Annotated in this window: 98 protein-coding genes, 1 pseudogene and 2 riboswitches (1 of these 101 only partly in view); of the genes and pseudogenes, 83 read left to right on the top strand and 16 right to left on the bottom strand. The window is 37.4% G+C overall.

Annotated features, from left to right (window positions below; all coding sequences use genetic code 11):
- Positions 1-22 precede the first annotated feature (22 nt).
- The 28 genes from ACTNEP_RS07890 to larC (ACTNEP_RS07755) all read left to right on the top strand — a co-directional run bounded on the left by ACTNEP_RS07890 (position 23) and on the right by larC (ACTNEP_RS07755) (position 33,755).
- A complete protein-coding gene (locus ACTNEP_RS07890) occupies positions 23-835 on the top strand; it encodes a basic amino acid ABC transporter substrate-binding protein (protein ID WP_441161281.1) in 813 nt (270 codons plus the stop codon).
- Between the two features lie 138 nt (positions 836-973).
- The gene (locus ACTNEP_RS07885; RefSeq protein ID WP_441161280.1) at positions 974-1,630 is read left to right on the top strand and encodes an amino acid ABC transporter permease; all 657 of its coding nucleotides are present in this window, start codon (positions 974-976) and stop codon (positions 1,628-1,630) included.
- The gene (locus tag ACTNEP_RS07880) at positions 1,627-2,349 is read left to right on the top strand and encodes an amino acid ABC transporter ATP-binding protein (RefSeq protein WP_441161279.1); all 723 of its coding nucleotides are present in this window, start codon (positions 1,627-1,629) and stop codon (positions 2,347-2,349) included. The genes ACTNEP_RS07885 and ACTNEP_RS07880 overlap by 4 nt, the downstream gene beginning before the upstream one ends.
- Before the next feature lie 288 nt (positions 2,350-2,637).
- On the top strand, positions 2,638-3,555 hold the full coding sequence (locus tag ACTNEP_RS07875; RefSeq protein WP_441161278.1) for a fumarylacetoacetate hydrolase family protein: 918 nt from the start codon (positions 2,638-2,640) through the stop codon (positions 3,553-3,555).
- Between the two features lie 399 nt (positions 3,556-3,954).
- Positions 3,955-5,550: a xylulokinase gene (locus ACTNEP_RS07870; RefSeq protein ID WP_441161277.1), complete on the top strand. Its 1,596-nt coding sequence runs from the start codon at positions 3,955-3,957 to the stop codon at positions 5,548-5,550.
- A 640-nt stretch (positions 5,551-6,190) separates the two neighbouring features.
- Positions 6,191-7,228, top strand: coding sequence for an N-acetyl-gamma-glutamyl-phosphate reductase (gene argC / locus ACTNEP_RS07865; RefSeq protein ID WP_441161276.1), 1,038 nt, complete (start codon positions 6,191-6,193; stop codon positions 7,226-7,228).
- A 16-nt stretch (positions 7,229-7,244) separates the two neighbouring features.
- Entirely contained in the window at positions 7,245-8,468 is a 1,224-nt protein-coding gene (gene argJ / locus ACTNEP_RS07860; protein WP_441161275.1) for a bifunctional ornithine acetyltransferase/N-acetylglutamate synthase, read from the top strand.
- A gap of 12 nt (positions 8,469-8,480) precedes the next feature.
- Positions 8,481-9,284 (top strand): acetylglutamate kinase, encoded by an 804-nt coding sequence (gene argB / locus ACTNEP_RS07855; RefSeq protein WP_441161274.1) that lies wholly within the window; start codon positions 8,481-8,483, stop codon positions 9,282-9,284.
- On the top strand, positions 9,277-10,449 hold the full coding sequence (locus tag ACTNEP_RS07850) for an aspartate aminotransferase family protein (protein WP_441161273.1): 1,173 nt from the start codon (positions 9,277-9,279) through the stop codon (positions 10,447-10,449). The genes argB and ACTNEP_RS07850 overlap by 8 nt, the downstream gene beginning before the upstream one ends.
- Before the next feature lie 67 nt (positions 10,450-10,516).
- Entirely contained in the window at positions 10,517-11,416 is a 900-nt protein-coding gene (gene purU, locus ACTNEP_RS07845; protein ID WP_441161272.1) for a formyltetrahydrofolate deformylase, read from the top strand.
- Between the two features lie 493 nt (positions 11,417-11,909).
- On the top strand, positions 11,910-12,656 hold the full coding sequence (locus ACTNEP_RS07840) for a hypothetical protein (protein ID WP_441161270.1): 747 nt from the start codon (positions 11,910-11,912) through the stop codon (positions 12,654-12,656).
- Positions 12,657-13,055: 399 nt separating this feature from the next.
- Positions 13,056-13,751: an L-ribulose-5-phosphate 4-epimerase gene (gene araD, locus ACTNEP_RS07835; RefSeq protein ID WP_441161269.1), complete on the top strand. Its 696-nt coding sequence runs from the start codon at positions 13,056-13,058 to the stop codon at positions 13,749-13,751.
- A 90-nt stretch (positions 13,752-13,841) separates the two neighbouring features.
- Entirely contained in the window at positions 13,842-15,326 is a 1,485-nt protein-coding gene (araA, locus tag ACTNEP_RS07830) for an L-arabinose isomerase (protein ID WP_441161268.1), read from the top strand.
- Between the two features lie 508 nt (positions 15,327-15,834).
- Positions 15,835-16,959: a GntR family transcriptional regulator gene (locus ACTNEP_RS07825; protein ID WP_441161267.1), complete on the top strand. Its 1,125-nt coding sequence runs from the start codon at positions 15,835-15,837 to the stop codon at positions 16,957-16,959.
- A gap of 328 nt (positions 16,960-17,287) precedes the next feature.
- Positions 17,288-18,409, top strand: coding sequence for a GntR family transcriptional regulator (locus ACTNEP_RS07820; RefSeq protein ID WP_441161266.1), 1,122 nt, complete (start codon positions 17,288-17,290; stop codon positions 18,407-18,409).
- Between the two features lie 60 nt (positions 18,410-18,469).
- Positions 18,470-19,762, top strand: a complete 1,293-nt coding sequence (locus ACTNEP_RS07815; RefSeq protein ID WP_441161265.1) for a family 43 glycosylhydrolase — start codon at positions 18,470-18,472, stop codon at positions 19,760-19,762.
- Between the two features lie 472 nt (positions 19,763-20,234).
- The gene (locus ACTNEP_RS07810) at positions 20,235-21,518 is read left to right on the top strand and encodes an extracellular solute-binding protein (protein WP_441161264.1); all 1,284 of its coding nucleotides are present in this window, start codon (positions 20,235-20,237) and stop codon (positions 21,516-21,518) included.
- A 63-nt stretch (positions 21,519-21,581) separates the two neighbouring features.
- Positions 21,582-22,463 (top strand): carbohydrate ABC transporter permease, encoded by an 882-nt coding sequence (locus ACTNEP_RS07805; protein ID WP_441161262.1) that lies wholly within the window; start codon positions 21,582-21,584, stop codon positions 22,461-22,463.
- Between the two features lie 39 nt (positions 22,464-22,502).
- Entirely contained in the window at positions 22,503-23,348 is an 846-nt protein-coding gene (locus tag ACTNEP_RS07800) for a carbohydrate ABC transporter permease (protein WP_441161261.1), read from the top strand.
- A gap of 32 nt (positions 23,349-23,380) precedes the next feature.
- Entirely contained in the window at positions 23,381-23,809 is a 429-nt protein-coding gene (locus ACTNEP_RS07795; RefSeq protein ID WP_441161260.1) for a hypothetical protein, read from the top strand.
- A gap of 81 nt (positions 23,810-23,890) precedes the next feature.
- Complete coding sequence (gene arfA, locus ACTNEP_RS07790; protein ID WP_441161259.1) at positions 23,891-25,408, top strand: arabinosylfuranosidase ArfA; 1,518 nt, start codon at positions 23,891-23,893, stop codon at positions 25,406-25,408.
- A 79-nt stretch (positions 25,409-25,487) separates the two neighbouring features.
- A complete protein-coding gene (locus ACTNEP_RS07785; RefSeq protein WP_441161258.1) occupies positions 25,488-26,816 on the top strand; it encodes a glycoside hydrolase family 27 protein in 1,329 nt (442 codons plus the stop codon).
- A gap of 12 nt (positions 26,817-26,828) precedes the next feature.
- Positions 26,829-28,307: an alpha-N-arabinofuranosidase gene (locus ACTNEP_RS07780; RefSeq protein WP_441161257.1), complete on the top strand. Its 1,479-nt coding sequence runs from the start codon at positions 26,829-26,831 to the stop codon at positions 28,305-28,307.
- A gap of 401 nt (positions 28,308-28,708) precedes the next feature.
- Positions 28,709-29,647: a carbohydrate ABC transporter permease gene (locus tag ACTNEP_RS07775; RefSeq protein ID WP_441161256.1), complete on the top strand. Its 939-nt coding sequence runs from the start codon at positions 28,709-28,711 to the stop codon at positions 29,645-29,647.
- A complete protein-coding gene (locus ACTNEP_RS07770) occupies positions 29,647-30,486 on the top strand; it encodes a carbohydrate ABC transporter permease (RefSeq protein ID WP_441161255.1) in 840 nt (279 codons plus the stop codon). The genes ACTNEP_RS07775 and ACTNEP_RS07770 overlap by 1 nt, the downstream gene beginning before the upstream one ends.
- Before the next feature lie 26 nt (positions 30,487-30,512).
- Positions 30,513-31,136 (top strand): YesL family protein, encoded by a 624-nt coding sequence (locus tag ACTNEP_RS07765; protein WP_441161253.1) that lies wholly within the window; start codon positions 30,513-30,515, stop codon positions 31,134-31,136.
- Positions 31,137-31,402: 266 nt separating this feature from the next.
- Positions 31,403-32,740 (top strand): ABC transporter substrate-binding protein, encoded by a 1,338-nt coding sequence (locus tag ACTNEP_RS07760; protein WP_441161252.1) that lies wholly within the window; start codon positions 31,403-31,405, stop codon positions 32,738-32,740.
- 250 nt (positions 32,741-32,990) lie between these two features.
- A complete protein-coding gene (larC, locus tag ACTNEP_RS07755; protein WP_441161251.1) occupies positions 32,991-33,755 on the top strand; it encodes a nickel pincer cofactor biosynthesis protein LarC in 765 nt (254 codons plus the stop codon).
- Positions 33,756-34,127: 372 nt separating this feature from the next.
- Here the strand turns inward: larC (ACTNEP_RS07755) and ACTNEP_RS07750 are convergent, their stop codons facing one another.
- Positions 34,128-36,416, bottom strand: coding sequence for an AraC family transcriptional regulator (locus ACTNEP_RS07750; RefSeq protein WP_441161250.1), 2,289 nt, complete (start codon positions 36,414-36,416; stop codon positions 34,128-34,130).
- Positions 36,417-36,458: 42 nt separating this feature from the next.
- Positions 36,459-37,079: a YesL family protein gene (locus ACTNEP_RS07745; RefSeq protein WP_441161249.1), complete on the bottom strand. Its 621-nt coding sequence runs from the start codon at positions 37,077-37,079 to the stop codon at positions 36,459-36,461.
- Between the two features lie 405 nt (positions 37,080-37,484).
- On the opposite strand from ACTNEP_RS07745, the gene ACTNEP_RS07740 reads away from it, so the two are divergent.
- The 25 genes and pseudogenes from ACTNEP_RS07740 (at position 37,485) to ACTNEP_RS07620 (ending at position 63,769) form a co-directional block, all read left to right on the top strand.
- Positions 37,485-39,035: an extracellular solute-binding protein gene (locus ACTNEP_RS07740; protein ID WP_441161248.1), complete on the top strand. Its 1,551-nt coding sequence runs from the start codon at positions 37,485-37,487 to the stop codon at positions 39,033-39,035.
- Between the two features lie 249 nt (positions 39,036-39,284).
- Entirely contained in the window at positions 39,285-40,247 is a 963-nt protein-coding gene (locus tag ACTNEP_RS07735) for an ABC transporter permease (RefSeq protein WP_441161247.1), read from the top strand.
- 79 nt (positions 40,248-40,326) lie between these two features.
- The gene (locus ACTNEP_RS07730) at positions 40,327-41,205 is read left to right on the top strand and encodes a carbohydrate ABC transporter permease (protein ID WP_441161246.1); all 879 of its coding nucleotides are present in this window, start codon (positions 40,327-40,329) and stop codon (positions 41,203-41,205) included.
- 22 nt (positions 41,206-41,227) lie between these two features.
- Entirely contained in the window at positions 41,228-42,361 is a 1,134-nt protein-coding gene (locus ACTNEP_RS07725; protein WP_441161245.1) for a hypothetical protein, read from the top strand.
- 3 nt (positions 42,362-42,364) lie between these two features.
- The gene (locus ACTNEP_RS07720; protein WP_441161244.1) at positions 42,365-43,576 is read left to right on the top strand and encodes an MFS transporter; all 1,212 of its coding nucleotides are present in this window, start codon (positions 42,365-42,367) and stop codon (positions 43,574-43,576) included.
- Entirely contained in the window at positions 43,576-43,887 is a 312-nt protein-coding gene (locus ACTNEP_RS07715) for a cupin domain-containing protein (RefSeq protein WP_441161243.1), read from the top strand. Before ACTNEP_RS07720 ends, ACTNEP_RS07715 begins: the two co-directional genes overlap by 1 nt.
- 11 nt (positions 43,888-43,898) lie before the next feature.
- Positions 43,899-45,383: a glycoside hydrolase family 28 protein gene (locus ACTNEP_RS07710; RefSeq protein ID WP_441161242.1), complete on the top strand. Its 1,485-nt coding sequence runs from the start codon at positions 43,899-43,901 to the stop codon at positions 45,381-45,383.
- Complete coding sequence (locus ACTNEP_RS07705) at positions 45,383-46,951, top strand: glycoside hydrolase family 43 protein (protein ID WP_441161241.1); 1,569 nt, start codon at positions 45,383-45,385, stop codon at positions 46,949-46,951. The genes ACTNEP_RS07710 and ACTNEP_RS07705 overlap by 1 nt, the downstream gene beginning before the upstream one ends.
- A gap of 5 nt (positions 46,952-46,956) precedes the next feature.
- Complete coding sequence (locus tag ACTNEP_RS07700; protein ID WP_441161240.1) at positions 46,957-48,051, top strand: glycoside hydrolase family 88/105 protein; 1,095 nt, start codon at positions 46,957-46,959, stop codon at positions 48,049-48,051.
- Complete coding sequence (locus ACTNEP_RS07695) at positions 48,051-48,743, top strand: rhamnogalacturonan acetylesterase (protein ID WP_441161238.1); 693 nt, start codon at positions 48,051-48,053, stop codon at positions 48,741-48,743. The genes ACTNEP_RS07700 and ACTNEP_RS07695 overlap by 1 nt, the downstream gene beginning before the upstream one ends.
- Positions 48,740-49,384: a bifunctional 2-keto-4-hydroxyglutarate aldolase/2-keto-3-deoxy-6-phosphogluconate aldolase gene (locus ACTNEP_RS07690; protein ID WP_441161237.1), complete on the top strand. Its 645-nt coding sequence runs from the start codon at positions 48,740-48,742 to the stop codon at positions 49,382-49,384. The genes ACTNEP_RS07695 and ACTNEP_RS07690 overlap by 4 nt, the downstream gene beginning before the upstream one ends.
- Entirely contained in the window at positions 49,381-50,370 is a 990-nt protein-coding gene (locus ACTNEP_RS07685; RefSeq protein WP_441161236.1) for a PfkB family carbohydrate kinase, read from the top strand. The genes ACTNEP_RS07690 and ACTNEP_RS07685 overlap by 4 nt, the downstream gene beginning before the upstream one ends.
- 22 nt (positions 50,371-50,392) lie before the next feature.
- Entirely contained in the window at positions 50,393-51,223 is an 831-nt protein-coding gene (gene kduI, locus ACTNEP_RS07680; RefSeq protein WP_441161235.1) for a 5-dehydro-4-deoxy-D-glucuronate isomerase, read from the top strand.
- Between the two features lie 12 nt (positions 51,224-51,235).
- A complete protein-coding gene (kduD, locus tag ACTNEP_RS07675) occupies positions 51,236-52,018 on the top strand; it encodes a 2-dehydro-3-deoxy-D-gluconate 5-dehydrogenase KduD (protein WP_441161234.1) in 783 nt (260 codons plus the stop codon).
- Between the two features lie 28 nt (positions 52,019-52,046).
- Positions 52,047-52,415, top strand: coding sequence for a hypothetical protein (locus ACTNEP_RS07670; protein ID WP_441161233.1), 369 nt, complete (start codon positions 52,047-52,049; stop codon positions 52,413-52,415).
- Positions 52,416-52,492: 77 nt separating this feature from the next.
- Positions 52,493-53,335: a sugar phosphate isomerase/epimerase family protein gene (locus tag ACTNEP_RS07665; protein WP_441161232.1), complete on the top strand. Its 843-nt coding sequence runs from the start codon at positions 52,493-52,495 to the stop codon at positions 53,333-53,335.
- A 136-nt stretch (positions 53,336-53,471) separates the two neighbouring features.
- Complete coding sequence (locus tag ACTNEP_RS07660; RefSeq protein WP_441161231.1) at positions 53,472-54,356, top strand: AraC family transcriptional regulator; 885 nt, start codon at positions 53,472-53,474, stop codon at positions 54,354-54,356.
- Positions 54,357-54,610: 254 nt separating this feature from the next.
- Positions 54,611-55,618 carry a zinc-binding alcohol dehydrogenase family protein gene (locus tag ACTNEP_RS07655; protein WP_441161229.1) on the top strand — a complete coding sequence of 336 codons (1,008 nt, stop codon included), beginning with the start codon at positions 54,611-54,613 and terminating at the stop codon, positions 55,616-55,618.
- 98 nt (positions 55,619-55,716) lie between these two features.
- Positions 55,717-56,646, top strand: a complete 930-nt coding sequence (locus tag ACTNEP_RS07650) for an aldo/keto reductase (protein ID WP_441161228.1) — start codon at positions 55,717-55,719, stop codon at positions 56,644-56,646.
- 209 nt (positions 56,647-56,855) lie between these two features.
- Complete coding sequence (locus tag ACTNEP_RS07645) at positions 56,856-58,382, top strand: extracellular solute-binding protein (protein ID WP_441161227.1); 1,527 nt, start codon at positions 56,856-56,858, stop codon at positions 58,380-58,382.
- Positions 58,383-58,553: 171 nt separating this feature from the next.
- The gene (locus ACTNEP_RS07640) at positions 58,554-60,845 is read left to right on the top strand and encodes a glycoside hydrolase family 95 protein (protein WP_441161226.1); all 2,292 of its coding nucleotides are present in this window, start codon (positions 58,554-58,556) and stop codon (positions 60,843-60,845) included.
- A gap of 215 nt (positions 60,846-61,060) precedes the next feature.
- Positions 61,061-61,285 (top strand): annotated as a pseudogene (locus ACTNEP_RS07635) (ATP-binding cassette domain-containing protein); the annotation flags it as partial.
- 147 nt (positions 61,286-61,432) lie between these two features.
- On the top strand, positions 61,433-61,897 hold the full coding sequence (gene larC, locus ACTNEP_RS07630; RefSeq protein WP_441161225.1) for a nickel insertion protein: 465 nt from the start codon (positions 61,433-61,435) through the stop codon (positions 61,895-61,897).
- 132 nt (positions 61,898-62,029) lie between these two features.
- On the top strand, positions 62,030-62,674 hold the full coding sequence (locus ACTNEP_RS07625; RefSeq protein ID WP_441161224.1) for an FMN-dependent NADH-azoreductase: 645 nt from the start codon (positions 62,030-62,032) through the stop codon (positions 62,672-62,674).
- Between the two features lie 246 nt (positions 62,675-62,920).
- Positions 62,921-63,769 (top strand): PepSY domain-containing protein, encoded by an 849-nt coding sequence (locus tag ACTNEP_RS07620; RefSeq protein ID WP_441161223.1) that lies wholly within the window; start codon positions 62,921-62,923, stop codon positions 63,767-63,769.
- Positions 63,770-63,948: 179 nt separating this feature from the next.
- On the opposite strand, the gene ACTNEP_RS07615 is transcribed toward ACTNEP_RS07620, so the two are convergent.
- On the bottom strand, positions 63,949-64,938 hold the full coding sequence (locus ACTNEP_RS07615; RefSeq protein ID WP_441161222.1) for a LacI family DNA-binding transcriptional regulator: 990 nt from the start codon (positions 64,936-64,938) through the stop codon (positions 63,949-63,951).
- Positions 64,939-65,077: 139 nt separating this feature from the next.
- Between ACTNEP_RS07615 and ACTNEP_RS07610 the strand changes: the two genes are divergently transcribed.
- Both ACTNEP_RS07610 and uxaC read left to right on the top strand, forming a co-directional pair.
- Positions 65,078-66,568, top strand: a complete 1,491-nt coding sequence (locus ACTNEP_RS07610; RefSeq protein ID WP_441161221.1) for a tagaturonate epimerase family protein — start codon at positions 65,078-65,080, stop codon at positions 66,566-66,568.
- Positions 66,569-66,647: 79 nt separating this feature from the next.
- The gene (uxaC, locus tag ACTNEP_RS07605) at positions 66,648-68,048 is read left to right on the top strand and encodes a glucuronate isomerase (protein WP_441161220.1); all 1,401 of its coding nucleotides are present in this window, start codon (positions 66,648-66,650) and stop codon (positions 68,046-68,048) included.
- 284 nt (positions 68,049-68,332) lie between these two features.
- On the opposite strand, the gene mgtE is transcribed toward uxaC, so the two are convergent.
- The gene (gene mgtE / locus ACTNEP_RS07600) at positions 68,333-69,691 is read right to left on the bottom strand and encodes a magnesium transporter (protein ID WP_441161219.1); all 1,359 of its coding nucleotides are present in this window, start codon (positions 69,689-69,691) and stop codon (positions 68,333-68,335) included.
- 122 nt (positions 69,692-69,813) lie between these two features.
- The gene (locus ACTNEP_RS07595; protein WP_441161218.1) at positions 69,814-70,215 is read right to left on the bottom strand and encodes a secondary thiamine-phosphate synthase enzyme YjbQ; all 402 of its coding nucleotides are present in this window, start codon (positions 70,213-70,215) and stop codon (positions 69,814-69,816) included.
- Between the two features lie 106 nt (positions 70,216-70,321).
- On the opposite strand from ACTNEP_RS07595, the gene ACTNEP_RS07590 reads away from it, so the two are divergent.
- Both ACTNEP_RS07590 and ACTNEP_RS07585 read left to right on the top strand, forming a co-directional pair.
- Positions 70,322-70,699, top strand: a complete 378-nt coding sequence (locus tag ACTNEP_RS07590; RefSeq protein WP_441161216.1) for a RidA family protein — start codon at positions 70,322-70,324, stop codon at positions 70,697-70,699.
- 260 nt (positions 70,700-70,959) lie between these two features.
- On the top strand, positions 70,960-71,865 hold the full coding sequence (locus tag ACTNEP_RS07585) for a DUF1002 domain-containing protein (protein ID WP_441161215.1): 906 nt from the start codon (positions 70,960-70,962) through the stop codon (positions 71,863-71,865).
- Positions 71,866-72,354: 489 nt separating this feature from the next.
- Here the strand turns inward: ACTNEP_RS07585 and phnE (ACTNEP_RS07580) are convergent, their stop codons facing one another.
- The 4 genes from phnE (ACTNEP_RS07580) to ACTNEP_RS07565 form a co-directional block, all read right to left on the bottom strand.
- Positions 72,355-73,158 (bottom strand): phosphonate ABC transporter, permease protein PhnE, encoded by an 804-nt coding sequence (gene phnE / locus ACTNEP_RS07580; protein ID WP_441161213.1) that lies wholly within the window; start codon positions 73,156-73,158, stop codon positions 72,355-72,357.
- Positions 73,158-73,958, bottom strand: coding sequence for a phosphonate ABC transporter, permease protein PhnE (phnE, locus tag ACTNEP_RS07575; protein WP_441161212.1), 801 nt, complete (start codon positions 73,956-73,958; stop codon positions 73,158-73,160). The genes phnE (ACTNEP_RS07580) and phnE (ACTNEP_RS07575) overlap by 1 nt, the downstream gene beginning before the upstream one ends.
- Positions 73,951-74,727: a phosphonate ABC transporter ATP-binding protein gene (gene phnC, locus ACTNEP_RS07570; protein WP_441161211.1), complete on the bottom strand. Its 777-nt coding sequence runs from the start codon at positions 74,725-74,727 to the stop codon at positions 73,951-73,953. Before phnC ends, phnE (ACTNEP_RS07575) begins: the two co-directional genes overlap by 8 nt.
- A 63-nt stretch (positions 74,728-74,790) precedes the next feature.
- Entirely contained in the window at positions 74,791-75,777 is a 987-nt protein-coding gene (locus ACTNEP_RS07565) for a phosphate/phosphite/phosphonate ABC transporter substrate-binding protein (RefSeq protein WP_441161210.1), read from the bottom strand.
- A 283-nt stretch (positions 75,778-76,060) separates the two neighbouring features.
- Between ACTNEP_RS07565 and ACTNEP_RS07560 the strand changes: the two genes are divergently transcribed.
- The 5 genes from ACTNEP_RS07560 (at position 76,061) to ACTNEP_RS07540 (ending at position 83,544) form a co-directional block, all read left to right on the top strand.
- On the top strand, positions 76,061-77,782 hold the full coding sequence (locus tag ACTNEP_RS07560) for an ABC transporter ATP-binding protein (RefSeq protein ID WP_441161209.1): 1,722 nt from the start codon (positions 76,061-76,063) through the stop codon (positions 77,780-77,782).
- Positions 77,775-79,586: an ABC transporter ATP-binding protein gene (locus ACTNEP_RS07555; RefSeq protein WP_441161208.1), complete on the top strand. Its 1,812-nt coding sequence runs from the start codon at positions 77,775-77,777 to the stop codon at positions 79,584-79,586. Before ACTNEP_RS07560 ends, ACTNEP_RS07555 begins: the two co-directional genes overlap by 8 nt.
- A gap of 183 nt (positions 79,587-79,769) precedes the next feature.
- Entirely contained in the window at positions 79,770-82,139 is a 2,370-nt protein-coding gene (gene helD / locus ACTNEP_RS07550; RefSeq protein ID WP_441161206.1) for an RNA polymerase recycling motor HelD, read from the top strand.
- Between the two features lie 106 nt (positions 82,140-82,245).
- Positions 82,246-83,085 (top strand): aldo/keto reductase, encoded by an 840-nt coding sequence (locus tag ACTNEP_RS07545; RefSeq protein ID WP_441161205.1) that lies wholly within the window; start codon positions 82,246-82,248, stop codon positions 83,083-83,085.
- Between the two features lie 219 nt (positions 83,086-83,304).
- Positions 83,305-83,544 (top strand): indolepyruvate ferredoxin oxidoreductase subunit alpha, encoded by a 240-nt coding sequence (locus tag ACTNEP_RS07540; protein WP_441161203.1) that lies wholly within the window; start codon positions 83,305-83,307, stop codon positions 83,542-83,544.
- Between the two features lie 230 nt (positions 83,545-83,774).
- Here ACTNEP_RS07540 and thiW read toward each other — a convergent pair whose 3' ends face one another.
- Positions 83,775-84,275, bottom strand: coding sequence for an energy coupling factor transporter S component ThiW (gene thiW, locus ACTNEP_RS07535; RefSeq protein ID WP_441161202.1), 501 nt, complete (start codon positions 84,273-84,275; stop codon positions 83,775-83,777).
- Between the two features lie 152 nt (positions 84,276-84,427).
- Positions 84,428-84,542, bottom strand: a riboswitch (TPP riboswitch).
- 168 nt (positions 84,543-84,710) lie between these two features.
- On the opposite strand from thiW, the gene ACTNEP_RS07530 reads away from it, so the two are divergent.
- From ACTNEP_RS07530 to ACTNEP_RS07485, 10 genes are all read left to right on the top strand, one after another.
- A complete protein-coding gene (locus ACTNEP_RS07530) occupies positions 84,711-85,688 on the top strand; it encodes a ring-cleaving dioxygenase (RefSeq protein ID WP_441161201.1) in 978 nt (325 codons plus the stop codon).
- A 91-nt stretch (positions 85,689-85,779) separates the two neighbouring features.
- Positions 85,780-86,646 carry a Cof-type HAD-IIB family hydrolase gene (locus ACTNEP_RS07525; protein WP_441161199.1) on the top strand — a complete coding sequence of 289 codons (867 nt, stop codon included), beginning with the start codon at positions 85,780-85,782 and terminating at the stop codon, positions 86,644-86,646.
- Positions 86,647-86,958: 312 nt separating this feature from the next.
- Positions 86,959-87,273, top strand: coding sequence for an L-rhamnose mutarotase (locus ACTNEP_RS07520; protein ID WP_441161198.1), 315 nt, complete (start codon positions 86,959-86,961; stop codon positions 87,271-87,273).
- A gap of 77 nt (positions 87,274-87,350) precedes the next feature.
- Entirely contained in the window at positions 87,351-88,121 is a 771-nt protein-coding gene (locus ACTNEP_RS07515) for a DeoR/GlpR family DNA-binding transcription regulator (RefSeq protein ID WP_441161196.1), read from the top strand.
- 152 nt (positions 88,122-88,273) lie between these two features.
- Complete coding sequence (locus ACTNEP_RS07510; protein ID WP_441161194.1) at positions 88,274-90,004, top strand: sensor histidine kinase; 1,731 nt, start codon at positions 88,274-88,276, stop codon at positions 90,002-90,004.
- A gap of 15 nt (positions 90,005-90,019) precedes the next feature.
- Positions 90,020-90,799 (top strand): response regulator transcription factor, encoded by a 780-nt coding sequence (locus tag ACTNEP_RS07505; RefSeq protein WP_441161193.1) that lies wholly within the window; start codon positions 90,020-90,022, stop codon positions 90,797-90,799.
- A gap of 102 nt (positions 90,800-90,901) precedes the next feature.
- Complete coding sequence (locus ACTNEP_RS07500; RefSeq protein ID WP_441161192.1) at positions 90,902-92,224, top strand: extracellular solute-binding protein; 1,323 nt, start codon at positions 90,902-90,904, stop codon at positions 92,222-92,224.
- Positions 92,225-92,364: 140 nt separating this feature from the next.
- Positions 92,365-93,243, top strand: a complete 879-nt coding sequence (locus tag ACTNEP_RS07495; protein WP_441161190.1) for a carbohydrate ABC transporter permease — start codon at positions 92,365-92,367, stop codon at positions 93,241-93,243.
- Positions 93,244-93,318: 75 nt separating this feature from the next.
- On the top strand, positions 93,319-94,128 hold the full coding sequence (locus ACTNEP_RS07490) for a carbohydrate ABC transporter permease (protein ID WP_441161495.1): 810 nt from the start codon (positions 93,319-93,321) through the stop codon (positions 94,126-94,128).
- A gap of 106 nt (positions 94,129-94,234) precedes the next feature.
- Positions 94,235-94,663, top strand: coding sequence for a CBS domain-containing protein (locus ACTNEP_RS07485; RefSeq protein WP_441161189.1), 429 nt, complete (start codon positions 94,235-94,237; stop codon positions 94,661-94,663).
- 120 nt (positions 94,664-94,783) lie between these two features.
- Here ACTNEP_RS07485 and ACTNEP_RS07480 read toward each other — a convergent pair whose 3' ends face one another.
- Positions 94,784-95,407 carry a YesL family protein gene (locus tag ACTNEP_RS07480; protein WP_441161188.1) on the bottom strand — a complete coding sequence of 208 codons (624 nt, stop codon included), beginning with the start codon at positions 95,405-95,407 and terminating at the stop codon, positions 94,784-94,786.
- Positions 95,408-95,496: 89 nt separating this feature from the next.
- A riboswitch (purine riboswitch) is annotated at positions 95,497-95,598 on the top strand.
- A gap of 35 nt (positions 95,599-95,633) precedes the next feature.
- Between ACTNEP_RS07480 and ade the strand changes: the two genes are divergently transcribed.
- On the top strand, positions 95,634-97,394 hold the full coding sequence (gene ade / locus ACTNEP_RS07475) for an adenine deaminase (protein ID WP_441161187.1): 1,761 nt from the start codon (positions 95,634-95,636) through the stop codon (positions 97,392-97,394).
- 258 nt (positions 97,395-97,652) lie between these two features.
- On the opposite strand, the gene ACTNEP_RS07470 is transcribed toward ade, so the two are convergent.
- From ACTNEP_RS07470 to ACTNEP_RS07450, 5 genes are all read right to left on the bottom strand, one after another.
- On the bottom strand, positions 97,653-98,480 hold the full coding sequence (locus tag ACTNEP_RS07470) for a carbohydrate ABC transporter permease (RefSeq protein ID WP_441161186.1): 828 nt from the start codon (positions 98,478-98,480) through the stop codon (positions 97,653-97,655).
- Positions 98,477-99,388: a carbohydrate ABC transporter permease gene (locus tag ACTNEP_RS07465; protein WP_441161185.1), complete on the bottom strand. Its 912-nt coding sequence runs from the start codon at positions 99,386-99,388 to the stop codon at positions 98,477-98,479. The genes ACTNEP_RS07470 and ACTNEP_RS07465 overlap by 4 nt, the downstream gene beginning before the upstream one ends.
- A 114-nt stretch (positions 99,389-99,502) precedes the next feature.
- Positions 99,503-100,798 carry an ABC transporter substrate-binding protein gene (locus ACTNEP_RS07460; RefSeq protein ID WP_441161184.1) on the bottom strand — a complete coding sequence of 432 codons (1,296 nt, stop codon included), beginning with the start codon at positions 100,796-100,798 and terminating at the stop codon, positions 99,503-99,505.
- A 181-nt stretch (positions 100,799-100,979) separates the two neighbouring features.
- Positions 100,980-102,743: a cache domain-containing sensor histidine kinase gene (locus tag ACTNEP_RS07455; protein ID WP_441161183.1), complete on the bottom strand. Its 1,764-nt coding sequence runs from the start codon at positions 102,741-102,743 to the stop codon at positions 100,980-100,982.
- A gap of 10 nt (positions 102,744-102,753) precedes the next feature.
- A complete protein-coding gene (locus ACTNEP_RS07450; protein WP_441161182.1) occupies positions 102,754-104,283 on the bottom strand; it encodes a response regulator transcription factor in 1,530 nt (509 codons plus the stop codon).
- 342 nt (positions 104,284-104,625) lie between these two features.
- Between ACTNEP_RS07450 and ACTNEP_RS07445 the strand changes: the two genes are divergently transcribed.
- From ACTNEP_RS07445 to ACTNEP_RS07400, 10 genes are all read left to right on the top strand, one after another.
- Complete coding sequence (locus ACTNEP_RS07445) at positions 104,626-105,480, top strand: NAD-dependent epimerase/dehydratase family protein (protein ID WP_441161181.1); 855 nt, start codon at positions 104,626-104,628, stop codon at positions 105,478-105,480.
- A gap of 16 nt (positions 105,481-105,496) precedes the next feature.
- Positions 105,497-106,480 carry an aldo/keto reductase gene (locus ACTNEP_RS07440; protein WP_441161180.1) on the top strand — a complete coding sequence of 328 codons (984 nt, stop codon included), beginning with the start codon at positions 105,497-105,499 and terminating at the stop codon, positions 106,478-106,480.
- A gap of 62 nt (positions 106,481-106,542) precedes the next feature.
- The gene (locus tag ACTNEP_RS07435; RefSeq protein WP_441161179.1) at positions 106,543-108,111 is read left to right on the top strand and encodes an FMN-binding glutamate synthase family protein; all 1,569 of its coding nucleotides are present in this window, start codon (positions 106,543-106,545) and stop codon (positions 108,109-108,111) included.
- A 44-nt stretch (positions 108,112-108,155) separates the two neighbouring features.
- A complete protein-coding gene (locus tag ACTNEP_RS07430; RefSeq protein WP_441161178.1) occupies positions 108,156-109,346 on the top strand; it encodes an ROK family transcriptional regulator in 1,191 nt (396 codons plus the stop codon).
- Between the two features lie 97 nt (positions 109,347-109,443).
- Positions 109,444-110,283 (top strand): AraC family transcriptional regulator, encoded by an 840-nt coding sequence (locus ACTNEP_RS07425; RefSeq protein WP_441161177.1) that lies wholly within the window; start codon positions 109,444-109,446, stop codon positions 110,281-110,283.
- Between the two features lie 159 nt (positions 110,284-110,442).
- A complete protein-coding gene (locus tag ACTNEP_RS07420; protein ID WP_441161176.1) occupies positions 110,443-111,741 on the top strand; it encodes a sugar ABC transporter substrate-binding protein in 1,299 nt (432 codons plus the stop codon).
- Positions 111,742-111,813: 72 nt separating this feature from the next.
- Positions 111,814-113,127 carry an ABC transporter permease subunit gene (locus ACTNEP_RS07415; protein WP_441161175.1) on the top strand — a complete coding sequence of 438 codons (1,314 nt, stop codon included), beginning with the start codon at positions 111,814-111,816 and terminating at the stop codon, positions 113,125-113,127.
- Entirely contained in the window at positions 113,127-113,969 is an 843-nt protein-coding gene (locus tag ACTNEP_RS07410) for a sugar ABC transporter permease (protein WP_441161174.1), read from the top strand. The genes ACTNEP_RS07415 and ACTNEP_RS07410 overlap by 1 nt, the downstream gene beginning before the upstream one ends.
- A gap of 24 nt (positions 113,970-113,993) precedes the next feature.
- Positions 113,994-115,070 carry a glycoside hydrolase family 53 protein gene (locus ACTNEP_RS07405; RefSeq protein WP_441161173.1) on the top strand — a complete coding sequence of 359 codons (1,077 nt, stop codon included), beginning with the start codon at positions 113,994-113,996 and terminating at the stop codon, positions 115,068-115,070.
- Between the two features lie 8 nt (positions 115,071-115,078).
- Positions 115,079-115,343 carry the beginning of a beta-galactosidase gene (locus ACTNEP_RS07400; protein ID WP_441161172.1) on the top strand. 1,787 nt of this gene lie beyond the right edge of the window, so only the first 265 of its 2,052 coding nucleotides appear in the window; its start codon is at positions 115,079-115,081; the stop codon falls past the right edge of the window.

Raw genomic sequence — 115,343 nt, 5'->3', positions numbered from 1 at the left:
ATACAAAACGGAGTGAATATTTATGAATAAATGGATGATGAAAGGATTCGCTGTTTTACTACTTGCGATTCTTGTTGCATGTGGGACAGATGAGGGTTCAGATCAAGCAGAAGGAACGGATGCTTCAGCAGATAAACCAACCTTATCTGTCGTAACAGAAGCTGGATTTATGCCTTTTTCGTATTTGGATAAAGGGGAAGTAGTTGGATTTGATATGGATTTATTAGCTGCTGTGATGGAAGAGGCAGGCTACGACTATGAATTAGACAACGTTGGCTGGGATGCAATGTTGATTTCTGTTGAGGAAGGCAATGCTGATCTAGCTATTGCGGGAATCACGGTAAATGAAGACCGTAAACAAACCTATGATTTCTCTACACCATATTTCGAATCAACTCATAAGATCGTTTTCCGTGAAGGAGAAGGTATTACGAGCGGTGAAGATATTAAAGATATAAAAGTCGGTGTTCAATCTGGTACGACTGGTGCAGAAGCCGTTGAAAAGATTTTAGGGCAAAACCATGAAAATATTTCTAAATATGATTCCAACACATTAGCTTTAATGTCGCTGCAATCTGGTGATGTGGATGCAGTAGTAACCGATAATGTAGTAGCAGATGAATATGCTGCAAATAATCCAGAAGCAAATATCGAAATGATTACAGATCCTGACACATTCGAGTCAGAATTTTATGGAATTATGTTCCCGAAAGGAAGCGAAATCCAGGAAGACATCGACGCAGCACTTCAAGCCGTAATTGATAATGGAACTTATACAGAAATTTATGAAGAATGGTTTGGAGCAGAACCAAACTTAGAAGCGCTAAAACAATAAACACCAATCACAAAGCGTAACGAACCCGTTACGCTTTTCGTTTGCATAGGAAGATAAGCAAAATTACGGATCTCTGTTTTACTAAGAATAAAATAGGGAAACAACAAGCAAAGTATAGGTAAGAAAGGAGTCAATGAAATGGACTTTAGATTGGATATCATCGCCGAGTATTTCCCGTTTTTTATGCAAGGGATGGGTTTAACGATCCTCATGTCTGTAGTAGGTGTCTTGATGGGTTGTATTCTCGGCTTTTTTATTGCATTAGGAAAAATGTCCCCTATCTTAATTGTTCGCCTGCCATTTATTTGGTATATTAACTTTTTAAGAGGTACGCCCTTACTTGTGCAATTATTCTTGTTTCATTATGCAGTACTGCCAACGATATTAGGATCCACCACGCCTGTAATTTCTGTGATGGTGACATTATCTCTTAACTCTTCTGCATATGTTGCAGAGATATTCCGTGCGGGATTACAATCGATTGACAAAGGACAGGCAGAAGCAGCCCATTCATTAGGAATGAATAAATATCAAGTAATGCGTCATGTACTCTTACCACAAGCATTTAAACGGTCTATTCCACCATTAGGAAATGAGTTTATCGTTTTACTAAAGGATTCATCGTTAGGCGCAATGATAGCAGCGCAGGAATTATTATATTGGGGAAGAGCGGCATCTGGACAATATTTAAGAGTGTGGGAGCCGTACTTAATGGTTGCGTTAATTTACTTAGTGCTAACACTTAGCTTAACGTACTTATTAAATTATCTAGAAAGAAGGTTAGATGTAAAATGATCTCTGTCAGACATTTAAAAAAATCCTTTGGTGATTTAGAAGTGCTGAAGGATATTAATGTAGATATAGCGCAGAAGGAAGTGGTCGTTGTTATCGGGCCTTCTGGATCAGGTAAGTCAACGTTTCTGCGATGCCTCAATTTAATTGAATCGGTAACGGATGGAACGGTCACAATTGATGGAGTGGAATTAACTGATAAAAAAGTAGACATCAATAAGCTGCGAGCAGAGGTTGGGATGGTATTTCAGCAATTCAACCTTTTTCCTCATAAAACGGTTCTGGAAAACATTACGCTACCAATTGTCACCGTAAAAAAATGGAGTAAGCAAGATGCAGAGAAGAAGGCGAAAGACTTACTGCAAAAAGTAGGTCTGTTAGATAAAGCGGAGGTCTATCCTGAATCCCTTTCAGGCGGTCAAAAGCAACGTGTTGCCATTGCCAGAGCTCTAGGTATGGAACCGAAAGTCATGTTATTTGATGAGCCTACTTCGGCCTTAGACCCAGAAATGGTAGGAGAAGTACTAGGGGTAATGAAGCAATTAGCTGAAGAAGGCATGACGATGGTTGTTGTTACCCATGAAATGGGCTTTGCAAAGGAAGTTGGCGACCGTGTGATATTTATGGATGAGGGCTATGTTGTAGAAGAAAACGAACCGAAACAGCTATTTGAAAATCCACAACATGAACGAACAAAAGCATTTTTGAGTAAAGTACTATAATAGACAAAAGAGGCTAACTATATAAAATCAATAGTTTTTAGCGACAAATAATAAATATTTTCTTCGTTATAAATTTGGACATGACCAATAAGCTTGATGATTTAGGAATTTTTTGATTAATCATCAAGCTTATTTTTAATCGGTTAATACTTTGTCTGTTCACGAGATTAGTTACTCTCTTGGCGAGATAAGTAGAGATAGCTTATTAAGAAGTCCTATCTGCAACTATTTTCCATATTCAAGCATATTCTATGATAAAATGATCTTAAACTAGAGGGGGGAAGAGAAATGAAACTTGTTCATTATCAATTAAAATATCCTTATGCACAAAGTCGAATGGGAGTAATAGAAGATAATCAGGTAATTGACTTACATGCTGCCCAACAAGAGCTTATCGAACAAAACAAAATTGCTGGCGATAGTGCTATTATCCCGGCTGATCCAGACACCTTTTATCAACAAGCAAAAATACATATTAAACGTGCTGAAGATCTCCTGGTACAAATTAAACGTCATTCCACATCACATGTTTTTGAACGTGAGGAAGTAGTGTTGAAGACGCCTAGCCCTAACCCAGCTAAAATTATTTGTATAGGAACGAATTATGCCGACCATGTTAAGGAGATGGGTAGTGATTTGCCAGAATATCCAGTATTGTTTGCTAAATTTAACAATGCTCTTATTGGACCTGAAGATGCGATCCATCGATCCGAAGCTACGGATAAGCTAGATTATGAAGTAGAGTTGGCCGTTATTATTGGAGAAAAAGCATCTAAAGTATCTCAAGAAGATGCATTAGATTATGTAGCAGGTTACACAATTGGTAATGACATTTCAGCGCGAGACTTACAAAAGCGAACACCACAGTGGTTACAGGGGAAATCATTAGATCATACTACACCAGTTGGTCCTTGGCTGGTAACAACTTCTGAATTAAAAGACCCAAGCAATCTAGCGATTAAATCTTTTGTGAATGGAGAATTACGCCAATCTTCTAATACAGAGCATTTAATATTTGATATCCCTTATTTAATTAGTTTTATTTCCGATTTGATCACCTTAGATCCAGGAGATATCATCTTAACTGGAACACCAGATGGAGTTGGTTTTGCAATGAACCCGCAAAAACTACTTCAAGCAGGAGATGTCGTTACGTTGGAAATTGAAAAAATTGGTACATTAGTAAACACAGTAATGGCAAAATAGAGATAAAAATACTCGCAGAAGCACCAACTGCGGGTATTTTTATGTGAACTGGTAGTAGGGAAGTATCCAGGGTGAAGTAAAATAACATCTCCCCTATTAGCATTGTTCTATCCCGCGGCAGTATTAAAATAATACACGTACGTACAAATTAGGTTTGACGGGTTGCGATAGGAGATGGTATGATTAAACATAGATATGCAATCATTATCTCTGTTAAAATAATGACAAAAATAATGAGGATTCATTATTTGTGCAGATAAGTTAAAAAAGAATGTTACTAATTGATAATATGCTCTGAAGAAGTTTGCTTCGTCGTCAAACTGAATGATGTTGAAAGCGCTAAAATAATTGCTGGTGCTGTAATTATTTCATTATTTTTAATTACTGGAGGAAAAAGGTATGAATGACGTGAAAAAACAAATTAAAAGTGGTAAAACAGTTCTTGGAATTGAACTTGGATCAACTCGGATTAAATCAGTTCTTGTAGGGGAAGATCATAAAGTGATTGCATCTGGCAGCCATGACTGGGAAAACAGCTATGTAGACAATATATGGACTTATAGTATTGAAGAAGTTTGGAAAGGGATACAAGACAGTTATCAGAGAATGAAAGAAGATGTACAACAACAGTACGATGTCTCCATCAATAAAGTAGGAGCTATCGGCTTTAGTGCCATGATGCACGGTTATATGGTGTTTGATAAAGACGGACAGCTTCTTGTACCTTTCCGAACTTGGCGAAATAATATTACGGAACAGGCTTCAGCAGAATTAACAAAGCTTTTTAACTATAATATTCCCCAAAGATGGAGTATTGCTCATTTATATCAAGCTATATTAAATCAAGAAGACCATATTGATAAAATTCATTTTCAAACAACTCTAGCAGGCTATGTTCATTGGAAATTGACAGGGAAGAAGGTTCTTGGAGTTGGAGAAGCCTCTGGCGTTTTCCCTATTGATCTAGCGTCCAAAAGCTTTAATCAAAAAATGATTGATCAGTTCAATGAATTGATAGCTCCGGAAAATCTGGCTTGGGAGTTAAATGATATATTACCAGAGGTTTTAGTAGCTGGTGAAAATGCAGGAACTCTTACTGAAGAGGGTGCGAGATTATTAGATGTTTCTGGCGATTTGCAGGCAGGTATACCCCTTTGTCCACCAGAAGGTGATGCGGGAACGGGAATGGTTGCGACAAACAGTGTAGCCAAGCGTACTGGTAACGTTTCTGCTGGGACTTCAGCATTTGCAATGGTTGTATTGGAAAAAGATTTATCAAAAGTACACCCAGAAATTGATCTTGTGACCACTCCTTCAGGTAATCTAGTAGCGATGGCACACTCTAATAATTGTACATCAGACTTGAATGCGTGGATTGGATTATTTGAAGAATTTAGTCAAGCTGCTGGGCTCCAAGTGGATAAGAATAAACTGTTCCAAACATTATTTGCAAAGGCATTGGAAGGAGATGCTGATGGTGGTGGATTGTTATCTTACGGCTATCTTTCTGGTGAGCATGCAACCCATTTTGAAGAAGGTCGTCCTTTGTTTGTCCGTTCCTCTGAAAGTAATTTTAATCTTGCTAATTTCATGCGAACCCATTTATATACGTCGTTTGGGGCGATGAAAATGGGAATGGATATTCTTATGAAAGAAGAAGGCGTAAAGCTGGATGAGATATTAGGTCATGGTGGGATTTTTAAGACAGAAGGCGTCGCTCAAAAGCTCCTTGCGGCTGCATTTAATGTTCCTGTTTCCGTGATGGAAACAGCTGGCGAAGGGGGAGCATGGGGAATTGCGTTGCTTGGATCATATATGATAAATAAAGATGAAAATGAAACATTAGAGGAATATTTAAGCGAAAGAGTATTTGTGGATGAAGTGGTTGAGACTGTTTCACCAGATGCAAAAGATGTCGAAGGATACGAGCAGTTTATGAAACGTTATAAGAATGGACTTGCGATTGAAAGAGCAGCGGTGGATAATCTAATGTAGCGGACAAAGACTAGGTCAAAACGAAATAGCGAGAATAGAGATCTGAACAATCTGTTTCAGCGTAGCAACATACGAAGGCTCCTGTGGGAATAGCGCACCCTTCAACTAACTTTGCAAAGTTAGTTGAAGGGCGTACCCAATGGTATAAAACTACTGTGAAAGTGAAGAGTATTTTGCCGAAGCGGTGAGAGTGTACAGATATTAACGTTCGTAATTTTCCTTCTTCCCCCTCTTTACCCTTCATTGAAAGAAAGAGTAAAGCAGTCAAATGGAAGTACCTGTTCATCCTCCATATACTACTTTATGGTTATAAAGTTTGTAGGCATCATCACGGCTATTCCCCTACCTTTTGCCCGTAAGGTAAATTAATCCTATAAAAAATCCTTGAATTCATCCCCTTCCTATTTTAAAAGCAGCGATTAATCATACTTTCATCATAATGGATATTTATACGAGTAAGTGAATATTGTATCTTTGCTCAATTTATACACAACTATAAGTGCTTAGTCTGTACTTTATTTATTGCTAATGGTGGCGTGAAGTTTAATTTTCTGAATTTTTTTATAAACATTATTGCATGAAAATACAAAATGGAGTATAATTATAAACTAATCACATACGGAATTTAGGAGGAAAAGTTGTGGATGTAGCAATTGTAGGTGGAACAGGTTATGGAGCGGTAGAGCTATTACGATTTTTGCATAACCATCCACATGTTCAAGTGAAAAAGATTATATCGCATTCTAATAGTGGAACAGAGTTAGCAGAGACTTATCCACATGTTGTGGATATTATCGATATTCAAATGACAGAACTCGATGTAGATATGCTTGCGGAAGAGGTAGAGCTAGTCTTTTTTGCAACACCATCGAATGTTAGTAAAAACCATATTCCTGCTTTAGTCGATAAAGGAGTGCGATGTATTGATTTATCTGGAGACTTTCGTTTGCAAGATGGAGAGAAATACCTGAAGTATTATGGGGAAGAAATCGCACCTCAGGAATATATCCAAAAAGCAGTGTACGGATTACCAGAGATTAATAAAGAAGCAATCAAAAAGGCTCGTATTCTAGCAAATCCAGGCTGCTATCCTACCGCAACGACACTAGGTTTAATACCAGCTGTGGAGCAGGGGCTTGTCGAGCACTCTTCGATTATTATCGATGCCAAAACAGGTGTATCCGGGGCAGGACGAAGTTTATCATTAAATGTACATTTCTCTGAAATGAATGAGAACTTAAAAGCTTACAAAATAGGTGTCCACAAGCATATTCCTGAAATAGAGCAAATGTTAACAGAACGAGCGAGTGAAGATATTCAAGTCATTTTCACCCCACACATTGTGCCGATGACAAGGGGAATCATGAGCACGATGTATGTGGATATGAAAGATAACTATTCTACGAAACAACTGATTGATATCTATCAAACTTACTATCAGGATCATCCCTTTGTACGTATTCGTAAAGAAGGAGTATTTCCTTCCACAAAAGAGGTGTATGGCAGCAATTATTGTGATATCGGCTTATATGCTGATGAGAGGACAGGGAAGCTAATTATTGTTTCGGTTATTGATAATTTAGTTAAGGGAGCATCAGGTCAAGCAATTCAAAATATGAATGTTATGTACGGCTGGGAAGAGAGAGCAGGCTTAGATCAGCTACCTATTTATCCTTAAGGAGTGAAAAACAGACATGAAAGTTCAGCTAGAAGAATGGAAATTATTAAAAGATGGAAATATAGCCTCTGCCAAAGGCTTTCAGGCAGGCGGATTACATTGTGGACTACGTAAAACGAAAATGGATTTAGGCTGGGTATATTCGGAAGTGCCAGCACAAGCGGCAGGTGTTTATACGACGAATGTTTTTCAAGCTGCTCCCCTTAAAGTAACACAGGAAAGCATTGCAAAGGAAAACAAATTACAAGCCATTATTGTTAATTCGGCGATTGCTAATGCTTGTACAGGAGAACAAGGACTGCAAGATGCTTATGATATGCGTAAATTATTTGCTGAAACAGTAGGGGTGGAAGAACATTTAGCGGCAGTAGCATCAACTGGACTTATTGGCGAATTATTACCAATGGATAAATTACAAAAAGGAATTAGTCAAATCCCTGATGATCAACATATTGGCGCAGGTAAATTCGAAACAGCTATCTTAACAACAGATACAAAGGAAAAAGGAATCGCGGTTGAAGTTGAAATAGATGGGAAAACAGTAACCATCGGGGGAGCAGCAAAAGGTTCCGGAATGATTCATCCAAATATGGCGACAATGCTCGGTTTTGTAACGACCGATGCCAATATATCATCTGCTCATTTATCTGATTCATTAAAAGCGATTACCAATCAATCCTTTAATATGATTACCGTAGATGGAGATACAAGCACCAATGACATGGTATTAGTGTTAGCAAATGGAAAGGCTGAAAACGAAGCGTTAACCCCAGAGCATAAAGAATGGCCGATGTTTTACGACGCACTAAAATTTGTTTGTGAGTACTTAGCAAAAGAGATTGCGCGTGATGGAGAAGGTGCTACACGATTAGTGGAAGTACAAGTGAATGGAGCTATTACAAATGAGGCAGCAACGGCTATTGCTAAATCAATTATTTCCTCTAATCTGGTAAAAACCGCTATTCATGGTGCAGATGCCAACTGGGGCCGTATTATTACGGCGATCGGTTACAGTGGTCAACCTTTAAACCCAGATAAGGTGAGTATTTATTTAGGGGATATTTTAGTAGTAGAAAATGGGGTCCCGCATCCATTTGATGAGGATAGCGCAAAACAATACTTATTGCAGGATGAAATAAAAATAATTGCTCAATTAGGCGATGCAAATGGGAAAGCAACAGCATGGGGCTGTGACCTTTCATATGAATATGTCAGAATAAATGCTTCTTATCGTACGTAAGGAGGAATAACAATGAATTATGTAGTAATTAAATGCGGTGGTAGTGTGTTTGAGCAGCTGCCTCCTTCTTTTTATCAAGATATTGTGACGATTCAACAACAGGGAGAATGGCAGCCAATCATTGTTCATGGTGGCGGACCACTAATCACACAATTGTTGAAGCAAACAGGCGTAAAAACGACGTTCGTTAATGGATTACGCGTAACTACTAATGAAGTATTAGATGTGGTTGAAATGGCGCTAAGTGGTTCGATGAATAAAGGGATCGTCCGTAAAATAGCACAAGCAGAAGGAAAAGCAATTGGTGTGAGTGGTATCGACGGAAGGTTACTCGAAGCAAAGCCGATTAGTGACGATGCTGCTTTAGGTTTTGTCGGTGAAGTGACAAGAGTAAATACGGATATCTTGGAAAGCTTTGTTGCACAAAGCCTTATCCCTGTATTGTCACCTATTGGCATTGATAAAACTGGACAACGATATAATATAAATGCAGACATGGCTGCTTCAGCTGTTGCGCAGGCATTAGGGGCGAAACTATGTTTTATCAGTGATATTCCTGGTATTTATCATGAAGTGGATGGTCAGCAGCAAGTTTTCCACCAACTGAATGAAGAAAAAATAGAAGAATTAATCAAACAAGAAGTAATTTGTGGTGGAATGCTTCCAAAAGTGAAATCTGCTTTAGCTGCATTACACAAAAACGTAAAGGAAGTATCGATTGTAGATGGTACGAAAGACCACGGTTTAGCAGCTTTTATCCAAGGGAAACAAATTGGAACAAGAATTGCTTTAGATCAGGAGGTATCCTATGCATAAGCAGACATTAAGTCCCGTGATGCATACATACGGGCGTTTTCCCATTACACTGGTAGAGGGGAAAGGCAGTTATGTATGGGATGATCGGGGAACAAAATATTTGGATTTTTCTTCTGGTATTGCAACGTGTAATTTAGGGCATGTACCAGATGTGGTGGAGACAGCTGTGACAGAACAACTTTCTAAACTATGGCATTGTTCGAATCTTTATCATATACCAAGTCAGGAAAAATTAGCACAAGCATTAACGGAAAATAGCTTCGGTGATCAAGTGTTTTTCTGTAATAGTGGGGCAGAGGCAAATGAGGCAGCAATAAAGGTGGCTAAAAAATATGGCCATGATATAAGAAAGCAGGATAACCCATTAATTATCACGTTCAATAATTCCTTTCATGGCCGTACGATGGCAACATTATCTGCCACAGGTCAAAAGAAAATTCAAGAGGGTTTTACTCCTCTAACCCCAGGTTTTGCCTACTTACCTTTTAATGAGGACGATTCACTTGATAAATTAGTCGAACAGAAACCAACAGCGGTTATGTTAGAACTTGTGCAAGGAGAAGGTGGTGTTATACCAGCTGATCCTGTCTGGATAAGTAAATTGGCAGCGATTTGCAACGAGCTCGACATACTACTGATGATTGATGAGATTCAGACTGGTATCGGACGGACAGGAAAGCTTTTTGCGTATCAGCATTACGATATTGAACCAGATATCATCAGTGTGGCAAAAGGTCTGGGATCAGGTTTTCCAATCGGCGCAATTATTGCTAAAGAGCATGTTGCTAACGTTTTTTCCCCAGGTACACACGGAAGTACTTTTGGCGGCAATCCAATCGCAACAACAGCTGGCCTGGCAACGATAAATTACCTTATCGAAACGGATATATTAGATCAGGCAAATCAAGTTGCGGACTTTTTGTGGAATGAATTGCTTCATTTAGCAGATAATAAGAAGGATATAAAAGCTGTCAGGGGTAAGGGCTTATTAATTGGACTGGAAGTAGAGGGAAAAGCGATTGACTATGTTAATAAAGCACGAGAAGGACATCAATTGTTAATAGTAGTGGCAGGACCACAAGTTGTTCGTTTGCTGCCTCCTTTAACAGTGAGTCACGAAGAAGCGGAACAGTTTATTGCAAAGATGGATAAAATATTTTCATGAGAGCCCTTGACCATTAGCTGTAACATGGTAAAGTAGTATAGGACGAAGAAAGTAAAGAGGGATCAAGATGAAAAGTTATATAGCAGAAAAAATCGAAGCCTTTAAGAACGCAAATAAAAATCGGGCGCGTTTATTAATCAATTGTGCTGATCAGCCTGGAATTGTGGCAGCTGTATCTCAGTTTTTATACGAACACGATGCGAATATTATTGAATCTAATCAGTATTCTACTGACCCGCATGGCGGCGAGTTCTTCATGCGAATTGAATTCGAAATAGAAAATTTGAAAGACCAAGTGGATAAATTGGAAGCAGATTTTCAGCAAGTGAAACAAGCCTTTAATATGGAAGCAACATTTAAATATGTGGATGAAGTGAAAAAAATGGCGATTTTTGTTTCCAAAGAGCCTCACTGCCTGCTTGAGCTATTATGGGAGTGGCAAAGCAGTGACTTAATGGCAGACATCAGTCTTGTGATTAGTAATCATGAAACATCACGCGAGTTTGTCGAACCGCTTGGTATCCCGTATTACTATATTCCAGCTAATAAAGATATTCGTAAACAGGTAGAGGAAAAACAAATTCAATTATTAAAGGAACATGAGATTGATGTAATTGTATTAGCACGTTATATGCAAATTCTAACACCGAATTTTGTCGAGACATTTAAGAATCAAATTATTAATATCCACCATTCCTTTTTACCAGCTTTTATCGGAGCAAAACCTTATGAGCGTGCATATCAACGCGGGGTAAAATTGATTGGGGCAACATCTCACTATGTGACGAATGATCTGGACGAAGGACCGATTATTGAACAGGATATCAGTCGAGTTGATCATCGTGATAATGTAGAAGCAATGAAAAAAATTGGTCAATCCGTAGAGCGTAGTGTCTTAGCAAGAGCAATTAAATGGCATCTTGAAGACCGAATTATTGTATATGGAAATAAAACAATTGTATTTTAGATGTAAAAAGAGGCTAGGATAACAGAAATTTAAATCCAAACGATTATTTAAATAGACTTTGAAATCGTTTGGATTTTCCTATTTAGTAGGAATATACTACGCACTAACTTATTGCTTTGTCGTAATTTTTGAGAGGCTATCGTTGCGTAACAATCGCACTGGCTGTCCACTTTCTTTACCCATCAGAAAGCGAAACGATCAGCTAGAGCGGATGCTTTGTGCTCGATATCATAAAACGTAAATTAGTGAAAAGTATCCCAATATTGCATATTGCACAATAATACTTATTGCATCGTTCGTATTGGAAGTGAAGAAAATGGGTTATGTCCCATTTTCTTTTAGTTATAGTGAGTCGTTTGACTACAACTCCGTACGTTGATAGAAAAACCCGAACTTTAAACCCTAATAGCTGATAACAATCAACTATAAAATGGGCGATTTAAACTGTGCCCTTGCCCTAGTTTTCTCATATCCTATGGTGAGGTGGTTTGTAATGGGTTTTTTTGATGTGTGGATTCGGAACGGTTTGCTATTTGTAAAGCCTAGTATAAATGAAGTTTTTTTTAAGGTATATGAGAACGATTCATTAGTGGCAAGTGGCTTAAATGATGATGGAGTATTAATTCCGCTACATGATCGGAAGCCACATACGATTATAACAATAGAATATCTAGTTAATAACAAATTATGTAGAGAACATTATCGATTAAAGTCCTATTATGCAACAAGGGAACGTACCTATCAAGCTGGAGACATTTTAGTGGCCAGTGATAATGTGAAATCAGCATTAACGGGGTACATCGGACATACTGCACTTGCGATCAATAACAATGAATTAATCGAATCTCCAGGGACTGAACCTGTAATTGTTCGAAGGCCAATCCAACAATTTCTTGATAAGCATCCGATACATGCTCAATTTCGCCCGGTACAATCAGAGCTGGGCGAAAAAGCGGCACAATATGCGATTAATTATTATCAGGATTACAAGAGTAATTTGGAAAAGGGTATCCATAAGCCAACCTTTTCCTTTGATCTTTCTCAAAAATTAGATGATCCTTGGGATAAAATTTATTGTTCGAAATTAGTATGGCTGTCTTATCATTTTGGAGCAGATTATACTTTTGAGAATGACCACTTATGGTTTTCGCCGGAGGACTTATACCATCAATTGTTGGAAAATCAGGATTTTGAAATAATCTATCAACATCAAGATGTAAAATTTTTAATTGACACATAACGATCCATGCAACTTAGTTGACCGAGAGATAGCATTGAACTAACATATAAATTGGATAAATATGTTAGTTCAATGCTAAAAATAGTGTCTTAGTTTCATTCCAAAACCATGTTTCCTATGTCCAAAAGTAAGACAAGCCATCATATAAGTTAACAAAATGTTAGTAAACTTATTCCCTGTACAATAGTGCCTGTTTTCGTTAAGATGGTTTATAACTAATTTGTTACGTGTAACTTATTTCTTGTTGGTTAAACTATTTTACAAAAAGTATGGTAGAACTTTTTTTTATGAAAATGAGATTTTTGTATTGAATGTACGTACGAATTATATTATGATAAAAGTAATTACTTTTACACATACGTACAAGAGTGAAATATCAAGAAAAGGGTGGATGTAAGTATGCTGGAAGAATTAAAACAGCAAGTGTTAGAGGCTAACCTCGACCTTCCCAAGTATGGATTAGTAACATTTACTTGGGGCAATGTAAGCGGTTTCGACAAAGAGTCTGGATTGATGGTTATTAAGCCTAGTGGTGTGCCGTATGAGGATTTAAAGGTCGAAGATCTAGTAGTACTAGATTTAGATGGTAACATTGTAGAAGGTGATTTGAATCCGTCTTCAGATACACCTACACATCGCTTGTTATATCAAAAGTTCCCAGGGATAGGGGGGATTGTCCATACTCACTCTCCGTGGGCAACAAGCTGGGCGCAAGCTGGGAAAGGCATTCCGGCACTTGGTACAACACAAGCAGATTACTTTTATGGGACGATCCCGTGCACTCGTCGTATGACAAAAGAAGAGGTAACGGGAAATTATGAATGGGAAACAGGTAATGTGATCGTTGAAACATTCCAAGATATCGATCCATTACAAATTCCGAGCGTATTAGTGCACAGTCATGCCCCTTTTAATTGGGGAAAAGATCCTCATGAAGCAGTGCATAATGCGGTGGTTTTAGAAGAGGTAGCAAAAATGGCTCTCCACACTTATCAAATTAATCCGAATGCACAAGACATGGATCAATTTTTGCTAGATAAACATTATTTAAGAAAGCATGGAGCTGATGCGTACTACGGTCAGGATAAAAAGTAACGAAACAGTTACGCGAAAATTAATTTGAATTCGTGGAAGAGGATATTTTTTATCAAAAATATGAATGGAATATATAGAGGAGGAATTTTTATGTTAGAAGTACGTCCTTATACATTTTGGTTTGTAACAGGTAGTCAACATTTATATGGGGAAGAAACATTACAAGAAGTAGCTAATAATTCGAAAGAAGTTGTAGCAGGTTTAAATGCAGAAGGCAACTTACCTTTTCAAGTAGAGTTTAAAGAGGTGCTAACAACAGCGCAAGATATTCATGGTCTATTGCAAAAAGCAAATGCAGATGAAAACTGTGCTGGTGTAATTACTTGGATGCATACATTCTCGCCAGCAAAGATGTGGATCGCCGGCCTTAAGGCACTACAAAAACCTTTACTGCACTTGCATACACAGTTTAACCGTGACATTCCTTGGGAAAGCATCGACATGGACTTCATGAACTTAAATCAAGCAGCACATGGTGACAGAGAATATGGTTTTATTGGTACCAGAATGGATGTATCCCGAAAAGTAGTGGTAGGTCACTGGCAAAACAAAGAGGTGACAGCAAAAATCTCCGATTGGATGAAGACAGCTGTTGGCGTTGCAGAAGGTAGCAATATCCGTGTTGCCCGTTTTGGTGACAACATGCGTAATGTTGCTGTGACAGACGGCGATAAAATAGAAGCACAAATTAAGTTCGGCTGGACAGTTGATTACTATGGTATTGGTGATCTGGTTGAGGAGATAGAAAAAGTAACAGATGAAGAGCTAAATGCTTTATATAAAGAATACCAAGATCTGTATGAATTACCTGTAGAAGCAAGTGAGCCAGGTCCAATTCGTGATGCTATTTTGTATCAAGGTAAAGTTGAGTTAGGGTTAAAAGCATTCTTGAAAAAAGGAAACTATTCAGCATTCACGACAAACTTCGAAGACTTACATGGTATGAAACAATTGCCTGGGCTTGCAGCACAGCGCTTAATGGCAGAAGGATACGGTTTTGCTGGTGAAGGAGACTGGAGAACGGCTGCATTACTTCGTTTCATGAAGATCATTTCTGGTAATAAAGGTACTTCTTTTATGGAGGATTATACGTATCACCTAGAACCAGGTAACGAAATGATTCTTGGTTCTCATATGCTGGAGATTTGCCCAACAGTTTCAGCAACAAAACCTAAGATTGTGGTTAACCCATTAGGGATCGGTGGTAAAGAAGATCCAGCGCGTCTTGTGTTTGACGGACGCGGAGGCGACGCAGTAAATGCATCCTTAGTGGAAATGGGAGGTCGTTACCGCCTAGTAATTAATGAAGTAAAAGCTGAACAGCCTAAGATTGAAACGCCAAATTTACCAGTTGCGAAGGTGTTATGGAAGCCAGAGCCGTCACTAAGTGAAGCAACTGAAGCTTGGATTTATGCGGGTGGCGCACACCATACTGTATTCTCATTTGATGTGACAACAGAGCAATTATACGATTTTGCTAATATGGCAAAAATCGAATGTGTAGTCATTGATCAAGATACAAAACTTCGTCAATTCCGTAATGAATTAAAATGGAATGAGGCAATTTATCGTTAAGGCTATATAACTCAGAAAATATGAGGTTGAGACAAAAAAGTGCTTCGTCTAGAAACCGGACAATATGCTAATAGAGCGTAGGAAATATGCGTAGGCTCTCCTGTGGGAAAGTGGAGTATCTTTCCGAAGCGGGTATTCGCACATTTTATGTTCGGAGTTTGCTGGATAAAAAACACGCTTGTCTCAGCCTCATTCTTTTAATTATTGTTACTAACGGAGGGAGAATACAGAGACTCCAGTGGAACAGCAAAGCTAAAGATCTACTAAGGAAAGGAGGCTACTTTACCAGGTTAGCAGACCTCGTGCCAACGGAAAGTACCGTATAATCCCGAAGGAAATAATCACATTGCTTCAAAAGAAGATGTTGAAAAAACTTCTGTTAATCTGAAGTGCTAAGACATGTAATCATATCTTTTTGTTGATCAATACTTTGTATGCCAAAATAGCTTGACAGAGTTAGTTAATCCTTTATCCTTAAAGTAGACAAGGAAAAAATGAGGTGTTTGCAATGCAGACAAAATATAGCATAGTAAAAGAAGCAATCAAGTCCCAGATACTAGATGGTACATTTCAACCACATCAAAAAATTAGTTCAGAAAGTGAATTAATGAAAGAATTTGGTGTGAGTAGACATACAGTAAGATTGGCGATCGGTGATCTAGTTAATCAAGGCTGGCTGTATCGGGAACAAGGCGCAGGTACATTTTGTGCAGATCGTTCAAAAAACAATTCATCATCGATGGTGGAACAGAAAAGTATAGCACTTATTACAACCTATCTATCAGATTATATTTTTCCTTCAATCATCAGAGGAGCTGAATCTTATTTAAGTAAGGAAGGATATCAGGTAAGTCTGTTCAGTACGAATAACGATCATGATAACGAAAGAAAGTTTCTAGAAAAAATACTGACGCAGCAATTCGATGGTGTCATTATTGAGCCTACGCGAAGTGCAATAAGCAACCCTAATATTAATTATTATTTAAATTTAGAACGTGAAAATATTCCTTACTTAATGATTAATGCTTATTATGATGAGTTAGAGCCTTTTCACATCGTTGTTGATGACGAAAAGGGTGGTCTTATGCAAACAGAGCATTTAATTGAGCTCGGCCATCGCAATATAGTTGGTTTCTTTAAGAATGATGACATTCAGGGGACGAAAAGGATGAAGGGTTACTTGAAGGCACACCGGAAACATTATATCGATATTCAACCTAATAATATAGTAACCTATAATACGGAAGAAAAGTTGACGAAGCCTGTCAATGTACTTAAACAATTACTTAGCGAGCCAGCTGTTAAACGTCCAACCGCGATTGTTTGTTATAATGATGAATTGGCCATCAAATTGCTTGATACATTAAGGGAAGCAAAGCTAAAAATACCAGAAGATGTTTCTATTGTCGGTTTTGATGATTCATTTATGGCTGAAATTACAGAGGTGAAGCTTACTACTGTAAGTCACCCGCAGAGTGAAATGGGAGAGTTGGCAGCGAAGGTTATATTAGATATGATAAAAAGAAATAAAGGTTCGCGAAATCAACAAAATATGGAAAATGACTTGATTCGTTTTGATCCAGAACTGATTGTGCGTAACTCAACCGCACCATTACAAAAGAAAAACAAATAAACTTGTTATAACAGGTGAACTTAAAAGGTACACACGTATTAAGCTTATATGTGTGCCTTTTTTGCTTTTTTATACTTGGCTAGTAAGTGATTATCCATGAAATATAGAGTTTTGGCATTAGCAAGTAAGATAATGACGTTATAGATACTATAAAAAAGTACCATACAAGTATTGTAAATTTAGGTTGATCTGCTATACTATTAGTACGTATAAATTTAAACGTTTACATTTATTTGAAATCTGTAACCGCTTTCTTTATTGTGTTGATAGATGTTAATATAAACGAAGTTTTCGTTATGGCTATAGATAATTAGGGGGAATCGAAAATATGGAGGCTAAATATAAACAGATTAAACAATCAATAAAGTCAAAGATACTGGAAGGTCTGATTCAGCCGCATGAAAAAATCAGCTCTGAAAGTGAACTTATGCAGCAGTTTGATGTAAGTAGACATACAGTCAGAGTAGCGATAGGGGAATTGGTAAATGACGGATGGCTATATCGTGAACAAGGAGCGGGTACTTTCTGTGCTGATCGCTCTAAGAAAGAAAAGAATTCTTCAACCGTACTGCCTAATAAAAATATAGCCATCATTACTACATATATATCTGATTATATCTTCCCTTCGATTATCCGCGGAGCGGAGGCTTATTTGAGTGAGCAAGGGTACCATGTCAGTATCTTTAATACGAATAACAGATATGAACAGGAGAAAAAGATATTAAGCCAACTGTTAACAGGTAATTATGACGGTGTGATTATTGAGCCTACACATAGTGCTTCCGCAACTCCTAATCTGAAATATTATTTAAATTTGGAAAGAGCAAGAATTCCATATGTGATGATTAATGCCATCTACGAGGAGTTAGAACCGGTTTATTTTATGGTGGATGATGTCAAAGGCGGTTATTTGCAAACACAGCATTTACTCAGTTTAGGTCATCAAAAAATAGCTTGTATGTATAAGACGGATGATGCACAAGGTCAGAAGCGATTAAAAGGTTATATTAAGGCTCATCGAGAATGGCACATGCCGTTAAACACAAGAAATATTGTCACTTACCGTTCGGAGGATCAATTATCGAAACCAAAAGAAGAATTAAAACGATTACTTGCAATGAGAGAAGAAAGACCAACAGCAATTGTCTGTTACAATGATCAGTTAGTACTTCAATTAATGGATGAAGTAAGGCGAGCAGATATTAAAATTCCTGAGGAGTTATCATTAATTGGTTATGATGATTCGATGTTGGTTGAAATTTCAGAGGTTAAACTGACATCTGTTAAGCATCCAAAAAGCCAATTAGGATTGGATGCTGCGAAGGCAATTGTTCAAATGGCTAAGAAAAATGAAGCAAATCATTCATTTGATCATTTATCGCAACTGTATGAGCCTGAGCTAATTGTCAGACAATCAACTACTCAGATAGAAGACAAGAAAGCCACCTAAGTCTCAGTCACTTTACTGAGGAATGTTTTATCAAAATAAAATATTGATAGGAGTATCAGTATGATTAACACAACGAATATACCGGAAGACCGATTGTATAATGAAGATATTTTAAATGATGAAAGCCAATGGACGACGAATAATGTACATGATCCTGCTATTATTAGAGAGGGTGATTGGTACTATGTTTTTTCAACAGATGCTCAATTTGGCGGAGAATTTAAAGCAGGCATTCAAATCAGAAAATCGAAAGACCTGATTAATTGGCTATGGGTAGGTCGAGCATTTCCTCAAGGAGTACCAGACGAAGCAAAACAATGGACAGGTGCAAAAGGTTTATGGGCACCAGAAATTGTTAAATATGAAGATACATATTTTCTGTATTATGCAGCAAGTCAATTTGGTAAAACACAATCTTTTATCGGGGTGGCTACTAGTAAGAATATTGAAGGCCCCTACTTCGATCAGGGGGAAGTATATAAATCTAAACAAGGTACAGAAGGTCCAAATGCGATTGATCCAAATATTACATTTGATGAAAATGGGATGCCATGGATGGTTTACGGGTCTTTCTTTGGCGGTTTGTATGTAGCAGAAATTAATCCGAAAACCGGGAAGCTAATGCGTTCAGGCCGAGGAAAATTAATTGCCAGACGAAATAAAAGTGTAGATAGGGCTCTTGAAGGGCCATATATAGTCTATCATCCAAAATATAAATACTACTATTTATTTGTCTCCTATGATTCTTTGTTTTCTAATTACAATATTCGTGTTGCCCGTTCGAAATCAATCGAAGGTCCTTACTATGATGTGAACGGTAACGAGATGACTGATATAGAGCTTCCACAATATGAAATAGGGATGAAGATTTTAGGAGGTTACCGATTTCAAGGGGATGATGGTTGGGTTGCTCCGGGGCATAATTCTGTATTAACGGACGAAGGAAAGCACTATATTTGCCACCATACACGTGCACCAAAAGATAAACGCTGGCATTATCTACATATTAGGAGAATTGGCTGGACGAAGGATGGTTGGCCGCTTGTATCACCTGAACGATTTGTAGGCGAAGGTTTTGCTGAACTAGGAAAGGTAGAGCTAGAAGGGAAATGGGAGTGGATTACCATTGATCCTTATAATGATGGACAAGATCTATCGTCCGTCCTTTTATTGACCAACGAGAACTGGACTCCATTAGGCGAAGAGCACTATGATGTACAAATCAACAATGAAAAGATTAACGGACTGATAATGGAAAGCTGGGATTGGGAGAACTGGAAGCAAACCATTGTTTTCATGGGAAAAAACAATAAAGGCATTGTTTCAGTTGCGAAAAAAATAGGTAAAAAGTGAGGCTATGATCTGCAGGGGTTTTACAGACGTTTAGCATTGTGATAAATATTCCATCGCGCTAAGAAAATAAAGTGGTCCCCACCTATGAAAAATTACTCATAGGTAGAGAAAGTATTCTTTAACTTAATATGTAAGTAAAAGGCAATTAACCTACATTGGTTATTGCCTTTTTTCAGTACATAAATGTTATTAACATTTATGTTGAATAGAATCAAAAAATATTTAATTACATTAATAAAAAAGTATTGAAAAAATATTAGACATCCTATATACTAAAGGCAAGTAATCTCATACGTACAAATTTCAAATAAGAATAAATATGTTCGTATGTACGTAATCATATGATTGGTATCACTGATGTTAATCTAAAATCTCTTTTAATGCTATACAAGGAGGTCATCAATGTAAGCGTTTGTATGTATGGGGTGTTATAAACATATTGATTAATTATTTAATAAATGGAGGGGTAATTATGAGAAGGACATTAATCTTAGTGTTATCTTTAGTAACGATGCTACTGTTAGCGGCATGTGGTGGAAATGATGAGAATACGATTCAATTTTGGACACCTTTAACAGGTGATGATGGTGCATACATGGATCAACTTGTAGATGATTATAATGCTACAGATCCTGAAATAGAAGTGAATCATGTTATTACATCCGATATGTATACTAAAATGTATACCGTCTTGAACTCGGGTAACGGCATTCCGGATTTATCCATTATTCACGCAGACCGTGTACCTAGCTTTGCAAAACAAGGTTTATTAGAACCTATGACGCAGATCATGGAAGCGCAACCAGGCCTGAGTGCGGAAAACTATATTGAAGAAGCTTGGACTGCAGGTGAAATAGATGGTACACAATATACCATCCCATTAGATATTCACGGTAGTGCCATGTATTATAACCAAGACTTATTGGAGAAGTATGGTGTGGAACATTGGTTAGATGATAACGTTGTTACATTCGAAGAAATGCTTTCCTTACAAGGGCAATTGGAAGAAGGCGATTATGTGTTGAATGATGCGTTATTAGGCTGGGTAGTGCTAGCGCAAATTCAAAATCTTGGTGGTGATATCCAAGAGAATGGAGAACCAGCTGTTAATACTGATGTAATGCGAGAAGCTATAGAAGCAATCAAAGAATTAGCAGATGCTGGTATAATGACACCGTATGGTGAAGATGGTTATTTAATGTTCCAATCAGGTAATGTTATTTTCTCTACTGATGGTACTTGGAGTTCTACTGGACATGCTCAGGTTGAAGGTTTGAATTTCGGGGTTACTAATATTTATGCTTTTGAGCCGGATACTTTTCATAATCGTTCTTCGGCACACTTATTTGCAATGTTAACCAATGAACAAAGATCAGAAGAGAAAGAGCAAGGGATTGCAGACTTTCTAGAATTTATTCGTGAAAATTCCATTGAATGGGCAGAAGCTGGACAGATTGTTGCCAGTGTAGATGTAATTGAAAGCCCTGAATATGACAATTTCATGCAGTCATTCTTTACGTCAAGTCAAGAACAAGAGGATTCGCTTTACATTTATACGTATGAGCATTATCCATATGTAGCAGAAGCAATAGATAATTATGTAGGAGACCTTGTGCATGGGGAAATGGATCTGGATACTGGTCTTGCAGAAATGCAAAGCTTTGTTGAAGATAAAGTAGCGGAAGGTTCACTAGATATGGAAAATGCTGAGTTATTAGATGAAGATGAACTAGCAGAAGAATTATCTGCTGAATAATACAGTTTAAAAGTAATGTGCCAGCTTTTTGGCACATTACTTTTAAAGAAGGAGGTCATATAGTTGAAGGAACAAAGTAAATTCGCTCCTCTGTTCTTTGTTGGGCCGCACATCATCTTGTTTATTGTTTTTATATTAATACCTTCCATTTATGGTATCTATGCTTCCTTTACGAGATGGAATTTGGTCGGAAATCCGGAATGGGTAGGACTTGAAAACTACAACACAATTTTAGTAAATAGTGATTCTACCTTTTATAGTCAATTTTATAATGGGATGCAAAACACCTTTATATTCGTAGGGTTAAGTGTCCCATTAATGATTGTGATACCATTATTGATTGCAGTGGCATTGGAACATAAAGAAGTAAAATTCACTAGTCTATTTCAAACATTGATCTATATTCCTGGTTTAATATCTATTTCAGCTGCTGCTTTAATATGGTCATTAATCTTTAACAAGCAACTTGGTGTTGTAAATAACCTGTTTGGTTCTGAAGCAGTATGGCCTGCAACTCAACCATATGCATGGCTGATCATTATTATCATTACTATCTGGGCTGGTATAGGTGGAAATATGATTATTTACCGAGCTGGTATTAACGGTGTTTCGAAAGATTTATACGAATCCGCAGAAATTGATGGGGCAGGGCCAATTCGGAAGTTTTGGAATGTAACACTACCCTCCATTAAATTTCCATTAATCTACACAATGGTTATGACTACAGCTGGTGCATTTAATGTCTTTGCTCAACCATTAATGATGACAGATGGTGGTCCGCGTCAGAGTACGACAGTGTTAATGATGTATATAAGGGATTTAGCATTTAGTCATGGAGAATCAATTGCAGGTGTCGCTTCAGCCATGGCAGTTATGCTGGGACTAGTTATACTCGTTATATCGGCAATTCAATATTACATCATGAATAAAAACGCTACAACATAAGAAAAGATTAATGGACTTTTAAAAGATAGGGGTGTTAAGATGTTTAAAAATCTAAAAATATCAAAATATTTAGCCTATCTCTTCTTAATAATTGTCAGTGCTATTTGGACGATACCAGTAATATTTGGTGTAGTCACGTCATTTAGATCTCAGACAGAAGTTGTTAATGAAGGGTTTAGACTTTTACCTGTAAACTGGATCGTGGAGAATTATGTTAATATATTAGAAAACACGTCCACCGCACCGATTATGCAATGGCTATGGAATTCTGTATTTATCGCGACAATACACACGCTTCTTGTGGTAATTGTTATTTCTATTACAGCCTACGGTTATTCCCGAATGCGATTTAAGGGAAGGGATTTACTGTTTTTTACGTTATTAGGGATTTCATTCTTTCCGAATGTTGTAAATTTAATTCCTTCTTATAAAATTATTGATATACTAGGATGGGTGAATACTCCTTGGGCAATGATTATTCCAGGTCTAGCTGGTATGGGGAATATCTTTCTTGTACGCCAATTTATGAAAGGGATTCCGATGGAGCTAGATGAATCAGCCAGAGTAGATGGAGCTAGTGATTTCAAAATCTTTTACAACATTATATTGCCATTAATTAAACCTGTATTAATTGTCTGTGCACTATTTTCATTCACTGGATCATGGAACGATTTTTTATGGCCAGTAATTGTGTATACAGATGTAAATAAAATGCCTGTTACAGCTGGGCTATTGTTATTACAAGATGTTTATGGTAATTATCGTATGATTGGTCAATTGATGGGATCAGCAATCTTGGCGATCATTCCAACCTTATTATTATTCTTCTTTGCACAGAAACATTTTATTGCAGGAATCAACTTAAACTCTGGTATTAAAGGGTAAACAGAAAACCAAGATAGAAATGAGGCGAGAAAATGAAAAGAGGATTAGAAAGAAAACTGTTAATAGTTGGTGCTATTTGGAATTTAACTACCGCATTGCTGACCATTTTCAGCTATAACTCTTGGTTTAACCGCCAAGGTGCTAAACAACTAGAAAACGCTGATATGGAAACAATGATAGCAGGTTCTCAGATGGTGAACAATATTTCCAGCATTATTTTTATCTTTGGTTTGTTTACTTTAGTAGGTGCGATCATAAACTTTTTGGTTGCCGTGAAGCTAAGAGATAATGAGATTCAGAAAAGCGTGATGATATGGGTTGGGATTTGGACTGCTATACAACTTTTAAGCATGGATATAATAGGATTTCTAATTTATATGGTTGCCTTCGTTATTTATACGGCAAAAAATAAAGCTATTAGACTATCTAATCCAAAATTCAATGAAGTAATAGGTAACTAAAGAAGATTGGGATATAGCAGTTCAAATCGAGCTCATAGGCTTGATAGTCTTTGTGAAACAAGATAATAGAGGAGGAGTAAAATGGTACGTGAAACAGTAAAAGCAAAGATGGTTGTAGACAAAGAATTTCAGATTTCGGAAATTGACCCAAGAGTTTATGGATCATTTATCGAGCACCTAGGTAGAGCTGTATATGGTGGAATCTATGAGCCGGAACATCCCACTGCAGACGAAAATGGTTTTCGCCAAGACGTAATTGATTTAGTAAAAGAACTACAAGTGCCGATAGTTAGATACCCAGGAGGAAATATGGTTTCTGCATATAACTGGGAAGATGGAGTGGGACCAAAGGAAGACCGACCAAAACGTTTGGAACTAGCATGGAGGGTAACAGAAACAAATCAAGTTGGAACGAACGAATTTGTTGATTGGGCGAAAGCTGCTAATACAGGTGTGATGATGGCAGTTAACCTTGGTACGAGAGGAATCGATGCTGCTCGGAATCTATTGGAATATTGTAATCATCCAGGGGGTACTTATTGGAGTGATTTGCGAAAATCACACGGTTATGAAAACCCTCACAATATTAAGACATGGTGTCTCGGAAATGAAATGGACGGTCCATGGCAAATTGGGCAAAAAACAGCCTATGAATATGGTCGGTTAGCTTATGAGACGGCTAAAGCTATGAGACTTGTAGATCCGGAGATAGAATTAGTAAGCTGTGGTAGTTCTAACTCTAATATGCCAACATTCCCTAGTTGGGAAGCAGAAACATTAGAGCATACCTATGAGGTAGCAGACTATATTTCACTACACCAATACTATGGTAACCGTAGTGGGGACACCGCTAACTATTTAGCCAAATCAATGGATATGGAAGACTTTATTCAAACAGTAATTGCTACATGTGATTATATTAAAGCAAAAAAACGCAGCAAAAAGAAAATGTATTTAAGCTTTGATGAATGGAATGTATGGTTCCACTCTAATGAACAGGATAAAGAAATTGAGCCATGGACAGTTGCACCGCCTCAATTGGAAGATGTTTATACGTTTGAAGATGCTTTATTAGTAGGTAGTATGTTGAATACAATGCTGCGTCATTCTGACCGAGTGAAGATTGCTTGTATGGCCCAGCTTGTAAACGTTATAGCGCCAATCATGACGGAAAATGGCGGAGCTGCTTGGAAGCAAACAATCTTCTATCCGTATTACTATACTTCCGTGTATGGACGAGGTGTAGCACTTAATCCGGTAGTAAGTTCACCAAAATATGATAGTAAAGACTTTACAGATGTGCCTTACCTAGATCCATCTGTTGTATACAATCAAGAAAAAGAAGAGCTTGTAGTATTTGCAACTAACCGTCACTTAGAGAAGCCATTAGAAGTAGACATCGATGTTCGTTCATTTGAAGGATTCGATGTAGTAGAACATGTTGTTCTTGAAAATGAAGATGCCAAAGCCGTTAACTTAGCAGGTCAAGAAAATGTAAAACCACATGCAAACGGTGAATCTTATGTGGAGGATGGAAAGCTGACAGGTATTTTCCCTAAATTTTCGTGGAATATGATTCGTTTACAAAAGAAAGCTTAACTAATATTTGAAGATGGAGAGATCTTGTATGAACAAGTTTCTCCATTTTCCTATCATATAAGAAAGGTAGTTGTTACGATTGAAACACCATCATTATGCAGTGACACCGCCAATGGGCTGGAATAGCTGGGACTCTTATGGTGCTACCGTAAAGGAAGAGGAAGTAAAGGGCAATGCAGATTATATGGCTGAACATCTAAAGCATTTCGGTTGGGAATACATTGTGGTAGATATTCAATGGTCTGAGCCTGGTGCGGTATCATCTGCATATCGACCCTTTGTACCTTTGGAAATGGATGAGTATTCCCGTTTAATCCCTGCTGAAAATCGTTTTCCCTCAGCAAAGAATAATCAAGGATTCAAGCCCTTGGCAGATTATGTTCATCAACTAGGTTTGAAGTTTGGTATACATATTATGCGGGGGATACCTAGACAAGCAGTACACCAAAATACGAAGATTCTCGGTTCAGACAAACGAGCAAGAGATATCGCGAAACCAAATTCTATTTGTCCTTGGAATACAGACATGTATGGTGTGGATCATACGAAAGAGGGAGCTCAAGAATACTATGATTCTCTTTTTCAATTGTATGCTGAATGGGGAGTAGATTTTGTCAAAGTAGATGATATCGCAGATTCTAAATTATATGGAATCCACGCCGAAGAAATAAAAATGATCCGTAAGGCAATCGATAGCTGTGGTAGGCCAATGGTTCTTAGTTTATCACCAGGGCCAGCTCCACTAGAATATGCCAGTTTACTAGAAGAAAATGCAAACATGTGGAGAATGACAGATGACTTTTGGGATATTTGGGATTTGCTTTATGATATGTTCGAGAGATGCTATAAATGGAGTAAAAATAGCGGACCAGGTTTCTGGCCGGATGCTGATATGCTACCTTTAGGGCATATTGGAATACGCTCGGTGGATGGAGGGGCATCTGATCGCTATACAAGATTTACAAAAGATGAGCAAGTTACCATGATGACATTATGGTCGATTTTCCGTTCTCCACTTATGTTTGGCGGGGAACTGAGAGATAACGATGACTGGACGCTTTCATTATTAACGAACCCAGAAGTGTTAGAGGTTCACCGTAATGGATTTGGCGCACGTCAAGTTTATCGGGATAACGATAGGGTTGTCTGGAGCTCATTTGGTGATGAGAAAACCTTGTATGTAGCTTTATTCAATATAGCTGATCAGACACAAAAAGTAGATGTAGCGATGAAAGCTTTAGGTATTACCAATATAGAAGCGGAAATTCGTGATTTATGGGAGCAAAAGGATTTAGGTAAAGTAACAGAATCGATTGCCTATGAGCTACCACCACATGCATCCAAATTTTTGAAAATAACGGATGTCACTATTAAGCATTGTCATAAAGGAACACAATTAAATTTATAATGAGGTGAAAATATGGCGAAAAGAATAATAGTCAATGCCGACGTTGGAAAAGGGACAATTAACAAAAATATTTATGGGCACTTTGCAGAACATTTAGGACGTTGTATTTATGAAGGGTTCTGGGTTGGAGAATCTTCTGAAATCCCTAACACAAATGGAATACGAAATGATGTCGTCGAAGCTCTGCGTAATCTGAACATTCCAGTGCTTCGTTGGCCAGGTGGATGTTTTGCAGATGAATATCATTGGAAAGATGGTATTGGCCCGAGAGAAAATCGTAAACGTATGGTCAATACTCACTGGGGCGGTGTTATAGAGAATAACCATTTTGGTACACATGAATTCTATATGCTGTGTGAGATGCTTGATACAGAGCCATACATTAATGGGAATGTCGGAAGTGGTACCGTTCAGGAGATGTCCGAATGGGTAGAATATATGACTTTCGATGGTGAATCTCCAATGGCCAACTGGCGTAAGGAAAATGGGAGAGAAGAGCCTTGGAAATTGAAATATTTTGGAGTAGGAAATGAAAATTGGGGCTGTGGCGGTAATATGCGTCCACAATATTATGCCGATTTATACCGACGCTTCCAGACATATGTCAGAAACTACGGAGACAATAAAATCTTCCGGATAGCTGGTGGTGCAAATGTTGATGACTATAATTGGACAGAAGTGTTAATGCGAGAAGCTGCTCATCTAATGGATGGTCTAAGCTTACATTATTATGTGCATCCAGGTGGATTCTGGAATAAAGGACCAGCAACAGGTTTCACGGAAGATGTTTGGGATATTACCATGGAGAAAACACTATACATCGAAGAGCTTATTGAGAGACACGGTGCGATTATGGATAAGTATGATCCTGAGAAACGTGTTGCGATGATTATTGATGAATGGGGTGCATGGTATGATGTAGAACCAGGTACAAACCCAGGCTTCTTATATCAACAAAATACGATCCGCGATGCGTTAGTTGCAGGTGTTTCACTTAATATCTTTAATCAGCATAATGATCGTGTACAAATGGCAAATATCGCGCAAACGATCAATGTCATTCAGGCAATGATCTTAACAGACAAGGAAAAAATGATCTTAACTCCTACTTATCATGTATTTGAAATGTATAAAGTCCATCAGGATGCAGAACGCCTAGATCTGAACATCGAAAGTGGATCTATTAAAGTGGGGGATAAAGAAATTCCACAACTTTCTGCATCTGCTTCAAAAGCAGCAGATGGTTCTGTTACTATAACCTTATGTAACTTAGATAAAGCTGAAGCTACAGATTTAGCAATTGATTTAAGAGGGAAAGATCTTGCGAATGTTTCGGGTCGAATTATTACAGCAAATGAAATGGATGCCCATAATACGTTCGATAATCCAGATAATGTGAAACCAGAGGCATTTAATGATTTTCAGACGAATGGCAGTGAATTATCTTTGAGAATACCATCGAAATCAGTTCTAAGTATAACCATTCAATAATAACATAAAGAAAAAAGTCGGTAAGGAGATCCTTATCGACTTCTTTTTACAGGTAATCATCTTCTTTTGTAACGGCATGAAGTGAAAAAGCAACAAAACTTATTGGTATATTTTTCAATTAGCAAAAAACAGCAGCAAATAATAAGTAAACAGTAATGATAAAAAGCTCTTCTTATTAAACCCAAGTGGAATATTTTTGTTTATAAAATTGAAGAAAAGCATTGAAAAAACTTATACAGTTATATATAATAGGAGTCAAAGATCACTTATACGTACGTTTTGGTAACAATATAATCGGATGTTGCTGAATCGTATTACTCCCGTAATTAGAGTAGATAAGCGATTTAGTAGTTTTTTCGATTGTTGAAAGCGTATTCAAAAACTCTTGAGGAGGGGTTAAAGTGGCAACAAATCAGACATTTGAAACAGCTGGTACAACAAGTCGATCTAACCGTATCGTACAGTTTCTAAATTCAAAAAAAGTTGTACCTTATGTTTTTGTATCACCTTTCATATTATCTTTTTTGGTATTAACTGTTTATCCTGCTATACGTGGGATTATAATGAGTTTCCAAAGCGTACTTCCAGGTCAGGTAGAATTTATTGGATTAAGAAATTATGAGAGGGTTTTCAATCCTACTTTTTATAAAGCATTATCTAATACCACCATTTATGTGGTTTTAACCGTGGTGATATTAACTATTTTACCAATTATATTAGCAGTAATTCTAGATTCTAAATTTGTAAAATTGAAAACGCTTTTCCGTGCATCTCTATTTATGCCGGCATTAGCATCCACCATTGTGGCAGGTATGATTTTCCGTCTAATGTTTGGTGAAACGGATACCGCTGCTGCAAACCAAATATTAAATTGGTTAGGGATGGAAGCGGTGGATTGGAGATTTAACGCATGGTCTGGTATGTTTTTGATGGTTATGCTTTGTGTATGGCGATGGTTAGGTGTTAATATTCTGTATTTCCTAGCAGCTTTGCAAAACGTTCCTCATGAATTATACGAGGCTGCTGATATTGATGGAGCGTCGATTCTTCAGAAATTCTGGTATGTTACATTGCCATTTTTGAAACCAGTAACCATTTTTGTTGTCACCATCTCTATTATCAACGGCTTCCGAATGTTCGAGGAAAGTTTCGTCTTCTGGGAAGCTGGATCACCAGGTAATATTGGTTTAACGGTAGTAGGCTATATTTATCAACAGGGTATCCAGCAAAATGATATGGGATTCGGTGCAGCAATTGGGGTAATCTTGATGATCATTATCTTTATCATTAGCTTTATTCAACTAATTTTGACAGGTGCATTTAAGCGAGGTGACGAGTAATGACAAAACAAAATAACAACACATTAACGTGGGTTGCCAATATAGGTATGGGAATCATATGCTTAATTGCCTTATTTCCAGTAATTATGCTTTTGATTTCATCATTAAGACCGTCATCTGAATTAATGCGTACAGGAATTAGCTTAGCATTCGATTGGAGTATGCTGAACTTAGATAACTACATTTATATTTTTACAGAGGCACCGAGCTATTGGACTTGGTATACGAATAGTTTACTCATCTCAGCCATAACCATTGTCTTATCATTATTTTTCTCTTCCATGGTAGGATATGCCTTAGCAGTATATGATTTTAAAGGTAAAAATCTATTCTTTATTTTTGTCGTATTTATTTTGATGGTACCATTCGAAATCTTGATGTTACCACTGTTTCAGATGATGATTAGCTTTCAATTAGTTGATAGCTATATTGGTGTTATTTTACCAATGATCGTAGCACCAATTGCTGTATTCTTCTTTAGACAGTATGCTTTAGGCTTACCAACACAATTGATGGATGCAGCCCGCATTGATGGTTCTACGGAATATGGTATCTTTTTTAAGATCATGTTACCTTTAATGACACCTTCCTTAGGAGCAATGGCAATCTTACAAGGTTTAGGATCATGGAATAACTTCCTTTGGCCGTTAATTGTCTTACGTTCCAATGATATGTTTACTTTACCAATTGGTTTAGCAACACTTTTAACACCATATGGGAACAATTATGATGTGTTAATTGCTGGATCGGTAATGACTGTAGTACCAATTATCATTCTATTTATTTTCTTCCAGCGTTACTTTGTTGCAGGTTTAACAGTGGGAGGAGTAAAAGGATAGAAACTAGAGCACAGGATGTGATGACAATGTTTGGAGAACAACTTGTTGGCTCTTTGGACCGATTCTTAAAGATTGTAGTAAAAGTTGCCTTGCTTAACTTTCTTTGGATACTGTTTACGTTAATAGGGTTCGTAGTAGCAGGGGTATTCCCGGCTACTACAGCTATCATTAGTGTGGCGAGGAAGTGGATTAAAGATAAGGAATTAGATGAGGTTTTCCAGACATTTAAACAAGCATATAAGGATGAATTCGTTAAAGCAAATATTATAGGATTGATCTTAACAATTATGGGTGCCATCCTATACCTGAATTATCACGCTTTATTACAGTTAGGAGATCAGATCCCAGTATTCGTAGTATTTGCATACTATTTTGTTATTTTCTTATACAGCATTTTAGTGCTTTGGATTTTCCCATTACTATCCCATTATCAATCAACTATTAAGCAATATTTCAAAAATGCTTTAATTATTGGAATAACAAAGATGCCAGTAACCATAGCAATAGGATTGACTTTCTTTGCTGTCCTTTATGTCTCCTTATCATTTCCAACGATGCTGTTATTTTGTACAGTGAGCTTAACAGCGATAGCGACAGCTTTTATTTCTTTAAGAGTGTTTGAACAAATAGATAACGGAGAAACTAATTAAATCATGTGCGCACTAATTATAAAAGTTTATCATTAATAAAAACATTAACTTAATGGAGAAAATACCTATTTATAAAACTTGTTGACAAATGTAAAGACGAGTGTTAATTTAGTAAGTAATAACAAAGTGAATAAAAGCGAAGTAATTATATCGATCATTTATCTTGTACGAACAAGGTGGAAGGATAAAACTTCGCTTTATTGTTTGAACAATATGAAAGCGATTACCATTTTTGCTGGTTCCAAAACTTTTTAGGGGGTAAAATAATGAATAAGAAAAGTTTGCTAGCTATTTTGTTTGGGATTTTCGTAATGTTGTTGTTAGTAGCATGTGGTGGTGGAGATGATGCTTCATCAGAAGCGGAAGAAGTGACGACAGTTGGTGAAGACATTGAAAATGCAACAGAACTTTCTTTATGGGTCTTTGCCTCACAGCATGTAGATTTTTATGAAGATGCTGCAGAGAATTGGAATGAAGAAAACCCTGATAACCCAATTCAATTAACAGTTGAGACGTATCCATACGACCAAATGCATAACAATCTTTTATTAGCACTTCAATCTGGAAGTGGTGCTCCAGATATTGCGGATATAGAAATTGGTCGTTTTCCTAACTTTTTAGAAGGGGAGCCCCAATTATTATCAATGAATGAATATGTAGAGCCAGTAATGGATGAATTTGTGGAATCACGTTTTGAAATCTATTCTAAAGATGGTGAATATTATGGTATGCCAACCCATGTAGGTGCATCTGTTATGTACTATAACAAAGAAATCATGGATGAAGCGGGCGTAGATATTGATTCAATTGAAACATGGGAAGATTTTATGGCAGCTGGGGAAGAAGTAGTAGCAAATACAGATGCAATGATGTTCAACTCGTTTCCAGGAGACTATTTACCATACTTTCAAATGGTGTCGCAACAAAAATCAGATTTTATTGATGAAAATGATAATATTACGATAAACCGTCAGGAAAATATTGATGCTTTACAATTGCTTGTAGACATGCAAGAAGCGGGGATTGCAGAAGTAGCACCTGGAGCAGAGCCTCATGCAGAAGAGTATTACTCCTACATGAACGATGGGGGTGCAGCAGCTATCAGTATGCCGATCTGGTATATGGGTCGTTTCACCGACAGTATGCCTGATTTAGAAGGTAAGATGGTAGTTCGTCCAATGCCGGTATTTAATGAAGGTGACAACCGTTCAGCTGGTATGGGTGGTACCGGTACTGTAGTTACCAACCAAAGTGAGAATCCTGAGCTTGCTCAAGAATTCTTAGCTTATGCAAAATTATCGGAAGAAGGTAATATTAAGCTTTGGACAATTCTAGGGTTTGACCCAATTCGCCATAGTGTATGGGATCATCCAGATGTATTAGAAGACAACAAATATTTCCAATACTTTGGCGATGATATCTTTGATACCTTAACAGAGATTCAAGATGAAATTGCTGCAACTAACGTTTCGCAATATACACCAGACGTTGCAACAGAGCTAAACACTAATACGTTGAATAATGTATTACGTGATGGTTCTCAAACACCAGAGGAAGCGTTAAACGCAGCACAAGAAGTAGTAGAATCACAAGCAACAGAATAAATTATAAGAATGGCTATTCCAAAAGGGATAGCCACTTTTTTTATTAGTACACAAAAACGATAAACTACAGTAACCTCTTGGTGAATTTGCCCTCTCCTATTCGACTGATAAAGGAGCGGGTAAAGGCTTCGCGTCATGCTTTTTCTCATAAGAATAAGTGAATCATGTGTAGATCGGTTCTTTTTTTATTGCGCATAGTGAATAGATTAGGATAAAATGCAAGATAAGGATTGGAAACGGAGGAGTAGACATGACGAGGACTTTATATTTTGACTGTTTTTCTGGAATAAGCGGAGATATGACGATTGCAGCACTACTCGATACCGGAGTTTCTTTCGAGTGGTTCAGCAAGCAGCTCAAAGCCTTAGGCTTAGAAAAAGAATATCAATTAAAATTAGAGAAAATAGTAAAGAATGGTATCAATAGTAATAAGTTTGATGTAGTTTATGAGAAAGAACATCACCATGAACATAGTCACCATCATGGGTACGCTCATCATCATAGACATTATCAAGACATTGTCAAACTGATTGAAGGAAGCGAGCTAGCCAAGCCTGTCAAAAAAATGTCTTTAGAAATGTTTCGAGTAATAGGTGAGGCAGAGGCGAAAATCCATGGTGTAAACTTGGATAACGTCCATTTTCATGAAGTTGGTGCCATAGATTCGATTATTGATATCATAGGTACTGCCATTCTTATCGAAGAGTTACAGATAGATCGGATTGTCTCTTCTTCTTTGCCTGTCGGATCTGGCCATATACATATTGATCACGGCGTTTATCCCGTACCAGCTCCTGCAACATTAGAAGTATTAAAAGGTGTTCCATTAAAAGAAAGCGCTATAAAAGGAGAGTTAACAACTCCTACAGGAGCAGCCATCATCAAGACATTAGCAATGGAGTTCTCGGAGATGCCAAACATCATAGTGGATAAAATTGGCTATGGTGCTGGTACGAAAACATTTAAAAATCACCCTAATGTACTAAGAGTGATCATCGGAGAATCGGGACGTTAATCATACCTAAAGAAGAGGCTGTGACAACTGAAATTTATAAGCACAAAAATCCAAACGATTATGAACTGCACCCTGTCAAATAGACCTTGAAATCGTTTGGATTTTCCTATTTAGTAGGAACATACTCCGCACTAACTTAAGTTGCTTCGTCGTAATTTTTAGAGGCTTTAGTTGCGTAACAATCGCTCCGGCTGTCCACTTTCCTTTTCACGGGTCTCTTGCCCCTGAGAAAGCGAAACGATCAGCCAGAGCGGATGCTTTGCACTCGATATCATAAAACATAAATTAGTGAAACTATCCCTATATTGCGCAATAATCCTTATTGCATCGTTTGTATTTGGATGTTAAGAAAATAGGTTATGCCTCATCTCTTTAGGCCTCTTTACTTTTATACTGTGCACGATATTTCCCCGGAGTTATTTCTTCCATTTTTCTAAAGGAACGGATAAAATTCTGAGAATTATTATACTGTAGCCTTTCAGCTATTTCCTTCACAGACATATTAGTTGTTGTCAACCATTCCTTAGCCTTGTTTAGACGATAACGAAGTAAATATTCACTAAAAGAATACCCAGCTTCTTTTTGAAAAATACTACTTAAATAGTTTGGATTATAATGTAACTCGGCAGCAATTAAATCAAGTGAAATATCTTTATCAAAATTTTCATGAATAATTCGAATCATTTTATCAGAGATTTTCTTATTTTTCGAATCATCCTTGGCATCAATACTATCGATAAGAGGGATGATAAGTTGATCACTGACCCATTCATGAATGGCTTCAATGGAATTCAAGTTCTGATAATAGGTAATCATTTCGGTAGATTGAAACCCATCCACATTTGCGCCAAGCAATTCCTTTAACTCATATAATTCATATAGAAACCTTGATAAAATAATTTCTAGTTGTGGATGGTGAATATCATGGCGCTCAACATATTCAAAGAACTTGGCAAGCTCGGATAATGCATGGTCTTTATCACTTAACTTAATGCCATCAAATATTTTATTTTTAATTGCTGTCGGATAAGGTGCAACAGTAGAATAGCGTCTATTAAGGTTTTGATAGAAAATGATCGAAGATGCCCCCATTTTCAGGCGATACTTTAATGCCTCTTTACTTTCTTTAAAAGCTGCATGTGCCTCTTCTAATTGATCGAAACGGTTACTGATACCAATACTGACAGACAGGTGAAACAGCTCCATGACTTTGTTTTGGATAAACTTTACCTTCTGATTAATGGTATGTGTATAATCTGCTTCACTGTCACACTCCGTTATAATAATGGTCGATTGCGTATCATTAATAACTACTGGCGTAAATCGTTCCTCTTCTGGGATAAGATCCTCAATTAAATTGTTAATGGCAAACAAAAGGAGATCCTGATCATTTTTATTGAACTTTTTTTGATCGATTTCATCTAATTTTAAAGAAAAGACCGTAAGATCTGTCCAATGTTGATGATAGTTAAAGGATTTTATCTTTAGCGGAATTTCGCTATTCGTTACCTTACCTTGTAATAATCGGATCATAAACAAGTGTTTTAGCTGTGTAACTTGACTTTGCACCCTTTTTTCAAGCAAATGGTTTTGGTTTAAAAGCTTTTTAATATGTGTCTCAATTAGATCAAATTCATTTGTTGCATTACCTTCAATGGAAGGATCTATCACACTTCTTAATTTTTTAACAGGTTTATACAAAATTTTACTGCCAATAAAGGCAAAGCATAATGAGATAATTAGCAATATCATAACTATTAATGCCGTTAACCAACCGATAGAAATTGATTTCATATGCAAGTCAGTTAATTTAACTAATGAAAGATACGTCCAGTCATTATATTGTGAAGTTTGATAAGAAACTTTAAAATCAATTCCATTAATTTGATATTCAAATTGACCTTCTAGCTTATTACGGTCAATCATATGGAATAAACTGTTCGGGACATAACCATCTTCCCCTGTGTATTCAGTATTACTATGAGCAATTGTCTGATTATTTTCATCTAATACTATAAATGATTCACTCTCATTGCTTTGTGCCAGGATTTTATTTAATTCACAAGTTGGGACAATAACGGAAATTAGACCATCAGGTTGAGTTGACAGCATTGGTAATTTTTTTACTAAATTTATATAGTGTGAGCAGGACTTTTTCGTTGCATTCGGTATTTGTATTTGACTTGCTTCTTCCAATAGCCAGACAGACTTTCCAGATAAGGTTAAATAATTGGTATTTATTTGTTCATAAGTTTGGTTATCAAGGTGTACTAACCCATCATTATTAATCAGCCACCGATTATCGAAACTAACTAAAATGACATCCTCAATACCAGTGTCGATTGTTTGTAAATGATTTAAATCCTTTCTTAACTTATTAAAATCACTAAAAGATTTGCCATCCATGTCTGACCTAAGAAATTCTTTGGTCTGCGCAGAGCGTACAAAGTATGTCGTAGATAAATCAATGTATCTAAGTACTTGTTCGACATTTGTTTGTATTTGATAAATGTTTTGTTTCTTTTCGTCAATAGAATAGTCCACAATTGCTTTCGATGATTGCCAAAAAGATAAACTACCAGTAATGATAACGGGAACCGTACTTAAAATAACTAAAAACGCAATCAGTTTAAAATAATGTTGAGTAGATAATTTTTTCATAGCTATACTTCCTTAATTGTATATTTTTATAGCTTTATAGAGCTAGGAAGTCCTTAAATTTATTTCCCCCAGTTGTTTTTGTTGTTTCTTAAGCAGCTGACTAAAACCGATATGAATGATAAACATGGATACGTAAGCGCTAACACTAAAGCTAAAAAAAAGCGTAATGCCAGGAAATTTTAAAGAAACAAAATAAATTCCGGCTAATATAGTAATGGTACATATGGAGTAGTGCAGGTTTACAGCTCCAATTGATACGGCATAACGAATATATTGCCAAAAGTGAAGTTGGTAGTGCACATATACCGGGGCAATATACATTACCAACATAACATAAAGAAACGCTGCAATAACGAAGATACCGAGAAGTATAGGGTAAAAACTAGTATCATTCATAAGTCCTGTATATTTGAGAAAGACAGATAGAAAATAACCAATAATGTAAATCACCAAGCCTAATAAATTTGCACGCAGGAAATTACTTTTATATTCTTTGAAAAAGGTTTCAAAAACAGGTATGTCATATTCTTTTAAAACCCATTTGCGGACGACAGCAAACATAGCGATTGTAGCTGGCATAAAACCAAACAAAATTAATCCTATTAAGGTAAAAGCTATCCAAAGCATATTTAACCATGCAAACCGGGTAACCCATACACTCATACGATAAAAACCGCCCCATAATCCTGAAAGTTCGACCATAATAATCACCTAATTCTGTAAATTAAATGCTACTATAAATAGGATACCTCTTTCTTTATTTTCCGTAAATAGCATTTATGAAGCGCTTTCAAGTCATAATCATCTTATAAGGGGGTATAAACCCATATCATACAAGGGATTTCTAAACAGTAATCGAATAAAATAATCATTTTTTAATATTATTATTTCCCTAACTAAAAAATGATTATTTTAAGAAAAAATACCTAATTGTTTTCTTTGTTGGTAAGCGTTTTCAATAGCTGTGAAAAAGTGATTATATACAAATGCATCAGGGTTTCATACTATATAAATTGTACACAGCGATCCATCGTTGTACGAGAAAAATTATTCTGGAGGGTGGTTAATTTGAGTAGTTGGAAAAAGCTAATGGGCATCATGTTGCTACTATTAATTGTATTATTAGCTGCATGTAGTAGTAGTGATAGTACGACAGAAGGTGGTGACAATAATGCTGCTGATGACTCTTCTGTAGAAGATACAACGGATACAGAAGGAGATGAAGATTCGGATGAGCCGTTTTCATTCACCATCATGGCAAACTTACACACACCAGAAGTACCTAATGAGAAGGTATTAGAAAGAATTGAGGAAGCAACTAATACGGAGATTGAAATTCAATGGGTACCAGATAATAACTATGAAGACCGCTTAAATACTGCATTTGCAACTAATTCCTTACCTGAGGCAGTATTTTTGAAAAACCAAGCAACATTCATTCAGTTCCGTGACGCAATGGAAGATGAACAGTTCTGGGAAGTTGGTCAATACTTAGATCAGTTCGAGAATTTATCTAAACTAAAAGATAATGTACTTGATAATACGCGAATAAATGGCAATTTATACACATTATATCAAGGACGTCCATTATCAAGACAAGGTATTATCTATCGTAAAGATTGGGCGGATAATCTTGGATTAGAAGCTCCAACTACAACAGATGAATTTATGGAGATGGCAAGAGCATTTACAGAGGATGACCCTGATGGTAATGGGGAAAATGATACCTTTGGTGTTACAGATCGTAGTGACTTAATTTATGGTGCTTTCAAAACAGTAGCTTCCTGGTTCGGTACACCGAATGAATGGGGCGAGAAAGATGGGCAGCTGTTACCAGAGTTTATGTTCGATGAATATAAAGAAACGATGGAATTCTTTAGAGAAATGCATGAAAACGGATACATTAATCAAGACTTTCCTGTAACAAGTAAAACAGATCAGCAAGAATTCTTTGTAAACGGTACTGCAGGTATATATGTAGGTTCAATGGGTGATGTTAACAGTCTTTATAATGATGCAGTAGCAATTAATCCAGATGTAGAATTAGATGTGCATAACTATGTGGAAGGTCCACACGGGGAATTTGGTATTTGGGCAATCCCAGGTTATGGTAGTTTAATGATGTTCCCGAAAAGCTCTGTTGAAACAGAAGAACAGTTGCTGAAATTATTAGGCTTCTTTGATCAATTAATGACACCGGAAGTAATGAACTATGCTTATTGGGGTATTGAAGGGGAGCATTATGAAGTAGTTGAAGATAGTGCACTGCCGACAGAGGATCAATCATTATTTGATCGAGAAGTAAAACCTTATCAGGCTATTGAAATAGGTGAACCGGAAACAAATGGCCGCTATGAAGGGTATTTCGATTATGAACCTAAAGCGAAGTCTGAAGAATTATTCAAAGAAAATGAAAACTATTTAATTGAAAATCCAGCAGTACCACTTTATTCTGAAACATTTGTAAATGATGGTGCTAGACTACAAGAAATTATTACAGATGCAACTTATAATTATATTCTGGGACAGCTTGATGAACAAGGATTTGATGATGCAGTAGAAAATTGGAAATCTCAAGGCGGAGATGCCATTATCGAAGAATTTAATGCATCAGAATGATAGTTGTAAACGGGCTCTTAAAATAAATCATTTTAAGGGCCCGTCCCACATCTGTATGGTTGTATGAGAAGGAGATGATCATTATGTTATGTTAGTTGCTTGTTTTCAACAAAAAAGAAACAGGAAAAGCTATTCTGCAACATTACTGGCAACTCGTAAGATAATGATTATTTACGTTATACAATCTATAACGTAGGATTTTGTTAAGGCAAAAATGATAATCGAATTTGAAAAGAAAGGATTCTGCTTATGGAAACAACGACACTATCTGCTAAAGAAGAAGCAAAACAAATCAAGAGAATAAAACGTTCCGAAGTATGGCGAAGAGTCAAACGGAATAAAATGATTTATTTGATGATTCTCCCGGGATTAATTTACTTTCTCATTTATAAATATTTACCGATGTATGGGTTAATCATCTCCTTTCAGGATTATAAGCCGTACCTTGGAATTATGGGAAGTGAATGGGTTGGGTTCGAGCATTTTAACCGGTTGTTTACAAGCCAGGAATTCTGGATGATCTTTAAAAATACGTTGATTTTGTTTGGACTACAAATATTTATATTTTTTCCGATTCCGATCATTATTTCACTTATGCTGAATGAAGTAAGGCATAGCTTTTTCAAACGCGGTGTGCAGACTTTGATCTATATCCCGCACTTTATGTCATGGGTTGTAATTGTATCGATCACTTATGTAATGCTGACATTAGATGGCGGTATTGTAAACGCTGTCTTAGAAGCGATGGGCTTTCAAAAGATTAATTTCCTTTTAAATGAAAATTGGTTCAGGCCGATGTACATTTTACAAGTTATCTGGCGGGAAGCCGGATGGGGAACGATTATCTTTTTGGCAGCGATCACAGCAGTAGACCCGCAGTTATATGAAGCTGCAAGAATGGATGGTGCCAACCGTTTCCGTCAAATGTGGCACATTACTTTACCAGCGATCCGTAACGTTATTATTGTCCTCTTGATTTTAAAAATAGGAGATGTTTTAGAGTTAGGTTTTGAACATGTCTATTTATTACTTAACTCCTCTAACCGTAATGTCGCTGAAATTTTTGATACGTATGTATATGTTGCCGGTCTGCAGCAAGGTCAATTCAGTTACAGTACTGCAGTAGGTTTCTTTAAAGGAGCTGTAGGGCTTGTTATGGTGGTCTTTGCTAACTGGTTAGCGAAGAAGTTCAATGAAGAAGGTATTTATTAAGGGGATATGTATACGAAGAGATCCAGATCGGACACTTTGATTTTTATTCCATATAGACAACAATAGGTGAGGTGAAAAAATGGCACAACAACGAATTTCTGCAGGCAGCAGGGTTTTTGATTTTTTTAATTATTTCTTGTTAGCGCTTTTAGCGATAATTACCGTACTTCCTTTTATTCATGTAGTAGGGAGTTCTTTTGCAACAAGCGCGGAAATTGCCAGAACAAAATTTCTACTATTTCCAACAGAATTTTCCTTACAAGCATATCGATATATATTCTCCACTGATACAATTTTCAGAGCGTTAGGTGTATCGGTGATTGTGACAGTAGGTGGGACACTATGGAGTATGTTCTTTTCCACCTTAACAGCATATGGACTTTCAAGAAGGGATCTGGTAGGAAGACGTGTAATTAATTTTTTAATTGTCTTTACCTTACTATTTAACGGTGGGATGATCCCGACATTTTTAGTCGTTCAACAAACAGGGTTACTAGATTCCTTATGGTCCTTAGTTGTTCCGGTTACGATTAATGCATTCAATATGATTATTTTGCGTAGTTTCTTTATGAATCTGCCACAAGGTTTGGAAGAGTCAGCTAAAATCGATGGGGCAAATGATTTTAGTATACTGTTTCGCATTATTATCCCTATTTCATTACCAGCAATTGCGACGATTTCCTTATTCTATGCAGTAACCTACTGGAATACGTATATGCATGCAATTCTTTACCTAGCAGATGCGGATAAATGGCCAGTTCAGGTATTGTTACGGCAAATTGTCGTATTAGCAAGTGGAATGAATTACGATGCCGAGGCGTATTCGGATGTTCCGCCTCCAGAGGTAACAGTAAAAATGGCGACGATTGTAGTTGCTACTGTTCCGGTACTTTTAGTGTACCCATTCTTGCAAAAATATTTTGCGAAAGGAGCGCTGTTAGGATCAGTAAAAGGCTAATTTCTTTCAAGAGGTGTATTTTATGACAAATGCAAACTGGCGTGAAGTAGCAAGTGACAGGTTGGATCGTTTATTTGATGGGGTATTTTCCTGGTTATCAGGACAATTTGATCCATATACAGGAGGGTTTTATTACGCTAGAAGCTCTGTGCTCGATGATCGGTTTGCACCGGACATCGAGTCCACCTCCCAAGCCATCAATATTCTACAGAGGCATCAGCTTTTAGAAAAAATGCCGCAAACAATCAAAAAGAAAATGGTTGCTTTTTTTCAAATGAGACAGGATGCTGCCACCGGCTATTTCTATGATGACGATACTAATATGAAAAAAGATGAAGTAATGGTGCACCGAGCACTTCATTATGCACAGAACAGCCTTAAGCGATTAGGAGAGGAACCATTGTATTCCTTACCAATAGAGAAAAAAGTAGCTCCAGAATACACAAAATCATTATCCTCGTACCGGGAAAAGTGGGACAGCATTGACCTGTGCAACAGCTGGAGGGGCTGTGATTTGCTTGCTTCGTCTACCGTATATTTTGCACAAATGGATGACGTAACACAACAAAAATATGTCAAGGCTTTCACTGCTTATTTAGCTGAAAAGCAGGATCCGGAAACGGGCCTATGGGGCGAGGGTACACTGTATGTTCGTATATCAGGCACCTTTAAATTGCATACCTTTTACAGGAGATACCAAATCCCGATACCAAATCAGGAGCGTATCTACCAGACAATTCTCGAATGCTTAAGGACAGAAGAAGCGGTAGATATGTGCTATATTCGCAATCCGATTGACCTATTAAGTTATATCAAACCGGATATTTCTGATGCTGAACTAAAGGAAATATCCGAGATATCCATTAACAACATGGAAAGGTTAAAGCAGAAGGACGGTGCCTTTTCAAGAGAAATGGCTCATTCACCAAAAGCGCCAAATGTTGCCCAAGTGAAACAAGGGGAATATTATCCGAACATGCCTGAAGCGATTGAACTCGGACTTGGTCTTAAAGAAGGTGATATGAATGCTACGACACAAGCAACACTCATTCGGCAACAGCTTCATCAACTCTGGCAAAAACAACCGAATCTTATCCCGATAAACTTCTGGGAAGCGTGGTCAGAGGGGAAAATCAGCGAACAGAAAGAAGTGTAAAGCTTGATTCGATCAATGAAACTAGACAAGGAAAAGCGTTTGTCTTCACACGCAGTCAATATATTAATTAATCATGCGATTTTTCAGTTCGGCGGATCATTATCGATTATTTTTGTCAATTTATACTTATGGAGACTGACCAATAGTTTATGGGTGAATGGTATTTACAATCTAGTTGCCATTCTTTCGCAAGCCGCAACAACATTTTTTATTGGGAAAATGTCCAAGAAAAAAGGCAGAACAACAATATATCGTTACGGGATATTGATGACTGCTATTTTTTATTTGCTTATCGTTATTGTGCAGGAAGAAATTGTCCATTATTTTTATTTATTTGCATTGCTGCGTGGGATAGCTCAAGGGCTCTATTGGGTAGCCTATTTTACGATTGTTCATGAAGTCTCATCAGATCAAAACCGTCACCGCTATTTAGGCTGGAACCAGATAGTGATGGGCTCGACCAATCTAATTGCACCAGCACTCGCTGGGTTTATTATCGGCTTGTCCGCAGGGTTATCCGGTTACCTGATTGTTTTTTCTATCGCTTTTTTGATGTTTTTGATGGCAACGATCGGTAGTTTCCGTATTAAGAAGGAATCGATTCGTCACCGGAACTATTACATGAAATATTTAGGTCAGATTATGGAACGCAAAAAAGCGTTTCGGCATGCTTTAACGGGATGGTTTATTATCGGTTTTCCTCAGGGGATTCTCATGTATATTCCGCCAATTCTGATATATAGCATCTTTGAGGATGAGGGTGTAGTAGGTTACTTGAATGCCAGTTTTTTAGCTGTCTCGATACTGGCAAGTTATATTATTTCCAGGTTTGCCGATATTGAACAAACTAAAAAATACTTATGGATCGCAGCAATAGGTTTCTTCATCTCAGCAACTTTCTTAGCCTGGGAGATAGCGATTTGGAGTGTGATTTTGTTTATGATCACGCAAAATATGTTTAAACCATTACAAGCGAATGCATATGCAGCATATTACTATCAATGGATTGATCGCCTTCCACTCGGCTCGGAGTTTCGAGTTGAATCGGTCGTCCTGAGAGAAACGATTATCAATGTTGGTCGCGGGTTAGGGATTGTCGTGTTTATGTTTTTTGCGAGTGGAATTGATACGAGTACGGTTGCCTATGTCATTATGTTAACGATGGCAATTCAGCTCATTTTACCGATGATCATAAAATTAAAGGGGGAGTCATAATGGCTGTTAACCAGTGGGAACAGGCAGAACCAGGAGTTACACGAAAAATACATGAGCCAGGAGATCAGTTAATGATGATGGAAGTTTTATTTGAAGAAGGGGCAGAAGGTTCCGCACATAGTCATCCACATGAACAATTAACCTATTGTTTAGAAGGAAAGCTAGCTTTTCATATTGATGGAAAGGAAATCATAGTGGAAGAGGGGAATTCGCTCCATATCCCGTCTAATGCTATACATGGAGTGAAGGCATTGACAAAAAGTAAACTGTTAGATGTATTCACCCCATTAAGAGAAGATTTATTAGATTAGGGGTGAATAACATGACTTTATTCAATGTCAAAGAATATCAAGTTCAAGGAAACAATGACAGTACACAGGCGATTCAGCAGGCGATTGATGATTGTGAAAAAGCGGGCGGTGGTACTATCTATATTCCAGCTGGAACCTATTATACAGGGCCGTTTGCTTTAAAGAGTAACATGACCTTGTATCTTGATGCTGGTGCAGAACTATCCTTTACTGATGATTTTGAGCGCTATCCAGTGGTGAAAACCCGTTGGTCTGGTTATGTTTGCCATGGCTTTATGCCACTAATCTTTGGTGACAATATAACAAATGTAGCAATTAAAGGTGACGGCATAATCAACGGGAACGGCAGGGCTTGGTGGCAGGTGAACAAGCAATTAAGAAAAGGTGAACATTATCAATCTCCTAAGACAAAGGAGATTGCTGAAGCAAATAAAACATTTACTGAACCGGCTGATACTAATTTGGTAGAGTGGCCGTCCCAATTTTTGCGGCCACCTCTCATTCAATTTTTCGAAGCTGATCATGTCACCATCTCAGGAGTTACCGTGAAAAATTCACCGTTTTGGAATACCCATCTTGTTTTTTGTAATAATGTTTCGATTGAGAATGTAACATTCCAGAACCCGTCAGATACGCCGAATGGTGATGGATTGGATATTGATTCCTGTCAGAATGTCAGAGTTGCAAATTGTCATTTTGATGTTGGAGATGATTGTGTCGTTTTGAAGTCAGGGATTAACCAAGACGGTCGTTATTATGGAGTGCCAACTAAAAATGTCACTGTAACCAATTGTACGATGCATCATGGACATGGCGGTGTCGTATTTGGTAGTGAGAATTCCGGCGGGATTGAAAATATTACGGTATCTAATTGTATATTTGACGGGACAGATCGTGGAATCCGAATCAAAACGAATCGGGAGCGTGGAAGCTACATTCGCAATATCTTAGTCCATAACATTATGATGGATAACGTTCTTTGTCCAATAGCAATTAATTCGTTTTACCGTCATGGCGTAAGTAAAAGCAATCCGGAACTACTAGATGCTACTCCTGTCCCTGTAACAGAAAAAACCCCTATAGTGGAGCAAATTACTATTAGTCATATTACGGCAAGAAACTGTCGGGCAGCAGCAGGTTTTATCTATGGGTTACCAGAAATGCCAGTAAGAAAGATTAAGGTAGAGCATGTCACACTGGAAATGACTCTAGACGAAACGATTCCTGGCGGAGAACCTGATATGGTTCGTGAAGTAATTGAAATGGCTGGTGAAGGTATTTTGGCAAAATATGTTGAGGATGTACGTTTCCACCATGTAGAAGTGAAGGCCAGAAAAGGGCCAGCTCTTCAATTAGATCATGCCAAGCGAATTAAGATTGAGGAATTAATCTCCACTAATCAACATGAACAAGAACCACTTCTTGTCTATAAGGATACAGAAGAACTGCATATTACCGGAGACGATAATTATCTACAAAAAGCAGGTGAAATATAATGAAAACATTTAAAAACCCAATTATACCCGGATTTTACCCAGACCCTTCGATTTGTCGTGTAGGAGAAGATTATTACCTCGTTACCTCAAGCTTTGAATATTTTCCGGGTGTCCCGATTTTTCACAGTAAAGACCTTGTCAACTGGAAGCAAATCGGTCATGTGCTAGATCGTCCAGAGCAGCTTAATTTAGATCAAACACCCAATTCAAGAGGTATCTATGCACCAACGATTCGTTATCATGATGGTGTGTTTTACATGATTACCACCTTTGTGGTGAGTAAAACAGGGGCAAGACGTAATTTTTATGTAACAGCTACCGATCCAGCAGGGCCATGGTCAAATCCTAACTGGTTAGAGGATGCACCAGGGATTGATCCATCCTTACTATTTGATGACGATGGTAAAGTCTATTACACCGGTAATCGAAAGCCACCATCAGGCCCAAAGTATAAAAAACATAATGAAATTTGGTTACAAGAACTAGATTTAGAGAAAAAGCAGTTAGTTGGACCGAAATACAGCTTATGGGATGGTGCATTAAAAAATGCTCATGCACAAGAGGCACCACATTTATATAAAATTAATGGCTGGTATTACTTAATCATAGCAGAAGGCGGAACAGGTCATACACATGCAGTCACGATCGCTAGAAGTAAAGAGGTTACAGGGCCATATGAGATGACAGAAACCAATCCGATTTTAACCCATCGCCATTTAGGTAACAATCATCCGATTGTAAATGTCGGGCATGCTGACATTGTGGAAACACAGCATGGTGATTGGTGGATGGTTGCGTTAGCATCAAGGCCATATGGCGGTTATTATCGCAATCTTGGGCGTGAAACCTTTCTAGTACCATTTATATGGGAAGACGGTTGGCCGATTGTTAACCCTGGAAAAGGCATCATCGAACCAGAGATGGCATTTCCTAGTCTCCCAGAGTATAAATGGCCAGCATTACCACATTCCGATTCATTTGAGGCAGAGCAGCTGGACTATCGTTGGAATTTTTTACGAACGCCTCGTGGCGAATTTTGGTCACTTACCGAACGTCCTGGTTATTTACGGTTGAAAGCGAAACCAGAAACAATCATGGAAGAAGAAAACCCTGCTTTTATTGGTAGAAGACAGCAGCATATCAATTTCTTCGCTCAGACAGTGATGGAGTTTGAACCGAAAACAGAACATGAAAGTGCCGGCCTGGTTTTGTTACAAAATCATCACTTTCAATTCCGTGTAGAAGTGTTTTTAGAAGGGGATCAAACGTTCATACGTTTAATTAGACGAGAAGCAGGTGAGGATGAAGCCCTTGTGAAACAACAAGTGGATAAAGATAAGCTGTATTTAAAAGTAGAAGCTTATGGCCAAGACTATTCATTCTTTTATACAACCAAGCCTTTTAATTGGCGAATTTTAGCGGAAAATGTTGATGGCAGAATTTTAAGTACAGACGTTGCTGATGGGTTTGTCGGAGCATATATCGGAATGTATTGTTCCGGAAATGGAAAAGCAACATCCAATCATGCTGACTTTGATTGGTTTGAATATCACGGACTAGAGGAGTGAGAAAGTTGCCAGTAAAACAATTATCAGCCTTGGATTGGGCGAAAAAAGCATGTGATACATTAATGGCTCAGTATGAACCAGTGAAATTACCACCAGCAGATCGTTGGCATTACCATCAAGGCGTGTTTCTGTGTGGCATGCAGGATATATATAAATACACTGGGGAAGAAAAGTATTTTAATTATTATAAGGAATATGTAGATAAATTAGTAGATGAAGAAGGTAATTTTTATTTTGCCAGAAGCGAATTAGATGCGATTCAACCTGGTCTTTTACTATTACCGTTATATGAGAAAACAAAGGATAAACGTTATAAAATTGCTGCTTCCAAGCTAAGAAATCTCTTAAATACATTAAATAAAACAAAAGAAGGTGGTTTCTGGCATAAGGATAAATATCCTTATCAAATGTGGCTCGATGGTTTATATATGGCAGGTCCGTTTACGATTCGCTATGGCCAGCTGTTTAACGAGCCAGAGCTAACCGATTTAGTGATGGAACAGGAGCGGTTAATGCGCAAGAACACAAAGAAAGAAAATGGTCTTTACTACCATGGATATGACGAAAGTAAACAAACATCTTGGGCAACTGAGAAAGGCCATGCACCGGAAGTGTGGGGGCGGGCATTAGGCTGGTATGCAATGGTAACCACTAATTTTATTGAAATGCTGGAGGACGATCATCCAAAACGAGCAGAATTAAAGCAAGTTGTTCAAGAGCTAATTGATGCGTTAATAACATACCAGGATGAGGAAACTGGGCTATGGTATCAGGTAGTCGATAAAAAGGATTACCCTGACAATTATTTAGAAAGTTCTTGCTCTTGTTTATTCACCTATTTGATTGCCAAAGCGGTCAACATGGGGTATATCGATTCATCTTATCGTGCTAAAGCAGAGAAAGCTTATCAAGGTCTGATCGATCATAAAGTCAACGTAGATGCTGACGGTCGTTTCCAATTAAAAGATATTTGCATCGGTACTTCCATTGGCACCTATGATTATTATGTCCATCGTGAGACAAGTACGAACGATTTGCACGGTGTTGGTGCTTTTGTACTTGCCAGTGTACAACTAGAGATCGGAAAAGAGGGCAACTGATGCCAACACAGTTATTTTTAGCTGGAGATTCAACAATGGCAATATTCGAAGCAGATAGATATCCACAGATGGGTTGGGGACAAACGCTCAGCTATTATTTCACCGACGAGATAATAGTACGTAATTATGCTGCATCAGGTCGAAGTACAAAATCTTTTATCACAGAAGGTCGCTGGGCTGCAATCGAACAGGAGTTTCAAAGAGACGATTATGTACTGATTCAGTTTGGTCATAATGATCAAAAGCGAGATGAAGAACGGGCAACAAAGCCTTTTACGAGTTACCAGGATAATCTACGTTTCTTTATTCGGCGTGCAAGAGTTTTTGGAGTTATCCCTATCTTATTAACTTCGATAGCGCGCAGACATTTTGATGAAAAGGGTCATTTAGAAGAAACACATGGTGATTATCCACAGGCTGTCAGGGAGCTTGCTCGAAAAGAAGGTGTCGATTGTGTGGATATGCTTACTCTTACTAGAGAAGCGTTACAAGCACAAGGAGCTGAGCAATCCAAAAAGTGGTTTATGAGGTTGCAACCGGGCGAGTATGCAGCATATCCTGATGGACAAGAGGACGATACTCATCTACATGAACGAGGAGCACATCAGCATTGCCGGTTATTTGTAAAAGAGTTAATTCGTTTAAAACATCCTTTAGCTGCACATGTACAACGAAATGAGGTGAATCAGTGAAGAAATTAGATGTATTACAGAATCTGGCACAACAGAAGGTAGTTGCAGTTATCCGGACCGAATCAATCGAGCAAGCTATAAAAGTTGCCGATGCCTGTATTGCAGGTGGCATGAAGCAAATTGAGTTAACCTACTCTATACCAAACGTTGAACATGCTATTGCACGATTGCGAGCAGATTATCTAGATGATAAGGAGGTAACCATTGGCGCGGGTACCGTATTAGATGTGTACACGGCAAGAGAAGCTATCTTTGCAGGTGCATCATTTATTGTCGGACCTTCGTTTGACTTGGAGACTGCCAAACTATGTAACTTGTATCAAGTTCCATATTTCCCAGGCTGTTTAACCGTTACAGAGGTGAAAGAAGCAATGGAAGTAGGAGTAGATATTGTTAAGATCTTCCCCGGAAGCAATATAAGTCCAAGTTTTATCAAAGCGGTTCACGGCCCTCTTCCTCAAGCGAACATGATGCCAACAGGTGGTGTCAGTTTAGACAATATCCAGGAATGGCTGAGAAATGGTGCGGTAGCAGTTGGGGTTGGTGGTAATCTGGTAGCCCCTGCTAAAGAAGGAAACTATCAGAAAATTACGGAACTGGCGAAGGAATACATGACAAGGTCAAGAGAGGTAAGTGTATGAGAGTCTTAACTTTTGGTGAAATGCTTATGCGATTAACAACAGATCCAGCGAGCAGTCTACACCAAGCTAATCACTTTGATTTTTATTATGGTGGCGCAGAAGCAAATGTCGCTGTTTCGTTGGCAAACCTGGGCATCACCACTAGATACATGACAAAAGTACCGGAAAATAATATTGGTAAGGCATGTGCAAGGTATCTACAGGCAAATGGTGTAGAAGCAGATGCGCTTATCTATGGCGGTGACCGATTAGGAATCTATTTTGTCGAAGCAGGGATAGGAAACCGTACAAGTCAAGTAACCTATGATCGTAAGTTTTCTAGTTTTGCGACTATCAGGTCTGATGAAATAGATTGGGATCATCTGTTAGAAGAGGTGGATGTGTTTCATACAACAGGAATTACACTCGCATTATCGAAAGAGCTACAAGTGATAACACAAGAAGCAATGGAGAAAGCCCGTGATAGAGGGATTAAGGTTAGCTTTGATTTTAACTACCGGTCCAAGCTTTGGTCGCTAGAGCAAGCAAGTGGCGTGATCCAGGAGATCCTGCCTTTTGTGGATATTGCCTTTTGTAATGATCTAGATGCCCTTCATCTATTAGGCCTTGAACAGCAAGATGATTTAACAGCGTATTATCTAAACATCCAGCATAAATATCCAAATATTGTGTTGTTAGCATCTACAACGAGGAATGTAGAATCAGCATCCAAGCATTTCTTGCTAGGAAACTTGTTTATGAAAGGTTGTTTAGCGCGGTCAATCGAATATGAGATCGATCCTGTAGTGGATCGTATTGGTGGGGGGGATGCCTATGCAGCAGGGGTCATCTATGGATATCTAAATAATTGGTCAGCGGAAAATACTGTCTCCTTCGCAACTGCAAATGCTGTGCTCAAGCATACAATTAGAGGAGATGGCAATCTGTTTTCTGCTGAGGAAGTGGAACAATTCCGTACAAGTATAAATCAGGAAATTAACAGATAACGATTACAAGGAGGAATGGAAAATGGACATACGTTATGCCAATCATCCGGAGGAAATCAGAAGATATAATACCGAGGAGTTACGTGAGAAATTTTTAGTGGAGAAACTATTTGAGCCAGGCAAAGTGCACTTAACCTATACACATGTGGATAGAATGATTTTTGGTGGTGTAACACCAGCAGCTGAGGAGCTAACCATTAAGCTTGATAAGCAATTAGGTGTCAGCTATTTTTTAGAACGTCGAGAACTAGGTATTATCAATATCGGCAATGATGGTTATGTCGTATTAGACGGTGAGCGTCATGAGATGAAGCGTCATGACGGATTATATGTCAGCCGAGGTACGAAGGAAGTATGGTTCGGCTCCCATGATCCGGCTAAACCGGCAAAATTTTATACGCTGTCATCACCAGCACACCATACGTATCCGACAGTGAAAATTGATATAAAAGATATTAAGCCATTAGAGCTTGGAGAACCAGGCACATTAAACGAAAGAAAAATTCATCAATATATTCATCCTAATGTATGTGAAAGCTGTCAATTACAAATGGGCTTAACAATGCTTCAGCCGGGAAGCGTATGGAATACAATGCCGGCTCATACACACGATCGCCGTAGTGAAGTTTATCTGTATTTTGATATGGAAGAGGATACTCGTGCCTTCCACTTTATGGGTGAGCCAAGTGAAACAAGACACCTTATCCTAAAGAATGAACAAGCAGTTATTTCGCCAAGCTGGTCGATCCACTGTGGAACGGCTACCAGTAACTATACCTTTATTTGGGGTATGTGCGGTGAGAACATTACGTATGATGACATGGATCACATCAAAATGGATCAATTACGTTAAGGAGGATGCTTTATGGGTGCAGGGTTACAGGATTTTTCGCTAGATTATTTTTCATTAAAAGGCAAAACAGCGATTGTAACAGGTGGAAATACTGGTCTTGGTCAGGCTTATACAGTAGCCTTAGCTAAAGCTGGTGCCAATGTGTTTGTCGTCACACACGGCACCAACTGGGACGAAACGAAAGAATATTTAACCAATATCGAGGGCAAAGCAGCATTTTTCCAGGCTGATCTGGCGGATCGTGAGCAGTTACAACAGGTGGTGCCTGCTTGTGTTGATACCTATGGTACAGTAGATATACTTGTGAATAATGCAGGTACAATCAGACGAAGCCCACTCCTTGAATTCAAGGATAAGGATTGGGATGATGTATTGGCATTAAATCTCGATGCCGTGTACTTTCTTAGTCAGGCGGCAGCGAAAGTAATGGTTGAAAAGGGTGCAGGAAAAATTATTAATATTGCATCGATGCTGTCATTTCAAGGTGGTAAATTTATACCGCCATACACCGCAAGTAAGCATGCGGTCGCTGGATTAACCAAATCATTTGCTAATGAGTTGGCGGAACATGGCGTACAAGTGAATGCTATTGCACCAGGATATTTTGCAACGAAAAACACCGCACCAATTCGTTCAGACGAAAAGCGTAATGCAGAAATCCTCTCGAGAATTCCAGCCGGATACTGGGCAGATCCTAGTGACTTAATGGGAACAGTAGTCTATCTAGCGAGTAAAGCATCTGATTATATGAACGGACACATTCTAGCAGTAGACGGTGGTTGGTTAGCTAGATAAATATACAAAACGGGATGAAGGACAAAACGTGGAGAAAAGCAGAAAAAGTGTCCATCATAAGCGAGATGAAGGACAAAACATGGAGAAAAGCAGAAAAAGTGTCCATCATAAGCGGGATGAAGGACAAAACGTGGAGAAAAGCAGAAAAAGTGTCTATCATAAGCGGGATGAAGGACAAAACGTGGAGAAAAGCAGAAAAAGTGTCCATCATAAGCGGGATGAAGGACAAAACGTGGAGAAAAGCAGAAAAAGTGTCTATCATAAGCGAGATGAAGGACAAAACGTGGAGAAAAGCAGAAAAAGTGTCTATCATAAGCGGGATGAAGGACAAAACATGGAGAAAAGCAAAAAAATGTCCATTATCTCGACAGTGAAAGTTATTCAAAAACAGAGCTAGCCTAATTTACATATTGGTTAGTTCTGTTTCACTTGTATAAAAGTATTGCACATGTGTTTAAAAAGGAGGTTAATAATATGCAGTTAAATTTAGGCATTCGTGGTCATGATGTAGACTATACAGAACCACAACAAATAGCAAAGGAAGTTGCTTCTAAAGGATTACATGCTGTTCAATTAGCATTAGCAAAATCTTTAAAAAAATTGCCAACAGAGACTGGGACATTGAGTCCAGGTTATGCAAAATATATTCATCATGCATTTACGCAACATAATGTCGATATAGCGATACTTGGTTGTTATATTAATATGATTCATCCTGACACGGTAAAACGTGAACAATTGTTAACTAGGTTTAAGGAACATATCCGTTTTGCTAGAGATTTCGGCTGCAGTATTGTCGCTTCCGAGACAGGTAATGTGAATGAAAAAATGGGTTATACGGAAGCAAATTTTACCGAAGAAGCTTTTCAGAAAGTGGTAAACAGTGTAAAGGAATTAACAGATGAAGCAGAAAAGTGGGGCGTTATTGTTGGGATAGAAGGCGGGATTAACCATCCCATTCATACTCCAAAAAAAATGAAACGACTAATAGACGAAGTAGATTCCAATCATTTACAAGTTATTTTTGATCCAGCCAATTTTATGTCGATGGTAAACTACGAGCAGCAAGAACAAGTTTTTGCCGAATCATTTGAACTGTTCGGGGATCGTATCGTAGCAATTCATGCAAAGGATTTTGTTATAAAAGATAACTGGATCAAGATGGTCCCCGTTGGCAAGGGTTTATTAAATTACGAATTACTCTTCGAATGGTTAAAAGAGCATAAGCCATATATCGAAGTACTTCTAGAAAATACGAAAGAGCCATTTATTGATGATAGTATTCGTTATTTACAGCTAAAATATCAGAGAGCATAGCTACTCTTCCTAAAGCTCTCTGAAATATCTACTTCTTAAGATTTTGATTGAAAAAGTTATTATTTATATTCCATACAAATTTGTTATTCTGTATCTAAGGCGACACGCATATATGAATATATCGAGGTGTGAGTAAATGAAAGACCGAAATAGAACAACAAATGATAACTCCTTCACTTCGTTTTCTTTTGTTTATAAGAGTACTAAAGACCCTCAAAAAGAACTTCCAAAACACTTGCATGACTTTTATGAAATCATTTATGTATATAGTGGCAAAGGTGTATTTTTTATTAAAGATACCCTTTATGACATGGGGAAGGGTGATATTTTTATTATTCCAAATAACACCATCCATCACGCAAGGCCAGAAAAAAGAAATCCAGTAACATCCTCTGTTATATTTGTTCATAGTTCATGTTTGATGTCTAACACCGTTGAGGAATCCTATTCATTTCTTCATTTGTTCGAGCAGATAAAAAAAGTGAAGAAATACAAAATAACCTTACATCAAGATCAGATTACGCAGTTTGAAGATAAACTTAGTAGTATTAATAAAGAGTTCACAAGTAGTGACATAGGCTGTAGGCATGCTTCTCTACTTATCGTTCAACAAATCATTATTAATTTATACCGAATATTTGCAAAAACAACATCCAAGCAGAATGAAGCAATAGAAACTTATTCCTATTCTTGGATTAATGAAATACTTGAATATATTGAAAGAAATATTCACACAAAACTAACTTTAAGTGAACTTGCAAATCAAGCACTGGTAAGCCCAGCGCACCTTAGTAGGGTTTTTAAAGAGACTACTGGAATGAATGTTACTTCATACATTAATCAAAAAAGAATAATAGTAGTGAAAGAGCTATTAATAGAAGATAACTATACAATTAATAATATTGCTGAATTAACTGGATTTGAAAGCATGCCACATTTTTATCGTACATTTAAAAAATATACGGGTATGACACCTTCAGCATATAGAAAAAAACATCATACATCTCATCATTTAATGTAAACGTTTAATATTTAAGGGTGGAAGGGAGAGGTTGAGTATCACCATACCACTCTTTTAATCACTTAGAGAAACTAGTTGAAATCTTTTTCATTAAATTATATATGACGATGCTAGGGTTATTGCAGCATATCTCCATTCTCCTTTGTTTTTTACATTAAATCGCTAACATCAAAAAACGGTACAGAACAAGCAAGATAGACAATATTTATTTCCCTTTTTCCTTGTTATCATAAATACAAAGGAGGACTTGGTATATGAAAGCGATTGTGTGTGATAGACCAGGAAGTTTTACATATAAAGAAAAGAAATCTCCATTGCCAAAAAAGGGGGAAGCTATTGTCAGGATTAAACAGGTAGGTATATGTGGAACTGATATTCACGCATATCGTGGCAATCAACCGTTTATCCAGTATCCCCGTATTTTAGGACATGAATTAGCAGGCATTGTCGAAAATATAGATGATAAAGTAATAAAAAGAGGTGATCAAGTCTCCATTATCCCGTATTTGCATTGTGGTAAATGTATAGCATGTAAATCGGGTAAAACAAATTGTTGTGTAAAAATGAAAGTTCTTGGTGTACATGTTGATGGTGGAATGTGCGAACGAATAGCTGTCCCCATTTCTAATCTAATAAAGACAAATGGTTTATCGTTAGATGCAACAACCGTAATCGAACCACTTAGTATTGGAGCACATGCTGTTAGAAGATCTAGTATTACATCAAATAAAACAGCACTTGTAATAGGCGCTGGTCCGATTGGTTTAGGTGTAATGGCATTTGCAAAGCAAGAAGGAGCTAGAGTAATTGCTATGGATATCGATGAAAACCGGCTGAAGTTTTGCAGGAAATGGGCAAAAGTGGACGAAACCATTAATGCTCTTCATTCACCAAGTGAAGCGATAAAACTAGTAACAAATGGTGAAATGCCTACAATAGTCTTTGATGCAACAGGAGATAAAAGATCTATGCAGGATTCTTTTCGTTTTGTTGCACATGGAGGTGAGTTAGTCTTTGTTGGCTTAGTGAGGGAAGATATCGTGTTTTCTGATCCATCCTTCCATGAGAAAGAAATTAGCTTGTTAGCGAGTCGTAATGCGACTAAAAAAGATTTTCTGCATGTTCTGCAAGTAATACGTAATGGAAATATAGCGGTTGGTCAATATATTACTCACCGATCAAAGTTTGAAGAGGTGGATAGCAACTTTCAGAAATGGTTACAACCTGAATCAAAGGTGATCAAAGCTATAGTAGAATGCTGATCCGCAACTCTGAACAAAACTAGCAAAGAGGAAGAATTCATTTTTGGGTAAAAATGCAATCAGATTCTACAAGTTACATAACTGAAAGGAGTGTGTCTATGAAATACAGGAAGTTGGGACATACTGGACTTAATGTGTCCATTTTAAGCTATGGGGCATCTTCCCTTGGATCTGTGTTTCGAGAAATAAATGAAAAGGAAGGCATAAGGTCTGTTCATCAAGCATTGGATTTAGGGATAAACTATATAGATGTGTCGCCATACTATGGATTAACAAAGGCAGAAACTGTGCTTGGAAAGGCCGTCAAAGGTATTCCTCGCGATAAGTTTATTTTATCGACCAAAGCAGGTCGTTATGGAGAAAATTCATTTAATTTCTCGAAACAAAGGATTATCTCAAGCTTAGAAGAGAATATGGAACGATTAAAAACGGATTACATAGATATTCTACTACTTCATGATATTGAATTCGGGGATTATAACCAAGTGATCGAAGAGGGAATTCCGACATTAAAGCAACTAAAGCAAGAAGGGAAAATTCGCTACTATGGTGTTTCTGGCTTTCCGTTGTCTATTTTCGAAAAAGTTTTAAAAGTTACAAATTTAGATGTTATCTTATCTTATTGTCACTATTCATTAAACAATACTTCACTCTTATCTCTTCTTCCTTTATTAGAAAAAGAAAAAGTGGGATTGATCAATGCTTCTCCATTATCAATGGGATTATTAAGTTCCAGTCCAGTTGCTGAATGGCATCCTGCATCAGAAGAGATACGTAAAACGTGTAAAAAAGCAGCTTTGTTTTGTGAACAAAGAGGAGAGAACTTAGCAAAGCTTGCTATTCAATTTGCGGTAAATAATGAAAAGATACCTACTACACTTGTTAGCACAGCAAGTGTAGAAAATATAACACAAAATGTAGAATGGACAGAGGAACCTATAGATCTTGACTTGTTAGAATCTGTAAAAGAGATGTTAAAACCTATACATAATAAGTCTTGGTTAAGTGGAAGAGCTGACTGGAAGTAATATAGTATGAGAGGTCTGGGCGCATATGCATATCAAAAAAAAGTATAAACATATCAATTTAAACAATTTTTAGTTCCTTCCATCTCCTTTAAATTTAAGATAGATGTTATCACTATCAGCCACGCTCAACTTCTGGACACAGAAGCGAGTGGGTAGACTTGATGATAACAATATTTATCCAAATTAACCGAAAAAGGGGAGGACAATGTATGAGAAAGTGGCAGGTTCAGCTTATAGTGGGTGGAATGATTTTGTTACTACTCATGTTAGTATCATGTAGCAATAATGAAAGCGCTTCAAATGAAGAGGGTGAAATTGCGGAAAATGGAAGTGAAGAGCGTCCAACCATTCGATTTATGACCAATCTATTAACACCAAATGTACCTAATGAGAACATCTTAAAGAAGGTGGAAGATGCTACTGATTTTAACTTAGAAATTGATTGGATACCTGATAATAATTACAACGAAAGGTTAAACACGGCATTTGCGACAAACACACTTCCAGATGTAGTTGCAATTGGTTTTCAACAAATGGATCAGTTTAAAGATGCCATACGGGATGATCAGTTTTGGGAAATAGGTCCGTATCTCGATGAATATGAAAATTTAAGCAAATTAAGAGAAGATATTATCGAAAATACCAAAATAGATGGAAAGATCTATGGCTTGTATCAAGGCCGACCGCTATCTAGGTCAGGGATTATTTATCGCAAAGATTGGGCAGATAACTTAGGATTGTCTGCACCAACAACAACTGATGAATTTTTTGAATTGGCAAAAGCATTCACAGAAAATGATCCAAATGGAAGTGGCGAAAATGATACGTTTGGTTTAACTGATCGGGGGGATCTTATATATGGATCCTTTAAGACAATTGCCTCATGGTTTGGTACACCAAACAATTGGGGTGAAAAGGATGGTGAACTATTACCTCAATTTATGTTTCAAGAGTATAAAGACACAATGGATTTTATGAAAGAGCTACATCAGAACCAATATATGAATCAAGATTTTTCAGTAACAAGTAAAGAAGATCAATCAGCAATGTTTAAAAATGGTACTGCCGGAATATATGTAGGGTCGTTATCAGATGTGAAAGCTATATATGATGATGCTTCTAAAATTAACCCAGATGTTGAATATGATGTTCAAAATTATGTAGAAGGTCCACATGGTGAATACGGCATTTGGTCAATTCCTGGTTATGGGAGTTTAATGTTATTTCCTAAATCAGCAGTAGAATCGGAGGATGAATTAAAGAATATATTAGCATTTTATGATTATTTGATGACGCCTGAAATAGCTAATCTAGCTTTATGGGGAGAAGAAGGAGTACATTATGAATTGATCGATGACCAGGCAGTAGTGATTGACCAAGACAAGTATGATGCAGAAGTAAGGCCATATAAAATATTTGAAATAGGTGAACCAGAAACAAGTGGGAAATATGAACCGTATAATGACTATGAGACAGTTTTAAAAGCATTGGACCTAGAAAAGGATAATGAAAACTACCTTATTCAAGATCCAACCGTTACATTAGATTCTGAAACATATGCTACTAATGCTGGGGAATTGGAACAAATTATAACAGATGCTACCTACCAATATATATTAGGACAAATAGATGAAGCAGGGTTTGAAGCTGCTATTGAGAGGTGGATGGATGCTGGCGGAGCAAATGTAATAGCTGAATTTAATGATAGTTATCAGGAGCAAAACAGTGGGGGCTAAAAACCTTGCCAATTGTTAGTAAGGTTAAGTTTATTGTAGCTTTTTGTCGTTTGCAGTGGAGGCATTACGTACGACGACGAAAAAACTTAAATCCTATCCTCGATAACTATGGTTAGAGATAGGATTTAAGTTGCATTAATTTATTCATCCAATCAAGAAAGGTGTGCTACCATGAATACTAAAAATAAAAAGCTTTGGTACAAAAAACCAGCTGCTAATTGGAACGAAGCACTACCAATTGGAAATGGTAGACTAGGTGGTATGGTATTCGGACAGGTAAACAATGAAAAAATTCAATTGAATGAAGACTCTGTTTGGTATGGCGGTCCACGTGATCGATTAAATCCAGATGCACTAGCTAATATGGAAGAAATAAGGGCGTTACTACATGAAGGTAGACTTAAAGAAGCAGAGGAATTAGCAAAACTATGTTTATCTGGCATTCCGAAAAGTCAGCGTCATTATGAACCATTAGGTGAAGTAAATACTAATTTTCAAGATATAGAAAATGTCACCGACTATTATCGTGAACTAGATTTAAACACGGCAATCGCCACAACTCGTTTCTTAGTAGATAATAGCAAGTATCATAGAGAGATATTCACAAGTTATCCAGATCAACTATTAGTCATGCGACTTACAACGACAAATCCAGATGGATTATCTTTTCAGTTATATTTGGATAGAGGAAATACTCGAAATCTAGATACTACTGCTCAACGTTCAGATTCTAGTATGGTCATGTCAGGTGAGACAGGTGGCAAAGATGGAATTGCTTTTTCCGCATTAGTAAAAGTAATAGTGGAAGATGGAGAAGTAAAGACACTTGGTAATCGTATATGTGTCAATGAGGCAAGTACCGCAACAATATTGCTCAGTGCAGCAACTTCATTTAGATATAGTGATCCAATTAAACAATGTGAGCAAATAATAGAAAAGGTAATGATGACAGATTATGAAATTCTGAAGAAACGCCATATCGAAGATTATCAACAACTTTTCCACCGAGTCGATCTGGATATGACGAATCAGGCTGATTTAAAGGAGAGTATACCAACTGATGAAAGACTAAACAATATGAAACAAGGCGAAACAGATATAGGATTGATTAATACATACTTTCATTTTGGTCGCTATTTAATGATTGCTTCAAGCAGACCGAACTCCTTACCTGCCACACTACAGGGGATTTGGAATAACAATATGCTCCCACCATGGGATAGTAAGTATACGATCAATATTAATGCACAGATGAATTATTGGCCGGCTGAAGTATGTAATTTATCAGAATGTCATTTACCTTTATTAGAACATATTGAAAAAATGAAAGAATCAGGTAGAATCACAGCGAAAACAATGTATAATTGTCGAGGTTTTACAGCGCATCATAACACAGATATTTGGGGTGATACAGCACCACAAGATATTTATCCACCAGCAAGCTATTGGCCGTTGGGGGCTGCTTGGCTTTGTTTACATTTGTGGGAGCATTATGAGTATACAGGAGATATAGAATTTTTAAATGACAAGTATGACACAATCAAAGAAGCAGCACTATTCTTTGTCGATTTTCTTGTGGAAAATAAGGAAGGGGTGTTGATCACAACACCGTCTGTATCCCCAGAAAATACGTATGTATTACCAAATGGTGAGAAAGGTAATTTATGTGAAGCACCAGCTATGGACAGTCAGATTATCTTTGCGTTGTTTTCTAGTTGTATTAGCGCAAGTGAGGTACTGGACGTGGATGAAGATTTTCGAAAGCAATTGATTAACATGAGATCCAAACTACCTCCAATAAAAATAGGAAAGCATGGTCAAATTCAGGAGTGGTTAGAAGATTATGAGGAAGCAGAGCCAGGTCACCGTCATATTTCACATTTATTTGCCTTACATCCAAGCAACCAAATCTCTCCTTTAACAACACCAGAGTTAGCAAATGCAGCAAAGGTTACGCTAAATAGGAGATTAGCACATGGTGGAGGGCATACTGGCTGGAGCAGAGCGTGGATCATTAATATGTGGGCACGTTTATATGAAAAAGAGAAATCCTATGAAAATGTATTAGAACTATTAAAACAATCAACATTACCTAATTTATTTGATAATCATCCACCGTTTCAAATTGATGGGAATTTTGGTGGTACTGCCGGCATAGCAGAGATGCTTATGCAAAGTCATCAAAAAGAAATTCATCTGTTACCATCTGTCCCAAAAGCATGGAAAGATGGGTATGTTAAAGGATTGAAAGCAAGAGGCGGCTATGAGGTGGAGTTCAAATGGGAAAATCATCAATTAACTTATGCGACTATTACTTCGAATCAATCAGGGATTTGTCGTGTAAGAGTACCATATCCTGTAGAGGTATCTATAGATAACCATAACGTTACAAAAAAAGACTCATGTTTATTTGAATTCCCTGTAGAAGACAGTAAATCTTATTACCTTTCGTTCCGCTCCTAAAGAAATATCGGTAATTGGTTTGATCAGTAAAAATGACAAAAACATAAAAATAGTAGTATCCTTAAGGATATTACCTCAAAAGAGAAGAGACTAGAACCATGAATAGTCACTTCTCTCTTTTTATGTGTGGTAGAAGCATTTAATGAGGCTTTAACAGAAATGAAGGAAGACGGTACATTAGAGGTCAATGTGAAGCAGGCTGTATATACACTGCTATTGTGCAAAAGAAGGACAAGCAAGTAGCGAGAAAAGAAGCGTCACAATTGTTGACAAAAGTTGGTTTACACGACAAGATGAATTTATATTCGTATTAATAATCTGGTGGGCAGCAGCAGCGTGTAGGTATTGCACGTGCACTTGTATTGAATTAGAGTTAATATGCCAACATCTGCACTTTTGATCCTGAGTTGGTTAGTGAGGTACTTAGTGTCATAAAGAAATCTTTATGAATGGTGGTTATATTGTGGAAATCCAGAAGAAGTGCTTGAACACCAAAAGAACCATGAACGAAGCAATTTCTTACATGTATTTTAGCAGACTATAAAGATATTACATACTGATTGAGGAGAGGGATGGAGGGGAAAGTAATGAGAAAACATCCGCCAAACCATGAACATACAGACGAGAATATGATTAAAGTCGAAGTGAATTTAGATGACACACCAGGTGAATGGCTCGGTTATGTGATGGACAAGCTGTTTGATGCAGGTGCAAATGATGTGTATTACACACCGATTTATATGAAGAAGAATCGACCTGCGGTACAATTACAACTGCTATGTAGCGAAAATCATTTAACTGACATAAAGGACATTTTGTTATCTGAAACGACAACGTTAGGTATTCGCTATTATCCGTTGACGGTATATCGAATGGAGCGAAGAACAAGAACAGTCGAAACAGGTTGGGGGCCCGTTACGGTAAAGGAGGGTATGCAACAAGGAAAAGTTGTGAAAGCTTCTCCTGAATATGAGGATTGTAAAAAAATAGCAGAGCAGCACGGTATCCCTTTGAAGGATATCTATCATATTGTTTGGAAAAAATTAAAATAAGTACAAAAGTGTGAATTAGTTTCTCTCTCCATTATTTTGTGTTAAAATCGAAAATCGACTAGCAAAATGGTTTTACAAATAATTAAATCAATTTTAACACATATAGATTGGTAACGGAGGAGAGTTTTCAACATGAATATACTAGTAGTAAAAGCAAATAATCGCCCTTCTACAGAGGCAATTTCCAGCAAAATGTACCATGCGTTTATGGCTGAGCTGGAGAATAAAGACGTAAATATCACAACTTACGATGTGTATGAAGAAGACACACCATTTTTTGGCCAGGAATTATTCAACGCTTTCAGTAAAGTCCAAAATGAAGAAGAATTAACCGATGGTGAATCACGTCTGTTAGCTGCAAAACAAAAAGCAATGGATCTCCTTTCAGCTGCAGATGTTGTCGTATTTGCATTCCCATTATGGAATTTAACGATCCCAGCTAAACTACAAACATTCATTGATTATGTATATGCTGCTGGTTTTTCCTTTAAATATGATGTCGAAGGAAACCTGATTCCCTTATTAACAGACAAAAAAGCTATTTTTCTGAACGCTCGTGGTGGCATTTATTCCACGCCTGAGACTGAGCCAATGGAGATGGCAGTAAACTATATGCGCAATGTAATTGGCGGTGTGTTTGGTATGCAAATAATCGATGAAGTAATTATTGAAGGCCATAATGCTATGCCAGATAAAAGTGAGGAAATCATTGCTGCTGGTTTAGAAGAGGTCAAAGCTTCTGCACAACGATTAGCAGAATTAGCTCTTAGCATTTAAGAGGATAATAGACATATAAGTAGAGTATTCGCCCGCTTTTCGTACATGTTCGAAGCGGGTCTAATTTATGTCGATGAACAGGGAAAACCCCACCGTACAGATGGGGTTCTTCGATTATGTTTAGAGCCTCAAATTCTTCTTGATGGAGAAAAAGTTTATATTCTCATTGTTTTCTCATTTTTCTCTAAGCTTCTCTTCATCTTCCTTGGATAATATATAACTAACAACAAGTGAGGAGGAAATAAAGTGAAAAATAAAACATTTTTTATGATTGTATCAGGATTGATTGTAATAGGGGTCTTACTAGCGGCAGTACAATTCTCTGCTACTCCGGCTAGCGCTTATTTATCAAAAGAAGAAGCAGAGGAGAAGGTAACTGCTAAGTTCCCTGGAGAGATTGTTGAATTTGAATTAGATGATAATGAAAAACTATATGAGGTGGAGATCGAAAAAGAAAATCGAGAGTTTGAGTTAAAAGTAGATGCCGAAACTGGTGAAATTATTAGCTTAGAAGAGAAAGAACGAAAAACAAGTAAAGAGCCTACAACAGATCGTGAAGAAGCTAACAACAAAGTCACAACAGTAGCCCTTTCTGATAATAAAGGCAAAAACAGTAATGATCATGACAATCAGTCTGATAATAAGCATACTTCCAAAAGTTCAGAAAGTAAGTTGATTTCAGCAGAAGAAGTCCAATCAATAGCTACAAAAGAGTATCCAGGAATCGTCAAGGAGCTTGAGTTGGATGAAGACGATGGTCAATACTATTATGAGCTGGAGATACGAACGGAATATGGAGAAGTAGAGTTAGAGATAGATGCCTATTCTGGTGAGATTATTTACCTGTCCGTTGATGATGATGGAGACAGTGCTAAGCAACATCATTCCTCAGACAACAAGAACAGCCTCATTTCAACAGATCAAGCACGCTCGATTGCGTTAGAGAAATTTAATGGAAAAATCAAAGAATTAGAACTTGATGAAGATGATGATCGATACATCTATGAAATCGAGATTCGTACAGGTAAAGGTGAGGTAGAATTAGAAATAGATGCAATTAATGGAGCGATCCTTAAAGTAAATTACGATGACTAACATTATCTCGATAGATTATGGCCAATTTTTACGGAAAAATAGCTGAAAAAGAAGGCTTACAATTTTCTCATAAGTAGGTAAGGTGCATGATCTGTCACTTCGAGATGACGTTAATTTTTATACTATAAGAACAGGCTGGGTGTTTAAAGCACTCAGCCTATGGTTTTACCTACCGGTAATTAATTTTTAGTAAAATCGTGTGACACTGGCCCGGTGCTTTCTCGTTCAGTAAGTGATGGATTCAATTTTCTAACCATCTTCGTTTCTTCTGATTCTATGCGATGAATAACAGCATCTACGATTTCCTTTGCGAGCTCATCAACAGGTACCCCAATACAAGTCATTGGAATTTCAGTTGTTTCCATTTGAGGTATATTGTCATAACTGATTAAAGAAAAGTCATCTGGTACGCCTAGCCCTTTTTCTTGTAGTGCACGTAAAATACCACTGCTCACATCATAGCTCCCACCGATGATTGCTGTTGGCCTTTTCTTTAAATGTAAGACATCGTCTACGGCAAGATAACCATCGAACCAATCTAAACCAGTAGTGGCAACACTCTGTTCTGTCAGGCCCATTTGTTTCATTGCTTTTTGATATCCTTCTACTTTTTCATTTTGCAAAGCATCCTCCGTATTCATTAACCCAACATAGGCAATATTCCGGTGTCCTAAATCATATAAATATTGTACGGCTTTTTTCATTGCTTGTTCATGATTAGCATCTATGATTGGGTAGGTTACCTCTTTTTTTCCTGATACTCCGTACGCAACAAAAGGAATATTTTCTTCAGGAATCATCTTTTCGGATTCAGCGAAGACAATCATGCCATCGACTTGAAATTTTTTAAAGGTTTCCATCGCTGTATCAGTGGAATCTACTGACAAAATCATCGAATAAGGGGTAGATTCAAATGCTTTACTAATATTCGTAACTAAAGTTGCAAGCACAATTCTTTCAATAGTTGGCCAAATTAATCCAATAACTTCTGTCTTTTTTCGAACCAATTGTTTTGCAGCTAAATTAGGTTCATAGCCCATTTCCTTTGCGACACGCAGAATTTTTTGTTTTGTCACTTCCTTTACAAGCGGACTGTTATTTAATGCTTTCGATACAGTAGAGTAGCTGACATTAGCTTCTTTTGCGATATCCTTTATCGTTACACTCATGATTGATCACCTTTAACTTTCTTAAAATTAATAATTTATAGTTGTGTTCTATTTTTAAATAGTATATCATAAAAATAACAACGTTGTTATTATTTTTATACGAAAATATGCAACCGTTAACAAAAAGGAGTGGAAATAGTTGGAACAATTTCGAACAGTAGTGGAGGCGTTACAAGCGGGACAGTTGCCTGATTCGTCGGAAGTAATTCAAGTCTATGAGAAGTCATTTGAAAAGAAGGATAATGCTTCTGTTGTGATGGTGAAGTCGGATACTACAAAGTACCTGGTAGTAGCAGGCGAAGGTCCTTTATTTGATGCTTTACAAGGAGATGTAGTTGCAAATGGGAAAGTGTGTCCATTAACACATGGAAATAGTAAAGTCTTGAACCAATTCTTTGATTATACAAAACCAAAGGCATTTGGAACGGATATTGCCACAATGGGGCTTGGTGATCGTTTAGGTATAGCATCACCAGGACATATTGAAACGGTTCAAGAAAGAAAAGTAAAGCCAATCCTCGCTCAACAAAGTATTCGGGAATTAACCCTATTAAACCGTACCATGACAGACATTTTAGATGCAGCTACTTTCGCTGTTTTTCAAGAGGGCTATAAGGATGGATATGGGGCGGATGCCGATCATATTAAACTGGAAAAAGATATTGAGTACGCTTTAGACTTAGGCTTCTCATTTATTACATTAGATTGTTCTGAGCAGATTCGCAATGATGTCGAAGGTCTGACAGCAGAGGATATTGATAAAGAATATGCAGCTTTACCTGTAGATCGTAAAGAGTATTTTAATAGCCATTATTTAAACCATACATTTAATATTCAAGGCCAAAAGATATTGTTTGATGAAGCAAATCTCCATAAAAATGTGCTTGTTTATGGTGAAGCGATTGATTTTATGGAACATGTTTATAAAGAACATATTTCGAAAGCGGAGCAAGCTATTGATTTTGAAATCTCTATAGATGAAACAGAGACGGTTACGGCGCCAGAAGCTCACTTTTTTGTTGCAGAAGAACTTCGCAGAAGAGGCGTTACAGTTCAAAGTTTAGCTCCTCGATTCTGTGGTGAGTTCCAAAAGGGAATTGATTATATTGGTGATCTTACCCAATTTGAGAAAGAGCTGCAAGCACATGCCGAAATTGCTAAATACTTTGGCTATAAGTTAAGTATTCACTCTGGCAGTGACAAATTCAGTGTATTCCCGATCATTGGAAAGTATACAGAAGGTTTACTGCACATTAAAACGGCAGGTACTAACTGGCTTGAAGCAGTTCGGGTAATTGCACAAGTAAATCCTGACCTTTATCGTCGGATGCATGTCTATGCAGAGGAGCATTTTGAAGAGACATTGCAGTACTATCATGTAACACCAGACTTAGACAGTGTAGCATCATTAAATGAAATGAAAGATGAAGATCTTCCATCCTATATGGATCATGACGCATCCCGCCAATTATTCCATGTTACATATGGAATTCTCTTGACTGCTAAAGATGAATCAGGCAATGATTTGTTTAGAACCGAATTTTTTACTACTTTAATGAAAAATGAAGATGCATACCGGGCAGCATTAGTAAAACATATCGGTCGACACTTAGATTTATTGGGATTATAAGAAGCTATGACAAGCTGATAAGGACGGAATCTATGTTTTGTGGTTGATGAAAGTGAATAGAAAGGAAAGTGGGGATAAGATGAAATCCTTTATGGATGATAATTTTGTATTAGCTAACAAGACGGCGGAAACATTGTATCACAAGTATGCCAAAGATTTACCGATTATCGATTACCATTGCCATTTAAGTCCACAAGAAATTTATGAGAATACGCAATTTGAAAATATTACGAAAGTATGGTTATACGGCGATCATTATAAATGGCGTGCAATGAGAGCGAACGGTATAGAAGAAAAATATGTAACAGGTGATGCAAGTGATTACGATAAATTTTTAGCATGGGCAAAAACAGTTCCACAGCTTATCGGTAATCCACTTTATCATTGGACACATTTAGAATTAAAACGCTATTTTGGCGTCGAAGAGCCACTTAACGAAAATACCGCACCTGCTATATGGGAAAAGGTTAATAACTTGTTAAATAGTGGAGAATGGAATGTTCGTGACTTTATCGTAAAATCCGGTGTGGAAGTGGTTTGTACAACAGATGATCCAACTGACTCTTTGGAGTATCATGAAAAAATCAAAGCTGATCCATCCTTTGATGTAAAAGTATTACCAAGCTATCGCCCTGATAAAGGATTGGAAATTAATCGTGACGGCTTTACAAGCTGGGTACAAAAATTAGCGGATGTTTCAGGTTTGACCATCGATTCTTATGAAATTTTTCAGCAGGCATTGCGAAACCGTATTGACTTCTTCCATGAAATAGGTGGTAGAGTTTCCGACCATGCTTTAGACGAAGTGATGTATGAAGAGGCAACAGAAGAGGAAGTCAGTGCTATTTTTGCCAAAGCATTAAAAGGTGAGCAGGTATCTCTGGAAGAGGAGAAAAAATATAAGTCTTTTACCCTTACCTTTTTAGGTAAAGAATATCATAAAAGAGGCTGGGCGATGCAATATCATATGAACGCTCACCGTAACAACAATGCTCGCCTGTTTAATCAGCTTGGTCCTGATACAGGATTTGATTCAATGAATGATAGTTTATTAGCACAGCCATTGGTGAAACTGCTTAATTCACTGGATAAAGCTGATGCTTTACCGAAAACCATTCTTTACTCTTTAAATCCAAGAGATAATGTAACGATTGCAACCATTATTGGCAGTTTCCAAGGTGGAGGCGTTCCAGGAAAAATGCAATTTGGAACTGCTTGGTGGTTTAATGACACGAAGCTAGGTATGATCAATCAAATGGAGACACTTGCCGATATAGGTGTATTCAGCCGCTTTATTGGTATGCTTACCGATTCGCGCAGCTTTTTATCCTATACACGCCACGAGTATTTCCGCCGTATTATGTGTAACTTAGTTGGTGAATGGGTAGAAAACGGGGAATATCCAAATGATGAAGAAACACTAGCAGAGATTGTCCAAAATATTTCCTATTACAATGCAAAAGAGTATTTTAATTTTTAATTAAAAGCGTTTAGATACGAGCTGCACCTCCAAGTTTGTTTGTGTTACTAACAATGGAGGTGCAGTTCATTACTTATCTAGAGCGTTTTTTCAAACTTTCAAAAAGGGTTTGTTATCCGCTAAGGTAGCTTATGACGCACTTACCAAAGGCCATAATTCAACATCTACTCAAAGCTTACCTGCACTTCGCTGGTTGTAATTAATGATTAGTCGAATAAACTTGCGAGACTCCAATCAAGTCATGTCTCTCATACTACAACTCTAATAGCGAATGTTCACTTTCCTCATGTTAATTGCGTAATAAATGCTGTTGCGATACCAAAATAAATCAATAATGAAAAAATATCATTGATGGTCGTAATAAGTGGGCCGGAAGCGACAGCAGGGTCAATTTTTAATTTATATAAAATCAAAGGGATAATCGTACCAGCTAATGTTCCAATTATTAAGGTAATAAGTAAGGAGCTGCCTACCACTAATCCGAGTGTCATGTTTCCTCTCCATAAATAAGCAATGATGGCAATCATAAGGCCACAGGTTATACCAATAATTACACCGACCCATAATTCACGAAGAATTAATTTAAGTACTTGTTTAAGATTCAAGTCATCTGAAACTAACCCGCGAACAACGACTGCTAATGATTGTGTCCCGGTATTCCCTGTCATGCCGGCGATGAGCGGCATAAAAAAGGCTAATGCCACCACAGACTGCAAAGTGTCTTCAAAGGTGCTAATAATACTGCCGGATATAAGGCCAATGAAAAGTAAAAGAATTAACCAGGGAAGTCTTTTATAAGCAGCGACAAGAGGCTTTGTGTTAAAGTTGATCGCTTTACCGGAGGCAGATAATTTTTCAATGTCTTCATTTGCTTCCTGCATCACCACGTCGATCACATCATCAACCGTAACGATCCCTACTAACGTATTATCTTTTTCAACAATAGGCAAGGATACAAAATCATAGCGGCTGATCAATTTCGCAATCTCTTCTTGATCCGTATATACGTCAGCTTTTACTACCCTGCGGTACATGACCTCTTCTACTTTGTCGTGTAAATCTGCCAATAGTAAATCTTTATAAGATACGACACCTACTAGCTTCTTATTCTCATCAATCACGTACAGGTAGTTAAGATATTCCGCCAGTTCGGCAAAGTGTTTTAACTTATCAACTGCTTCACGAATCGTAAAATGCTGAGGAATCCATACATAGCGATTGTTCATAAGTCTACCGGCTGTTTCAAGCGGATAGTTCATTAGGTTTTGCACAATCTTTGACTCTTCCTCTTTCATTTCCGATAATAATTCTTCTATTTTTTCTGGTTCTAAATCTGTAAGAAGAGAAGCCAAGTCATCATTTTGCATTAGGTCAAATACCTTCGAGGATTTTTCAATTCCTAATTTGTAAATAACAGATAGCTGTTCTTCTTTATCAAGCTCTTGCAAAAGGTCTGTTAACTGTTCAATTGACAAATAAAGCAGATATTTATTGCGATGTTTTGGTGGTAGACTGTGATATTGTTGTGCTATATCATATGGCTGTAATTCATCAATAAGATCTTGTAGTACGTCTTTCTTTCCATCTTTTAATGCTTGAATGATAGCCAGTGAGTTTTCATTTTTTGTCATATTTACCGTCATTTTACCCCCTCCTTCTTTAACAGATTTTCCTTATAGGTTTCCACCTGGTGTAGCAGTTATGTAAAAAATCTTCGCTTGTATAGGAATGGTCATGTGGAAAGCAGCTTTTTTTGAGAGAAGCACTATCCTTCTATTACTTTGACGTGAAATTTCCGATTTCGTGGTCCATCAAATTCGCAGAAATAAATACCTTGCCATGTTCCTAATACGAGACGTCCATTGGAGACAACGATTGTCTGATTATGACCGACGGTGCTTACCTTGAGATGTGCTGCAGTGTTACCTTCCATATGTAAATCCTCATGGTGTTCCCATGGGTATACTTCACGTAGTCTACGTAAAAAGTCCGTTTTTACATCAGGATCAGCATTTTCATTAACGGTAATTCCTGCAGTGGTATGGAGTGAAGATACAATTACGATACCATTAGTGATATTTTGCTCGCGGAGGAATTGTGCTACTTCTGATGTGATATCAATCATTTGATCATGGTTTTTCGTTTTTAAAGGGAAGGTCTTTTCCATTTTCATCATCCTTTTTAAAAATATGGTATAATATATATTCTACTAAAAATCAATTATATGTTAAAATTTTCTGTAAATACAAATATGGAAAGGATGGTAAGGAAATATGGTTCAAGCAATACATACCAATAAAGCTCCCCAAGCAATCGGTCCTTATTCACAAGCAATAGATGCAGGAGATTTCGTCTTTGTTTCGGGGCAAATCCCATTAAATCCGGAAACGATGGAAGTAGTAGAGGGAGATATTGCCGTTCAAACGGAACAAGTAATGCAAAACCTTGAGGCGATTTTGACAGAAGCAGGCTTGAGTTTCGCCGATGTTGTCAAGTTCACAATTTATATTACCAATATGGACGACTTCGCCACCATTAATGAAGCATATGCAAAATTTTTAAAGGAGCCATACCCAGCTAGAGCCACTGTAGAGGTAAGTAAGTTGCCTAAGGGTGTTGGTGTGGAAATGGATGTAATTGCAAAAAAATAAGTGAAGAAACTTCCAGGCCTGTTCAGAAGCCGGGAGTTTTTATTTGTTGGAAATAAAGTGAAGTGAGTGTAAGAAGCGGAAGACTCTTAGTTTGACTCCCATTCTCCTTGATTTTTTAAAATGAATAGAATTTTACAATTTTTGGGGTTAGACAGCTTTATTTTAGGAAAAAGTATATAAAAAAGGATAAATTTCTTCCCATAATTATAAAAATCTATCATAATATAAGAGTAAGTACTATGGTGAAAAGGAGTAAATCTATGAAAAAACTAACATGGATGCTTATTGTTTTGACTTTTATTGGACTAGCAATTGCACCATTTACTTTAGCAAGTGATGGTGATGAAGATGTTATCGATGAAAGATACGGTAAACCGAAAGTAGTTCTCGGTGAGGCACTCTCAGATTCCGATAAAGATAAAGTAAGAAATTTGTTAAACGCTACGAACCCTGACCAAGTAGATGAATATATTATTACCGCAGAGGACCTTGTCAACTTTATTGGTGGGGATCCAAGCTCCAATATGTATTCCTCTGCGAAAATTACCCGTAAAGAAGAAGGTCATGGAGTAGTAGTTAATATTGTGAACCCAGAGAATATTACCCAAGTAACGAATGAAATGTATGCCAATGCTTTATTAACAGCCGGAGTGGAAAATGCGCTTATAGAAGTAGCTTCCCCATTAAAGGTAACAGGACATTCGGCTTTGACTGGTATCTATAAGGCGTTCAATGTGGATGGAGAGTCATTAGATCAGGAACGAATGGAAGTAGCCAATGAAGAATTAGATGTAGCAACAGATTTAGCAGAAGATGCTGGTATAGAACCTGAAAAAGTAAGTGAACTATTAAGTGAAATCAAACGTGAAATTTCTGAACAAAATCCAGCAACAAAAGAAGATGTTGAACGGATTGTGCGTGAGCAATTAGAGCAATTAAATATTGAGTTAAGCCCGGAAGACAGGGAAATGCTTACTAACCTTTTTGAAAAAATGCGTGATTTAAATATTGACTTCGGTAAAGTCTCGGAACAGCTGGAAACAATTGTTAGTGATCTTAAAGGAAAACTAGATGAAGTAACAGGGGGCGACACCGAAGGCTTTTGGCAAGAAGTCAAAAACTTCTTCCAAAGAATTCTCAATTCGGTCCGAAACATGTTCAACTAAAGAGTAAACAAAAGAATTTATCATTACAAAAATCCAAACGATGATGATATGCTCCCCATAAGGTAGACAGATAAAAAATAAAAATCTGTTTCCTTAAGGGGAGTTTTTATGTCCAAGGCACTAACGTATTTTTAAAAAGTTGATATACATGTAACCACCGCTTCGGTTTGCACATTTTGCTTGCGTTGTAGAATGTATCTTCTAGCGGAGGCCGCACGCTTTCACTCCTGTGGGAATGTTTTATCTGAAGATCCACTTTTCCAAGCGAGCTTTGATTGGAAAAGTTAGCTGAAGATAAAACCCCACGGAAAGGAAAGTGGGCAGCCGGAGCGATGGTCAAGTACAAGCATTATCTCAATATTACTACATAAGCTAGTGAACAGTGTCGCACAACAATACTTATTGCATCGCTCGTATTTGACGTTAAAAAATTAGATGATGTTTCAATCTCATTTTTAGGAATAGAATTGTTTGTCCAGTCTCAAGTAATTAAACTAATCGCTTGCGGATAAAGCCTGAAATCTGGTCAATAATCGTTACAGTAATAATGATTACTAACAGGATCATTCCAACTTCTTCCCAATTTCGGTTCAGATAGGCAAAGGTAATCAATGTACCGATCCCGCCTGCACCAACAATACCTAACACGGACGAAGCACGCACGTCAATTTCAAAGCGATAAATCGCATAGGATAGAAATTCAGGTAATACCTGTGGGAAAATTCCGTAAAATAAAATTTGGACTTTATTGGCACCACTGGCTTCCAATGCCTCTATCACATGCATATCAATTGATTCGATAACCTCAGAATAAAGTTTGCCCAGCATACCAGTTGAGCCGATCGCAATGGCCAATACCCCTGCGAACGGATTCGGTCCTACCGCTGCCACAAAGATGATTGCAAGGACAATCTCAGGAAAGGCACGTATACCACCTAGGATCCACATCCCGATGTTATTAAAAAATTTATTTTTTACCATATTCGAAGCGCAGAGGAACGCAAGTGGCACAGCAATAATAGCTGCGGCTAATGAACCGGTATAGGCGATGAACAATGTCTCTAACATCATTTCGGCAATAGTACCTGTTTCTTCTATAGCTGGTTGAAAGAACTTAGGGATAATCCGGTCAAAATTATCTAATGTTCGTTCGCTAAAAATATTGTCCCAGCGAATTTCGATACTTGTAAAAGTCCAAATATAAATAAGGACAATGACGATAGTCAGGAAAATCCGTTTAAACAGGGTAAGCTTACTTTTGGGTCTCTCCGGAAGGGTCCATTCTTTCTTCATTATACAAGTCCCTCCCTTAACTTACCACTAATGAAATCAATCACGACAACGACTGCAAATACTATAATAATAATCGTACTAACGGCCTGATAGTTCATGAAATTGATTTGTGTGTTTAATAATTGACCAATACCACCAGCACCAACTAATCCTAACACCAATGAAGCACGAATATTTATTTCAAAGACATAAAGGCTGAATGAAATGAATTGTGGCAATACTTGTGGCACAATTGCAAAACTAATCGTTTGAAGTCCATTCCCTCCAGATGCGCGAATTGCCTCTGTCGGATTCATGTCAATTGTTTCAATGACCTCACTCATCAGCTTTACCAATATTCCGACCGCAAATATAATTAATGCGACAATACCAGAAAAAGCACCGATACCGAAAAGTCCTACAAACACAACAGCCAATACAATATCCGGAATCGTTCGAATAATATTTAAGATAAAACGCATTCCTTGATAGATCCAAGAATTCGTCGTTACATTATTGGCCGTTAATAAGGAAAAAGGAATACTAATAATAACGGCAATCGTAGTGGCAATAATAGCTATATGTATTGTTTCAAACAGTTTCGGCCATATTTGATTGACATAGCCCCAATCAGGTGGAAAAAAATCACCAACTAAGCCAAAAACATTCGGTAGTTTTACAAAAAAGTGAACAATAAATGATTCCGTCTTGATAGAGCTAATTAGGTAAAAAACAAGGACAACTATTAGAGAAATGGTAACGATCCATTTAGTTTTGGAAGGATACAAACCTTTTGGTACGAAGGGAGGTTCTTTACTCATCCTCCACCCCTCCTCGACGGTCTTCATCACGGATCGAACGACCATAGATTTCTTCGAATGTTTGCTCAGTCACTTCACTTGCAGGTCCATCAAAAACTACTTCACCAGCACGCATACCGATAATACGGTCCGCATATTCCATTGCCATATCAATAAAGTGAAGATTCACAATCGTGGTAATGTTATCTTCACGATTTATCTGTTTTAAATATTTCATTACTTGATGAGAGGTAGGGGGATCAAGACTAGCTACCGGCTCATCGGCTAAAATTAACTTCGGTTTTTGGGTCAGTACACGAGCAATACTGACGCGTTGTTGCTGACCACCACTTAATTCATCTGCTCGGTTATATAATTTTTCTTCAATATTAACACGCTTTAAATTTTCATAAGCTAATTGCTTATCTTCTTTAGAAAAGAGGTTCAGAATACTCTTTAAAGTACCTGTATAACCTAAACGACCTGAAATAACATTCTTCATTACGGTGGATCGTTTGACAAGATTATAGCTTTGGAAAATCATCCCGATCTTCGTGCGGAGCTTTCGTAATTCTTTGCCTTTAGCTTTTAAAATATCTTCATCATCCACTATTAAGGAGCCGCTAGTAGGTGTTACAAGTCTATTAATACTACGGATAAAAGTAGATTTACCTGCACCGGATAGCCCGACGATAACTACAAATTCTCCTTCGTTAATATTGATATTAATATTTTTTAACCCTTCTGTCCCGTTTGGATAGACAAGTGAGACATCTTTGAACTCAATCATGGTCTAGCCCCTTTCATTCATATGGAAACAGGAGAGAGCACGCTCTCTCCTGTAAAGCTTTGCTTATTCATCATCTAAATCTATGTTGTCGCCAAATTTGTTGTAAGTGCTACGTACTACGTCATATTCGCTGTCTTCAGCTTCTATAATCGCATCCCAACTGTATACATCATTCATAATCTGAATCATCTCATCATCCTCATTAAATGATAAGAAGGCATCCTTAATATTTTGGACTAAGTCATCACTTAATTCCTTCGTTACGGAAATCGTATCGTTTGGAATTTCTTCCGTATATCCAAGGATTTTTGTTTTCTCCATAATATCTGGGTATTCTTCTTCTAAATTTTCACGAACATCATCAAAGGTAGTCGCAACATCAGCACGTCCTTCATACACTTCAATGGCTGAGTTATCATGTCCACCAGTTTGGTATGCCTCAGCGAAAAATTCCGTTTGTGGATCAGTTACACCAAACTCATCCATAATTTGTGCTGCAGGGAATAAATAACCACTTGTAGAAGATGGGTCCCCATAAGCCCAAACCGCGCCTTCTAGATCAGCTAATTCCTCGAAGTCAGAATCAGCGCTGACAATGTACTGTGCAACATATGTTCCACTGCCATAACGTTCGGATTTTAAGATAACCTCCACATCATGTTTATCATTTGCTAATACGTAAGCAAATGCAGGAATGAAACCAATTTGTACTTCATTTGTACCCATTGCTTCCACTAAAGCAGTATAGTTTGTCATTACTTTTCCTTCTACAGGGATTCCTAACTCTTCAGAAAGCCTGTCCGCTAGCGGTTCAACGGTATCTGCAATAGTATCAGAATCTTGTGATGGAACGAATCCCATTATAAGTTGATCAGGAGCATCCGCTTCTTCACTAGCTTCTGCCTCATTTTCTTCTGCCTCTTCATTCTGGTTTTCTTCCGTATCTTCGGTTTCGTTATCGTTGTTTCCACTTGTATCGTCACTTGCACCACAAGCTGTGATAACAAACAAAGCGAATAAAGCAATAAACAATAAGAGCAACTTTTTCATTTTTTCTTGATTCCCCCTTAAAAATCATCGTTATACAAGAATATTGTCTATGGAATAAGCCATAAAATCCATTATGGTGGAAAATGATCTGACAGTGAATTCTATTCCATAGATTTCTTGCAACGTCATTATCTATCGAAAACGACAAGAAATCTATACGTTTTACAAATCTTTTACAATTTTATCAAGTGCTTTACATTATTTACGTTTCCTTAATTGTGATAAATGGAGAAAGCGCTTTTAATCAGTTATAATAGAAACAGAGGTACAATGGGGGAAGAATATGAAAATTATTTTTACATATGCAAATACATATAGGAAAGCATTATTTATCGCGCTGTTATTGATGATTGTTGAGTTGATAGTCGAGCTTGTACAACCGATCATTATGGCAAAATTGATTGACGACGGCATTATGGTCGGAGACATGTCGACGATTTATTTTTATGGAGCCATTCTATTTGGAATCACGGTTTTAGCTTTTGCGGCCGGTATTATAAGTTCTTTTTTTGCGGCAGAAGTTAGTCAAGGTGTAGGTTATGATATGCGAAATGATATGTTCCGTCATATTCAAATGTTTTCAGCGATGAAAATTCAGCAATTCGCTACTTCTACTTTATTAACAAGAATGACAAATGATGTGGTACAGGTTCAAAACTTATTATTTGCGTTTATGCGAATTATGTTACGGGCGCCTTTATTTATCATATTTGGTATATTCATGTCATTTGCGTTAAATGTACCTCTTGCATTTATTTTATTAGCTACGATTCCTGTTTTATTCTTGGTGATGTTTTGGCTAATGATAAAAGGAATGAAGCTTTTTCGTCATGTGCAGGAACAGATTGATCGGATCAATAATGTCATTCGTGAAAACCTGTTGGCAATAAAGCTCGTAAAAGCTTTTCATCGGATGACATTTGAAAATGAACGATTTTCACAAGTGAATAAAAGTCTTAAGGATAAAAATAGACAAGCATTATGGGTAATGGAAGTTGTTATGCCAATTGTTATGTTGATCATGAACTTCGCAATGATCGGATTATTATGGTTTGGTTTTATTCAGCTTGACAGCGGCTCCGCTCAGGCTGGTGAAGTAGTAGGTGTCATCAACTATGCAACCAAAATGTTAGCTTCCTTTGGAGTCTTTTCCTTTTTGCTGATGAACTTGTCAAGAGGACGGGCTTCTGCTAAACGGATTAGTGATATTCTGGACCAGCAAGCAGATGACAAGGTTACCGAACAGCAGAAAAGGATAAGGCTTAAAGGGGATATTCAATTTGAAAACACTTCCTTTACCTATCCAAACTCACGTAAGGAAATATTAAAAGATATTAATTTTAAGGTCAATGCAGGAGAAAAGATCGGGATTTTAGGCGAAACCGGTTCTGGAAAGACAACCTTGTTACACCTTATTCCATACCTTTATCATCCTTCAGCAGGTACTATTTTGGTAGATGGTAAACCGATAGAGCATCTAGGGAATAAGGTAAGAAATGACGTGACATTAGTCCCGCAGGAAGGCTTTTTATTTTCAGGTACAATTCTCGATAATATCACATGGGGAAATGAGCATCTCACGCAAAAACAAGCAGAAAAAGTAGCGAAAGAAGCACAGCTGCATGATTTTATTATGACATTGCCAGATAAATATCAGACGCAAATAGGTCAAAGAGGTGTCAATTTGTCAGGGGGTCAAAAACAACGGTTATCTATTGCGCGTGCATTAGCAGATAATCCGAGGATATTATTGCTTGATGACAGTACAAGTGCATTAGACGCGACTACAGAGTCCCGTGTGCTAGAAGCAATTAGAGCTAGGCATTGTACTACTTTTATCGTTTCTCAAAAAATTAGCTCGGTAAAAGACGCTGACCAGATCCTTTTGTTGGAAAATGGCCGAATATCCGGATTGGGATCTCATCAACAATTACTGCAAACGAATCCTTTATATCAAACCATGTGGCAAACACAGCAAAGGGAAGAGGTGAAACTTGATGGCTAACAATAAAGTAGAAATAGTGCCGCCGTCAAGGCATCTCCCTCCAACCTCTAAAAAAGCGAAAGTGAAAAACCTTCGGACAACTTTGATGCGAATATGGAGTTATATGAAGGCGGACAGAGCTATGTTTTGGCTCGTATTAGTTATGGTATTTGTTAGTGCGATATTGTCCTTGCTTGGTCCATACTTCATTGGAGTTGCAGTAGATGTTATGACAGGTGCAGAAAGCTTTTTCTCATTTAAAACCATCATTATTTTGTTAATAATTGTGTTCGTCTTCCAGTCAGTAACACTGGCTTTGCAAAATTATTGGATGATTGATGTTTCGCAAAAAGCTGTTTTTGCGATGAGGAAGGATTTATTTGAGCATGTCTTACGTTTGCCGGTTATGCAATTTCAAGAGTCACAAAGTGGAGATTTAATGAGCAGGCTGACAAATGATATCGAAAATGTCAGTAGAACGTTAAATACAGCTGTTATTCAAGTGATGACAAGTATATTGACACTAGTGGGAACATTAGTAGTGATGATTTGGTTAAGCCCACTCTTGACATTGATGACGGTCACGATCGTCCCGTTAATGTATATAGGCATGAAATGGATTACGAAAAGAACGAGTTATTATTTTAAGAAGCAACAGAACGAACTTGGTGAAATGACTGGATTTTTAGAAGAAACATTATCAGGTCACACAATGGTAAAGCTATTTCATCAAGAGCAGCGCGTCATTAAGCAGTATCGCAATCATAATGAAGAATTAAGAAATATTGGATACTGGGCTCAAGTCTATTCTGGATTTATTCCGAAGTTAATGAATGGTCTTAATAACTTCGGGTTTGCCATTATCGTAGGGGTAGGTGGCTGGATCGTACTAGCTACTAATGCAACTTCGATTACGATAGGCGTTATTGTGACCTTCACGACCTATGCACGCCAGTTTACTCGTCCTTTAAATGATTTAGCTAATCAATTTAACACGATTTTATCAGCAGTAGCTGGTGCTGAGCGGGCATTTGAGGTAATGGATCAAGAGGAAGAAGAAACAGAAAAAGCAAAACAAGATATTAACTACGTAAAAGGAGATATTATTTTTCGCCATGTTTTCTTTTCTTATCAGACAGACGAACATGTTTTGCAAGATATCTCTTTTCATGCTAAGCCAGGGCAAACAGTAGCATTAGTCGGACCTACAGGTGCAGGGAAGACAACGATTATTTCCTTATTGGCCAGGTTTTTCGAAGAACAAGAGGGGGATATTTTATTAGATGGTCATTCGATGAAGCAGCTGACCAATAAAAGTATTCGGAGACATTTAGGCGTTGTGTTACAGGATTCTTATCTGTTTGACACGACGATTAGAGAAAATATCCGGTACGGAAAACTGGATGCTAGTGATCGGGAAGTAGAAGAAGCTGCAAAAATGGCAAATGCTCATGCTTTTATTTCTCAATTGCCAAATCAGTATGATACGATCCTTGAAGGTAATGGACAAGGAATTAGCCATGGACAACGGCAGTTACTAGTCATTGCAAGGGCGATATTAGCTAATCCATCGATTTTAATCTTGGATGAAGCAACAAGTAGTATTGACACGATAACAGAATTAAAAATAACTGATGCATTAGAAACATTAATGAAAGGGAAGACTAGCTTTGTGATTGCACATCGCTTGAATACGATCGAAAAGGCTGATATGATACTTGTTCTGAAGGAAGGAAAAATAATTGAACAAGGAACCCATTCATCATTAATGAAAGAAGAAGGTTTTTATGCTAATCTAGTCACAACACAAGCTATTTATGAGTGATACAAGTTTAATTGGAATATAATAAAGTGAGGATCTCATCTGTTTTTTAAACGGGTCGAAAGATAACCGAACTTATAAGGGAATGAGCGACCAAGAGCCTTGGATAGCTTCATCTAAGGTCTTAAGGACGGTTAGCACGATGATAAAAGAGAAGACAAAATCCATGTCACGGAGGTGGAATCAGTGGCAGAACAACGAGAAGATCAAGAATGGCAGCAGGAAAAGCAAAGAGTAACTGAAGTAGTCAATGAAATTGTGAAGAAAATGACATTATTGCAATCTAGAGCAAAAGACTTAAAAGAAGATGTCATTGATATCAGACGTGATTTTTGGGAAGACGTAACGGTAAATATTGAAGAAATGGATGACAAAATCGAAACAGAAGCCAGTATTAAGCAACAAGCAGAATTTCTCTCGGAACGGGAAAGAAGCCACGGTCAGGTAAGTGAGCGTTTAGACATTCTTAGTCGTTTGAAGGATAACCCGTATTTTGGTCGAATTGATTTCAAAGAGAATGGTCAGTCATCTGCACAACCAATTTATATTGGTTTGGCCTCTGTATTGGATGAGAATGAGGAGAATTTTCTTGTGTATGACTGGAGAGCTCCTATTTCGAGTATGTACTATGATTATCCACCAGGTCCGGCAAGTTATGACACCGTTCAAGGAAATATTTCCGGGGAAATAACGTTAAAACGACAATATATGATCCGTAATGGTGAATTGCAGGGAATGTTCGACACAGGACTGACGATTGGGGATCATCTCCTTCAATCTGTACTGGGAAACCAAGCAAGTACGAAGATGAAAAGTATTGTTTCAACGATTCAAAGAGAGCAGAATCAAATTATTCGAAATGAAAAGGCTCGCGTACTAATTGTGCAAGGGGTTGCAGGAAGCGGCAAAACTTCAGCGGCACTGCAACGCGTAGCATACTTATTGTATCGTTATCGTGAGACATTAACGTCTGAGCAGATTGTCCTCTTTTCACCCAATCCATTGTTCAATAGTTATGTAGCAACTGTACTTCCGGAGCTTGGTGAAGATAACATGCAGCAAATGACGTTTTACCAATATTTACACCGGCAACTAGACGATAGTTTTCAATTGGAGACACCTTTCGAACAGATGGAATTTTATTTGCAAAAACAAGCGGAAAATTACCATGCCAGAGTAGAAGCTATGCATTACAAAGCAAGCTTGTCCTATAAGGAATTAATAGATCGCTTTTTAGAACGGCTTGCCAGGGAAGGTCTTGTTTTCCGCAATATCACCTTTAGGGGAACAACAATCATTCCGAAACAGATGGTCGAAAAATATTTCTATCAGACAGAAAGTTCGCTAGCGATTCCTGATAGATTGGAGAAAGTAGCCAATTGGATTCTGTATCAGCTAAAAAAATTGGAGAAGATCGAGCGGGAGAAGGATTGGGTGCTAGAGGAAAGTGAATTACTGGATAAAGCAGATTATGTCGAGGTACATCAAACACTACAAGAAGAAAATCGCTTTTCGGAAGAGACGTTTGATGACTATGCTCGTGAAGAAGAATTATTACGAAAACGAGTAGTAGCATGGCGTTTACGTCCACTTCGCAAGAAGGTCAAACAATTGGCGTTTGTTAATCCACTTAAAACATTTCAAATGCTGTTTGCAAATCCAGAAGCAGTTGTGGATGAAACAACCAGCCTTCCGGACCAATGGGAAAAGATATGTCGTATGACAGAAGAGTATATCAAACAAAAATATTTAACATGGGAAGATGCGCCAGCTTATATTTACTTTGAGAAAAGCTTGTTGGGATTTGATGCACAGCGATCTATTCAACATTTATTCATTGATGAAGCGCAAGATTACACTCCTTTTCAGTTTGCATTGATGAAGAAGATGTTCCCGGTTAGTCGAATGACTTTATTAGGTGATATTAATCAGGCTATTTATGCACATGCTTTAAGAGAAGAGACATTATTATCAGAAAAATGGCAGGAAAAACATGAACGAATAGTCTTAACGAGAAGTTATCGATCTACTGCTCCGATTGTCGAATTCACCAAATCTTTTATGCCAAACGGTGATTTGATTGAGCCATTTGAGCGTGACGGTGAGAGACCTATTGTGATGGAAGTGGAACAACTGGAAATGTTAGATGAAAAAATAGTAGATCAAGTAGTTAAATATGAGCAAGAAGGACATGAAACGATTGCATTGATCGGAAAAACAATGAAGGAGTGCGAAGTCGTTTATCAGCGATTAAAGAATCGGATCGACCTTCATTTAATGACACAAGAAGCACATACGTTTGAAAAAGGGATTGTAGTCATTCCGGCATATTTGGCTAAAGGTATTGAATTCGATGCGGTTATCATCGCGGATGCATCCAATGATAACTTTCAGGATGAATTAGAGCGAAACTTATTCTATACTGCATGTACAAGAGCAATGCACGATTTGGCCTTATTTTCCATTGGCAATCCAACACACTTTATCGAAAGCATACCAAAGCAGCAATATCGTCATTACAAAGTCCACCAGATTGGGGACAAAGGAACAGGATGAGCAAGCTCATCCTGTTATCCACTACTTGATTGAGCACAATCTTTTCTATTTAATACGATTTATGGCAAGCTAGTATAGTAATAAAAGTTAGAGGAGGAATGGGAAGATGGTTAATAGTTTAGCATCAACTACAACGCTACATAATGGTGTCAAAATGCCATGGTTTGGACTAGGTGTTTTCAAAGTCGAAGAAGGAGAAGAAGTATATAATTCTGTTAAGTGGGCATTGGAACATGGTTACAAGAGTATTGATACAGCAGCCATTTATGGCAATGAAGAAGGTGTAGGCAAAGCAATTAAGGATTCTGGTATTCCTCGTGAAGAATTATTTATTACCTCTAAGCTATGGAATGCTGATCAAGGGTATGAGGAAACACTTCAAGCATATGAAACAAGCTTAAACAAATTAGGACTTGAGTATTTAGATTTATATTTAATTCATTGGCCTGTCCCGTCACAAAATAAATATAAAGAGTCATGGAAGGCAATGGAAAAGTTATATAAAGATGGTAAAATTCGTGCAATTGGTGTAAGTAACTTTAAAGAACACCATTTAGAAGATTTAATGAAAGATGCGGAAATAACACCGATGGTAAATCAAGTCGAATATCACCCACATTTACAACAGCGTAGCTTACATGAATTCTGTAAACAACATAACATTCAGTTAGAGGCATGGTCTCCATTGAAGCAAGGACAACTCTTAGATGATCCTACATTAACAAAGATTGCTAAGCGTCACGGTAAATCGACAGCCCAAGTTATCTTGCGATGGGATCTTCAACAAGAAGTGGTAACCATTCCGAAATCGGTAAAACAGCATCGTATTCAGGATAATGCAGATATCTTTGATTTTGAATTAACAGAAGAGGAAATGACATTAATTCACGATATGAATAAAGACGAACGAGTTGGTGCTGATCCAGACGAATTTAACAAGAGATAACAGTTATTGAAGATAATTTCAGAACCCGTTTCTAAAAAATGAAGCGGGTTCTTCTTTGAATAAAATAGAACTTCCATGTTGGTAGAGGCACCCATTTCCCTATTCTCTTTTTGGACACTCATCAAGCTCATGGGTGAAATTTTAGTCAAACACTTGCAATCTTAGTTGATAATGCTTTATCGTAAATAGTAGATTGATAAACATCTAGGGGGATGTAAGATGGCATTTGTAATTACAGCGCCATGTGAAACAGAAAAAGCTGGCGAATGTACAACCGTATGTCCGGTAGACTGTATTGTCGAAGGACCTGACCAATTTTATATAGATCCGGATATTTGTATCGATTGTGGAGCATGCAAAGCAGTATGCCCAGTAGATGCAATTGAAGAGGAGTACGATCTCACTCCTGAACAGGAAGTATATTTAGAGAAAGCAGAAGCTTTTTTTGCAAATGATTAATCAAGAGGTTGAGACAAAAAAGAAACTGTTTCGTCTAGAAGCCGGACAATATGCTAATAGCGCGTAGGAAATATACATAGACTCCTGTGGGAAAGTGCAGTATATTTTCGAAGCGGGTATTCGCACCGTTAATGTTCGGAGTTTGCTGGATAAAAAACACTTTTGTCTCAACCTCTTTTTTTAAAAGTGAGAATGTTGAAATCACAAAAAGCATCATTAACTTGCCAACATTATTTACTTGAAATAGTTTTTTGCATCAAGGAAGTATGCTTTACTCTAGATAAAATCAAAAGACCAATAATAGAACCTGTTACACTACTAACAAGGAAGCTTGGTAAAAATGCCAAGACACCAGCAGAAGTTCCCATTAAAATTTTTGCAAATGGAACAGATAGTAAAGATCCAATTAGTCCGGTACCGATGATTTCACCGACACCTGCCATTGTTTTTCTTTTCGTCCACTGATACAGATAACCTGCAAATAACGCACCAATCATACCACCTGGAAATGCAAGTAATGTGCCAATTCCTAATAAATTCCGTAAGAGTCCGATAGTAAAAGCAATAATAACTGCTGGAACAGGACCAAGCGTAACAGCAGCCATTACATTAACGGCATGTTGAACGGGATATGCTTTAGCAACCCCGGTTGGAAACCATAAAAATTGTGATCCTAATGTACCGATAGCAATAAAAACTGCCATCATGGTTAATAATAAAGTTCGATTCATGCAAACGCCTCCCAGTTAAAATTGACCGCGTATTACCATGCTGAAAATAAAGTGAGACTTCCTTAAGTGGGCATTTTCCCCCTCCATTTAGTTGCGGACGCTTAGCACAACGAAAAATAAGCCGGATTCGAATCGAAGCCGGCTATACTATAGAAATAGTTTAGCTACTTCCCTCCGCTGGTACCAACCAGATCAGGTTCTCAGAGTTAAAAAGCTTCCCGTGCTTTTTTCTCAGCCTATAATGAATAGGCACCCCTAGTAGTGATAATACATATGTCCTTATTAATAAACTTAGTTTGTATGTCTATCAATAAAAAAGCTAATAGTACAAAAAATTGTAACAAAAACGTTGCAATTGTCAAGGAGCAATTGCTTTGAATTCAAGATAATAATGGATTATAATGGAATGAACAACCAAGTGCAAGGAGGCAACTTATGCAGCTCAAAGGAATTCATCATGTATCAGCTATTACAGCAAATGCACAGGAAAACTATTATTTCTATACAGATATATTAGGAATGCGTTTAGTAAAAAAATCAGTTAATCAGGATGATCCAACTATGTATCATTTGTTCTATGCAGATGAAATTGGACGACCTGGTACCGATTTAACCTTTTTTGAAATAGCCAATGCTGGCCACACTTATCCCGGCAATAATAGTATCTCTTATACATCTTTACGTGTCGCAAGTGACGAGGCGTTAACCTATTGGGAGAAACGCCTAGATCAATACGATATTGTCCATGACGGGATCGGAAAGCATTTTGGTCGAAAAGTATTACCCTTTCAAGACTTTGAAGGGCAACGGCTTGTGTTCATTTCAGATGAAAATAACCGTGGTGTAGCAGCGGGTATTCCATGGTCGAAAAGTCCGGTGCCAATGGATTATGGCATTACCGGTTTGGGGCCTGTACGCTTAACTGTTCCTGAACTAGCGCCAACCCAAAGAATCTTAACAGAAGTGCTAGGGTTCCGTTATGCTGGTTCATATTCTAATCCGGGAGGGCAAACGGATATGCAAGTGTTTGAAACAGGTGAAGGTGGGACAGGGGCTGAGATTCATATCGACATTCGACCGGAATTACAGAAAGAACGACCTGGAAGAGGTAGTGTTCATCATGTTGCTTTTCGTGTAACAGATTATCAAGAACTTGAAAAGTGGCATAAGCGAATTACCGAAGAGCGTCTACCTAATTCAGGACTTGTCGATCGTTATTACTTTCAATCGTTATACTTTCGTGAACCAAATGGCATTCTATTTGAATTGGCTACAGACGGACCAGGCTTCGACACAGATGAAAAAGTGGAGCATCTCGGAGAAACGATCGCCCTGCCACCCTTCTTAGAGGATAAACGAAGCGAAATCGAAGCGAAGCTCCAACCTATAAATACAGTTAAGAAGAATAGTTAAAGCCATAGCCCGCCTATCGATAAAAGTCGATGGTGGGCTTGATTAACGTATGCTATACTAGTAATCGTAGCTTTAAGGGAGGACTGTAACAATGACATTTTCACCAAAAGCAATTTGCTTAGACATGGATGGCACATTGCTGAATAACCACAATGATTTAACAGAAAATACACTCGATATCATTCAAAAGATAAGAAAAAAGGGAATTCGAGTATTTATTGTAACTGGCCGTTCTTTTAATGAAGTGTTTGATTCAGCGCCAGATGACTTGGAATTGGATGGCTTTGTAACAGCAAATGGAATGATTACCTATGTCGATGGGGAAAAGCTGTTAGAACATAGTTTATCTACAGAACTTGTGGACAAAGTAATTCAATCTGCCAGATCACATCAGGTTTATTATGAGGCACACCCCAATGATGGAGAGCGACTCTCATTACTAGAGGATCAAGGATATATAGAGGCGATGATTAGTGGTGAGAAGCCAGATGAAGTAGGGATCAATGAATGGCTGGAAAGAGAAGCTGCGATCAAGCACGATATAAAATGGCACGAAACATTGCCGGAGCAGAAGTATGCGAAAATATACTGTTTCGCAAAAGAACATAAAAAAATGCAAGCATGGATTGATTCTTTGGAACGTATCAAAAAAGAAAGTGATTTTACTACCTCTTCATCCTCTTATCATAATGTCGAAGTGATGGTAGCTGGTGTAAACAAAGCAACTGGCATTGAAGCATTGCTGAGGTATTATCAAATTAGTCCGAAGGATACAATGGCAATCGGGGACAGTAACAATGATATTCCAATGATGAAATATGTAGGCTTTCCAGTAGGGATGCTTAATGCCACGGATCAAATTAAAGGGTTGGTAAAGGACATAACCGAGTATACAAATGATGAAGAAGGTGTCTTCCACTATTTGGAGACTTACTATCGTGGTCTGACAGATAATTAAGTAAAGGAAGAAAAAAATTAAATTCCGAACAATTCTGATTTAGCGTTCGTTAACACATGCAGACGCCTCTAAGGCGGCTAGTAACGCTACACTTAATCACCGTGTCTACGGATAAGTATTTTGCCGTAGTGATGAAAGAGTTCAGACATGTTCGGATGTTCCTTTTTCTATTTATTCTTTTGACTAGCTTTTTTTCATTAGACGTCGAAAATATATTTTGTTTATGTTTGTTTAATTCTGTGTTAGAATATAAACAGACATAAGTAAAATAAAACAAAAATGAATGCGTTCTCAATGAGAGGGAGGATATCGATGGCACGGTATATATTTATGATGGAGTGCAAGGAAGGTTCGCAAGAGGAATATAAGAAAAGACATCAAGCAGTACATCCCGAATTATTGCAAGCATTAAAAGAAGTAGGCGTAAGCAATTATAGTATTTTTATGGATGGTACAAAGTTATATGCATACATGGAAGTAGATGATTATCATCGTGCAATGAAGGAACTAGAAACAAATCCCGCTAACCGTAAGTGGCAGGCATTTATGAGTGATATTTTGGCAATGGATGAAAAAGGCGATCCAAAAATGTATTTAATTGATCAAGAAGTCTTCCATCTTGACTAAACAGTTGAATTTTATGGTAGATTTCCCTATAGTCAGATAGTAGACAGTTTTCAAGAACGAGAAGGTAGGAGAAGCAGATGCTAGTTGCAGAAAGACATCAGCGAATCGTAGAAGTTGTCAATCAGAAGAAGAGTATTAGAGTTTCTGAGCTTGCGAACCTTTTTTCCGTGACGGATGAGACGATTCGCCGAGACTTAGAAAAGCTAGAAAAGGAAAAAAAATTAGCCCGTAGTCATGGAGGAGCAGTCAGTATCGCCTCGGCTCAGGATGGACCGGAAATTCCTTTTCAAGAACGAGAGGTAATGTATGTAGACGAGAAAAAAGAAATTGCTCAGGAAGCTGTCAAACATATTGTCGAAACCGATAAAATCTTGTTAGATGCCAGTACAACAGCTTGGTATGTTGCGAAGAATTTACCAAATATACCTGTTACGGTTTTGACTAATTCGGTGAATGTCGTGTTGGAATTAAGCAAAAAAAGTCAAGTTACGGTGATTTCGACTGGTGGTACACTGCTCGCAAGGTCTCTTTCTTATGTTGGACCGTTAGCAGAACGTTCACTTGATTTATATCATGTAAATAAAGCATTTTTGTCTTGTAAAGGACTTCATTTCCAACGAGGCATCAGTGAGTCGAATGAACAACAAGCACGTGTGAAGCAAAAGATGATAGAAATAGCGGACACCACTTATATATTGGCAGATCACCATAAGTTTCATTTGCAGGCATTTGCCCATGTTGCCCCGTTAACAAAAGTAGAACGAATAATGACTGACAGTAATGCTTCAGATCAAGATGTAGACAGTTTACAAGAAAATGGCTTAGAGGTTATAAAAGCACTTCGTTAATAACAGGATTAACGAAGTGCTTTTTCTATTTGATTAAGGGTAGATGTACATAATATAATGATTAAAGAACATAGGAAAATTGTCCCTGTCCACCGGTCCTGTTTCATAGTATAATGATTAAACAAAGTATTGTTTTTTGATGGAGTGGTTGTATGTGGAGCTATGTAAAGAGGTGGAATACGTTAAGAAATCAGTTATTAGTTGTGTATCTGCTTGTTATGTTCATTGTGTTACTTATTGTAAGCGCCATTACGTATGTTTTAGTCGAAGGTTTATTGCAAAGTAATGCAGAGGAGCAAATGAGGCAGACAGCAATTGAGTCATCTGGGAGATATGATTCATTGTTTGAACAATTAAATATGGTAACGAAACAAGTATTAACGAACGAAGAGCTCCAAGGAGTTTTATTACAGGAAGCTGAAGGAGAGATTACTTCCTTTAATGACAAACAGTCATTAATGAGTACAACTAATTTAATTCAGGCAAATACAGACGGTATTTATTCTATCGAAATATATAATAGAAATTTTCAGCGTATAATACCGATCGACTCCACCTTATTACATGACCGTATTGATTCTCGTTGGATTATTCGGGCAAATGAAGCTGGTGGGAGGTTAATATGGATTGGGGAAGACCCATTAGATCACAATTATTTCTTAGTCGGTCGGGAAATTAATTTAATGGATGCTAGTTTTCAATATGGGGGATACATTATAGCAAGGGTAAACCGAAACTATTTCCAGTTAAATTCCAATCAGCAGGAAAGTGAATCAAATGATTATTCTATTTTAGTCGATCAATGGAACAATCCGATTGTCACGAATTATGATGGAGACGCTTTAGAATCGATTATAAGTACTGACAGCGAGACGGTTACCATTGATGATCAAGCGTATATGCTGGTCAAGGACAAATCAGAGTTAACAGGATGGACAATCAATATTTTGACACCTGTTAACCAATTAACAGCAGGTATTACTACGGTACAAGCGGGTATTCTCATTGCAGGTTTGATTGGGTTAGTCATTTTTTTCCTATTTTCCTTCTTTTTATCCACATTTATTACAAGACCGATAACAAGATTAACGAAAACAATGAGACAAGCGGGAGAAGGAGTTTTGGCTCAAAACCCTGTCATAAATTCTACCAAAGAAATTAATGAGTTAAACCAAACGTATAATCAGCTTGCAGAAGAAACCAATTATTTAGTTCAGATGGTATATGAAAAAGAAATCATTAAAAATAGAACAGAATTAAAAGCCTTACAAGCGCAAATTCATCCACACTTTCTTTTTAATACATTAGATGCATTATATTGGTCGCTGGATGAAAAGGAAGAAGAAGATTTAGCAAATGTAGTCCTTGCCATGTCAGAGTTATTTCGTTATACGATTACGAAAGAAAATGAAGATGAGTGGGTTACCATCAAGGAAGAATTAGATCATATTGATCGATATATGCAAATCATGCGGATGCGCTTTGGAGAAAGGCTAAATTGGGCAAAAGAAGTGGACAGTGACTGGTTGGATATCAAAATACCTAAGTTAATGATCCAACCGCTCGTCGAGAATGCGATATTACATGGTGCCGGAAATGTAATGGGTGAGTGTAATATTACGGTTAAAATTGAAAAGATTCCAGAAAAACAACGGATTCGGATTGCAGTAAGTGATAATGGACCAGGTATGAGTGAAGAAAAAATAGCGGAAGTAAAGAAGCTAATAGATGGTGGAATCAGACAACAAAAACAAACAGGGATGGCATTGCATAATGTTCAACAGCGTTTACGAATGTTTTATGACGCAGATGCGAATCGTGATATTAACATTTTGAGTCAAGAAGGAAAAGGAACGATTGTAAGCTTTGAAATTCCGGTATAAGGGGGTTGAGGTAATATGGATAAGAAAGTGATTCTAATTGTCGATGATGAGCCAAGGAGTCGCCAAGGGATCAAAAAAACAATTGAGCGGACATATCCTGATCATTATGAGGTCCTTACTGCCGCAAATGCGGAAGAAGCGATTAACCGAATCAATCAAGAAAAAATTCACGTACTTATTACAGACATCCGAATGCCCGAGGTTACTGGTTTAGAATTGCTTAAAAAATTAAAAGAAAAAGCGAAGGACCCTGTTGTCATTGTTATTTCAGCATATTCCGAATTTGAATATGCTCATGAAGCACTGGAGTTAGGAGTTGTTAATTATTTGTTAAAGCCGATTGCTAAAGAGAAATTAATGCAGGCTATCGATAAAGCAATTGAACTGGAGAAGCAAAGAGAAAAAACGGGTATGTACAATAAAATAGTGGATGATAAATTGCTGGAGATGCAACAATTAAGCAAGTATAACCGTGCGGTAAAAGAAGCAATGGATTATATTGATCAGCATTATGATGAGGAATTAACATTGAAAAAAGTCGCCAATCAAGTTCATTTAAATCCCAGCTATTTAAGTGCCTTATTTAAGGAAGAATTAGAAGCTACGTTTAGCGAGTATGTGACGAGAAAGCGGATACAAGAGGCGAAAAAACTACTCTTATCTACGGATTTGCCGATTGCTGAAATAGCTGAAAAAAGCGGTTACCAGACGTCTAAGTACTTTATTAAGCTTTTTAAACAATATGAAAAGATGACACCAAATAGTTTTAGAAAACAAAATGTAACCGATTCCTAAAATATGTGGTATTTTATCTAATCACTGTTACCTTACGGAAGAAGCCCCGTGGTGCTACACTTATAACTGTAATGAATAATATTTATATTAGGGGGTTTCACAATGAAAAATAGAATACTACTTTCACTTGCTTTTGTTCTCATGATCGTCCTTGCAGCATGTGGTGGGGGAAATGACGAAGCAGCAGAAGAGAGCTCAAATTCTGACGGAAATGAAAGCGGTTCAAGTAAAACGATCGAGTTTATGCATTTATGGCCGGAAGGAAGTTCAAAGCAACATTACGAAATTGTTAATAACATTATTGATGAATTTGAAAGTGACCATCCAGATATAACAGTAGATGTGGAGATTCTAGGAAATGAACAATATAAAGAAAAATTAAAAGTTTTATCTACTTCTAATGAATTACCTGACGTAGGTATGACTTGGGCAGCAGGGTTCTTGGATCCTTATGTAAGCGGTAATATGTTTGCCTCACTTGATGATCTATTGGAAGGACCATTGAATGACAAATTTGTTGCCGGGACAGCTGAAGCATATGCAATTGACGATGTAACATATGGATTACCTTTAGAGTTAAATATTACACCTTTATATTACAACCAGAGAATTTTTGATGAAAATGGTGTAGAAGTACCAGAAACTTTTGATGAATTAAAAGAAGCAATTCAGACACTGGCAGACAACGGTGTAACTCCAGTTGCATTAGGTAACAAAGACCGTTGGACTGGTTCTATGTGGTATATGTATTTAGCTGACCGTATTGGCGGCCCTGAAGTACTTAATAGTGCCATTGACAGAACCGGAAGCTTTGAAGATCCAGCTCTTATCCAAGCTGCAGAAGAAATTCAAGATCTTGTTGATATGAATGCATTTGTTAACGGGTTTAACGGTTTAGGTAATGATGAAGCGAAAGGTTATTTTATTAATGAACAGGCAGCAATGTATTTAATGGCTACTTGGGATCTGCCTGAATGGACAACAAACGAAGACAATCCACAGGAATTTAGAGATGCAGTTCAGTATACAAAATTCCCAACTGTAGAAGGTGGAGAAGGGGATATCAACAGTTATGTAGGTGGACCTGGTGTTGGCTTATTCGTAGCAGAAAATTCTGATGTAAAAGAAGAGGCAAAAGAATTTGTTACCTTCTTTGTAGAGAAATGGGGCGAACGCTCCGTTACTGATGCTGGTGTAATTCCAGCAACTGTAGTAGATACAGAAGGTTTAGATTTACCACAAATGTATATTGATATCCTAAATGACTTAAACGAAGCGTCTAACTTAACGTTATACGCAGACGTTCAAATGAGCGCTGGTGTAGCGGATGTACACTTAGACAGTATTCAGGCATTATTCGGTGGAGCAATTACACCTGAAGAATTTGTAAAACAGCAAGAAGATGCGTTAGCCGCTGAGGAATAAAAACAAATGGAGAAAAGGGCATATTTAACGCTGAAATATGCCCTTTTTCTAACTTTACCTCTGATAGAATTTGAAATAAATACATGGATAGAATGGTGAATTCATGCATGTTTTAACCTAGACATAAAGGAGCAATAACCATGAACAAAGTGATGTCAAACAAAGCAGTCATTGCTTTATATGTGCTGCCTGCGTTCATATTAATTGTGGCATTAATCTATGGACCAATTCTGATAACTGGTTACTATGGGTTAATGGACTGGAATGGTATCGGTGCCATGACATTTATTGGTTTAGAAAACTATACACAATTAATTCAAGATGCACAATTCTGGCAAAGTGCGAAACATTCATTTTTATTAGCATTTTTCTCTACATTAAGCCTAGTGCCTTATTTAGCTATATCATTAATTCTGGCAGGAAAAATAAAAGGATCTGATTTGTTAAGAAAGATTTATTTAATCCCAATGCTCTTATCCTCTGTTGCCATTGCACAATTATGGGTGAAGATTTATGACCCAAACAATGGGATGCTAAACAGCTTATTAACAATTTTGGGAGTGGAAAATCCACCAGCATGGCTAGCAGATCCCAACTTAGTTTTATATGCAATTTTTGTTGCAATTCTTTGGCAGTATGCAGGCTTTTATATCATTATTTATTATGCTGCTCTGAAAGGAATTCCAGAATCACTCGTTGAGGCAGCAAAGATTGATGGAGCGAATCCTCTACAAATTGCTTATAAAATTAAGGTGCCATTAATTTCAGGTGTCATTAAAGTAACCATCGTTTTAGCAATTGTTGGTTCATTAAAATACTTTGATCTTATTTATGTCATGACTGGTGGAGGCCCGAATGGCGCTAGTGAAGTTATCGCCTCCTACATGTACAAAAAAGCGTTCGATACTTTTGACTTTGGCTATGGTAGTGCTATTGCCTTTTTCTTACTATTAATCACGCTGGTTGTTACATGGATCATACGTAAATTAACGGCATCTAAAGATGAAATTCAATATTAACGGAGGGAAGGAAGAGAAATGGCACAGACTCAACATACAGCAGGCAAAGAGAACAACATATTAGTCAAAATTGGCATGGCTATACTATATATTGGTTTAATCATTGTCGCTGTCTTTCAAATATATCCACTGGTTTGGTTATTTAAGTTTTCACTGAAAAGTAATGCGGAAGTTTTCGGTCTTTCTCCGTTTGCATTACCACAGGAACCAAGATGGGAAAACTATATAAGAGTATGGACGGAAGGTAATATCAACATGTACTTTTTTAACAGTGTATGGATTACAGCTGTATCGGTATTACTAACCATTCTATTGGCAAGTTTTGTAACCTTTGCGATCACAAGAATGAACTGGAAACTGAATAAGCTGGTATTAGGACTATTTATGGTAGGATTAATGGTTCCTATCCATTCAGCTATTATACCGTTGTTCGCCTTTTTCTTGGATTTAAATTTAATTGACCATCCGTTATCGATTATTCTGTCATATACAGCATTTAACTTACCTTTAACGATCATGATTTTATTAGGCTTCTATTACACATTACCACGTGAAATTGAAGAGGCAGCAGTAGTGGACGGTTGTTCCATTCACCGAATTTTTTTCCAGATTACGTTGCCGATGACGACACCCGTTTTGGCGACTACTGCTATCATTAATATGATTTACAATTGGAATGAATTTATTTTTGTCAATACCTTTATTAGTTCGGATAAATTTAAAACATTAACGGTTGGTATCCAGAACTTTATCGGCCAGTATTTGACAGATTGGGGGGCAATTGGTGCGACATTAATGATTAGTATTATTCCGATACTAATTGCATTCTTAATCTTGAGTAATCGTATTGTAGAAGGTATTGCTGCAGGCTCTGTTAAAGGATGATCAAGCAAACAAGCAAAAAATGTCGTTTTTACGGCATTTTTTTGCAATTATTTTAAAAAGTTGGTGATACTACTCCATGATGACTTAATACAAGGAGGTTTTCGGATTGAAAACAGTAAGAGATATTATGGAGCAGAATGTATCGTTTTGTAAACCAGATGATTCACTAGCAGAAGCAGCAGAATTAATGAAACAACGAAATGTAGGAGCCATTCCTGTTTGTGGTGATAATAAGGAATTACTAGGAATGGTAACAGACCGTGATATGGTTATCAGAGGCTATGCTGAAAACAAAGATGGTTCTGCAAAAGTACAAGAAGTGATGAGTGAACATCTATATTATGTGTCTCCAGATATTACCCTTCAAGAAGCAAGCCGTGAAATGGCTGAGCATCAAATTCGTCGTCTTCCTGTCGTAGTAAATGGGCAATTAGCAGGTATCGTATCTCTTGGAGACTTATCATTAGATGAGATGTCAGATGAGGCAGCTGGACAAGCATTAGAGGACATTTCAGAACATACAGAATTACAATAACTTAAATGAGATCGGTCATAAACGACCGGTCTTTTTTTATTTGTGAACAAGTGAAAATGAGGTCTAGCTTAGGATGTAATTCCTATGTCTCTATAAAAAACAATTGACCAAACGAAATGGTCAATTGTTTTCTGCTATTTGCTCTTTTTTTGCTGCCACCTTTTTGAAAGTATGATAGCATGTCCCCATAATAATATAACCAACTATACTTGCGCCAAAGAAGAATAAGGAGCCCGGTAGCAGCCACATCACATAAAGGACAGCGGCAGATCCAACAACCATGGAGATATTGTGGAGTGGATGGATCAGCATGATCAAAAATGCATTTTTCCAAACATCGGTAAATCGCAGTTCAAAGTGAACATAAGTAGGAAGGACATATAGTAATGTTAAGGATATAGCTAGCATAAAAATATATAATGGTATTTTTACAATCTCGTAAAAACCCTCCTGATTAATAGCAATAAATTGAAGATTAATATAGAATAGCAAACCGATTAGATAAAAACACAACCCGAATAGGTTACTTTTAAAAAATTCTTTTCTATAGGTATTCCAAAAGGTTGAAAAAACCGGTGTTTCGGTATTTCCCATAATCCATTGTCTTATCACGGTGAACATTGCAATAGTAGCAGGGAAAATACCAAAAAAAACGAGACCAAGCAGTGTGAATCCTATCCATAAAACGTTTACATAAGCGAATCTAGTAATCCATTCTGTTGCTGCGAATAATGAGTTACGCATAATTTCTCTCCTAGCATCATAGTATAAGTACATTTTAACATATTGCCATTATGTTAAAAATAAAAAATCATTGACTGTGAAGCGATTTCAATCGTAGTATAGTAAAAACATGTATAAGCTTAGGAATAGGGCATAAGCGTTTCTACTTAGCGACCGTAAATCGCTAAACTATGTGTAGGGTAACTCCTCCATATAGCATGTAAAATGATAGAGAGGAGAATCAATGATGAGTAGAGAACTACTGAGAAAAGTAGCGTTAGGAGAAGCACACGCTGATCTTGTGATTCAAAATGGGACATTAGTGAATGTATTAACAAGGGAAATGCAGCCAAATGTTGATGTGGCAATAAAAGGAGAACGCATTGCATCAATAGGAATGCTGGATCATTTAATCGGACCAGAAACAAAAGTAGTAGATGCTACAGGAAAGTATCTGGCACCAGGCTTAATGGATGGACATATGCATGTTGAAAGCACAATGCTATCTGTAACTGAATTTGCTAAAGCTGCCTTGAAAAAAGGGACTACGGCTATATTTATGGACCCGCATGAAATTGCGAATGTATTAGGTACAGAAGGTGTTAAATTGATGCATGAAGAAGGACAAAACCTACCTTTGAAGGTGTTTACAACTTTTCCTTCCTGTGTTCCCGCCACTAATGATCTTGAAGATGCAGGTGCTACTTTAAATGAGCAAGATATTGAAGAGGGATTAAAATGGGACGGTGTTATCGGTTTAGGTGAAGTAATGAACTTTCCGGGCGTCGTCTATAATGATGATAAGATGATCAATGAAATAGAAGCAACCATTGCAGCTGGCAAGGTTGTAACGGGTCATTTTCCAGACGGATCAAACGGTATGCTTCAGGCATATATTGCCTCTGGTGTTGATTCCTGTCATGAGACTGTTGCCAAAGAGCAGGCATTGGAAAAAGCTCGGTTAGGCATGCATGTGATGATTCGAGAAGGATCTGCTTGGCAGGATGTGAAGGAAGTCATTAAAATAATTACAGAAGACGGAATCGATTCCTCTAATGTATCGCTAGTTACGGATGATATTTATCCAGAGACATTAGTAGAAAAGGGTCAGCTCAATCATGTTGTTCGTCGTGCAATAGAAGAAGGGGTTGATCCAATTGTAGCTATCCAAATGGCTACCATTAATGTCGCACGTTATTATCAAATAGATAAACAATTCGGAAGTATTTCCCCGGGGAAAATAGCCGACATTATTTTGCTTGATGATTTGTCAAAGGTAGAGGCATCTACGGTCGTCACGAATGGTGAAGTGGTCGTTGCCAATCAGGAGCTCGTAAAAGAAATGCCTCGATATGAATACCCTGATCATGTCAAGGACACAGTAAAGTTACACCGAGAATTAAAGCCTGATGATTTTACTATCGCTACAGAGCAACAAGATAAAGTAGCGATTAATGGGATTAGCATTATTGAAAATAGCGCTCGAACAGCCAAAATGACCTCAACTTTACCTATAAAAGATAATCGAATCCAAATAGACTTGGAACAGGATATTATCCAACTAGCATGTATTGAACGTCATAAAGGTACTGGTCAGATTTCGCTGGGGTTTGCCCAAGGCTTTGGGCTGAAAGCTGGTGCCGTTGCCTCCACAGTAGCCCATGATAGTCACAATTTATTAGTAATGGGTGTCAATCAGGAGGATATGGCAATCGCAGCTAATAAACTAGCCAAATCTGGTGGTGGTATGATTGTCGTGGAAGATGGCGAAGTACTGGCACATGTTCCGATGCCAATCGCAGGCTTGATGTCTGATCAGCCAATAGAAACGGTAGTCAAACAAGTAAGAGCATTAGAAAAAGCATGGCAACAATTAGGTTGTACAATTCATGCTCCATTCATGACTTTTTCCCTGATTGCTTTACCAGTAATTCCGGAAGTTAGAATCTCCAACCGTGGATTAGTAGATGTTACGAAATTTGAGCTAATCGATGTGGTGATGGAATAAATAAAAAGTAGCGAGCAATATAACAGCTCGCTACTTTATTCGTATATGAAAACAATATATGTGATAATCAACAAATCTATCTATCACACAAGAAGATTTGTTTAATAAAACGAGATAATCAACAAATCTATCCAGCACGCTCGAAGATTTGTTTGATAAATGGAGATAATCAACAAATCTCCATGTTTATCTCAAAGATTTGTATAAAAACTATTCATAACAAACCTTATAGGCAATCAAAGTGTCTTTTAGGTATTATTACCCTTTCACAGACCCCATCATACCAGCAACAAAATGTCTTTGCATAAGGAAGAACACTAAGGCTGTTGGGAGCGTTGCAATAACGATCGCTGTCATGATTACTCCATAGTCAGGTGTGTACCCTGCTCCAAGGTTGGAGATTAACAATGGTATCGTTTGCTTATTCGGAGATTGAAGCACAACTAATGGCCAAAGATAGTTATTCCAGCTGTTCATAAATGCGATAATCGCTGCCGCCGCATACGTTGTTTTCATTGTCGGCATATAAATCCGGAAAAAGATACCCCATTCACTTAAACCATCAATTCTTCCAGCCTCTACCAACTCTCTCGCAAACATTTTCGTATTCTGCCTGAAAAAGAAGATGAAAAAGGCGGTAATAATAGTTGGTAAGAAGGCTGCTGCTAACGTATCCAAACCAATAAGTGGTGCATCATCAGAGATTCGTCCGAATAAGCGGTATAACGGAATCATAATCGCAGCGAACGGAATCATCATCGACAAAATCAATATATTAAAGACGATATCTTTACCTTTTGATCGGTAAATTTCAAAACCATAACCAGCTAAAGAACCGATTAAGAGCGTCAGTACGGTGGTAATAATCGCAATGACAAAAGAGTTCCACAATGCAATACCTATTTGCGTCTGATCAAGAAGGTTGTTTATGTTCTCGATCAAATGAGTACCAGGAATCAAGCGTCCCTGTGTTACATCAACGGATTTGTTTGTCATACTTACTAACATCCATAAGAAAGGAAAAATGGACACTAGTGCTGCAACACTTAAAAATAGATAAATAAACACTCGTTTTAATTTTTTCAATCTCGATCACCTGCCACTCTGAATTGAATAAAGGATAAAATGACAACTAAAATCAAAATAACGTAAGATACGGTAGCTGCATATCCAAAGTCTGGTGTATATTCAAATGATAAGTTGTAAATATACATGGAAATCGTCATAGTGGCGTTACCAGGTCCACCACTTGTAATATTCATTACTTCATCGAACAATTGCAAAGTACCAATGGTTGATACAATGGAAGTAAATAAAATAATCGGCTTTAATAACGGAATGGTTATATAGAAAAACTGTTGTATCGCTGAAGCGCCATCAATTCTTGCAGCTTCATACATCGATTTGTCTACGTTCTGGAGAGCCGATAAATAGAAAATCATATTATAACCGGTCCATCTCCATGTGATGGCGATAATGATCGTAATTTTGGCTAAGACTGGGTCAGAAAGCCAATTGAGTGGTTGTGAAATCAAATTCATACTTAGCAGAAATTCATTGACTAAACCATCACCACTAAATAAATATTTGAAAATAACGGCATAGGCTACAAGAGAAGTTACAGCTGGTAAAAAGATAGCAGTACGGAAGAAGCCTCTGAATTTTAATGTAGGATCATTTAATAATACGGAAAATATCAGTGCTAGTACAATCATCACGGGTACTTGCACAAGCAGATAAAGTACTGTATTAGATAATGCAGTAATAAAAGTCGGGTCATTAAATAATCTTACATAGTTATCAAAACCAATGTACTCGAGATTTGAACCCATCCCTGTTTGTAAAGATAATAAAAAGGCTTGAACCATAGGATAGAAATAGAAAAGAGAAATGCCTAGTACAGATAGAATGATAAAAAGCCAACCAATATAATTTTTTCTTAACCGTTGTTTTAGTGTTTTTTGATATGTTAGATTAGAAGTTTGACTCACCATAATCCCTCCTCAATTAATGAGACTTTTCAAGCTAGCTTTTCATAAGAAAAGAAAGCAAAGCCCTGGGGGTTAGGGTTTACTCAAAAAGAGCGCTCTCCCAAGGGCTTTGTATGTTTATTTAAATTGGTTTTCCGCTTGTACTTGCGCATCTGCTAGTACATCATCTATGCTTTTACCATTCAAGTATTGTTGTATTTCTGCTGATAAGATGTCTTCAATTCCATACGTGTTCATACCATAGTCAACTTGAGGTATTTCTTCCATCCATTGAGAGAAATCATATACTACTTGTTGATTATTAAAGAATTCATTCTCAAATTGGTAGGCATCACCTTCAGATGCTGGAATGTAGGTACCAATCGCTCCGACTTGTTCAACTAAGTCTTGATAAAATTCAACATTAGAGCCAAACGTTTCACCTAAGAATTCAGCGGCTTCTTCTTTTCCATCAATATTTAGCACATAAAATGAACTACCACCTTGGTTGGATGCATTTACTGCACCTTCCATATCTAAACGAGGTATTGGTGCTACACGCCAAAGCCCTGCTTGTGATTCTTCTGCTTCAACACTAGGAGCAATCCAGTTACCAGCAGGAACTGATGCAACATCGCCGCTGTTAAATGCAGCCAAGTATTGACTCCAGTCAGAGTTTAATTTAACAAGATCATTATCCATTAATTCTTTATAGTTTTCTAAAGCCATTTGTAATGGTTCATTTCCTTCTAATTGAATAGTACCGTCTTCTTCTGTGTACCAAGCACCGGTTGTTTGCATCATCACGCGAAGAATACCTAAATCATTAGGATCAAGTGAAAGCATTGCTTGACCTGTTTGTTCTTTTACATCTTTGGCGATGTCAATATATTCACGCCATGTTATATCAACTAAATCATCATGTGTGTATCCCGCTTCTTCTAAATAGTCAGTGCGATAAAAGAAACCAGTTACTCCAGTGTCAAATGGAAGGCCGTATTGCTCTCCTTCAAAACTGGTTGGTGCTAACTTATAATCTGCAAAATCTTCTGTATTAAAATAATCACCAATTGGATAGAAAGCATCTGGATAAGATTGCAAAAAGCTTTGTGCACGTTGGTCTTCGATTAGGACAATGTTTGGCATACCAGTCATTGTTCCTGAACTTAAGCCAGTATTAAGTCGTTGTACAATATCGTCTTGTGCATTTTCAATAATCTCCATATCGAAATCTTCATTATCATAATGTTCTACAGCAAGCTCTAAAGCTGCGATATTAAAATGCGGATCCCACGCCCATGCTGTAATTCCATCAGCATTTCCTTCCGTTGTTTCTTCACCGTCATCTTCGCCACCAGAACATGCAGCTAATACCATGGTTGTTAAAAGCGCTATCATTAACAACCAAAATTTTGTGGATAGTTTTTCTCTCATTTTATATACCCCCCTAAAAGTATGGTAAGTGGTGAAATCGCTTTCAACACTGTAATATAAGTTTACCAAAAAAAGACTAAAGACCTCTTGGACGATCTTTAGTAAAAAATAAAACTATTTTTAGAATCAGGTTATGGATCATAACTTTTTTTTGATCTTGTAATATTTTTAGGTGTCGATGCTAAGACTCGATAACAGGGAGCTTTAATTTGACTTTTGTACCTTTTGACAGCTCACTCTCGATTTCTACACCATATTTTTTTCCGTACAATAGTTGGATTCTTTCGTGAACATTTTTAACACCAATTCCACTGAATAGCTGTCTTTTTTCTTTTGCTTTAATTATTTTATTTTCTAGTCGTTCTCCTACCATTCCATCACCGTTATCAATCACTTCACAGATGAGATAGTCATCCTTTTGAGCAATTAGTATTTGAATGAAACCCGTTTTTCTCTTTGTGAATCCGTGAAAAAAAGCATTTTCGATAAAGGGCTGAATAACCAGCTTCGGCAAATAAAGCTGTAGGCAGTCAGGTGCGACCAAATAATTAACCTGAATGCTATCACCATACCTTGCTTGATTAATCTGTACATAGTGTTTAAGGTTTTCTAATTCTTGTTCAACTGTTATCGTTTCGTCAATATTACTTAAGGAATTTTGCAGTAATCCAATAAACGAATCAATCGTTTCTGATGCTTTTTCTTTTTTCTCCTGCCGAATCATAAATTTAATGGAAGCTAATGTATTATAGATAAAATGTGGGTTGATTTGGTGTTGCAATGTTTCTAATTCTGCTTTTCTTTGCTTTTCTTGTGTCTTCATCAAAATTTGCACGTAATCCTGCAGTTCATTCAACATATAATTAAATGCTTTGGCAATTTTTCTTGTTTCATATCCTCCTGTTTCTTTCAATGGCTTATTAAATTGATATCTTGCCATGTCGGAAATTTGGTGAACAAGCTTACTGATGGATACGGTCATCTTTCGTAATATCAAGAAAGCGATGAGAACAGCTAAACTGACAACAGCGATACTGATTAGCACTATTTGATTGGTATCAATGAGGCTGTCAGCGATGATCTCCCGGTTGATTAAATTTACAAGGTAGACGTCAAGACTGGATATATATTCGGAAAGGAAGATATAGTTTTGTCCAAATAGATGAACATTCTTATATTCTACGTTCTCATCCTCGAAACTTTCTGCGTAGTTTAATAATTCAGGAGATGTTTCTCCGACCATTTCCTCTTGATTGCTGGAAATAATTTGACCATTTGGTGTGACTAACAACACGTTATTACCTGCCGTCGTATAACTTTCATAAAATTTCTTTAAATCTTTTTCAGCCAGTGAAAAAAATAAGTAGCCATATATATAGTCTGATTGCAGTCTCAATGCCTTCGAAGCAATGATCATCGGTACGCCATTGGTGACCTCTGACTCTTCAAATTGATAGACGATATCCTTAGGACTTTCTTCCACACGTTCGATCATTTCATGATTAGCTAATTTTTCTCCGTCGACTGGCCACTTGACATAATTCATATTAAAGATATCTTGATTATTGCTCAAAATAATCATCGTCGCATCTTTAGGGTCAATTTCCGCATATATCCCTTCCATTTCATTCGTTAAATGATAATAAAAATGCGATTGTTCAATAGCATTTTCATGCTCTTCCTGCAGTAATTGCTTGATTGTACCATTTGTATCGACCTCTAAAGAGATGGACACAACGGAATCTGTGAACGAGTTAAATCGATCTGTAATTTGATTGAGGATTTTTGAGTTAGTGATACTAAACGTTTCGATAAATAAATTACTAGACATCCGTATACTGCTATAAGTAATGGACAACGACACGATGATGATGCTGATTACCATTACTAAGAAGATCTTAATAAAAAGGTTATTAGCTTGAATGATTCGGAGTAACTTCTTCATTAGATCTGCCTCAATTCGTCGGTTTGTTTTTCTTGCGATAGGTACTAGGTGACATAGTTGTCAGCTTTTTAAATACTTTTGTAAAATAGCTTGGATCGGAATAACCGACAGCTTCACTAATAGCGGAGATAGACATATTTGTTTCCTCTAACATTTTTCGCGCATTTTTAATACGAACATGATTCAAATATTCACTGAATCCTTCCTGATGATGCTTGCTAAAATAACTAGATAAATAGGAGGGATTAAAATGGAAATGATCAGCTAACTTACCCAATGTTAAATGGGTGTTATAGTGCTCCTCCATATAATCTAATAATAACTGGATATTGGAAGTTGTATCGGCATTAGCTGGAAGTAGCATTTTTTCTACTTTCGCTAAAAATGTATCAAATATTGAAACCGCCTCACGTACATCAAAGGCTTCATTGATTGCAGAAAAATAATGATACTTTTCTGCTTCAAGCTCTTCGATATCATATTTCATATTACCAAGTAGCACAACGATATTAAAAATAATATTTTCAAGCCATGATTTAAATTCGAACACATCTGTTTCATACTGATTGGAAAGTACGCCTATATGTTCATTCAGATAGATGAAAGCTTCCTGAAATTGCCTTCGTTTAAATAAATAGATCATATGATTCAAGTCAAACTCTGCCTTTTTATCGGGTGCTTGTGGTAAGGTATCATAGAAAAGAACAGTACGATCCGGTAAATAAAAATGGAACTGTTGCATAGTTAAATGATTGGTTTCATATATCATTTTAAGTTGTTCAATAGAATGAAAAGGTGTACTAAAGATCCACTTGATCTTAGAAGTATTTGTTTGTTTATCGCATTCATATACAGCTTCCTTTAAAGTGGACAGCTCATTTGAATGGAGATTCGTTAAAAGTAAAATACTTTGATCTCGTATTGGGATTTCATGACATTTTATATGGGATATATGTTTTTGTAATCGATTTTTTATTTCATTGGTCGTTAAATTGACTTTTTCCTTTTTACTCCAATATGCCTCAATTAAAACAAATGTATTATTGGTGAGTTGTTGACGTGCGAAATTCATTTCACGTATCGATTGGTAACCTTCTATTATTTTTTTGCATACTTCTGTTAAGGATGCATTGTTTCCGTTTGCATTTTCTGTCTTATTCTGTTTGATGGTGACACGATTTAATGTTTGTAACAATTCCTGTGTATGTAATTTGGGTTTCAGAATATAGTCGGCTACCCCGTTTTGAAACGTCTGTCTCACGTAATCAAAATCTTCAAAGCTGCTTAATACAATCACTTCTGTGTCAGGATACTTTTCTTTCACATTTTTTACTAGTTCTATCCCATCCATACCTGGCATCACGATATCGGTAATGATGATGTGGGGATGGTGTAATTCCATCAGTTGGAGAGCCTCCTCACCATTTGACGCTTCGCCAATAATTTTGTAGCCTTCGCTTTCCCATTCAATATAGTTAATAATTCCTTGTCTTATCAGCATTTCATCGTCTACAATCAGCACTTTATAAAAATCTTTCATTAACGTTAAAGTCCTCCTTTTGTAAGGATTTTTGAAGCTTAACACGATTTACTTAACTAATATGTTGTTTCTATCATATCAAACAATCAGCTATTGTTCGATGACCAAAGATAGGAAGAGAGCATTTTGCTTTTATCGAAATAGTTGATCAGTAGATTTGTTTCTTCAGTTTTTTCGCTATACGTCAGGCTAATTCGCAAGAAATTTCCACTGATGTGCAGCTGCTATTTACTAGAACAGATAAGGTAGGTGGCAGATGAGCGAAATCTTTTCCTTCTTTATGAAAAGTACGTATAATAAATATGTGAAAACGCAAACAAATAAGAGGAAGGCGACATCGGTATGGCAAAAGTAGTAATTACTGGCGGAAGTGGCTTATTGGGTCCATCAGTTATTCAAGAATTTGTAGATCATGGTTATCAAGTAGTAAATGTCGATCAAAAGTATCCGGATGATCCGAAGTGTAAGACGATTATTACCGATTTAACCAATCTTGGGGAAGTATATGGGGTGCTAGAAGGTGCAGACGCTGTGGTACACTTAGCAGCAATACCGGTAGCATATTCCCATCCGAACGAGGTAACATTTCAAAATAATGTGATGTCAACCTATCATATTTTAGAAGCAGCTGGTACATTAGGAATCAAAAAGGCAGTGATTACGTCTAGTGAATCATCCTATGGGCTTGTGTTCAGTAAGCAAAATGCCCAACCTTTATACGTACCTGTTGATGAAGAGCATCCACAGATGCCAGAAGATAGTTATGGTTTATCCAAAATCGTCAATGAAAAAACGGCTGACATGATTCATCAGCGTACAGGTATGCAAGTTGTATCGATGCGGGTTGGGAATGTCATTGCTCCACACATGTATGAGAATTTCCCATCGTTTATACATAAACCAGTATTGCGTACATCGATTTTATGGAGCTACATTGATGCACGTGATGTCGCTACAGCCTATCGATTGGCGGTCGAAAAAGATGGACTGGGTACAGTAGCATTAAATCTTGCTGCGGATAATACTAGTATGGATATAACAAGTAAAGAATTGCTGGCAACTTGTTTTCCGGATGTCACCGATTTTCGCGAGCCAATTGAAGGATATCAAACTTTACTAAGTAATAAAAAGGCAAAAGAGGTATTAGAGTGGCAGCCTGTTCACAATTGGCGTCATTATGTAAAAACAAATAATTAATAAGAGGAGAGATACTATGCAATATCGACAATTTGGTAAAACAGATATGAGAATTAGTGAGTTAAGCTTTGGTACTTGGGCAATAGGTGGCGCATGGGGGCAGACAAATGACCAAGAGGCATTAAATGGGCTGGCGCGTGCCATGGATGCTGGGGTAAATTTTTTTGATACGGCTGATGTCTATGGTGATGGCCATAGTGAGGAGTTACTTGCGAAAGCAACAAAAGGAAAAGAAGATAAAATATATATCGCAACAAAATTTTGTCGTGCCGGAGACATTCATGATCCTGCTACCTACTCTGAAGTATCCGTCACTAATTATGTGGAAAACAGTTTAAGAAGACTACAACGCGAACAGTTAGATTTAATTCAAATTCATTGTCCGCCAATTGAAATTATTCGGGATGGAGCGGTATTTGAGGTATTAGATAAATTGCAGCAACAAGGTAAAATTCGTCACTATGGTGTTAGTGTGGAGACTGTTGAAGAAGGACTTCTTGCCATGGAAAACCCCAACGTAGCAGCTTTACAAGTGATCTTTAATATTTTTCGACAGAAACCAATCACAGAATTATTTCCGGTAGCGCAAGAGAAAAATGTTGGTATTTTGGCAAGGGTACCATTAGCAAGTGGATTATTAACAGGTAAATTTTCTGCTAATCATCAGTTCGAAGCAGATGACCACCGGAAATTTAATCAAAATGGGGAAGCATTTAATGTAGGTGAGACTTTTGCTGGTTTGCCTTTTGCTAAAGGGGTAGCGTTAAGTAAGCAATTGGAATGGATAGCGGAAGGAAGAGGCAATATGACAAGAGCAGCACTACAATGGATTTTAAGCCATGAAGCCGTTTCTTCGGTAATCCCTGGTTTTAAAACGGTAAAACAGGTCGAAGATAACCTGGCAGCAATTAGTGTTCCGGCATTTTCAGAAAAAGAGTTAGAAAAGCTAAGAAGCTTTTATGAAAATGAAGTGCATGATCATATTCGTGGTCCATATTAATACACAAAGGGTGTCTTTCTAAGGTCTATCACCAATGTGTTTGATAGGATGGAGGGGGAAGATTGGCTGATATCGCTTCAGTTATTTTATTGACGATCGTATTGGTAATTTTGATTATTCCAGGGATACTGATGATTCTATGGTTTCTAAAGGATAGAACCCAAAAAAGACATGCTGTTCTACGAAATTATCCTTTAATAGGAAGAGTCCGTTATTTTCTGGAGAATATCGGTCCGGAATTAAGACAGTATCTATTCACAGAAGATGATACAGGTAAACCTTTTTCAAGAAAGGATTATTTAAATATCGTAATGCCGGCAAAGTATAAAAACAGATTAGAAGGGTTTGGTTCCAAACGAGATTTTGATCAACCAGGCTATTATATTAAAAACACCATGTTTCCAAAATTGAAAGAAGAACTTTCTATCGAACATGAACCAAAAGTAGATACAAAAGTATATCACGTTGATAAGGAAACCCTCTTTTTCAGAAAAGAACATCGAGTGAAACAGAAAGTATCTCCTTATTTACTACAAAAGGAGCATAGAATAGTTATTGGTCCTGAAACGGAAAATCCTTTTCATGTTCAAGGATTAATTGGTATGGCTGGAATGAGTTATGGTGCACTTGGTGAAAGAGCGATAACGGCACTCTCGATCGGATTAGGTCGAGCAGGTGGCACATGGATGAATACGGGAGAAGGCGGATTATCTGCTTATCATTTAAAAGGTAATGTAGATCTTATCATGCAAATTGGCCCAGGTTTATATGGTGTCCGTACCCCAGAGGGAGAAATGTCCTGGGAAGAGTTGAAAAAGAAAGCTTCCATTGACCAGATAAAAGCCTTTGAATTGAAACTTGCTCAAGGTGCGAAGACACGTGGAGGACATCTTGAAGCAGAGAAAGTAACAGAGGAAGTAGCGCGAGACAGAGGAATTGCAGCTTTTCAATCAAATGATAGTCCAAATCGATTTTATCAATTCTCAGATGTGTATGGTTTGCTAGATTTTGTCGAACAAATACGCGAGATTGCCGAAAAGCCGGTCGGTATCAAAATAGTGGTAGGCCAAGAAAATGATGTGTACCAATTAGCTAAAGCAATCAAAGAAACAGGGAAGAAACCGGATTTTATCTCCGTTGATGGTGGGGAGGGTGGAACCGGTGCTACGTATCAAGAGTTAACAGATAGTGTTGGGCTGCCAATTAAATCTGCCATTCCGATATTGCACAACGCATTGGTGCAGGAAGGTGTTCGTGAACAAGTAAAAATTATTGCATCAGGAAAACTGTTCACTCCGGATCGGATTGCATTTGCTTTAGCACTCGGAGCGGATTTAGTACAGGTTGCTAGAGCGTTTATGATTACCACGGGCTGTATAATGGCACAAGTATGTCATACCAATCATTGCCCTGTAGGTGTAGCAACAACAGATCCAAAACTGCAAAGAGGTTTGGATATTGAAGAGAAATCTTATCGAGTGACTAATTATGTCATATCGATTAGAGAAGGGCTATATAATATAGCTGCCGCCGCCGGCTTGGAATCCCCGACACAATTAAAAGAGAAACATGTTGCATATAAAGATCTTTATGATGTAGTTTACGACAATCATTTAATGACGAATAATTAATATGGTATACTTATTAAAGTATATTAAGAAAGTTGGGGAAAAAGATGCAACGTGGAAGTTTTCAATGGATGAAATCATTAAATAAATCAATTATTTTAAATAAAATCCGTACAGCAGGTTCGATTTCGCGTGCGCAAATCGCTAAAGAAACACAGTTAACGCCACCAACTGTAGGTAGTATTGTAAGAGAATTGTTAGAACAAGGGCTAATAAAAGAAAGTCAACTCGGTATTTCGCAAGGTGGAAGAAAGCCAACAATGTTAGTGCTTAATACAAAGGGGTTTCATATTATCGGAATTGATGCGGGTCCTGCTGATGTTCGCTTTATTATTTCAGATCTTTCTGGGGCAATAGTAGATGAAATCGAGCAAGAGATTACACAGCAGCTACATAAAGATAGCTTTTTAAACATGCTTACGACTGGTGTGGAACAATTAATCATCAAGCATCCATCGTTACAATTTATCGGCATTGGTGTGGCGATGCATGGTGTAGTGGATGCTGAACAAGGTTTATCGATATTTGCGCCTAACCTTAACTTGCGTAATATACCGATTAAAGCTCATTTAGAGAAGACATTTGATATGGATGTAAAAGTAGAAAATGATGCGAAAACATTAGCTTTAGGTGAAGCATGGTTTGAAAATAAGATGGCTAATAAAAGTATGATTGCAGTGAACGTAGGACGAGGTATTGGTGCTGGTCTTGTTATTGATGGCAAATTATATAGTGGCGAGCATGGCATCGCTGGTGAAATTGGCCACATGACCGTAGATTTGCACGGTAAAAAATGTTCATGCGGAAATGAAGGATGCTTACAAACTGTTGCTTCTGGACCTGCCATTGCAGAGAGAGCAATCGAATTATTAGAGCAAGGTAATCCTAGCAGTCTATCGGAGAATGATGAAACACTAACAGCGGAAGCAGTACATCAAGCAGCCTTAGCAGGAGATTCGTTAGCAAAAGAGGTATTAAAGGAAGCAGGAACTTATTTAGGTATTGCACTCACCAATTTAATTCATGTATGCAACCCTAGTACCATTATGATTGGTGGTGGTGTTTCAAAAGCGGAGTCCTTTATTCTAGATCCTATTATTGAAACGATTCAGACAAGGACAATCTCGGAGCGTGCACAAGAAACACCTGTCTATTTATCTAATCTAGGAGAATATGGCTCTTCACTTGGGGCAGTGGCATTAATTTTGAGTGATTTGTTTGATCCAGTAATAGAATAGTCATGTAATAAGTATTAAGAATAGGTATTTTCGATTAGATGTTTTTACTATATAATGGCAGATAGAAAGAACTTTATAAGTAGAAAGTTGTGATAAAGTGTCTGAGAAAAAAAGATTTACTTTTTCCGTTTCTGAAAATCCTCTACCATTATATATTGAGAGTATTGGCTATAATCCGTATGAATTGGATTTCGATCGGCCGGAAGGTTACCCTTATTATCACTGGTTACAAACAGTGAAGGGAGAAGGAATAATCGAATTAGCAAATCAATCTTTTTCCTTACCACCAGGGAAAGCAATCATGCTGACTCCGTATACACCACATAAATATTATTCTGATCACGAAGCAAGAGATCATTGGGAAACATACTATATCACCTTTACAGGGGCAGCAATAGACCCGATTTTAAATGCGTTAGATATGAATTATTCTGCGTTCTATGAGGAAAATGAAAATATTTCCTTTAAGAGACATATGGAAAAAATTATAGAGAAGTTAGAAGAATTTCAGGATCCGCATCATTTAGCACATGAAATTTCTGCAGATCTATATCAATTTCTCATGCGTCTGAAAAAATATGGTCAAATGAATAATAAGCTATCTGTCTTACAATCTTTTGAAAAAATAAGAGGTATTGTGGAATGGTTGGAACAAGTTTATCCGCAAGATATTGGGCTATTAGAAATGTCTGAAAAAGCACAGGTAAGCTCTCAACATTTAAACACGATGTTTCATGATACATTCGGAATAAGTCCGTATTCCTTCCTTGTACAGTTACGGATTCGGGAAGCAAAGCGTATCCTGATAACTACACCAGATTTATCTTTAAAGGAGATTGCCAGACAAGTAGGCTTCAATGGTGTAAGCCACTTTGTTACAACATTTAAAAAACGTGAAGGTATTACACCGAGTACGTATCGAAACCTGCACCAATAACGCAGGTTTATTTTTTTGGTAGAAGGTGCGGTTTGATAGGGGGGAATTTCATTATTTGAAAGTAATCTAGAATAATTTGATATATAAATCATTGTGAAATCGCTTTATAATTAAAATTGAGAAAGATAATTAAATTAATTTATTAAGGAGGTCTTTTAGTTGTTTAAAAAGAAAAATGTATGGTCTTTGTTATTAATGGTATTCTTCATTCTTATATTAGTAGCTTGTGCTCCCGAACGTGAAGGTGCAGAGGAAGCTAATGAGAATAGTGAAGGTGCAGGGGAAACAGGTGCTACTGAAGAGGCACAAGAAGCAGATAAGCCAGAAGAACTAGTTGTATGGATTAACGATGAAGATATTGCGGAAGATATTTCAGTGGAATTGTTTGATAAGTATACGGAAGAAACAGGGATTGAAATCTCTTACCGAAGAGTTCCAATGCCTGATCAGGTAGATGAATTAGCTTTAGCTGGTCCTACTGGTGACGGCCCGGATTTATACTTCCAACCTCAGGATCGATTAGGGGATGTTATTGCGCAAGGTTTAGCATTACCTATTGATTACTCTGAAGAAGAAGAAAATAGTTTTACACAAGTAGCAATTGACGCTTTTACGTATGATGGCGAGATTTATGGTGCACCAGTAGCAGTAGAAACATATTTTGCTTATTACAACAAAAATCTTGTTGATAGTGTACCAGAAACAATTGACGAAGTGTTGGAGATGTCAAGAGAAGTAACAGATGCTAGCAACGACCAATATGGTTTCCTAGTGTCACCGGAATTTTATTACTTGTACACCTTTATCAATGCTTACGGTGGTTATGTATTTGGTGAAGAAGATGGTGTATATGATCCAAGTGATATCGGATTAGATAATGAGGGTGCAATTGAAGGGTTAAGCAAATATCAAGAATTTATTAACGAAGGTTTAATGCCAAAAACATTAACTGTAGACGTATTAGATGGTCTTTTCTCTGAAGGAAAAGTTGGTATGGTATTTAGTGGTCCTTGGAATATGCCAATCTATAAAGAAGCACTTGGCGATGATGTCGCTACTGCACCGTTACCAGCAATGAACGGTGAGATAGCTCCATCCTTTATCGGGGTGAAATCATGGTTAGTATCATACTATAGTGATCATCCTGAATGGGCGGAAGACCTAGCGAAGTTTATGACGAATGATGAGAACTCTCAGCTTTACTATGATGTAACAGGTGAATTACCACCGAGACCAGAAATTCTTGATGCAGTAGATGATCCAATGTATGCAGGATATACAGAACAAGTACCACATGGTACACCAATGCCTAATATTCCTCAAATGGCACAAGTTTGGGATATGGATATTGCGATTGAATTGATTAATAATGGTGCAGATGTAGAAGAAGCAGTAACGGAAACGGTTCAAAATATTAAAGATAATATTGAAGTTTCTGGTGCGTCTTCAGGTGAATAGACTTGATAGAGTGGAAAAGTTTAGCTTTTCCACTCTCCATTTAGTACTTATTTTTAGAAAGAGGTGGTTTTTATGCCCCAACATCAAGAACATAAGCAACTAACTAAAGATCAAAAAAAGTTGAATCCAAATGTAGCAATGGTACTTTCCATTATACTTGCAGGTTTAGGGCAAATATATAACAAGCGCTATATGAAGGGAATTTCTTTTATTATATTGGAAATTGCCTTTATCCTAGCGACTTTTGATTTCCTTTGGTTAGGGCTGTGGGGAATTATTACATTAGGAACGATTCCTGGTGTCGATCATTCAATTTATTTACTCGTTTACGGGATTGTTTCATTAATTTTAATCGCCTTTGCCGTAACGTTATACGTTTTTAACGTGTTGGATGCGAGAAAGCAAGCTAAATTACTAAACAATGGATGGCAGCCGCCATCGTTTAAACAGGCTATCAAAAATGGATATGATAAAGCTTTTCCATATATCATGACTGCACCTGGTTTAGTATTATTAATTTTTACAGTTGTCTTTCCACTTCTATTTGCAATTGCTTTAGCATTTACTAATTACGATCTTTATAATTCTCCACCTCGAAATTTGGTAGAGTGGATTGGCTTAAATAATTTCAAAGATTTAGTAACCGTACCGATTTGGCAAAATACATTTATCAGTGTATTTAGTTGGACCATCATATGGACAGTAGTAGCTACTTCTTTTCAAATAGTTGTCGGCTTGATCTTAGCAGTTTTAGTAAATGATAAACGCGTGAAATTTAAAAGGACGATACGTACAATCTTGATTTTACCATGGGCTGTACCAGGTTTTGTGTCTATTTTAATTTTTGCTGCAATGTTTAATGATGAATTTGGTGCAATTAACCGTGACATTATCATACCGTTATTTGGTGGAAGTGGATTGCCGTGGTTAACAGATCCTACTTATACCAAGATTGTTTTGATCATGATCCAGACATGGCTAGGGTACCCGTTCGTATTCGCATTGTTTTCTGGAGTACTTCAAAGTATCTCCTCTGAATGGTATGAAGCAGCAGATGTAGATGGTGCAACACGTTGGCAGAAATTTAGAAATATTACTTTGCCGCACGTATTATTTGCTACTGCACCATTGTTAATTATTCAGTATACAACGAATTTTAATAACTTCAATATTATTTATCTCTTTAATGAGGGTGGACCAGCTGTCCAAGGACAAAATGCAGGTGGTACCGACATTTTAATCTCATGGGTATATAAGTTAACTTTTGATACAAGCAATTACAGCATGGCTGCCGCGATTTCGTTAATCATCGGTTTAATTGTGTCGATATTCGCCTTTTTCCAATTCAGACGAACAAGTGCATTTAAAGAGGAGGGGAACATCTAATGAGTCCAAAGTTAAAGTCAGCACTAGAGTTAACAGGTATATATGCGATTTTTGCGTTTATGACAGTAATTATCCTCTATCCAATTGTTTGGGCTATAGGAATGTCATTAAACCCTGGACAAAGTCTCTACTCCTCGTCCATTATCCCGGAAAATTGGTCCTTAGAACACTATAAGTGGTTGTTTACAGATCCGAGAAGTAATTATTTAACATGGTATAAGAACAGTATGATCGTTTCAGGCTGTGCTGCTTTATTCTCAGTCATTATCACATCCATTGTAGCATTTACATTTTCTAGATATAAATTCGTTGGGAGAACATCTGCATTATACACCTTTCTTATATTGCAAATGTTCCCTGTAATGATGGCGATGGTCGCTTTATATATTTTCTTACACTTAGTAGGATTACTTGATTCACTATCAGGCTTAATCTTGATTTATGTCGGAAGTCAAATTCCTTTTAATGCTTGGCTAGTAAAAGGCTATTTAGACACGATTCCAAGAGAATTAGATGAAGCAGCTCGGATTGACGGAGCTGGTCACTTTACGGTGTTTTGGCGGATTGTACTCCCGCTTGCAAAACCGATTCTTGCCGTGGTGGCATTATTCAATTTCATGACTCCTTTATTTGATTTTATTTTACCGTCAATCGTATTGAACAGTCCGGAGAATTACACGATTGCATTAGGTTTATTTAATTTTATTAATGATCAGTTTTCTAATAACTTTACCAGATTTACGGCTGGTGCTATTTTGATTGCAATACCAGTAGCGATTGTATATTTATTCTTACAACGTTACCTAATATCAGGCTTAACAGCAGGTGGAACAAAAGGTTAATGATCAAGTATGGGGGACTTATATATGACACAGAAGGTATTTATAAAGGGTGTTGATTTGTCATTTGTCGATGAAATAGAGACAGAAGGCGGCAAGTATTATGAGCGTGGAAAAGCAGATGATGTAATGAAAATTTTGGAGCGCTCTGGTGTTAATGCGGTCCGTTTACGACTATGGCACACACCCGAAGGGGGATATTGTAATTTAGATAGAACGATCAACATGGCCAAAAGAATAAAAGCCTGCAATATGGAATTCCTGTTAGATTTTCATTACTCGGACTATTGGGCAGATCCAGGCAAACAGACAAAGCCAAAAGCATGGCAAGATTTAAGCTATGACGAACTGGTAGAGGCTGTTTACAGTTATACGAAAGAAGTAATAGAAGCCTTTAAAAAAGAAAAGGTATTACCAGATATGGTACAGATCGGTAATGAAATTACGAATGGCATGTTGTGGGAAGAAGGCAAGATTTATAAAGAAGAGAATCAAGAGAAAATGGAGAATTGGGATGGTATTATTCCACTTATTAAGGCAGGACTAAATGGTGTGCAAGCGGCCACCACAGAAGAAGACGAAATACAAACAATGATCCATATTGACCGAGGTGGAGATAATGCAGGGGCACGTAAATTTTATGATCAAATGAAACAGTATCAGCTTGATTATGATGTGATTGGTCTTTCCTATTACCCTTGGTGGCATGGTCCTTATGAAGACTTTGAAGCAAATATGGAAGATATCGCCATTCGTTATCAGAAAGAGATAATCGTGGTCGAGGTTGCCTATCCGTGGACTGTGCCAGATCAGATTCCGGAAGTGGATGATGCACCAGATTTTCGTGATCATCTTGTACCTGGCTATCCGGCAACAGCCGAAGGACAAAAAGCTTATTTAGAAAAGTTGATAAACACAGTAAAGCAAGTACCTGGTAATCTTGGAAAAGGTATTTATTATTGGGAACCTTGCTGGATTCCCTCCAAACAGCAATGGTCTGTAGGCCATGAAAATAACTGGTCACATTTAACCTTATTTGATTATGAAGGGAATAAATTAATGGGACTGGATGCATTTTTAGAGAAAAATTCAAAAGAAGGATAGGTGATACGATGAAATTTAAGCCAGTAAGTGATAAAATCCCTAAAATGTTGCATGGTGCTGATTATAACCCAGAGCAATGGGAGAAATATCCAGAAGTATTAGAAGAAGACATCCGATTAATGAAGCTTGCGAATTGTAATGTGATGTCAATCGGCATCTTTTCTTGGGCAAAATTAGAGCCGGAAGAAGGAAGGTTTACATTTGAGTGGATGGATAGATTACTAGATACGTTTCATGAGAATGGCATTTATGCATTTTTGGCAACACCAAGTG

It is taken from the genome of Gracilibacillus sp. HCP3S3_G5_2 (assembly GCF_052063305.1).
Taxonomy (GTDB): Bacteria; Bacillota; Bacilli; order Bacillales; family Amphibacillaceae; genus Gracilibacillus.
Note: the sequence above shows the minus strand (reverse complement) of the source record. Positions and strands in the feature narration are given on the sequence as shown.

Excerpts from the sequence above, each read along its gene's own strand:
- ACTNEP_RS07890 (WP_441161281.1), top strand. The coding sequence starts at position 23 with ATGAATAAATGGATGATGAAAGGATTCGCTGTTTTACTACTTGCGATT.
- ACTNEP_RS07885 (WP_441161280.1), top strand. The coding sequence starts at position 974 with ATGGACTTTAGATTGGATATCATCGCCGAGTATTTCCCGTTTTTTATG.
- ACTNEP_RS07880 (WP_441161279.1), top strand. The coding sequence starts at position 1,627 with ATGATCTCTGTCAGACATTTAAAAAAATCCTTTGGTGATTTAGAAGTG.
- ACTNEP_RS07875 (WP_441161278.1), top strand. The coding sequence starts at position 2,638 with ATGAAACTTGTTCATTATCAATTAAAATATCCTTATGCACAAAGTCGA.
- ACTNEP_RS07870 (WP_441161277.1), top strand. The coding sequence starts at position 3,955 with ATGAATGACGTGAAAAAACAAATTAAAAGTGGTAAAACAGTTCTTGGA.
- argJ (WP_441161275.1), top strand. The coding sequence starts at position 7,245 with ATGAAAGTTCAGCTAGAAGAATGGAAATTATTAAAAGATGGAAATATA.
- argB (WP_441161274.1), top strand. The coding sequence starts at position 8,481 with ATGAATTATGTAGTAATTAAATGCGGTGGTAGTGTGTTTGAGCAGCTG.
- ACTNEP_RS07850 (WP_441161273.1), top strand. The coding sequence starts at position 9,277 with ATGCATAAGCAGACATTAAGTCCCGTGATGCATACATACGGGCGTTTT.
- purU (WP_441161272.1), top strand. The coding sequence starts at position 10,517 with ATGAAAAGTTATATAGCAGAAAAAATCGAAGCCTTTAAGAACGCAAAT.
- ACTNEP_RS07840 (WP_441161270.1), top strand. The coding sequence starts at position 11,910 with ATGGGTTTTTTTGATGTGTGGATTCGGAACGGTTTGCTATTTGTAAAG.
- araD (WP_441161269.1), top strand. The coding sequence starts at position 13,056 with ATGCTGGAAGAATTAAAACAGCAAGTGTTAGAGGCTAACCTCGACCTT.
- araA (WP_441161268.1), top strand. The coding sequence starts at position 13,842 with ATGTTAGAAGTACGTCCTTATACATTTTGGTTTGTAACAGGTAGTCAA.
- ACTNEP_RS07825 (WP_441161267.1), top strand. The coding sequence starts at position 15,835 with ATGCAGACAAAATATAGCATAGTAAAAGAAGCAATCAAGTCCCAGATA.
- ACTNEP_RS07820 (WP_441161266.1), top strand. The coding sequence starts at position 17,288 with ATGGAGGCTAAATATAAACAGATTAAACAATCAATAAAGTCAAAGATA.
- ACTNEP_RS07815 (WP_441161265.1), top strand. The coding sequence starts at position 18,470 with ATGATTAACACAACGAATATACCGGAAGACCGATTGTATAATGAAGAT.
- ACTNEP_RS07810 (WP_441161264.1), top strand. The coding sequence starts at position 20,235 with ATGAGAAGGACATTAATCTTAGTGTTATCTTTAGTAACGATGCTACTG.
- ACTNEP_RS07800 (WP_441161261.1), top strand. The coding sequence starts at position 22,503 with ATGTTTAAAAATCTAAAAATATCAAAATATTTAGCCTATCTCTTCTTA.
- ACTNEP_RS07795 (WP_441161260.1), top strand. The coding sequence starts at position 23,381 with ATGAAAAGAGGATTAGAAAGAAAACTGTTAATAGTTGGTGCTATTTGG.
- arfA (WP_441161259.1), top strand. The coding sequence starts at position 23,891 with ATGGTACGTGAAACAGTAAAAGCAAAGATGGTTGTAGACAAAGAATTT.
- ACTNEP_RS07780 (WP_441161257.1), top strand. The coding sequence starts at position 26,829 with ATGGCGAAAAGAATAATAGTCAATGCCGACGTTGGAAAAGGGACAATT.
- ACTNEP_RS07770 (WP_441161255.1), top strand. The coding sequence starts at position 29,647 with ATGACAAAACAAAATAACAACACATTAACGTGGGTTGCCAATATAGGT.
- ACTNEP_RS07765 (WP_441161253.1), top strand. The coding sequence starts at position 30,513 with ATGTTTGGAGAACAACTTGTTGGCTCTTTGGACCGATTCTTAAAGATT.
- ACTNEP_RS07760 (WP_441161252.1), top strand. The coding sequence starts at position 31,403 with ATGAATAAGAAAAGTTTGCTAGCTATTTTGTTTGGGATTTTCGTAATG.
- larC (WP_441161251.1), top strand. The coding sequence starts at position 32,991 with ATGACGAGGACTTTATATTTTGACTGTTTTTCTGGAATAAGCGGAGAT.
- ACTNEP_RS07750 (WP_441161250.1), bottom strand. The coding sequence starts at position 36,416 with ATGAAAAAATTATCTACTCAACATTATTTTAAACTGATTGCGTTTTTA.
- ACTNEP_RS07745 (WP_441161249.1), bottom strand. The coding sequence starts at position 37,079 with ATGAGTGTATGGGTTACCCGGTTTGCATGGTTAAATATGCTTTGGATA.
- ACTNEP_RS07735 (WP_441161247.1), top strand. The coding sequence starts at position 39,285 with ATGGAAACAACGACACTATCTGCTAAAGAAGAAGCAAAACAAATCAAG.
- ACTNEP_RS07730 (WP_441161246.1), top strand. The coding sequence starts at position 40,327 with ATGGCACAACAACGAATTTCTGCAGGCAGCAGGGTTTTTGATTTTTTT.
- ACTNEP_RS07725 (WP_441161245.1), top strand. The coding sequence starts at position 41,228 with ATGACAAATGCAAACTGGCGTGAAGTAGCAAGTGACAGGTTGGATCGT.
- ACTNEP_RS07715 (WP_441161243.1), top strand. The coding sequence starts at position 43,576 with ATGGCTGTTAACCAGTGGGAACAGGCAGAACCAGGAGTTACACGAAAA.
- ACTNEP_RS07710 (WP_441161242.1), top strand. The coding sequence starts at position 43,899 with ATGACTTTATTCAATGTCAAAGAATATCAAGTTCAAGGAAACAATGAC.
- ACTNEP_RS07705 (WP_441161241.1), top strand. The coding sequence starts at position 45,383 with ATGAAAACATTTAAAAACCCAATTATACCCGGATTTTACCCAGACCCT.
- ACTNEP_RS07695 (WP_441161238.1), top strand. The coding sequence starts at position 48,051 with ATGCCAACACAGTTATTTTTAGCTGGAGATTCAACAATGGCAATATTC.
- ACTNEP_RS07685 (WP_441161236.1), top strand. The coding sequence starts at position 49,381 with ATGAGAGTCTTAACTTTTGGTGAAATGCTTATGCGATTAACAACAGAT.
- kduI (WP_441161235.1), top strand. The coding sequence starts at position 50,393 with ATGGACATACGTTATGCCAATCATCCGGAGGAAATCAGAAGATATAAT.
- kduD (WP_441161234.1), top strand. The coding sequence starts at position 51,236 with ATGGGTGCAGGGTTACAGGATTTTTCGCTAGATTATTTTTCATTAAAA.
- ACTNEP_RS07665 (WP_441161232.1), top strand. The coding sequence starts at position 52,493 with ATGCAGTTAAATTTAGGCATTCGTGGTCATGATGTAGACTATACAGAA.
- ACTNEP_RS07660 (WP_441161231.1), top strand. The coding sequence starts at position 53,472 with ATGAAAGACCGAAATAGAACAACAAATGATAACTCCTTCACTTCGTTT.
- ACTNEP_RS07655 (WP_441161229.1), top strand. The coding sequence starts at position 54,611 with ATGAAAGCGATTGTGTGTGATAGACCAGGAAGTTTTACATATAAAGAA.
- ACTNEP_RS07650 (WP_441161228.1), top strand. The coding sequence starts at position 55,717 with ATGAAATACAGGAAGTTGGGACATACTGGACTTAATGTGTCCATTTTA.
- ACTNEP_RS07645 (WP_441161227.1), top strand. The coding sequence starts at position 56,856 with ATGAGAAAGTGGCAGGTTCAGCTTATAGTGGGTGGAATGATTTTGTTA.
- ACTNEP_RS07640 (WP_441161226.1), top strand. The coding sequence starts at position 58,554 with ATGAATACTAAAAATAAAAAGCTTTGGTACAAAAAACCAGCTGCTAAT.
- larC (WP_441161225.1), top strand. The coding sequence starts at position 61,433 with ATGAGAAAACATCCGCCAAACCATGAACATACAGACGAGAATATGATT.
- ACTNEP_RS07625 (WP_441161224.1), top strand. The coding sequence starts at position 62,030 with ATGAATATACTAGTAGTAAAAGCAAATAATCGCCCTTCTACAGAGGCA.
- ACTNEP_RS07615 (WP_441161222.1), bottom strand. The coding sequence starts at position 64,938 with ATGAGTGTAACGATAAAGGATATCGCAAAAGAAGCTAATGTCAGCTAC.
- uxaC (WP_441161220.1), top strand. The coding sequence starts at position 66,648 with ATGAAATCCTTTATGGATGATAATTTTGTATTAGCTAACAAGACGGCG.
- mgtE (WP_441161219.1), bottom strand. The coding sequence starts at position 69,691 with ATGACGGTAAATATGACAAAAAATGAAAACTCACTGGCTATCATTCAA.
- ACTNEP_RS07595 (WP_441161218.1), bottom strand. The coding sequence starts at position 70,215 with ATGGAAAAGACCTTCCCTTTAAAAACGAAAAACCATGATCAAATGATT.
- ACTNEP_RS07590 (WP_441161216.1), top strand. The coding sequence starts at position 70,322 with ATGGTTCAAGCAATACATACCAATAAAGCTCCCCAAGCAATCGGTCCT.
- ACTNEP_RS07585 (WP_441161215.1), top strand. The coding sequence starts at position 70,960 with ATGAAAAAACTAACATGGATGCTTATTGTTTTGACTTTTATTGGACTA.
- phnE (WP_441161213.1), bottom strand. The coding sequence starts at position 73,158 with ATGAAGAAAGAATGGACCCTTCCGGAGAGACCCAAAAGTAAGCTTACC.
- phnE (WP_441161212.1), bottom strand. The coding sequence starts at position 73,958 with ATGAGTAAAGAACCTCCCTTCGTACCAAAAGGTTTGTATCCTTCCAAA.
- phnC (WP_441161211.1), bottom strand. The coding sequence starts at position 74,727 with ATGATTGAGTTCAAAGATGTCTCACTTGTCTATCCAAACGGGACAGAA.
- ACTNEP_RS07565 (WP_441161210.1), bottom strand. The coding sequence starts at position 75,777 with ATGAAAAAGTTGCTCTTATTGTTTATTGCTTTATTCGCTTTGTTTGTT.
- ACTNEP_RS07560 (WP_441161209.1), top strand. The coding sequence starts at position 76,061 with ATGAAAATTATTTTTACATATGCAAATACATATAGGAAAGCATTATTT.
- ACTNEP_RS07555 (WP_441161208.1), top strand. The coding sequence starts at position 77,775 with ATGGCTAACAATAAAGTAGAAATAGTGCCGCCGTCAAGGCATCTCCCT.
- ACTNEP_RS07545 (WP_441161205.1), top strand. The coding sequence starts at position 82,246 with ATGGTTAATAGTTTAGCATCAACTACAACGCTACATAATGGTGTCAAA.
- ACTNEP_RS07540 (WP_441161203.1), top strand. The coding sequence starts at position 83,305 with ATGGCATTTGTAATTACAGCGCCATGTGAAACAGAAAAAGCTGGCGAA.
- thiW (WP_441161202.1), bottom strand. The coding sequence starts at position 84,275 with ATGAATCGAACTTTATTATTAACCATGATGGCAGTTTTTATTGCTATC.
- ACTNEP_RS07530 (WP_441161201.1), top strand. The coding sequence starts at position 84,711 with ATGCAGCTCAAAGGAATTCATCATGTATCAGCTATTACAGCAAATGCA.
- ACTNEP_RS07525 (WP_441161199.1), top strand. The coding sequence starts at position 85,780 with ATGACATTTTCACCAAAAGCAATTTGCTTAGACATGGATGGCACATTG.
- ACTNEP_RS07520 (WP_441161198.1), top strand. The coding sequence starts at position 86,959 with ATGGCACGGTATATATTTATGATGGAGTGCAAGGAAGGTTCGCAAGAG.
- ACTNEP_RS07515 (WP_441161196.1), top strand. The coding sequence starts at position 87,351 with ATGCTAGTTGCAGAAAGACATCAGCGAATCGTAGAAGTTGTCAATCAG.
- ACTNEP_RS07510 (WP_441161194.1), top strand. The coding sequence starts at position 88,274 with ATGTGGAGCTATGTAAAGAGGTGGAATACGTTAAGAAATCAGTTATTA.
- ACTNEP_RS07505 (WP_441161193.1), top strand. The coding sequence starts at position 90,020 with ATGGATAAGAAAGTGATTCTAATTGTCGATGATGAGCCAAGGAGTCGC.
- ACTNEP_RS07500 (WP_441161192.1), top strand. The coding sequence starts at position 90,902 with ATGAAAAATAGAATACTACTTTCACTTGCTTTTGTTCTCATGATCGTC.
- ACTNEP_RS07495 (WP_441161190.1), top strand. The coding sequence starts at position 92,365 with ATGAACAAAGTGATGTCAAACAAAGCAGTCATTGCTTTATATGTGCTG.
- ACTNEP_RS07490 (WP_441161495.1), top strand. The coding sequence starts at position 93,319 with ATGGCTATACTATATATTGGTTTAATCATTGTCGCTGTCTTTCAAATA.
- ACTNEP_RS07480 (WP_441161188.1), bottom strand. The coding sequence starts at position 95,407 with ATGCGTAACTCATTATTCGCAGCAACAGAATGGATTACTAGATTCGCT.
- ade (WP_441161187.1), top strand. The coding sequence starts at position 95,634 with ATGAGTAGAGAACTACTGAGAAAAGTAGCGTTAGGAGAAGCACACGCT.
- ACTNEP_RS07465 (WP_441161185.1), bottom strand. The coding sequence starts at position 99,388 with ATGGTGAGTCAAACTTCTAATCTAACATATCAAAAAACACTAAAACAA.
- ACTNEP_RS07460 (WP_441161184.1), bottom strand. The coding sequence starts at position 100,798 with ATGAGAGAAAAACTATCCACAAAATTTTGGTTGTTAATGATAGCGCTT.
- ACTNEP_RS07455 (WP_441161183.1), bottom strand. The coding sequence starts at position 102,743 with ATGAAGAAGTTACTCCGAATCATTCAAGCTAATAACCTTTTTATTAAG.
- ACTNEP_RS07450 (WP_441161182.1), bottom strand. The coding sequence starts at position 104,283 with ATGAAAGATTTTTATAAAGTGCTGATTGTAGACGATGAAATGCTGATA.
- ACTNEP_RS07445 (WP_441161181.1), top strand. The coding sequence starts at position 104,626 with ATGGCAAAAGTAGTAATTACTGGCGGAAGTGGCTTATTGGGTCCATCA.
- ACTNEP_RS07440 (WP_441161180.1), top strand. The coding sequence starts at position 105,497 with ATGCAATATCGACAATTTGGTAAAACAGATATGAGAATTAGTGAGTTA.
- ACTNEP_RS07430 (WP_441161178.1), top strand. The coding sequence starts at position 108,156 with ATGCAACGTGGAAGTTTTCAATGGATGAAATCATTAAATAAATCAATT.
- ACTNEP_RS07415 (WP_441161175.1), top strand. The coding sequence starts at position 111,814 with ATGCCCCAACATCAAGAACATAAGCAACTAACTAAAGATCAAAAAAAG.
- ACTNEP_RS07410 (WP_441161174.1), top strand. The coding sequence starts at position 113,127 with ATGAGTCCAAAGTTAAAGTCAGCACTAGAGTTAACAGGTATATATGCG.
- ACTNEP_RS07405 (WP_441161173.1), top strand. The coding sequence starts at position 113,994 with ATGACACAGAAGGTATTTATAAAGGGTGTTGATTTGTCATTTGTCGAT.